This is a genomic window from Agromyces sp. H17E-10, assembly GCF_022919715.1.
Taxonomy (GTDB): Bacteria; Actinomycetota; Actinomycetes; order Actinomycetales; family Microbacteriaceae; genus Agromyces.
In genome coordinates this window covers 115005-229053 of sequence record NZ_CP095042.1, presented here as the reverse complement: position 1 = coordinate 229053, position 114049 = coordinate 115005, and the positions used below count along the sequence as shown (strand labels likewise).

Genomic DNA, 114049 nt, shown 5'->3' with positions numbered 1-114049 from the left:
AGACCGCGAGAAGTCACTCGAAGCAGCCCTCGCGCAGATCGACCGCCAGTTCGGCAAGGGGTCGGTCATGCGCCTCGGATCCGAAGAGCGCGCACCCGTCGAGGTCATCCCGACCGGTTCGATCGCACTCGACGTCGCCCTCGGCGTCGGCGGGCTCCCGCGCGGTCGCATCGTCGAGATCTACGGCCCCGAGTCGTCGGGAAAGACCACGCTCACGCTCCACGCGATCGCGAACGCCCAGCGCGCCGGCGGCATCGCGGCCTTCGTCGACGCCGAGCACGCACTCGACCCCGAGTACGCGAAGAAGCTGGGCGTCGACATCGATGCGCTGCTCGTGTCGCAGCCCGACACGGGCGAGCAGGCGCTCGAGATCGCCGACATGCTCGTGCGTTCGGGTTCGATCGACCTCATCGTCATCGACTCGGTCGCCGCGCTCGTGCCCCGCGCCGAGATCGAGGGCGAGATGGGCGACTCGCACGTCGGCCTCCAGGCGCGACTCATGTCGCAGGCGCTCCGCAAGCTGACCGGTGGCCTCAACCAGACGAACACCACGATGATCTTCATCAACCAGCTTCGCGAGAAGATCGGCGTGTTCTTCGGCAGCCCCGAGACGACCGCGGGCGGCAAGGCGCTGAAGTTCTACGCCTCGGTCCGCATGGACATCCGTCGCATCGAGACCCTGAAAGACGGCTCCGACGCGGTCGGCAACCGCACGCGCGTGAAGGTCGTCAAGAACAAGATGGCGCCGCCGTTCAAGCAGGCCGAGTTCGACATCCTCTACGGGGTCGGCATCTCGCGCGAGGGCAGCCTCATCGACTACGGCGTCGACCAGGGCATCGTCAAGAAGTCCGGCGCCTGGTACACCTACGACGGCGACCAGCTCGGGCAGGGCAAAGAGAACGCCCGCAACTTCCTGCTGCAGAACCCCGACATCGCCGCAGACATCGAGCAGAAGATCCTCGTGAAGCTCGGCATCGGGCAGGCGGCCGCCGCTGCGGCGCCCGCCAACGTCGAGTCGCTCGACGCGAAGCGCAAGGGCGCCTGAGCGGTTCGACGGGCAGAGCACGAGATCAGGTGACCGGGGAGGGGAGCGGTATGAGCGATGCATCGGCCGAAGGCCTTGCCCCGGTCACTTATCTTCCGTGGGTCGCGTCTCGAGACGAAGTCTCGTCGGGGCCTTCCTCGTCGGCACCCGCCGCACCGGCTCCCGGCCCCGACGGCTCGCGCGGCCGAGGGCGGGGGCATTCGCGACCGCGACCGGTGACGAATGGTGCGAGGGGTGCGAAGACCGCGGCAGGCGCAGACACGGGTGCCGACGATCCGGCACCCGAAGAGACCGGCATCGAGCGCGATGAACGCATCGACCGTCTCGTGGTCTCTCGGCTGCGCCGCTCGGCGCTCTCCGTCGCCGAGGTGCGGTCGGTGCTCGTCGAGCACGGACTCGACGAGATCGAGGTCGAGGAGTGGCTCGAGCGCTACGGGCGGTACGGCTACCTCGACGACGCCCGACTCGCCGAGCAACTCGTGCACAGCCACGGAGTCCGTCGCGGGCGCGGGTCGGGCGCGATCCTGCACGAGCTCAGTCGTCGCGGCATCGAGCCGGCCGTCGCGAGAGCCGCCGTCGACGACCTCGACCCCGAGGCCGAGCGCGAGAACGCGACCGCCGTCGCGGTGCGACGTGCTCGCCAGCTCTCGGGCCTCGATCGGGCGACGGCCGAACGTCGGCTCTCCGCGTTCCTGCAGCGCCGCGGCTACGCCGGCGAGGTCGTACGCGAGGCGGTGACGACCGCGCTCTCAGCGCACGACTCGTAGACTGGTGCGATCATGAGCACCATTCACGAGGTCGCCCGCGCCGAGGCGACGGAGCCTGCGCCGCGCACCTACGAGGTCCGCACCTTCGGGTGCCAGATGAACGTCCACGACTCCGAGCGACTCTCCGGCTCGCTCGAGGCGGCGGGCTACATACCCGCGAACGGCGCCGAGCCCGACGTCGTCGTCATCAACACGTGCGCCGTGCGCGAGAACGCCGACAACAAGCTCTACGGCAACCTCGGGCACCTCGCGGGCGTGAAGCGCCGTCACTCGGGCATGCAGATCGCCGTCGGGGGCTGCCTCGCCCAGAAGGACAAGAACGTCATCCTCGAGAAGGCGCCCTGGGTCGACGTCGTCTTCGGCACGCACAACATGGGCTCCCTGCCGAGCCTCCTCGAGCGCGCGCGCCACAACGACGAGGCCCAGCTCGAGATCCTCGACGCGCTCGAGGTCTTCCCGTCGACCCTGCCGACGAAGCGCGACTCGACCTACAGCGGCTGGGTGTCGATCTCGGTGGGCTGCAACAACACGTGCACCTTCTGCATCGTCCCCGCGTTGCGCGGCAAGGAGAAGGACCGGCGTCCGGGTGAGATCCTCGCCGAGATCCAGGCGCTCGTCGACGACGGTGCGGTCGAGGTGACCCTCCTGGGGCAGAACGTGAACTCGTACGGCGTCGAGTTCGGCGACCGTCAGGCCTTCGGCAAGCTTCTGCGGGCCGCCGGGCAGATCGAGGGGCTCGAGCGCATCCGTTTCACGAGCCCGCACCCTGCTGCGTTCACCGACGACGTGATCGACGCCATGGCCGAGACGCCGAATGTCATGCCGCAGCTGCACATGCCGCTGCAGTCGGGCTCCGATCGCATCCTCAAGGCGATGCGACGCTCGTACCGCTCCGAGAAGTTCCTCGGCATCCTCGATCGGGTGCGCGCGAAGATCCCCAACGCCGCGATCTCGACCGACATCATCGTGGGCTTCCCCGGCGAGACCGAAGACGACTTCCTCGAGACGATGCGGGTCGTCGAGGCGGCGCGCTTCGCCTCCGCGTTCACGTTCCAGTACTCCATCCGCCCCGGAACGCCGGCCGCGACGATGGAGGACCAGGTGCCCAAGGAGGTGGTGCAGGAACGCTACGAGCGCCTCGTCGCCCTGCAGGAGCGCATCTCGTGGGAGGAGAACCAGAAGCTCGTCGGCACGACGGTGAACCTGCTCGTGGCAACGGGCGAGGGCAAGAAGGACGCCGAGACCCACCGACTGAGCGGCCGGGCCGAAGACAGCCGGCTCGTCCACTTCGAGGTGCCAGCGGGCTCCGAGCTGCCGCGGCCCGGTGACGTGGTCACCGTCGAGGTCACCCAGGCGGCGCCCTTCCACCTGATCGCCGACTCGATCGACGGTTCGCCGCTCCGCATCCGGCGCACGCGCGCCGGCGAGGCGTGGGATCGCGACCAGGCCGAGAGCTGCGGCGTGCCCGCTGCGCCCGGCTCGGCGACGCCCGGCCGGGTGTCGCTCGGGCTGCCCACCCTGCGCGTCGCGAGCGAGCCGCTCGTGTCGCCCGGAGTCGGCACCTTCCCGATCTACGACCCGACCGACGGCCTGCGCTGAGGTGACGCTCATCGCCGTCGTCGGCGCGACGGGCACCGGCAAGTCGGCGTTCGCCCTCGACCTCGCCGAGGCGATCGGGCGCGCCGGCCGAACCGCCGAGGTCGTCAACGCCGACGCGATGCAGCTGTATCGCGGCATGGACATCGGCACCGCGAAGCTCGGCGTGGCCGAGCGCCGCGAGGTGCCGCACCACCTGCTCGATGTGCTCGAGGTCACCGACGAGGCATCCGTCGCCGCCTACCAACGCGACGCACGGGCTCGCATCGACGAGATCACCGCCCGCGGGGGCGTCGCGCTCCTCGTCGGCGGCTCGGGACTCTACGTGTCGTCGGTCATCCACGACTTCCGCTTCCCGGGCACCGATGCGCAGGTGCGTGCCCGGCTCGAGGCCGAGCTCGAGGCGCATGGTCCCGGCCCGCTGCATGCCCGGCTCCGCGACATCGACCCCGAGACGGCCGCGAAGGTCGACCCGCTGAACGGGCGACGGGTCGTCCGTGCGCTCGAGGTGATCGAGGTCACTGGCGAGCCGGCTGCGGCGCGGATCCCCGACGACCCGGTGCCGTGGCGCCCGCACCGCATCGTGCACCTGCGCAGCGACCGCGAGCGGCTCGTGCAGCGGCTCGACGCCCGCGTCGAGGGCATGTGGGCGGCCGGACTCGTCGACGAGGTGCGAGAGCTCGTGCCACGTGGGATCGAGCGCGGGGTCACCGCCCGCAAGGCCATCGGCTACGCGCAGGCGCTCGCCGAGCTGCAGGGTCGGATGTCGCGCGCCGACGCCGTGGCCGAGACCCAGCAGCTCACGCGCACGTACGCGAGACGGCAGGTCGGGTGGTTCAAGCGGTACCGCGAGGCGGTGCAGCTCGACGCCGACGACCGCGTCGCCCTGGGCGCCGAACTGGTCCGGCAGGCCGCCCTAGACTGAGTCGCATGCCGTTCGATCTGCGATTCACCAAGGGCCAGGGCACGGGCAACGACTTCGTGCTCTTCAGCGATCCCGAGGGTGAGAACGAGCTCGACGCCACGCAGATCGCGGCCGTGTGCGACCGGCGTTTCGGCGTCGGCGCCGACGGGCTCATCCGTGCGGTGCGGTCGCAGAACCTCGCAGACGGCGCAGCCGCGCTCGCCGCCGACCCGCGTGCCGTCTGGTTCATGGACTACTGGAACGCCGACGGCACCGTGTCGGAGATGTGCGGCAACGGCATCCGCGTGTTCGTGCGGTACCTCCTCGACCAGGGGCTCGCCGAGCTGCATCCCGGAGGTGAGATCGCGATCGGCACCCGCGCCGGCGTGCGCACGGTGACGCGCACCGCGACGGGCTTCCAGGTCGACCTCGGCACCTGGCGACGTGCGGGCGGTGAGCCGCTCGTGCGGGCGAAGCAGCTGCCGGTCGCCCGTCCCGGGCTCGGCATCGACGTCGGCAACCCGCACGTCGTCGTCGCCCTCGCCGACGACGACGAACTCGACGGTCTCGACCTCGGCTACGCGCCGATCCTCGACCCCGTGCCCGAGGCGGGCGCGAACATCGAGTTCGTGGTGCCGGCGGAGCCGCTCGTCGAGGACGGAATCGGCCGCATCCGGATGCGGGTGCACGAGCGAGGCTCGGGGGAGACGCTCTCGTGCGGAACGGGCGCGGTCGCGTCGGCCCTCGCGGTACGTCACTGGGCGGGCGCCGGCGCGCCGAACGACTGGCGCGTGCAGGTTCCCGGCGGGGTGCTCGGGGTGCGCATGTTCGAAGCGGCCGACGGCGAGCACGTCGCGCTCGCAGGCCCGGCCGAGCTCGTCTTCGACGGCGTGCTCACGCTCGCATGAGCCGGTTCGCAGCCGCACGGCCGACGGCCTTCCCGTGGCTGCTGCTCGTCGGCATCTCGCTCGTCGCGCTCAACATGCGCGGCCCACTCGTGGCGATCGCGCCGGTCATCGAGGACATCGAGGCTGCGCTCGGCCTGACGCCGACCACGGCGGGTCTGCTCACGAGCCTGCCCGTGCTCTGCTTCGCGCTCGGCACGCCCATCGCCGCGTGGACGATCCGGCTGAGCGGCGCCGAGCGGGCGGTCGCGATCTCGCTCATCGGCACCCTGATCGGCACCATCGTGCGTTCGGGCGGCACGACGTGGGCGGCCTTCGTGGGCACCGTGATCATCGGTCTCGCGATCGCGATCGGCAACGTCGTCGTGCCGGTCGTCATCCGTCGCGACGTCCCGCCCGAGCGGGCGCAGCTCGTGACGGGCGTCTACTCCGCGATGATGAACGTCGGTTCCATGCTCACGATCGCCGTGACGGCGCCGCTCGCCGAGCAGATCGGCTGGCAGTGGGCGACCGCCGTCTGGGGCGTGCTCATCGTCGTGGCGCTCGTGGTCTGGGGCGTCCACCTGCGCCGGGTCACCGCCGAGAGCCGGGAGGCTCGCGAGGCGGAGGCGCTCGCGGTGACCGGCTCGATGGCCGCGGTGACGGGGCCGACGGGCGTCGTGCGGCCGGGGGAGTACTCGGCCTGGCGCAACCCGATGACGTGGCTGCTCGCGGCGGCGTTCGCTGCGCAGTCGTTCTCGTACTACGGACTGAGCGCGTGGCTGCCGAGCCTCTACGGCGACGTCTACGGGCTCGATGCGATCGCCTCGGGCAATGCAGCGTCGCTGTTCCAGCTCGCCGCCGTCGTCGGTGCGCTGGGCGTGCCGTTCCTCGGGCGGGTGCGGCCCGCGTGGGTGCAGCCCGCGATCGTCGGCGTGCTGTGGATCAGCCTGCCGCTCGGGCTCCTGCTCGCCCCGCAGGCGTACCTGGTGTGGACCGTCACGGGCGGCATCGCCCAGGGCGGCGGGTTCGTCGTCATCATCGCGACCGTCGTGCGCATCACGCGCACCGACCGGGAGACCACGCAGATGTCGGCCCTGGTGCAGGCCGGCGGCTACCTCGTCGCGGCGACGGCGCCGCCCGTGCTCGGCGCACTCCACGAGTCGAGCGGCGCCTGGGTGCTGCCCCTCGTCGCCATCCTCGTCGCGACCGTCGCGTTCCTCCTGCTCACCACGTCGGCCGCGGTGCGCGCGGCGCGACTGCTCGACCGCCGGTAGCCCGGTCGCGCGTCAGCGGCGCACGTCGAATACGCGGAAGCCCTTCGAGTTCGCCGCCTTCGCGACGTCGAGCCCGAGTTCGTCGCCGAGCCAGCGCTGCAGCGACTCCGCGCCGAGGTGCTTCGCGACGACGAGCCAGGCGGCGGCGTCGTCGGAGTCGTCGAGCCGCGTGAGCCATCGGGCGAGCATGTCGTGCAGCTCCTGCTTGCCGACCCGGATGGGCGGATTCGACCAGATCGTCGCGAAGCGCACGTCGTCGGGAACATCGTCTGGCGCGACGGCGTTGACATTGTGCAGGCCGAGCCGCGCCGCGTTGCGTCGAGTGAGGTCGAGGGCGCGCTCGTTGACGTCGACCGCCCAGACCGTGGCGTCGGGCGAACGCAATGCGAGGGTGAGCGCGATCGGCCCCCAACCGGCGCCGAGGTCGAGCAGGTGACCCGTCGGCGGCGGAGCGGGCACGGCGTCGAGCAGCACTCGGGTGCCCTGATCGAGGTGCTCGGGGCTGAAGACGCCGCCCGCGGTCTCGAGTTCGACCTCGCGACCGGCCAGCGCGACGCGGATGGTGCGGGTGCGTGCATCGCTCGAGGGCGCGGCGGAGAAGTAGTGGTCGGAACTCATGTAGGGGAACCTATCGCAGCGATCGGAAGTAGGGTTAACACGATGAATGAAGCCGAACAGAACACCGCCGACGACGCGGTCGAGCGCGTGCTCCGAGGCGCCGAGACGAGGGCCGGGGTCACCCGGTTCGGCGGCGGTGCCGCCGAGGCCATCATGGCGACCGGTGCGGATGCAGCAACCGGGCCCGACACCGACGGCGAGCAGTACGACCGCGAGGAGCGCGCTGCGCTGCGTCGCGTCGCGGGCCTGTCGACCGAACTCGAAGACGTCACCGAGGTCGAGTACCGGCAGCTCCGGCTCGAGAACGTCGTGCTCATCGGCGTCTACTCCCAGGGGTCCCTCGACGACGCCGAGAACTCGCTGCGCGAGCTCTCCGCGCTCGCGGAGACGGCCGGTGCACGCGTCCTCGACGGCGTGCTGCAGCGCCGCCCGCACCCCGACCCCTCGACCTATCTCGGCCGCGGCAAGGTCGAAGAGCTGCGCCACATCGTCGCGTCGCTCGGCGCCGACACGGTCGTCGCCGACACCGAGCTCGCTCCGAGCCAGCGGCGTGCGCTCGAAGACGCAGTGAAGGTCAAGGTCATCGACCGCACCGCCGTGATCCTCGACATCTTCAGCCAGCACGCGAAGAGCCGCGAGGGCAAGGCGCAGGTCGAGCTCGCCCAGCTCGAGTACCTGCTCCCTCGCCTGCGCGGCTGGGGTGAGTCGATGTCGCGCCAGGCCGGTGGCCAGGTCGGCTCCGGCGGCGCGGGCATGGGCTCGCGCGGTCCCGGTGAGACGAAGATCGAGCTCGATCGCCGTCGCATCCACTCGCGCATGGCGAAGCTCCGCCGACAGATCGCGGGCATGAAGCCCGCTCGCGAGGCGAAGCGCGCCAACCGGCGCCGCAACGCGGTGCCGTCGGTCGCGATCGCCGGGTACACCAACGCCGGCAAGTCGAGCCTGCTCAACCGCATCACCGGTGCGGGGGTGCTCGTCGAGAACGCCCTGTTCGCGACCCTCGACGCCACCGTCCGGCGCAACACGACGGCCGACGGGCGCGTCTACACGATCGCCGACACCGTCGGCTTCGTGCGCAACCTGCCGCACCAGCTGGTCGAGGCGTTCCGCTCGACGCTCGAAGAGGTGGGCGACGCCGACCTCATCGTGCACGTCGTCGACGCGGCGCACCCCGACCCCGCGGGGCAGATCGCGACCGTGCGCGACGTCATCGGCGAGGTCGGCGCCCGCGACATCCCCGAGCTCGTCGTCTTCAACAAGGCCGATCTCGTCTCTCCTGAAGACCGTCTCGTGCTGCGTGGCCTCGAGCCCGATGCGGTGTTCGCCTCCGCGCGAACGGGCGAAGGCGTGGCCGACGTGCTCGCCGCGATCGGCGAGATGCTGCCCGATCCGGCGATCGAGGTCGAACTCCTCGTGCCGTACGACCGCGGCGACGTGGTGTCGGCCCTGCACGAGCAGGCACGCGTACTCGACCTCGACTACGTCGAGGACGGCACGCGGGTGCGCGCCCTGGTCTCGCCCGAGCTCGCCGGCCAGTACGCCGAGTTCGGCGCCCCGGTCGCGGCGGCCTAGATCGGCACGGCCCGCCCCGTCGGAGCCTCGAGGCGACCGTCCGACTCGGACGCCGCGACCCGCGCCGCGGCATCCGAGCCGATGTCATGCCGGGTCATATTGACCCGGCCGCAGACTCGGCGGCGTATCGTCACTCGTGATCGTCGGCGACGGGCCGGATGCCCGCCGCCTGGAGCGACCGCCGAGCCCGGCACCCGCCCGCGTGACCCATCCGCCGTGAGGCGGTGGCCGCGGCCTGCCGTGCCACCACCGCCATGCGGCATCCCATCGAGGAGTCCGACATGGCTGCGACCGGAGCCGCCGGCACCCCCGGGGCAGGCGACTGTACCGAGCGCCCGCCCATCTCGTTCGAGCTGTTCCCGCCGCGAACGGATGCGGCGGCGATCGCGCTCGGCCGAACGATCGACCGGCTCGCCGAGGTCGATCCCGCATTCATCTCGGTGACCTTCGGCGCCGGCGGGTCGCAGCGCGGGCGGTCGCTCACGGTGCTGCGCTACATCCTCGAGCACACCTCGGTCGAGCCCATGGCGCACCTGACCTGCGTCGGCTCGTCGCACGCGGAGGCGAACCGGCTCGTGCGCGAGTTCCTCGACGCAGGCATCACGAGCTTCCTCGCGCTGCGCGGCGATCCGCCCGAGGACGCGGATGCCGAGGACGGCCCCGACGCCGGCCTCGGCGACCTCGGCACGGCGGCCGAGCTCGTGCAGCTCATCCATCGCGTGCAGGAGGAACGCGAGCCGTTCGGCGAGGCGGACGTCCCCGGTGCGCCGCGCGCCCGCCGCATCGGCGCCCGCCCGCGCCCTGAGCGGGTGGCCGTCGCGGCGTTCCCCACGGGGCATCCGCGCTCGCGGGGCCTCACCCAGGACGTCGACACGCTGCTCGCGAAGGAGGTCGCAGGGGCGACGCTCGCGATCACCCAGTTGTTCTGGCACGCCGACGACTACCTCGGCTTCGTCGAGCGTGCCCGTGCGGCCGGGGTGACGATCCCGATCCTGCCCGGGCTCATGCCGGTGACGAATCCGGCACGCCTCGCCCGGCTCACGGAGCTGACCGGCGTCGAGCCGCCGGCCGACCTCGCGATCGACCTCGAGATCGAGCCCGACGTCGACGCCCGAACCGAGATCGGTGAGCGGCACGCCGCCGAGCTCGCCGCCGAGGTGCTCCGCGGCGGCGCTCCGGGCCTCCACCTGTACACCTACAACCGGCACGAGACCGTGCTGTCCGTGCTCGACCGGCTCGGGCTCGGCGCACGCGCCGGACGGAGCTGAGCCCGGCCGCCCCGCGCACCGACCGACCGCCACTTCCACACCACCATCACGGTCGCGAGCCCGACGCCCGCGACCCATGCCGACGACCCGCGAACCCCGCGGTGCTTCGGCGTACCCGAAATCGAGAGGAACAGCCATGACCGCATCCACCACGCCCTTCCCGACCGGAACCGTGCTCGGCTATCCGCGCATCGGGCGTCGCCGCGAGCTCAAGCGCGCCGTCGAGGCGTACTGGGCCGGCGCGATCGACGAAGCCGAGCTCGAGGCTCGCGCTGCGCGGCTGCGCGCCGAGACGCGCGAACGGCTCGCGACGCTCGGCCTCGAGCGCACCGGATCGGCCATTCCCGAGTCGTTCTCGTACTACGACCAGGTGCTCGACGCCGCCGTCGCCGTGGGCGCCGTGCCCGAGCGGTTCAGCGACCTCCGCGACGAACGAGGCGGGCTCGACCTCGCCGGTTACTTCACGGTGGCCCGGGGCGAGGGCGAGCGCGCACCGCTCGAGATGACGAAGTGGTTCGACTCGAACTACCACTACCTCGTGCCCGAGATCGGCCCCGAGATGGAGTTCTCCCTGCACGCAGAACGCCTCGTCGCGCAGTTCGCCGAGGCGAGGGCGGCGGGCTTCGTGACGCGCCCGGTCGTCGTCGGACCGGTCACCTTCCTCGCGCTCGCGAAGGCCGTCGACGGTGCGCCCGCGGGCTTCCGGCCGCTCGACCGCCTCGACGACCTCGTCGCCGTGTACGCGGCGCTCCTCGCCGAGTTCGCCCGCGCCGGTGCGGAGTGGGTGCAGCTCGACGAGCCCGCCCTCGTCTCGGAAGCCCTCGACGTGCCGCGCGGCCGGGTGCTCGCCGCAGCGGCGGCGGCCTACGCCCGGCTCGGCGCGCTCGAGTCGCGTCCCGCCCTGTTCGTGGCCGCGCCGTACGGCGCGCTCGACGAGGCCCTGCCGGTGCTCGCCGCGACGCCCGTCGAGGCCATCGGCCTCGACCTCGTGCGTGGTGCCGTCCCACCGGCATCGGATGCCGCGACCGAGGCCGCCCTCCGCGCCAAGACGCTCGTCGTGGGCGTCGTCGACGGGCACAACATCTGGCGCGGCGACCTCTCGGCCGCCCTCGACCGGGCCGAGGCGTTGCGCGAGCGCGCCGGCGCCGTCGCCGTGTCGACGTCCACGTCGCTGCTGCACGTGCCGCACGACGTCGACGACGAGACCCGCCTCGACCCCCGGCTGGTGAGCTGGCTCGCCTTCGCCGACCAGAAGGTGGGCCAGGTCGCGACCCTCGCCCGGGGGCTCGTCGAGGGGCGCGACGTCGTCGCGGAACCTCTGGCCGCCGCATCCGCCGCCCTGCTCGACCGCGCCGGTGCACCCGGCGTGCGCGTTCCCGCGGTGCGGCAGCGCCTCGCCGACCTCGTCGACGCCGACTTCCACCGCGGCGCCGAGGCCGAACGCGTCGCCGCGCAGGCCTCCCTCGACCTGCCCGAACTGCCCACCACGACGATCGGTTCCTTCCCGCAGACCGGCGAGCTGCGCGCGGCACGGGCGCGCCTCGTGCGCGGCGAGCTCGACGCCGGCGGGTACGAGGCGCTCATGCGCGCGGAGATCGAGCGGGTCGTGCGCCTGCAGGAGGACCTCGGCCTCGATGTGCTCGTGCACGGCGAGCCCGAGCGCAACGACATGGTGCAGTACTTCGCCGAACTGCTCGACGGCTTCGCGGTGACCGAGCACGGCTGGGTGCAGTCGTACGGCTCCCGGTGCACGCGGCCGTCGCTGCTCTGGGGCGACGTCTCGCGCCCGGCGCCGATGACGGTCGAATGGTCGGCGTTCGCGCAGTCGCTGAGCGACAAGCCCGTGAAGGGCATGCTCACGGGCCCGGTCACGATCCTCGCGTGGTCGTTCGTGCGCGACGACCAGCCGCTCGCCGACACCGCGCGTCAGGTCGCACTCGCGCTGCGCGACGAGATCGCCGACCTGGAGGACGCGGGCATCAGGATCATCCAGGTCGACGAGCCCGCGCTGCGCGAGCTCCTGCCGCTGAAGATCGCCGACCAGCCGGCGTACCTCGATTGGTCGGTCGGGTCGTTCACGCTCGCGACGGCGGCCGCGGCGCCCGCGACCCAGGTGCACACGCATCTCTGCTACTCGGAGTTCGGCGTCGTGATCGACGCGATCAAGGGCCTCGACGCCGACGTGACCTCGATCGAGGCGGCCCGCAGTCGCATGGAGGTCGTCGACGACCTCGCAGAGAGCGGCTTCGACCACGGCATCGGGCCCGGGGTCTACGACATCCACTCGCCGCGCGTGCCTTCGGCGGTTGAGCTGCAGGAGCTGCTCGAACGGGCCGCGGCCGGGATCCCGGCAGGCCGGCTGTGGGTGAACCCCGACTGCGGGCTGAAGACCCGTGGCTACGACGAGACGGTCGCATCGCTCGCGAACCTCGTCGAGGCGACGCGGGCGGTGCGCGCAGGGCTGGCCGCCGAACGCACCGGCATCGGCGCGGCAGGCTAGGTCGACGGCGGGCGGATGCCGCGTGCCGGCGTCCGCCCGCCAGTCGTGCCAGTCGTGCCGGCCGAGCCGGCAGTGCCGGCAGTGCGGGCTGTGGCGGGGGGCGACACCGCGGCACCGACCCTGACACGGCCACGCGCACCGACGTCGAGCACTTCGACGACGCACGGCTGGTTCGCAAGGTTCGCCGGGGCGACGCTCAGGCGGGCGACGTACCGTCGACGCATGCGACTCGCGGTTCACGAGACGGGCGCCGGCGCCCGCACGGCCATCCTCATCCATGGCATCATGTCGGACTCGCGGGCGTGGCATCGCGTCACGGGCGAACTCGAGGCGCAGGGGTTCCGCGTGCTCGCGGTGGACCTCGCGGGGCACGGACGCAGCCCCAGGGCCGAGCGCTATTCACCCGCCGCATGGGCCGACGACGTCGTCGAGACGGTCGCGCCGATGCTCGACGGCCAGCCCGACGTGGTGCTCGGGCACTCGCTCGGCGGTCTCGTCGCGAGCCTCGTCGCCGATCGGCTCGCACCGCGCGCCGCGATCTACGTCGATCCGGCCTTCGCGTTCCCGAAGGGTCCGCTCGGGCTCGCCTACAAGCTCTTCTTCGCGATCGCGCCGAAACCCCGGCGCAACGCGCTCGTGCGGATGAACCCGAAATGGAGCGCCGTCGACGTCGACATCGAGCTCGCGACGCTGCGCGACTGGGACAAGCGCACGATCCTCGGGTTCGCCGACACCCGGCCGCTCGTGCCCCCGACGAGACTCGTGGCCCCCAGTCTCGTGCTGCTGGCCGAGAAGAGCCTGCTGATCACCGACCGGGTGGCCGCCGACCTGCGACGGCGCGGCATGACCGTGGCGACGGTCCCGGGCACGGGGCACACCGTGTTCCGCGACGACCACGCGGGCTTCATGCACGCGATCGGGGAGTGGCTCCGGTCGGTCGGCCAGCTGGGCGGGACGGCGACCGCCTGACCCCTCCGGTTCGATCGCGGCCGGCGGCCGTCAGACCGTGCGCAGCACGGCCACGACCTTGCCGAGCACTTCGGCGTGGTCGCCGAGGATGGGCTCGAACGCCGTGTTGCGCGGCAGCAGCCAGGTGTGACCGTCGCGCTGGCGGAACACCTTGACGGTCGCCTCGCCGTCGAGCATGGCCGCGACGATCTCGCCGTTCTCGGCGGTTCGCTGCGAACGCACGACGACCCAGTCGCCGTCGCAGATCGCCGCATCGACCATCGAGTCGCCGACGACCTTCAGGATGAACAGCTCGCCCTTGCCCACGAGCTGGCGGGGGAGCGGGAACACCTCGTCGATCTGCTGCTCGGCCGTGATCGGCACGCCCGCGGCGATGCGACCGACGAGCGGCACCATCGCGGCGTCCGCGACGGGCGCGGGCTCGCCCGCCGACGGTGCACGCTCGTCGAGCCCGGGGAGCTCGATGAGGACCTCGAGGGCGCGCGGGCGGTTCGGGTCTCGCCGCAGGTAGCCGGCCAGCTCCAGCTGGTTGAGCTGGTGCGTGACGCTCGAGAGCGACGAGAGCCCGACGGCATCGCCGATCTCGCGCATGCTCGGCGGGTAGCCGCGGGTCGCGACCGACCGCTGCACGACCTCGAGGATCGCGATCTGCTTCGCGCTCAGGCTCTTGCGGCGGCGTGCCCTGCCGGTCTCGCGCACGTCGTTGTCGCTCTTCACGCTCTCCGCCCCTCGTTGCGATCGCCGCTCGCGATCGGATGTCGGTGGTGTCTGCTGGACTGTTTCCCAGACATTCGAAACTGTATCCGCCGCAGCAGTGCCCGGCAAACATTCGTTCGAGTGTGTCGCGAGATCGGTCGAGGAGAATTCCGCGGGCGAATGCTTGCGACCGAACGCATTCGAATATATATTCGGAACAAAGATTCGCATCCGGCCCTCCCGGCCGAGGGCCGGATGCAGTCCACGCAGGAGGATGACATGAGCGCAGCGATCATGACGACGAGCGACTACCCGGCACGGGCGCGCACCCGGCTCCGGCTGACGCGTCGTGGGCGAGTGGTGTTCACGACCCTCGCGGCGCTGCCGATCGCGATCTGGGTGTTCGCCGCCGCGTTGAACGCGGGCGGTGCGGCCGCCGATCTCACGGGCGGCGGTTCACTGCACTATGTCACGGTCGATGCCGGAGGCTCGCTGTGGGAGATCGCCGAGGCGATCGCACCCTCGGCCGACCCGCGCGACACGATCGCCGAGATTGTGCGGCTCAATCAGCTCGACGGTGCGACGATCGAGCCGGGTCAGCGACTGGCCGTGCCTGCTGCCGGGGAGTAGCCCGTACGCGCCGGCGCGGCGCCTGTCACACGATGTCGCAGTCGTCGTCGGCGCGATCTGCGTGGCTAGGCTGGATCGGTGACGAGTCTCGACGACCTTCCCATCCGCGATGACCTGCGCGGCCGTTCTCCGTACGGCGCCCCGCAGAAGGCCGTGCCGGTCGCCCTCAACGTCAACGAGAACACGCATGCCATCCCCGAAGACGTCGCCCACGACATCGTCGCCCGTGTCGCAGGCGCGATCCTGCGGCTGAACCGCTACCCCGACCGCGAGTTCACCGAGCTGCGCGAGGCGCTCGCGCGGTACCTCGGACACGGACTGTCGCCCGACCAGATCTGGGCGGCCAACGGCTCCAACGAGGTGCTGCAGCAGGTGCTGCAGGCCTTCGGCGGACCAGGTCGCTCGGTGCTCGGCTTCGCACCCACGTACTCGATGTACTCGCTGCTCGCCTCGGGCACCGGCACCCGCTGGATCTCCGCCGATCGCGACGACGACTTCGAGCTGAGCCCCGAGACGGCGGTGGCGGCGGTACGCGAGCACGACCCCGACCTCGTCTTCCTCTGCGCGCCGAACAACCCGACGGGCACGCCGCTGTCGCTGGACACCGTGCGCTCGGTCGCCGATGCCGCACGCGGCATCGTGGTGGTCGACGAGGCGTACTTCGAGTTCGCCGACCGCGGCACGCCGAGCGCGCTCACGCTGCTCGAGGGGCGGCCACGGCTCGTCGTGTCGCGCACGATGAGCAAGGCGTTCGCCTTCGCCGGAGCTCGCGTCGGGTACCTCGCCGGCGACCCGGCGACGATCGACGCGCTGCGGCTCGTGCGGTTGCCGTACCACCTCTCGGCGCTCACCCAGGCGGCCGCGCTCGGTGCGCTCGCGCACGCCGACGAGATGCTCGCGATGGTCGACGACATCCGCCGCCAGCGCGAGCGCATCACGACCGAGCTCGCGCGCCTCGGCTTCGCCCCGCACCGGAGCGGCTCGAACTTCGTGCTCTTCGGCGGCGTCGACGACCCGCACGCGGTGTTCGAGGGGCTCCTCGCACGCGGCATCCTGATCAGGGAGCTCGGCATCCCCGGGCACCTGCGGGTGAGCGCCGGCACCGAGGCCGAGACCACGGCGTTCCTCGAGGCGATCGCCGTCTTCGCGCCGAACGCGACGAATAGGATCGAAGCATGACCGCCCAGTCCCCGTCGCGCACGGCGCGAGTGCAGCGCGAGACCAGCGAATCGAGCATCGACCTGTCGATCGACCTCGACGGCACCGGGGTGAGCGACATCGAGACGGGCGTGCCCTTCTACGACCACCTGCTCACGGCCTTCGCGAAGCACTCGCTCACCGACCTGACCGTGCGCGCGTCGGGCGACCTGCACATCGACGTCCACCACACCGTCGAAGACACGGGCATCGTGCTCGGGCAGGCGATCCGCGAGGCGCTCGGCGACAAGCGCGGCATCTCGCGCTACGGCGACGCGCTCGTGCCGCTCGACGAGGCGCTCGCGCAAGCGGTCGTCGACATCTCCGGCCGGCCGTTCCTCGTCCACACGGGCGAGCCGCAGGGCTTCGAGTTCCACCTCATCGGCGGCCACTTCACCGGGTCGATGGTGCGGCACGTCTTCGAGGCGATCGCGTTCAACGCGGGCCTCACCGTGCACGTGACAGTGCTCGGCGGCCGCGACCCGCACCACATCGCCGAGGCCGAGTTCAAGGCGTTCGCCAGGGCGTTCCGCCAGGCGAAGGCGCTCGACCCGCTCGTGAGCGGCATCCCCTCGACCAAGGGTGCGCTGTGAGCCGCACGAAGCGCGTGGTCGTGCTCGACTACGGGTCGGGCAACGTGCACTCGGCGGCGAAGGCGCTCGAGCAGGCGGGGGCCGAGGTCGAGGTCACGGCCGACCGCACTGCTGCGCTGGAGGCCGACGGCCTGCTCGTGCCCGGGGTGGGTGCGTTCAAGGCGGTCATGGACCAGCTCCGCGCCGTCCGCGGCGACGAGGTGATCGACCGGCGCCTCGCAGGCGGGCGGCACGTGCTCGGCATCTGCGTCGGCATGCAGGTGCTCTTCGAGCGCGGCGTCGAGCGCGGCGTCGACACCGAGGGTCTCGGCGAGTGGCCGGGCGTCGTCGAGGAGCTGCCGGCCGAGGTGCTGCCCCACATGGGCTGGAACACGGTCGCGCCCGACGAGGGGTCGGTGCTCTTCGACGGCATCGAAGGCGAACGGTTCTACTTCGTGCACTCGTTCGCGGCGCAGTCGTGGCAGCTCGAGGTCATGCCGCCGTTCCCGCAGCCGAGGCTGACCTGGGCCGAGCACGGCGGGCGCTTCCTCGCGGCCGTCGAGAACGGTCCGTTGTCGGCGACGCAGTTCCACCCCGAGAAGTCGTCGGATGCCGGCATCCGACTGCTCGCCAACTGGCTCGGTGCGCTCGCCTGAGTCATCCGACCGTCATGGTCACGTCGCGCGCGCCGCGGGCGACTATGATCCTGTGACGGTACCGGCGCTCATCGCGCCGACCGAATCGGGTCCGACGGCCCACCGCGAACGAGGACAGTAGTGATGAGTGAGTTCAACAAGACCCCCGGCCTCGTGCTGCTGCCGGCCGTCGACGTGGCCGGCGGCAAGGCCGTCCGCCTGACGAAGGGCGAGGCGGGCACCGAGACGAGCTACGGCGACCCCGTCGACGCGGCCGTCGACTGGGCCGACCAGGGCGCGGAGTGGATCCACCTCGTCGACCTCGACGCGGCGTTCGGCCGCGGCTCCAACGGCGGCATCCTGAAGAAGGTCATCCGCCAGGTGCGCGGCGTCAACGTCGAGCTCTCCGGCGGCATCCGCGACGACGAGTCGCTCGAGCACGCGCTCGAGATCGGTGCGAAGCGCATCAACCTCGGTACCGCGGCACTCGAGAACCCCGAGTGGGCTGCATCGGTCATCGCCCAGTACGGCGAGGCCATCGCCGTCGGTCTCGACGTGCGCGGCACGACGCTCGCCGCCCGCGGCTGGACGAAGGACGGCGGCGACCTCTGGCAGGTCATGGACCGGCTGGAGGACGCGGGCGCAGCCCGTTACGTCGTGACCGACGTCACGAAGGACGGCACGCTGCAGGGGCCGAACGTCGAGCTGCTGCGCCAGGTCATGGACCGCACGCACCGGCCGGTCGTCGCCTCGGGCGGCGTCTCGAGCCTCGACGACCTCGCGACGCTGCGCGAACTCGTGCCGCTCGGCCTCGAGGGCGCGATCGTCGGCAAGGCGCTCTACGCGGGTGCGTTCACGCTCGCCGAGGCGCTCGACGTCGCGAGCAACTGACGCCGGCGCGCGCATGACGGCTGGGCAGGAGCACGCGGGGCACGGCCTGGATGCCGCGGACGAGACGCCCGCGGCGTCGCGCGCACTCCCACCGCATCTGGCCGACTCGGCCGGCGTTCCGTGGGCCGGGCGATCGTTCGACGAGAACCCGCATGCCGGTGACGACGGCACCGCACCGCCCGAGCTCGACGCCGCGATGCGCGCGTTCCGGCAGGGCGAGGGCTCCCAGGCGGGCGTCGTCGCGGCGTTCGGCTCGTCGCGACTGCTGATCCCGCTGCTCGCCGAGCTCGGCGACGGCGGCACCGAGCTCGGCGCGCACGGACACGCGGTCGACAAGAGCCAGGAGCTGTCGATCGTCACGGTCGACGGACCCGACGGGCGCCGGGTGCTCCCGGTGTTCTCCTCCGTCGACGCGATGCGCGCCTGGAATCCCGTGGCTCGCCCCGTACCCGCCGACGGCGTGCGCGTTGCACTCGCCGCGGCCGACGACGGCACCGAGCTCGTCGTGCTCGACCCGGGCTCGCCCGGTGAGTTCGTGCTCCGACGACCGGCCGTGTGGGCGGTCGCCCAGCAGAAGCCGTGGGTGCCGCCCTTCGAGGACGACGACGTTCGTGCCGCCTTCGAACGCTCGATCGGCAGCGAGCTCGCCGTACTCGGCGTCGACCTCGCCTCGGGCGACCCGCTCGCGCGACTCGCCGGCCCCGAGCTCGTCGTGATCCTGCGTCTCGTCGAGGGGCTCACGCGCGAGGAGCTCGACGCGACCACGACCCGCCTCGCGCGGCGCTGGGCCGAGGACGACGCCATCGCCACGGGCGTCGACTCCCTCGCCGTACGACTCGTCGGCGCGCGCCGCGAGGGCTGAACGAACTGGCGGAACCGTCGGGTCGGATGCCGCGGCCCGGGCCGCCTCTGCCGCAGCCACGCCCGAACTGGGCATTGACCGCGTGCGCCGGGCAGAGCATGATCTGGAACGCGCGGGTGCGCGGGAGCCAGGTGGATCATGACCGACCGACCGACGGACGCCGGAAGTCGGCGGACCGAGTACGACCGACCGCTGGAGTTCGCTGCTGAGCGGGCACGCTGGTGGCTCGACGGCGTCGCCGAGCGGCCGATCCCGCCCGAGCTCGACGCCGACGCGGTGAAGGACCGCCTTGGCCGGGTGCTGCCCGCGGGCGGCGAGGCGACCGAGGTGGTGCTCGAACGGCTCGCCGACGGCGTGGAGCCGGGCCTGCTCGGCATCGGCTCGCCGCGATTCTTCGGCTGGGTCATGGGCGGCACGCAGTCGGTCGCGCTCGCGGCCGACTGGCTCGTCTCGGCGTGGGACCAGAACACGGGACTGCGATTCGCGACCCCCGGGGTCGCCGCGGTCGAGGAGCTTGCGGGGGAGTGGATCGTCGACCTGCTCGGTCTGCCCCCGGGATCCCAGGTCGGCTTCACGACCGGCGCCACCATGGCGCACTTCGTCGGCCTCGCGACCGGGCGCGACGAACTGCTGCGCAGGGCCGGCTGGGATGCCGCGACCGACGGCGTCTTCGGCGCGCCGCGCGTGCGCTTCATCGTCGGCGCCGAGCGTCACGGCACGGTCGACCTGGCCGGCCGCTACCTCGGTCTCGGGGCTCCGATCGAGGCCGCGGCCGATGAGGAGGGGCGGATCCGGGTCGACTCGCTCCACGAGGTGCTCTCGCGCGGTTCGGGGCCCGCGATCGTCGTGCTGCAGGCGGGCAACATCCACTCCGGCTCGTTCGACGACTTCGCCGCCGCCATCGAGGTCGCGCACGACGCCGGCGCCTGGGTGCACGTCGACGGCGCATTCGGGCTGTGGGCCGGCGCGAGTCCGCGCCTGCGCGCGCTGGTCGCCGGCTACGAGGCGGCCGACTCGTGGTCGACCGATGCGCACAAGACGCTGAGCGTGCCGTACGACTGCGGGGTCGCGATCGTGCGCGACGGCCATGCGCTGCAACGCGCGCTGAGCATGCACGCGAGCTACCTGCAGGCGAGCGACCTCGTCGCCGACCCGCACGAGCGGGTGCCCGAGCTCTCGCGCCGGGCGCGCGGGGTGCCGACCTGGGCGGTGCTGCGCTCGCTCGGTCGCGAGGGCGTGGCGGCCCTCGTCGAGAGACTCGCCGATTCGGCGCGCCGCATCGCCGACGGCGTCGCGCGGCTGCCCGGCGTCGAGGTGCTCAACGACGTCGTCTTCACGCAGGTCTGCCTCGCACTCGACGAGGATGCCGCGACCGAGGCGCTCGCGGAGCGGCTGTGGAGCGACGGCGAGGTGCTCGCCATGACCTCACGGTGGCGGGGCCGGTCGGTCGTCCGCTTCTCCGTGAGCAACTGGGGCACCGACGCCGCCGCGGCCGACCGCACCGTCGCCGCCGTGGCGCGTGCGCTCGCCGCCGTGCACACCGGCGAGGGTGCCACGAAGGGCTGATGTCGGCGGCATCCGATTGAATGGAGCCATGACGGATGCGCTGGCAGCCTTCTCAGAGGCGACGCGCACGTGGTTCGCCGAGGCGTTCCGTGCGCCGACCGCGGTGCAGCAGGGCGCCTGGCGGGCCATCGCGGGCGGCTCGCACGCACTCGTCGTCGCACCGACCGGCTCCGGCAAGACCCTCTCGGCCTTCCTCTCCGCGATCGATCGGCTGACCTCCGAGCCCACTCGCGAGCCCGGCACCCGGGTGCTCTACCTGTCGCCGCTCAAGGCGCTCGGCGTCGATGTCGAGCGCAACCTGCGCGCGCCCCTCACGGGCATCGCACGGGTCGCCGAGCGGCTCGGCGCGGCACCGCCCACTGTGAGCGTCGGCGTTCGCTCGGGCGACACGCCGGCGAACGAGCGGCGCGCGCTGCTGCGCACGCCGCCCGACATCCTCATCACGACGCCCGAGTCCCTCTTCCTCATGCTGACCTCGCAGGCGCGCGACACCCTGCGCTCGGTCGAGACGGTCATCGTCGACGAGATCCACGCGGTGGCGGGCACGAAGCGCGGGGCGCATCTCGCGCTCTCGCTCGAGCGGCTCGACGCCCTCCTCGAGCGGCCGGCCCAGCGCATCGGGCTCTCGGCGACGGTTCGGCCGGTCGAAGAGGTGGCGCGATTCCTCTGCGCGAGCGCGCCGGTCGAGGTCGTCGCGCCGCCGGCCGAGAAGCGGTTCGACCTCCGCGTGGTCGTGCCCGTCGAAGACATGGCGCAACTGCCGGCGAACGACGACGCAACGGGCTCCATCTGGCCGCACGTCGAGCAGGCCATCCTCGACCGGGTGCTCGAGCACCGGTCGTCGATCGTGTTCGCGAACTCGCGTCGGCTCGCCGAGCGACTGACCGCGCGGCTCAACGAGCTCCACCTCGACGAGCTCGAGCGGGCCGAACTCGTCGCGGCATCGACCGCAGCCGGCCCGCCGGCCGCGCTCATGGCCCAGTCCGGCCAGACCGTCGGTGCGCCGCCCGTCATCGCCCGTGCGCATCACGGCTCGGTCAGCAAAGAGCAGCGATCCGAGATCGAAGACGACCTCAAGTCGGGTCGCCTCCGCTGCGTCGTGGCGACGTCGAGTCTCGAGCTCGGCATCGACATGGGCGCGGTCGACCTCGTCGTGCAGGTCGAGTCGCCGCCGTCGGTCGCGAGCGGGCTGCAGCGCCTCGGCCGCGCCGGCCACCAGGTCGGCGAGGTCTCCCGGGGCGTCATGTTCCCGAAGCACCGCGCCGACCTCGTGCACACCGCCGTCGCGGCCGAACGCATGCTCGCTGGGCTCATCGAGACCATGCGGGTGCCGGCGAACCCGCTCGACATCCTCGCCCAGCAGACGATCGCCGCGGCCGCCGTCGACGAACTCGACGTTGAGGGCTGGTTCGCGACGGTGCGGCGCGCCGCACCGTTCGCGACGCTGCCCCGCTCGGCGTACGAGGCGACACTCGACCTCCTCGCCGGTCGGTATCCCTCCGATCGCTTCGGCGAGCTGCGGCCGCGCGTCGTCTGGGACCGCGAGGCCGGAGTCGTCACGGGGCGGCCTGGGGCGCAGCGGCTCGCGGTCACGAGCGGCGGCACGATCCCCGATCGCGGCATGTTCGGCGTGTTCCTCGTCGGCGGCGACGAGACGACCGGTCGGCGCGTCGGCGAACTCGACGAAGAGATGGTCTACGAGTCGCGCGTCGGCGACGTCTTCGCCCTCGGCGCCACGAGCTGGCGCATCCAGGAGATCACCTTCGACCGCGTGAACGTCGTGCCGGCGTTCGGCCAGCCGGGGCGCGTCCCGTTCTGGAAGGGCGACGGACTGGGTCGACCGGTCGAGCTCGGACGGGCGCTCGGCGCGTTCATGCGAGAGGTGTCGACCGCGCCCGAGGCCGATGCGCGCGCACGCATCGCCGCGTCCGGCCTCGACGAGTACGCCACTGCGAACCTCATCGCGTTCCTCGACGACCAGGGCCGCGCGACGGGGGCGGTGCCGAGCGACCGCACGCTCGTCGTCGAGCGCACGCGCGACGAGCTCGGCGACTGGCGGGTCATCCTGCACTCGCCGTTCGGCATGCCGGTGCACGCGCCGTGGGCGCTCGCCGTCGCGGCGCGGGTGCGCGAGCGCCACGGCGTCGACGGCGCCGCGGTCGCGGCCGACGACGGCATCATCGTGCGCATCCCCGACACCGGCGACGAGCCGCCCGGCGCCGACCTCTTCCGGTTCGAGCCGGCCGAGCTCGAGCAGCTCGTGACCGACGAGGTCGGCGGCTCGGCGCTCTTCGCGAGCCGCTTCCGCGAGTGCGCCGCACGCGCACTGCTCCTGCCGCACTACCAGCCGGGGCGCCGCTCGCCGCTCTGGCAGCAGCGGCAGAAGGCGGCGCAGCTGCTCGAGGTCGCGAGCGCCTTCCCGACGTTCCCCATCATCCTCGAGACCGTCCGAGAGGTGCTCCAGGACGTCTACGACGTGCCGGGCCTCGTCGAGATCGCCGCCGACCTGGCCGCTCGACGCGTTCGCCTCGTCGAGACGACGACCGACGCCCCGAGCCCGTTCGCCAGCACGCTCCTGTTCGGCTACGTGGGCGCCTTCATGTACGAGGGCGACTCGCCCCTCGCCGAGCGCCGCGCCGCCGCGCTCGCGATCGACCAGTCGCTGCTCGGCGAGCTGCTCGGTCGCGTCGAGCTGCGCGAGCTCCTCGATCCCGGGGTCATCGAGCTCACCGAGCGCGAGCTCCAGCGGCTCGAACCCGAGCGCCGTGCCCGGGGCGCCGAGGGCGTCGCCGACCTGCTGATGGCGCTCGGCCCGCTCACCGACGACGAGGTCGCGGCCCGCGTCGACGAGACGACCGACCCGGTCGCGGCGGCGGCCGAGCTCGTCGCCGCACGCCGCGTGGTCCGGGTGGGGTTCGCGGGCCGCGAGCACCTCGCCGCGGTGGAGGACGTCGGGCGCCTCCGCGATGCGCTCGGTGTACCGGTTCCGCCCGGGGTCGCCGTCGCGTTCGGCGAGCACGTCGCCGATCCCATGGGCGACCTCGTCGGCCGTTACGCCCGCACGCACGGCCCGTTCGCGGTCGACGAGGTGGCCGAGCGCTTCGGCATCGGCGTGGCGGTCGCCCGGGCCGCCCTTCGCCGCCTCGCCGACGAACGGCGAGTGGTCGAGGGGGAGTTCCGTCCGCACGGCACGTCGACCGAGTGGTGCGATGCCGAGGTGCTCCGCCGGCTCCGACGCCGTTCGCTCGCCGCGCTGCGCCATGAGATCGAACCCGTTCCGCAGCGCGCACTCGCGAGGTTCCTGCCCGCGTGGCAGCAGGTCGGCGGCTCGCTGCGCGGCATCGACGGCGTCGCGTCGACGATCGAGCAGCTCGAGGGCGTGCGCATGCCGGCCTCGGCGTGGGAGTCGCTCGTGCTGCCGTCGCGGGTCGCCGACTACAGCCCGGCGATGCTCGACGAGCTCATGGCGAGCGGCGAGGTGCTGTGGGCCGGCGCCGGCGAGCTCGCGGGCGACGACGGCTGGATCACGCTCCACCTCGCCGAGACCGCGCCGCTCACGCTCCCGCCGCCCGTCGACCTCGACCTCACCCCGCTTCAGCGCGAGGTGCTCGTGGCACTCGGCTCCGGCGGTGCGTTCTTCTTCCGTCAGCTCGCCGACGCGGTCGGCGCATTCGGCGGGGGGCAGGCCGGGGGCGGCGAAGTGACCGTGCCCGTCGACGACGGCTCCATCGTCGACGCGCTCTGGGGGCTCGTCTGGGCCGGCCTCGTGACGAACGACACGTTCGCCCCGGTGCGTGCGCTGACGAGCGCCGGCCGCAGCGCCCACAAGGCGAGCAGGCCGGTGCCCCGCGCACGGATGCTCCGTGGGCGGTCGCTCCCTCGGGCGACCATGCCGAGCCGCAGCGGTCCTCCGTCGGTCGCCGGTCGGTGGTCGATCGTGCCGGTCGCCGACACCGAGGCCACGAGACGCGCCCACGCGCTCGGCGAGATGCTCCTCGACCGCTACGGCGTCGTCACGAGGGGTGCCGCCGTCGCCGAAGGCGTCGTCGGCGGGTTCGCACTCGTCTACAAGACCCTGAGCGGCTTCGAGGAATCGGGTCGCGCCCGTCGCGGCTACTTCGTCGAGCGCCTCGGTGCGGCGCAGTTCGCGGCGTCCGGGGCGGTCGACCGGCTGCGCAGTCATGCCGACCTCGACCTCCGCGACGCCGACGCGCCGAGCGTGCTCGCGCTCGCCGCGACCGATCCGGCGAACGCGTACGGCGCCGCCCTGCCGTGGCCCGATCCGCCGGGCGAGAGCTCGCACCGCGCGGCGCGCAAGGCCGGCGCGATCGTCGTCGTCGCCGACGGCGACCTCGTCGCCTACGTCGAGCGCGGCGGCAAGACCGTGCTCGTCTACACCGACGACGACGAACGGCTCGCGCTCGCGGCATCCGCGATCGCCGACCTGGTGCGCTCGGGCCGGGTGCGGAGGATGGCCGTCGAGTCGGTCAACGGGGCGTTCGTGCTCGGCTCGCCGTTCGGCGCCGCACTTCGTTCGGCCGGGTTCGGGGAGACACCGAAGGGACTGCGGCTCGATGCCCGAAGGTGACTCGGTCCACCAGTTGGCCGCAAGGCTGCGTCCGGTGCTCGAGGGGCGCACGCTGGTGCGCACCGACTTCCGGGTTCCGCGCTATGCGACGGTCGATCTCGCGGGTGAGGTCGTCGAAGCGGTCGAGAGCCGTGGCAAGCACCTGATCGTGCGCACGGCGTCGACCTCCGTCCGCACCCACCTGAAGATGGAGGGGGAGTGGCGCGTGTACGCGCCGGGCGAGCGCTGGACCAAACCCGCCCATCGCGCGCGGGTCGTGCTCGCGACCGCCGACGCCGAGGCCGTCGGGTTCGATCTCGGCGAGGTCGAGGTCGTGCCGCGCGCCGACGAGGCCGCGATGCTGGCACACCTCGGCCCCGACGTGCTCGGCGCCGACTGGGATGCGGCGACGGCCGTCGAACGACTCGCCGCGAGCCCCGGGGTTCCGCTCGCGGTCGCCCTGCTCGACCAGCGCAACCTCGCGGGGCTCGGCAACGTGTACGTCAACGAGCTCTGCTTCCTGCGCGGCATCCGCCCGCATCGTCCCGTCGGGGAGGTCGCCGATCTCGCCGGCGTCGTCGCGCTCGGTCGCCGTCTCATCGTCGCCAACCGCGACCGGCGCGCCCGCGTGACGACGGGTGTCGACCGCCGTGGGCAGCGGCTCTGGGTCTACGGGCGCGGCGGTGAGCCGTGCCGTCCGTGCCGTACCCCGATCGAGCGCGGCGAGCTCGGGCGCGAACGGGTCGACGCGATCACCGACCCGCAGGAGCGGGTCGTCTTCTGGTGCCCGAACTGCCAGCGCTGAGCCGCGCCGTGCGCCGGAGCCGGAGGGGGCTTCGGGCCGGTCAGCTGACCGGGCCGGTCCACTTCTCGCCGGGTCCCTGTCCGATCGCGTCGGGGATGGGCGAGGCCTCGCGGAACGCGAGCTGCAGCGAACGCAGGCCGTCACGCAGCGACCGGGCGTGCATGTCGCTGACCTCGGGAGCGCCCGCCGTGATGAGTCCGGCCAGGGCGTTGATGAGCTTGCGCGCCTCGTCGAGGTCGAGCTGCGAGTCGGGGTCGTCGGCGAGGCCGACCTTGACGGCCGCCGCGCTCATGAGGTGCACGGCCGCGGTCGTGATGATCTCGACGGCAGGAACCTCGGCGATGTCGCGGGCGGCGCCCTCGAACTCTCCCTCGACGACCTCTTCGTAGGCCGCGGCGTCGCCGACCGCGAGGTCGTGCTGGTCGTGGGTGGACTCGTCGGAACCCGCGGGGGCGGGCGTGTTCTGGGTCACAGACATCCTCTGCTAGACTACTTCGGGCTCCGGGGCTTCTCCCCGGTACGAAAGTGGAGAATCTCCCACCCGCGCATACCGCTTCATCAAGGTTACCGGGTCGATTGCACTCCGCTTCCACGCCGCAGTTCGCGAGGTGGAAGTAGACAGGGTGCCGTATGAGCCGCGGTGAGAATCCGCGCGAATACGTGAATCTCCTCCTTCGGCGCATGAAACAGCTTGAGTAGAGGAGTACACGCATCAGCGATCCGCGTACCAATGACCGTATCCGCGTTCCCGAGGTCCGCCTCGTGGGCCCAGGCGGAGAGCAGGTCGGCGTCGTGAAGATCGAGGTGGCCCTGCGGCTTGCGCAGGAGGCCGACCTCGACCTCGTCGAGGTCGCCCCGAACTCTCGTCCGCCGGTCGTCAAGATCATGGACTACGGCAAGTACAAGTACGAGGCTGCGCAGAAGGCGAAAGAGGCCCGGCGCAACCAGGCGAACACCATCCTCAAAGAGGTCCGGTTCCGCCTCAAGATCGACAAGCACGACTACGAGACCAAGATGAAGCGCGCCGTCGGCTTCCTGAAGGCCGGCGACAAGGTCAAGGCGATGATCCTCTTCCGCGGGCGCGAGCAGTCGCGTCCCGAGATGGGCGTGCGCCTGCTGCAGCGCTTCGCCGAAGACGTGGCCGAGTTCGGCACGGTCGAGCACAACCCCACGATCGACGGTCGCAACATGGTCATGGTCATCGCGCCCCTCAAGAACAAGTCCGAGGCCAAGGCCGAGGCGAATGCACAGCGAGCTGCGGCGAAGTCGCGACCGGCGGCGGACGCCCCGGCCGATTCCGAGCCGCAGGCGGCCGAGCCCACCGAGGCGTAGGCCCAAGCACCCCGCGTCCGTCACCCGCGTGACGGCAGAACCAAGGAGAAACACGAGATGCCGAAGCAGAAGACCCACTCCGGGTCCAAGAAGCGCTTCAAGATCACCGGCAGCGGCAAGATCAAGAAGCAGCAGGCCGGTATGCGCCACAACCTCGAGGTCAAGGCCTCGAAGCGCAAGGCCCGTCTGAACGTGGACAAGGTCGTCTCGGCGCCCGACGCCAAGAACATCAAGAAGCTTCTCGGCCACTGAGCCGGCAGCATACATCGGCTATTTGGCCCGTTAAGGAAGAAACAGAGTCATGGCAAGAGTGAAGCGCGCAGTCAATGCGCACAAGAAGCGTCGGGTCATCCTCGAGCGCGCCGAGGGCTACCGCGGCCAGCGTTCGCGCCTCTACCGCAAGGCGAAGGAGCAGGTCACCCACTCGCTCGTCTACTCGTACAACGACCGTCGCAAGAAGAAGGGCGACTTCCGTCGCCTGTGGATCCAGCGGATCAACGCGGCCTCGCGTCAGAACGGCCTCACCTACAACCGCCTCATCCAGGGCCTCGGCCTCGCGGGTGTCGAGGTCGACCGCCGTATCCTCGCGGAGCTCGCGGTGAACGAGCCCTCCACCTTCGCCGCGCTCGTCGAGACGGCCAAGAAGGCACTGCCGGCCGACACGTCGGCCCCGAAGACCGCCGCGTAAGCGACGACTTCTCCTCGAACGGCCCGGCACCCAGGTGGGTGCCGGGCCGTTCGCCTGTCCGGGATGCCCCCGCCGAGGCATCCCGAACCCGACCCGACTCCCCGAATAGACTGGAACCATGCTCGAGAACCCCCGCTCGCCGCGTGTCCGCGCCGTCGCGAAGCTCGCCAAGAAGGCGGCGCGCGCCGAGAGCGGGCTGTTCCTGCTCGAGGGGCCGCAGGCGGTCGCCGAGGCCCTCGAGTTCCGACCCGAGCTCCTCGTCGAGCTCTACGCCACGCCGACGGCGCTCGACCGCTACCCCGAGATCGCGGAGGCCGCGGTCCTCGCGGGGCTCACGACCGAGTACGTCACTGAAGAAGTGCTCGCGTCGATGGCCGACACTGTCACGCCGCAGGGGTTCGCCGCGGTGTGCCGACAGTTCCCGACCGCCGTCAAAGACGTCTTCGCGGCATCCCCGAGACTCATCGCCATCCTCGAAGAGGTGCGCGACCCGGGCAACGCGGGCACGATCGTCCGTGCAGCCGACGCCGCCGGCGCCGACGCCGTCATCATGACGGGGCGCGCCGTCGACCTCTACAACCCGAAGGTCGTCCGGTCGTCGACGGGCTCGATCTTCCACGTGCCCGTCGCCGTCGGCGCCGACCTCGACGACGTGCTCGCCCGAGCGCGCGCAGCCGGGCTCACCGTGCTCGCCGCCGACATCAAGGGCGAAGACCTGCTCGCAGCGCGCAACGACGGGTCGCTCGCGAAGCCGACCGCGTGGCTCTTCGGCAACGAGGCCCGAGGCCTGCCCGACGAGCAGCTGGCGCTCGTCGACCGTGTCGTCACGGTCCCGATCTACGGCCACGCCGAGTCGATGAACCTCGCGACAGCGGCATCGGTTTGCCTCTACGAGAGTGCGTTCGCGCAGCGCAGCTGAGCGGGATCGGGCCGCAGACCGCCATCGCTGAGCCGTGCTCGCTGATCACGAATCGGTAAACCCGCCGTGAATGCTCTGGCGGCGAGGTACAGAATCTCCCTAGTTTTGGGGGTATGGAGCCAACCCAGTCCGGCCCGCCGACCTCGAACATCAGTGCTCGCCGCGGTGAGCCACTCGTTGTCGTCGACCACGTCGAGAAGCACTACGGCGAATTCCACGCCCTGAAGGACGTCTCGCTCACGGTGCACCGCGGCGAGGTCGTCGTCGTCATCGGCCCGTCGGGGTCGGGCAAGTCGACGCTCTGCCGCACCATCAACCGACTCGAGACGATCACCTCCGGCACCATCCGAATCGACGGCGATGAGTTGCCGCAGGAGGGCAAGGAGCTCGCGGCGCTCCGGGCCGACGTCGGCATGGTGTTCCAGTCGTTCAACCTGTTCTCGCACCTCACCGTGCTCGACAACGTCACGCTCGGCCCGATCAAGGTCAAGCACCAGTCGAAGGCCGATGCCGAGCGCGCGGCGAAGGTGCTGCTCGACCGGGTGGGCGTGGGGCAGCAGGCGTCGAAGCTGCCGGCGCAACTGTCGGGCGGCCAGCAGCAGCGCGTCGCGATCGCCCGCGCGCTCGCGATGAACCCGAAGGTCATGCTCTTCGACGAGCCGACCTCGGCGCTCGATCCCGAGATGATCAACGAGGTCCTCGACGTGATGGTGGGGCTCGCGCAGGACGGCATGACGATGGTCGTCGTCACACACGAGATGGGCTTCGCCCGCAAGGCGGCCGACCGTGTGGTCTTCATGGCCGACGGGCAGATCGTCGAGGAGGCGACGCCCGACGAGTTCTTCACGAACGCGCAGAGCGCCCGCGCGAAGGACTTCCTCTCCAAGCTCATCACCCACTAGACGTCCGCGCCACGAGCGCGGCGACCGTACCGGATTCGACACCAGGAGGACGAAGATGCGCAGGACAACACGAATCGCCGGTGCGCTGGCGGGTATCGCGATCGCGGCGCTCGCGCTCAGTGCGTGCAACAGCGGCAGCCCGGGCGGCTCCGGTGGCACCGGGGGCGCGACTGACGACGCCGGCGGCGATGCCGCACTGTGGGAGGTCGCCACCGACGTCAAGCTCGACGGCAGCCCGACCTTCGACGCGATGACCGACCGCGGCAAGGTCGTCATCGGCGTGAAGAACGACCAGCCGGGCCTCGGCTACGAGGACGCCGCCACGGGCGAGCGCAGCGGGTTCGACATCGGCATCGCCCAGTGGATCGCGGCCTCGCTCGGCTTCGGCGAGGACCAGATCGAGTACCAGACGATCCCGTCGGCGAACCGCGAGCAGGCGCTCGTGAACGGCGACATCGACTACTACGTCGGCACGTACTCGATCACCGACAAGCGCAAGGAGCAGATCGACTTCGCCGGTCCCTACTTCATCACCGGCCAGGGCCTGCTGGTCGCCGCCGACAACACCGACATCAACGGACCCGACGACCTCGCGGGCAAGATCGTCTGCTCGGTGACCGGTTCGACGCCGCTGCAGCGGATCCGCGACGAGTACAACCCGGGCGACACGGTCGAGTACGACACCTACTCGCAGTGCGTCGAGCAGTTGAAGGCCGGCGCGGTCGACGCGATCACGACCGACGAGGCGATCCTCGCGGGCTACGTCGCACAGGATCCCGACGCCCTGAAGATCGCGGGCAAGCCGTTCAGCGAGGAGCGCTACGGCGTCGGCCTCCAGAAGGGCGACACCGTGCTGCAGGAGCACATCAACACCCTGTTCACCGACGGCAACGACGTGTGGCAGGCGCTCTTCGACGAGAACCTCGCACCGGCGGGCATCACGGGCGAGCAGCCCGAGGTCGACCCGACCAGCTGATCACCGGGCGGGGCGGGGCGCCGAGCGCCCCGCCCCGCGCGACCCGGCGGTCCGACCGGGCCGCCACGATGATGCGAGGAAAGGAGCACGATGGGCATCATCACCGACAACCTCGACCTCTGGGGCGGGATGTTCGTCGGCACGATCGTGCTGTTCTTCGCGGGAGGAATCCTCGCGCTCGTGCTGGGAACGATCGTCGGAGCCATGCGCGTCTCGCCGGTGCCGGTCGCCCGATCCGTCGGAGCGATCTACGTGAACACCGTCCGCAACACCCCGCTGACGCTCGTCTTCTTCGCGTTCGCGTTCGCGCTTCCGCCGCTGCTCGGCCTCCGGCTCACCGGTGCCGTGTCGCTCACGCTCGCGATCTGCGCCCTCGGCATCTACACCGCGACCTACGTCGCGGAGACGATCCGGTCGGGGGTCAACACGGTGCCGGTCGGGCAGGCGGAGGCGGCCCGCGCGATCGGGCTCACCTTCGGGCAGGTGATGCGCTTCGTGATCCTCCCGCAGGCGTTCCGATCGGTCATCCCGCCCATGATGAGCGTGTTCATCGCGCTCCTGAAGAACACGACCGTCGCGGCCGGCTTCACGGTCATGAACCTCGGCTCGGTGCGCGCCTACCTGAGCGAGCGGGGAGAGAACCAGCTCGTCGCCATCGTGTGGGTGATGGCGATCTTCGTCGTCATGGTGCTGCTGCTCTCCTGGGCGCAACAATCGTCCGAGCGACGCTGGAAGGTGGCGCGATGAGCAGCGTTCTCTACGACGTTCCGGGCCCACGGGCGATCGTCCGCAACCGCATCCTCGGCGTCGTCACCGTCATCGTGGTGGTCGCGATCCTCGGTTTCATCCTGTGGCGGCTCTGGGTGACCGGGCAGTTCACCGCCGCCAAGTGGGACGCATTCACCTACACGAACGTGTGGGTCCAGATCGGCATCGCGACACTCAACACGCTCGCCGCGTTCGGCGTTGCGGCGATCGGGGCGCTCGTCCTCGGGTTCGTCCTCGCGATCGGCCGGCTCTCCGACCACACCTGGCTCCGCCGCCCCGTCGGCGCGATCGTCGAGGTGCTTCGTGCGATCCCCGTGCTCGTGTTCATGTTCCTGCTGTACTACGGCCTACCCGTCGTCGGGGTCCGCATGGACCCGTACTGGGCCGTCGTCATCGCGCTCATCGCCTACAACGGCTCGGTGCTCGCCGAGGTCTTCCGTGCGGGTGTCGAGTCCCTGCCGAAGGGCCAGTCCGAGGCGGGCTACGCGATCGGGCTCCGGAAGTCCGGAGTGATGCGACTGATCCTGCTGCCGCAGGCGATCCGAGCGATGATGCCGGTCATCATCGCCCAGCTCGTCGTGACGCTGAAGGACACGGCGCTCGGCTACATCATCACCTACGAGGAGCTGCTGTTCTACGCCCGGTACATCGGCTCGCAGTCGACGTACGGTTCGCCGATCGTGCCCGCGACGATCATCGTCGGAACGATCTACATCGTGCTCTGCCTCATCCTCTCCTACATCGCCTACCGCGTGGAGCGGCGGCTTCGCCGCACCAACCGGATGGTCGTCACCGCCGATCTGCTCGACGAGAACATCACCACCACGCGGGCGGTGGCAGTGCGAGCCGGTCTCGACTCGATCGGGGGAGGCGAGGGAACGGGCGGTGGTCTGCGCGGCTGAGCGCAGGCACGACGCAGCGACATCGGTTGCGCCGTGACGCGCCACGCGCCGTCCCGCGTCGCCGGTAGACTCGGTTCTCGTGCCAGAACCCCTCGAAATCACCGAGTCCGCGGTCCAGTCCGCGGTCGACGCGGCCCTCGCGGCCATCGCGTCGGCCGGCGACTCCGCCGCGCTGAAGACCGTTCGCACCGAGCACACCGGCGAGAAGTCGCCGCTCGCGCTCCTGAACGCCGAGCTGCGCAACGTGCCGGCCGAACAGAAGGCCGCCCTCGGCAAGCTCGTCGGCGGTGCACGCGGCCGCGTCAACCAGGCGTTCGCCGCGCGCGAGGCCGAGATCGTCGAGGCCGAGGCGGCCGCCCAGCTCGTCGCCGAGACCGTCGACGTCACGGCACTGCCGTCGCGGTTCGAGTCCGGCGCGCGGCATCCCCTCGCCCTGTTGCAGGACCGGGTGTGCGACGTGTTCACCGGCATGGGCTGGGAGATCGCGGAGGGCCCCGAGGTCGAGAGCGAGTGGTTCAACTTCGACGCGCTCAACTTCGACGCCGACCACCCGGCCCGCGCGATGCAGGACACGTTCTTCGTCGACCCGCCCGAGGCGCACCTCGTGATGCGCACGCACACGAGCCCCGTGCAGATCCGGTCGATGCTCGAGCGCGACCTGCCGCTCTACGTGCTCGCGCCGGGGCGCGTCTACCGCACCGACGAGTTCGACGCCACGCACCTTCCGGTGTTCATGCAGTTCGAGGGCGTCGCGGTCGACAAGGGCCTCACGATGGCGCACCTCAAGGGCACGCTCGACCACTTCGTGAAGTCGATCTTCGGCGACGAGGCGAAGATCCGCCTGCGCCCGAGCTTCTTCCCGTTCACCGAGCCGAGCGCCGAGCTCGACTTCTGGCACCCGACGTTCAAGGGCGGCGCCCGCTGGATCGAGTGGGGCGGCTGCGGCATGATGCACCCGAACGTGCTCAAGGCTGCGGGCATCGACCCCGAGGTCTACACGGGCTTCGCGTTCGGCATGGGCATCGAACGCGGCCTGATGCTCCGCAACGACGTGCAGGACATGCGCGAAATGGTCGAGGGAGACGTCCGCTTCTCCCAGCAGTTCGGAATGGTGGTCTGATCAGATGCGAGTACCCCTCAGCTGGCTCGCCGAGTACGTCGAGCTCGTGCCGGGCACGACGCCCGAAGACGTCCACGCCGCCCTCGTGAAGGTCGGCCTCGAAGAAGAAGACGTGCACACGTTCGAGCTCGAGGGCCCGATCGTCGTGGGCGAGGTGCTCGAGTTCGTCGAAGAGCCCCAGACCAACGGCAAGACCATCCGCTGGTGCCAGGTGCGGGTCGCACCCGACGGCGAGACCGCGGCCGACGGCGGTGACGCCGTGCACGGCATCGTGTGCGGCGCCCGCAACTTCTTCCCCGGCGACAAGGTCGTCGTGACGCTGCCGGGCGCCGTGCTGCCCGGGCCGTTCCCGATCGCCGCGCGCAAGACCTACGGGCACGTCTCCGACGGCATGATCGCCTCGGCTCGCGAGCTCGGGCTGGGCGACGACCACGACGGCATCCTGCGCCTCTCGACGCTCGGCATCGACGCGCCCGTCGGCTCCGACGCGATCACGCTGCTCGGCCTCGACGACGCGGCGATCGAGATCAACGTCACGCCCGACCGCGGCTACGCGTTCTCGATCCGCGGCGTCGCACGCGAGTACGCCCACGCGACCGGTGCGGTGTTCCGAGACCCGGTCGATCAGATCTCGGCGACGGATGCCTCGGCCGACGGTTTCCCCGTCGTCATCGACGACCGCGCGCCGATTCGCGGCAATGTCGCCTCGAGCGCCTTCGCGACCCGCATCGTGCGCGGTGTCGACGCCTCGCGGCCGACGCCCGCGTGGATGATCTCGCGTCTGAAGCTCGCGGGCATCCGCTCGCTGTCGGTGCTCGTCGACATCACGAACTACGTCATGCTCGAGCTCGGCCAGCCGATCCACGGGTACGACCTCGACACGCTCCGCGGCGGCATCGTCGTGCGCCGCGCCGAGCCGGGCGAGCCGTTCACGACGCTCGACGGCAAGCAGCGCACGCTGCACGCGGAAGACATCGTCGTGACCGACGACCGCGGTCCGATCGGTCTCGCGGGCGTGATGGGCGGCGCCGAGACCGAGATGAGCGACACCACGCAGAACGTGCTCATCGAGGCCGCGGTCTGGGACCCGGTGTCGATTGCCCGCACTGCGCGCCGGCACAAGCTGCCGAGCGAGGCGGCGAAGCGCTACGAGCGCGGCATCGACCCGACGATCGGCGCGGTGGCGGTGGCGCGCGTCGCCCAGCTCATGGTCGATCTCGCCGGCGGCAACGCCGACGAGGGCGGCTCGCTCATCCAGACGACGCCCGACCGTGCGGCGATCGAGTTGCCCGACGGCTTCGTGTCCCGCGTCATCGGCGTCGAGTACACGAGCGACGAGGTGCACGACGCGCTCGCCGAGATCGGCGGTGTGCTCACGCGCGTCGACGGCGGCTGGTCGGTCGTGCCGCCCGCATGGCGTCCCGATCTCACGGGCCGCGAGGAGCTGGCCGAAGAGGTGGCCCGCCTCGTCGGCTACCACCGCATCCCGTCGGTGCTGCCCGTCGCCCCTCCGGGGCGCGGGCTGACCCGTTCGCAGCGACTCCGTCGCCAGACCGCCGACGCGCTCGCCGCGGCGGGCTCGGTCGAGGTGCTCACCTTCCCGTTCGCGACCGACGAGGAGAACCGCACGTTCGGCAGCGTCGACGGCTCGCCGGTCGCGTCGGTGCGGCTCGCGAACGCGCTCGACCAGTCGACGCCGTTCCTGCGACGTTCGCTCGTGCCCGGACTCATCGCCGCGGCCAAGCGCAACCGGTCGCGCGGCCTCGTGGACCTCGACCTCTTCGAGATCGGCCTCGTGTTCCTGCCGGAGTCGGGGCGCGCCTACGGTTCGGCCGAGCTGCCTGCCGGCGACGAGAAGCCGAACGACGCGACGCTCACCGCACTCGACGCGGGCATCCCGCCGCAGCCGCGCCACCTCGGCGTGCTCCTCGTGGGCGATCGCGTCTCGAAGCAGCCGGGCGTCGCCGCCGAGCCGTACGGACTCGCCGACGCGCTCGACGCGGCTCGCCGTGTCGCCCTGGCGACGGGCGCCGAGCTCGAGATCGCCCAAGGCTCGCACCACGCGTTCCACCCCGGACGCACCGCCGAACTGCGCGTCGGCGGTCGCCACGTGGGGTTCGCGGGCGAACTGCTCCCTGCGCTTGCGGAGGCGAACGACCTGCCGCGCGTCGTCGCGATCGCCGAGCTCGACCTCGACGCCGTGATCGCAGCCGCCGACCCGTCGGTCGAAGCGCGCCCCATCGGCACGTTTCCGGCGGCGACGCAGGACCTCTCGCTCCTCGTCGCGGCCGATGTCGCGGCGGCTACGGTCGCCGGTGCGGTGCGCGAGGGCGCGGGCGAGCTGCTCGAACACCTCGAACTCGTCGACGACTACCGCGGCCACGGCGTGCCCGAGGGTTCGAAGAGCCTCACCTTCGCGCTGCGGTTCCGCGCCGCGGACCGCACGCTGACGGCGGCCGAGGCGAGCGAGGCGAAGCTCGCGGGCGCCGCGTTGGCGACGGAGCGCACGGGAGCCGCGATCCGCGACTAGGTCGCGCGCGCCGCACATCGAGCATCGAGAGTGCAGTCCTCGCCCTGAGACGGGCGACGACTGCACTCTCGTTCATTTGCGGAGCCGCGGAGCTTGCGGATCGATGCGAAACGCACGACGCCGCCCGCCCCGCGTGACGCCGTGCGACGCCCCGGTTTGCGAGCCGCCACAGCGCGTCGATAGGGTCGTTCCATGTCCATCACCCGGTTCGCCGCCGCACGCCTCGCGCGTGTCGAGGTCGTGCGCAGCCGACGCCGTGGCGGGCGCCGAATCTCGGCGACCCCTGCGACGGCCTAGCGGGCTGTCGCGGGGCGTCGCCGGAACATCGCCCCGACCGCACAGACCCTTAAGGTGGATTCCATGACGTACTCCGTCGCCGTCTCCGGCGCGTCCGGCTATGCCGGGGGAGAGATCCTGCGGCTGCTCGCCGATCATCCCGAGCTCCAGGTCCGCACCGTGACCGCCCATTCGAACGCCGGCCAGCCGCTCGCAGCCGTCCAGCCGCACCTGCGCACCTACACGCACCTGACGTTGAAGGAGACGACGGCCGAGACGCTCGCCGGCCACGACGTCGTCTTCCTCGCCCTGCCGCACGGTGCATCGGGCGCCATCGCCGCCGAGCTTCCCGCCGACACCCTCGTCATCGACTGCGGTGCCGACCACCGCCTCGAGAGCAAGGCCGACTGGGCCGAGTTCTACGGCGGCGACTTCCACCCGGCGTGGGAGTACGGCGTGCCCGAGCTGCCGCGCCTCAGCGGCACGCAGCGCGACCGACTCGCGAAGGCGAAGCGCATCGCCGCCCCCGGCTGCAACGCGTCGACGGTCGCGCTCTCGCTCGCCCCCGGCATCCGCGCCGGCGTCATCGAGGACCGCGACCTCGTCTCGGTCCTCGCCGTCGGTCCCTCCGGCGCGGGCAAGAGCCTGAAGGCCCACCTGCTCGCGGCCGAGATCCTGGGCTCGGCGAACCCGTACTCGGTGGGCGGCGTGCACCGCCACATCCCCGAGGTGCAGCAGGCCCTCCGCTGGGCGGGCGCTGCCGAGCCGACCCTGTCGTTCACGCCGGTGATCGTGCCGATGTCGCGCGGCATCCTCGCGACCTCGACGGCGCGCATCATGCCCGGCACGGATACCGCGGCGATCCGAGCGGCCTGGGAGGACGCCTACGCGGGGGAGCGATTCGTGCAGCTGCTGCCCGAGGGGCAGTTCCCGCGCACGGCGGACGTGCTCGGTGCGAACACGGCGCTCATGGGCCTCGCGATCGACGAGCGCGCGGGTCGTGTCGTCGTCGTGACCGCGGTCGACAACCTCGTCAAGGGCACCGCGGGTGCCGCCATCCAGTCGGCGAACCTCGCGCTCGGGCTCACCGAGTCGACCGGCCTGCCCGTGAACGGAGTCGCCCCGTGACCGTCACCGCACCCGCAGGGTTCGAAGCCTCCGGCATCGCCGCCGGCATCAAGCGCACCGGCGCCCTCGACCTCGCCGTCGTCGTCAACCGCGGTCCGTCGCAGCAGGCGGCCGTCGTCTTCACCGCGAACCGCGCCCAGGCCAACCCCATCATCTGGTCGAAGGAGGCCGCGAAGGACGGCATCGTCTCGGCCGTCGTGCTCAACTCGGGCGGCGCCAACTGCTTCACGGGCCCCGAGGGGTTCCAGGTCACCCATCGCACGGCCGAGGCCGCGGCGTCGGCGCTCGGCGTCTCGGCCGGCGACGTGCTCGTCTGCTCGACCGGGCTCATCGGCGACCAGCTCGACGGTGAGATCCTCGAGGAGGGCGTGCTGAGCGCCGCGAACCGGCTCGCAGCCGACGGCGCCGCCGGGGACGACGCGGCACGCGCGATCATGACGACCGACACGAAGCCCAAGACGGTCGTCGTCGAGGGCGAGGGTTGGCGCATCGGCGGAATGGCCAAGGGTGCGGGCATGCTCGCCCCCGGACTCGCGACGATGCTCGTCGTCCTCACGACCGACGCCGACCTCGAGGCATCCGTGCTCGATCGCGCCCTGCGGCAGGCGACTCGGGTGAGTTTCGACCGGCTCGACTCCGACGGCTGCATGTCGACCAACGACCAGGTGACGCTCCTCGCGAGCGGCGCCTCGGGCATCGTGCCCGACGAGGGCGTCTTCACCGCGGCGCTCAGCGAGGCCTGCCTCGACCTCGCGGCGCAGCTGCAGGCCGACGCCGAGGGTGCGAGCCACGACATCACGATCGAGGTGCGCGGAGCCGTCACCGAGGACGACGCGGTCGAGGTCGGCCGCTCGGTGGCGCGCAACAACCTGTTCAAGGCCGCGATCTTCGGCAACGATCCCAACTGGGGCCGCGTGCTCGCAGCGATCGGCACGACGCGGGCCCCGTTCGACCCCTACCTCGTCGACGTCTCCATGAACGGGGTGCGGGTCTGCCACGCCGGCCGCCCCGACCGTCCGCGCGACGAGGTCGACCTGACGCCGCGCGCCACCCACGTGCTCATCGAGCTGCACGCGGGCGCGGCGACGGCGACGATCCTGACGAACGACCTCACGCACGACTACGTGCACGAGAACAGCGCGTACGCGAGCTGATGATGGGCGAGATCGAACCGGATGCCGCGGCTGGTGCGGCCGAAGAGACCCGTGCCGACGCCGCCGAAGCGAGCGAGGCCACCGAGGCGGCCGCGAAGGCCCGGGTGCTCATCGAGTCGCTCCCGTGGCTCAAACGATTCCACGGCGAGACGATCGTCGTGAAGTTCGGCGGCAACGCCATGGTGAGCCCCGAACTGCAGCGCGCGTTCGCCGAGGACATGGTGTACCTGCGCTACGCCGGCATCAAGCCGGTCGTCGTGCACGGCGGCGGGCCGCAGATCTCGTCGATGCTCGAGCGGCTCGGCATCGAGAGCGAGTTCCGCGGCGGGTATCGGGTGACCACTCCCGAGGCCATGGACGTCGTGCGCATGGTGCTCTCCGGCCAGGTGAACCGCGAGCTCGTCTCGCTCATCAACGAGCACGGACCGCTCGCGGCGGGTCTGAGCGGCGAGGACGCCGGGCTCTTCACCGGACGCCGCCGCGGAGCGGTCGTCGACGGCATCGAGGTCGACCTCGGGCTCGTCGGCGACGTCGTCGCGGTCGACGCCGAGGCGGTCGCCGCCCAGCTGCAGGCCGGACGGATCCCCGTGGTCTCGTCGATCGCTCCCGACATCGACGCCCCCGGTCAGCCGCTCAACGTCAACGCCGACTCCGCGGCCGCCGCGCTCGCCGTGGCGCTCGGCGCGGCGAAGCTCGTCATCCTCACCGATGTCGCCGGGCTGTACCGCGACTGGCCGAACCGCGACTCGCTCGTCTCGGTCATCGACGTGCCCGAGCTCGAATCCCTGCTGCCCTCGCTCGAGTCGGGCATGATCCCCAAGATGCGGGCGTGCCTCGAGGCCGTCGAAGGCGGCGTCGCGAAGGCAGCGATCATCGACGGCCGGGTGCCGCACTCGATCCTGCTCGAGGTGTTCACCACGCAGGGCATCGGCACCGAGGTCGTGCCGGCAGGAGGCACCGCATGAACGACTGGCAGCAACGGTTCGACAGCCGCATCATGCGGTCGATCGGCATGCCGCTCGCCAAGCTCGAACGCGGCGAGGGCTGCTGGGTCTGGGATGCCGCGGGCAAGCGGTACCTCGACTTCCTGGCCGGCATCGCCGTCAACTCGCTGGGCCACGCGCACCCCGTCTTCGTCGACGCGGTCTCGACGCAGGCCGCGAAGCTCGCGCACGTTTCGAACTACTTCACCACCGAGCCCGCGCTCGAGCTCGCCGAGCGCATCACGCGCCTCGCCGGCGCTGGCGACGAGGGTCGCGCCTGGTTCGGCAACTCGGGCGCCGAGGCGAACGAGGCGGCGTTCAAGCTCGCACGCCTCAACAACTCGGGTGGCGCCCGCACGCGCGTGCTCGCCCTCGTCGACGGCTTCCACGGCCGCACGATGGGTTCGCTCGCCCTGACGGGCAAGCCGCACATGCGCGACCCGTTCGAACCCCTCCCGGGCGGCGTGGAGCACATCCCCGCGACCGTCGAGGCGCTCGAGGCTGCGATCGACGACGCGGTCGCAGCGCTCATCCTCGAGCCGATCCAGGGCGAGGCGGGCGTGGTCGAGCTGCCGCCGGGCTTCCTCGAGGCGGCGCGCGAGCTCACCCGTCGGCACGGGGCGCTCCTCATCGTCGACGAGATCCAGACCGGCGCCGGCCGCACGGGCGCATGGTTCGGGTACCAGCACGCGGGCATCGCGCCCGATGCGATCACCGTCGCGAAGGGCATCGGCGGCGGCATCCCGATCGGTGGGCTCGTGACCTTCGGGCGCGCCTCGTCGCTGTTCACGAAGGGTCAGCACGGCTCGACCTTCGGCGGCAACCCGCTCGCGACCGCCGTCGCGAACGCGGTGCTCGGCGAGATCGAGCGGGCCGACCTCGTCGGCAACGCGGCCCGGCGCGGCGACGAGCTGCGCGAGCGCATCCTCGGGCTCGGCTCGCCCCTCGTCGCCGGCGTCCGCGGCCGCGGCCTCCTCGTCGGCGTCGGACTCGACGAGCCCGTCGCCGGTCGCGTCGTCGCCGTGGCGATGGAGGAGGGGCTCATCGTCAACGCCGCGAACGACGCGACGATCCGCATCGCCCCGCCGCTCATCATCGGCGACCACGAGCTCGACGAGTTCGAGACCCGCTTCGGCCGCGCGCTCGAACGCGTCGCCGCCTCCTGACCTTCAGCTTCCCTCCGAACGAAACGGACCACATGACCCGCCATTTCCTCCGCGACGACGACCTCTCTCCGGCCGAACAGGCCGAGGTGCTCGACCTGGCTGCCCGCCTCAAGGCCGACCGCTTCGCCGAGCGCCCCCTCGAGGGACCTCAGACCGTCGCGGTCTTCTTCGACAAGACCTCGACCCGCACGCGGGTCTCGTTCTCGGTCGGCATCGCCGACCTCGGCGGCGTCCCGCTCGTCGTGAGCTCGAGCGACAGCCAGCTCGGTGCGAAGGAGTCCGTCGCCGACACCGCGCGCGTCCTCGAGCGCATGGTGGCCGCGATCGTCTGGCGCACCTTCGACCACTCCGGTCTCGAGGAGATGGCCGCGGGCACGACGGTGCCCGTCGTCAACGCGCTCTCCGACGACTTCCACCCCTGCCAGCTGCTCGCGGACCTGCAGACGATCCGCGAGCGGAAGGGCTCGCTCGCGGGCCTCACGCTCTCGTACTTCGGCGACGGCGCGAACAACATGGCGCACTCGTACCTCCTCGCCGGCGTGACGGCGGGCATGCACGTGCGCATCGCGGCTCCCGCGGCGTACGCCCCGCGCGCGGACATCGTCGCCGATGCGACGCGCATCGCCGCGACCACGGGCGGATCGGTGCTCGTCACGACCGATCCCGTCGAGGCGGCGCGAGGTGCCGACGTCGTCGTGACCGACACGTGGGTCTCGATGGGGCAGGAGGACGAGAAGGCCGAGCGCCTCGCGACCTTCGGCGCCTACCGCGTGACCGAGGCGCTCATGGCCGAACCCGACGCCGACGCGATCTTCATGCACTGCCTCCCCGCCTACCGTGGGGTCGAGGTCGACGCCGCCGTCATCGACGGCCCGCAGTCGGTCGTGTGGGACGAGGCGGAGAACCGCCTGCACGCGCAGAAGGCACTGCTCACCTGGCTCCTCGAGCGGAAGGACGCATGATGACCGAGCACGGCAGCACCGAGCACGGCACGAACGAGGGTTCACTCTGGGGAGCGCGATTCGCGACGGGCCCGTCGCCCGAGCTCGCGCGGCTCTCGAAGTCGACGCACTTCGACTGGCAGCTCGCGGGCTACGACCTCGCCGGTTCGCGGGCGCACGCCCGCGCGCTCGCCGCAGCCGGTTATCTCGACGCCGACGAGCTCGGGGGGATGCTCGCGGGCCTCGACGCCCTCGAGGCGAAGGTGCTCTCGGGCGACCTCGTGGCCGCCGAGGGCGACGAGGACGTGCACGGCGCCCTCGAGGCCGCCCTCATCGACGTCGTCGGACCCGAGCTCGGCGGCAAGCTCCGCGCCGGGCGCAGCCGGAACGACCAGATCGCGACCCTCGTGCGCCTCTACCTGAAGGACCACGCCGCGACGATCGGGCAGCAGCTCGTGCACCTCATCGACGCGCTCGCCGCACAGGCCGACGCGCACCGCGGCGCGATCATGCCCGGCCGCACGCACCTGCAGCACGCGCAGCCCGTGCTGCTCGCCCACCACCTGCTCGCGCACGCCTGGGCGCTCTCGCGCGACCTCGAGCGGCTCGTCGACTGGACGAAGCGCGCCGACGTCTCGCCGTACGGCGGCGGAGCGCTCGCCGGGTCGACGCTCGGACTGGACGCGGCCGCCGTCGCGCGCGACCTCGGACTTGCAGCACCCGCCGAGAACTCGATCGACGGCACGGCCAGTCGCGACGTCGTCGCCGAGTTCGCGTTCGTCACCGCGATGATCGGCATCGACCTCTCGCGCATCTCGGAGGAGATCATCCTCTGGAACACCCGCGAGTTCGGCTTCGTCACGCTCGACGACGGCTTCTCGACGGGCTCGTCGATCATGCCGCAGAAGAAGAATCCCGACATCGCCGAGCTCGCGCGCGGCAAGTCGGGCCGCCTGATCGGCAACCTCACCGGCCTCCTCGCGACGCTCAAGGCGCTGCCGCTCGCGTACAACCGCGACCTGCAGGAGGACAAGGAGCCCGTGTTCGACTCGGTCGAGACGCTCGAGGTGCTGCTGCCCGCCTTCACGGGCATGGTCGCGACGCTCACGTTCCACACCGACCGCATGGCCGCCCTCGCACCGGCCGGATTCTCGCTCGCGACCGACGTCGCCGAGTGGCTCGTGAAGCGGCACGTGCCCTTCCGCGACGCCCACGAGATCACGGGTGCGCTGGTGCGCTACGCCGAGCAGCACGGGCTCGAGCTCGACGAGGTCGACGACGCCGCGCTCGCGGCGATCTCACCGCAGCTCACGCCCGACGTGCGAGGCGTGCTCACGATCGAGGGTTCGGTCGCGAGTCGCGACGGCATCGGCGGCACGGCGCCGAGCCGTGTCGACGAGCAGTTCGGCCGGCTCGCCGAGCGCGTGCGCCTCCTCGTCGCCGCGCTCCCGGAGGCGTCGAGCTGACGCGGCTGGTCTCGCCCGATCGGGCGTTCTTCGACGAGGATCCGGTGCAGCTCGCACCGCGCCTCCTCGGCGGGGTGCTCGGGTATCGGGCGGCCGACGGCGAGGTCGCGATCCGGCTCTCCGAGGTCGAGGCGTACCGCGGAGTGGGGGAGGACCCGGGTTCGCACGCGTTCCGCGGTCGCACCCCGCGCAACGACGTGATGTTCGGCGATCCCGCGCACCTGTACGCGTACTTCAGCTACGGGATGCACGTCTGCCTCAACATCGTGGCGCGGCCCGCGGGCACGTCCTCCGCGATCCTGCTGCGCGGGGCCACGGTCGTCGATGGGCTCGAGACCGCCCGACGGCGTCGGCCCGGTGTCCGGGATCGCGACCTCGCGAGGGGACCGGGGCGGCTCTCGAAGGCGCTCGGGGTCCCGCTCGACGCCGACGGAGGCGACCTCCTCGCCCCGCCGTACTCGCTCCGCGTGCCGGACAGTCCGCTGCACCACGCGAGCGGGCCGCGCACGGGCGTGAGCGGCGTCGGCGGCGGTGCCGCCTACCCGTGGCGCTTCTGGCTGCCGGGCGACGAGGGCGTCTCGCCGTACCGCAGGCACGCCGGTGCGGTCGACCCGACGTCGTGACGGGGAAGCCTCGTCCGCGGCATCCGCAGCGGGTCAGCTGATGGCGAGGTGCACGACGAGCGCCGCGGCGCACGCCCAGATGAGGCTCGCGAACGTGCCGATGATGAACCGCTCGCGCGCCTCGGGAGCCTCGAGCTCGGTGAATCGGCCGACGCCCTTGACGGCGACGACGATGGCGAGCGCCTCGGGGAAGCCCGCGACGATCGCGCCGGCCGATGCGATGCGCTCGAGGACGCCGATCGTGAGCCCGCCGCGCAGCACCTCGCGGCGACGCTCGGGCGCTTGGACGCCGGGGGCGGCGTTCGGGTCGACCCGGCGGTCGGTGACGATGATGCCGCCGTGGAGTCCGGGGGCGACGGCGCCGCCCATCGCGAGGTCGAGCGCTGTTCCGGCCGCGGCGCTGCCGCCGAACGCGGCGGTCGCGAGACCGAGCACGACGACGATCGGTGCGAGGCCGAACGGTGCCGCGGTGGTCGTCGTCGCGGCCGCGGCGAGCGCGATGCCGAGGGTGCCGGTCGCGAACCAGATGTAGGCGCGCTTCGGCTTGAGCGAGGCGAGTACCGACAGCACCGTCGCGGCGCCGAGGGAGATGAGCAGGGCCGACCAGGTGATCGCGTCGGCGATGACGATGAGGTTCATTGGCGGGCTTCCGTCGAGGCGTCCAGGTGCTCAAGCAGCCTAGCGAGCGCGGGCGCCGCGTCGAGCTCGGCACGGATGTTCGCCGACTTCATGCGCGAACTGATCGCCGGTGCGCTCACCCCGAGCTCCCCGGCGATGTCGGTCTGACGCGCGCCCGCGACGATGCGGTCGTAGACCTCCCATCCCTCGGTGGAGCGGCGTTCGCGCAGCAGCAGCGCGAGGGTGAACAGTGCTTCGACGTCGGCCGCGGTGATGTCGCCGGGTGAGGGGTCGGTGACGCCGCCGGCTTCGACGGCGAGTCGTGGCGAGCTCTTCTTCGCGCGCTCGACCGCGTCGCGAGCGGCGAAGAAGGCCTCGCCGCTCGCCTCCCGGATGTCGTCGGGCAGCGGCTCGCGCACCGGGCCGCAGCCGATGCCGACGCTCCAGTGGCCGTCGCGGGTGAGTTCGAAGACGACGTCGACGACGGTGCGGCCGTCGCGGGTGAGCAGTTGGATCTCGTCGCCCGCGTTGCGCGCGACGGGCAGCACGAGTACGTCGCCGTGGGCCGCCTGGATCCGGTCGCGCGCGGTTCCGGCGAGGTCAGCCCTGGTGCGACTTGCGACTTGGTCAGCGGTGACGACGATCATTTCGACTCTTTCACCCTGCATCCTTCACTCGATATGAGATAAGCATACAGCACTAATCCAGCAAAGCTTAGCGATGCAGCCTGTTTCGCTGCGCTGATACTCTTGCGGGGTGTCAGACCCCGTGATCCTCTCCACCCAGCAGAACGACGCCTCTTTCGAAGACGTCTGGGAGGAACTCGTCTGGCGTGGCCACGTGCACGTGTCGACCGACCGGGCCGCGCTGAAGGAGCTCCTCGCGGGCGAGCCGATCACCTATTACTGCGGGTTCGACCCCACGGCGCCGAGCCTGCACCTCGGCAACCTCGTGCAGCTCATCGTCCTGCGCCGGCTCCAGCTCGCCGGTCACCGGCCGCTCGGTCTCGTCGGTGGTTCGACGGGCCTCATCGGCGACCCGCGCCCGACGGCCGAGCGCACGCTCAACACGAAGGAGACGGTGGCCGAGTGGGTCGGCCGCCTGCAGGGGCAGGTCTCGCGATTCCTCTCGGCCGAGGGCGAGAACCCGGTACGGCTCGTGAACAACCTCGACTGGACGGCCGGGCTCAGTGCGATCGACTTCCTCCGCGACATCGGCAAGCACTACCGCGTCGGCACGATGCTCAAGAAGGACGCGGTCGCGTCGCGCCTCAACTCCGACGCGGGCATCAGCTACACCGAGTTCAGCTACCAGCTGCTGCAGGGCTACGACTACCTCGAGCTCTTCCGCCAGTACGACTGCATGCTGCAGACCGGCGGCAGCGACCAGTGGGGCAACCTCACGAGCGGCACCGACCTCATCCACCGGGTCGAGGGCCGCAGCGTGCACGCCATCGGGACGCCCCTCGTCACCAACGCCGACGGCACGAAGTTCGGCAAGAGCGAGGGCAACGCGATCTGGCTCGACGCCGACATGTGCAGCCCCTACCGCTTCTACCAGTTCTGGCTCAACACCGACGATGCCGACGTGATCGCGCGCCTCAAGGTGTTCACCTTCCTGAGCCGGGCCCGCATCGAGGAGCTCGAGGCAGCGGTCGAGAGCGAGCCGTTCCGGCGTGAGGCACAGCGGGTGCTCGCGTCCGAGGTCACCACCCTCGTGCACGGTGCGGATGCGACGGCCGCCGTCATCGCGGCGTCGCAGGCGCTGTTCGGACAGGGCGACCTGGCGTCGCTCGATGCAGCCACTCTCGAGTCGGCATTGCGCGAGCTGCCCAACACCACGACGTCGCCGGATGCGCCGATCGCGCAGGTACTCGCCGACACCGGACTCGTCGCGAGCGCGAGCGAAGGCCGGCGCGCGATCACCCAGGGCGGCGTCTCGCTCGACAACGTGCGGGTCGACGACGAGAAGGCGACGCTCGCGGACTTCGTCGCGCCCGGCGCGATGGCGGTGCTCCGACGCGGCAAGAAGACCATGGCCGGCGTCTTCGTCGAGTGACCCCGACTGACGGGCTCCAACGGCCCCGCATCGCTCCGGCGATGCGGGGCCGTTCCGCGTTTCCAGCGCTGGCGAATGCGCGGCCACCGCGAGGGCGCTCAGCCGCTCGAATCCGCGGAAACACGCGCGACACGCCCGGGATGCACCGTCGAGTTGCGCGGGTGCTCGGTTCTCCGTAAAGTATTCATTCGTTGCCCCACAGGAGCGGAGAGCGGGAAGGCCGAGAGGCCACGCAGACCCTCCTCAAGCGGCACGAAGATTCCAAGCCTCGAAGATGTCTTTTCATCGGCTTGAAGCATTCGGATGCGTCCTTCGGGATGGCCGGATGGAACAACGAACACAAGCCCCGAATGATCGGCCTGATCTCTGGTCGTGAAGCGGGTGCGTCCGTTCCTTGAGAACTCAACAGCGTGCACTATGTTCAATGCCAATTTATTGAACCCCGACCTCGCCTTTTGGTGGGGGACGGATTCCTTTGATTGATGGACAATTTGATTTTTTGAAGTCAGTTGTTTCTCTGTCAGTGATTTGAACTCCCTGATGCCTTTGGGTGTTGGGAACCATTTTTTTTTGGAGAGTTTGATCCTGGCTCAGGACGAACGCTGGCGGCGTGCTTAACACATGCAAGTCGAACGATGAACCAGAAGCTTGCTTTTGGGGATTAGTGGCGAACGGGTGAGTAACACGTGAGTAACCTGCCCTGGACTCTGGGATAACCCCGAGAAATCGGAGCTAATACCGGATAGGACCTTGCACCGCATGGTGTGGGGTGGAAAGTTTTTCGGTCTGGGATGGACTCGCGGCCTATCAGCTTGTTGGTGAGGTAATGGCTCACCAAGGCGTCGACGGGTAGCCGGCCTGAGAGGGTGACCGGCCACACTGGGACTGAGACACGGCCCAGACTCCTACGGGAGGCAGCAGTGGGGAATATTGCACAATGGGCGCAAGCCTGATGCAGCAACGCCGCGTGCGGGATGACGGCCTTCGGGTTGTAAACCGCTTTTAGTAAGGAAGAAGGGGCTTCGGCCTTGACGGTACTTGCAGAAAAAGGACCGGCTAACTACGTGCCAGCAGCCGCGGTAATACGTAGGGTCCGAGCGTTGTCCGGAATTATTGGGCGTAAAGAGCTCGTAGGCGGTTTGTCGCGTCTGCTGTGAAATCCCGAGGCTCAACCTCGGGCCTGCAGTGGGTACGGGCAGACTTGAGTGGTGTAGGGGAGACTGGAATTCCTGGTGTAGCGGTGGAATGCGCAGATATCAGGAGGAACACCGATGGCGAAGGCAGGTCTCTGGGCACTTACTGACGCTGAGGAGCGAAAGCGTGGGGAGCGAACAGGATTAGATACCCTGGTAGTCCACGCCGTAAACGTTGGGCGCTAGATGTGGGGACCTTTCCACGGTTTCCGTGTCGTAGCTAACGCATTAAGCGCCCCGCCTGGGGAGTACGGCCGCAAGGCTAAAACTCAAAGGAATTGACGGGGGCCCGCACAAGCGGCGGAGCATGCGGATTAATTCGATGCAACGCGAAGAACCTTACCAAGGCTTGACATACACGAGAACGGGCCAGAAATGGTCAACTCTTTGGACACTCGTGAACAGGTGGTGCATGGTTGTCGTCAGCTCGTGTCGTGAGATGTTGGGTTAAGTCCCGCAACGAGCGCAACCCTCGTCGCATGTTGCCAGCACGTAATGGTGGGAACTCATGTGAGACTGCCGGGGTCAACTCGGAGGAAGGTGGGGATGACGTCAAATCATCATGCCCCTTATGTCTTGGGCTTCACGCATGCTACAATGGCCGGTACAAAGGGCTGCGATGTCGTAAGGCGGAGCGAATCCCAAAAAGCCGGTCTCAGTTCGGATTGAGGTCTGCAACTCGACCTCATGAAGTCGGAGTCGCTAGTAATCGCAGATCAGCAACGCTGCGGTGAATACGTTCCCGGGCCTTGTACACACCGCCCGTCAAGTCATGAAAGTCGGTAACACCCGAAGCCGGTGGCCTAACCCTTGTGGAGGGAGCCGTCGAAGGTGGGATCGGTGATTAGGACTAAGTCGTAACAAGGTAGCCGTACCGGAAGGTGCGGCTGGATCACCTCCTTTCTAAGGAGCAACTCGGAAGTCTTCGGGCTTTCGCAGTGCACCAGATCAAGACCGAATGTGTCTTGCTGGTTGCTCATGGGTGGAACATTGACATAGGCATCCGGGCTGATGGTTCTGGTTCAGTACGCCGCACTTGTGTGGTTGGAACGACTGGGGTCGGGGGTTTGGGTGCGTGCACGCTGTTGGGTCCTGAGGGACCGGACATGGCCTGTGCTCTTTGTGAGCATTTGGTTGGGAATGGTTTCCCTTCAGGCCTTCATGAAGCCGGCGGTTGCTGGTGGGGTGGGGGTTCTGGCCGTCTGTTGAGAACTACATAGTGGACGCGAGCATCTTAGATTCAGGACTTTGGTCCTGGATCACAAAGATTTCGATCACATGCCTCTTCGGGGGTGTGTGTGACTAATCATTGGTCAATCTCGCACCTTTCGGGGTGCGCGATCGATTCAACTCATGTGATTTCAAGTTTCTAAGAGCAAACGGTGGATGCCTTGGCATCTGGAGCCGAAGAAGGACGTCGTAATCTGCGATAAGCCTCGGGGAGCTGATAAACGAGCTGTGATCCGAGGATTTCCGAATGGGGAAACCCCGCCAGGCCCTTTGGGTGACCTGGTGACTCCCGCCTGAATATATAGGGCGGGTAGAGGGAACGTGGGGAAGTGAAACATCTCAGTACCCACAGGAAGAGAAAACAACCGTGATTCCGTGAGTAGTGGCGAGCGAAAGCGGAAGAGGCTAAACCGGTCATGTGTGATACCCGGCAGGGGTTGCATGGTCGGGGTTGTGGGACCTTTCGGACTGTACTGCCGTGCAGTCACGGTGACGCGTCAGGTATAGACGAACCGGATTGAAAGCCGGACCGGAGTGGGTGTGAGTCCCGTAGTCGAAATGCCTGGCGGCCCGGAGAGGTATCCCAAGTAGCACGGGGCCCGAGAAATCCCGTGTGAATCTGTCAGGACCACCTGATAAGCCTAAATACTCCCAGATGACCGATAGCGGACAAGTACCGTGAGGGAAAGGTGAAAAGTACCCCGGGAGGGGAGTGAAATAGTACCTGAAACCGTTTGCTTACAAACCGTTGGAGCCTCCTTGTTGGGGTGACAGCGTGCCTTTTGAAGAATGAGCCTGCGAGTTAGTGATCTGTGGCGAGGTTAACCCGTGTGGGGTAGCCGTAGCGAAAGCGAGTCTGAATAGGGCGATTCAGTCGCAGGTCCTAGACCCGAAGCGAAGTGATCTATCCATGGCCAGGTTGAAGCGACGGTAAGACGTCGTGGAGGACCGAACCCACTTCAGTTGAAAATGGAGGGGATGAGCTGTGGATAGGGGTGAAAGGCCAATCAAACTTCGTGATAGCTGGTTCTCTCCGAAATGCATTTAGGTGCAGCGTTGCGTGTTTCTTGCCGGAGGTAGAGCTACTGGATGGCCGATGGGCCTCAACAGGTTACTGACGTCAGCCAAACTCCGAATGCCGGTAAGTGAGAGCGCAGCAGTGAGACGGTGGGGGATAAGCTTCATCGTCGAGAGGGAAACAACCCAGACCACCAACTAAGGTCCCTAAGCGCGTGCTAAGTGGGAAAGGATGTGGAGTTGCACAGACAACCAGGAGGTTGGCTTAGAAGCAGCCACCCTTGAAAGAGTGCGTAATAGCTCACTGGTCAAGTGATTCCGCGCCGACAATGTAACGGGGCTCAAGCACGCCACCGAAGTTGTGGCATTGACATTTGTGGTAGGCCTTCGTGGTCCAGCCGTGTTGATGGGTAGGAGAGCGTCGTGTGCCGGGTGAAGCGGCGGTGGAAACCAGCCGTGGACGGCACACGAGTGAGAATGCAGGCATGAGTAGCGAAAGACGGGTGAGAAACCCGTCCTCCGGAAGACCAAGGGTTCCAGGGTCAAGCTAATCTGCCCTGGGTAAGTCGGGACCTAAGGCGAGGCCGACAGGCGTAGTCGATGGACAACGGGTTGATATTCCCGTACCGGCGAAGAACCGCCCACATGAAATCAGGAGTGCTAAGCATCCCAAGACACGTGGATCCCTTCGGGGACGATCGTGAGGCGGCATGCGACCCCATCTGGTGGAGTGAGCGTATTAACAGGTGTGACGCAGGAAGGTAGCCCAGCCCGGGCGATGGTTGACCCGGGGCAAGCGTGTAGGCCGAACCGTAGGCAAATCCGCGGTTCATCATGGCTGAGACGTGATGCGGATGAAAAGTGGGTGATCCTATGCTGCCGAGAAAAGCATCGACGCGAGGTTCTAGCCGCCCGTACCCCAAACCGACTCAGGTGGTCAGGTAGAGAATACTAAGGAGATCGAGAGAATCGTGGTTAAGGAACTCGGCAAAATGCCCCCGTAACTTCGGGAGAAGGGGGGCCTGAGGCGTGAACGGACTTGCTCCGGGAAGCGCTGCAGGGCCGCAGAGACCAGTGGGAAGCGACTGTTTACTAAAAACACAGGTCCGTGCCAAGTCGCAAGACGATGTATACGGACTGACGCCTGCCCGGTGCTGGAAGGTTAAGAGGACCGGTTAGCCGCAAGGCGAAGCTGAGAATTTAAGCCCCAGTAAACGGCGGTGGTAACTATAACCATCCTAAGGTAGCGAAATTCCTTGTCGGGTAAGTTCCGACCTGCACGAATGGCGTAACGACTTCCCAGCTGTCTCAACCGCGAACTCGGCGAAATTGCAGTACGAGTAAAGATGCTCGTTACGCGCAGAAGGACGGAAAGACCCCGTGACCTTTACTACAGCTTGGTATTGGTGTTCGGTGTGGCTTGTGTAGGATAGGTGGGAGACTGTGAAGCTGGCACGCTAGTGTCGGTGGAGTCGTTGTTGAAATACCACTCTGGTCACTCTGGATATCTAACTTCGAACCGTGATCCGGTTCAGGGACAGTGCCTGGTGGGTAGTTTAACTGGGGCGGTTGCCTCCCAAAAAGTAACGGAGGCGCCCAAAGGTTCCCTCAACCTGGTTGGCAATCAGGTGGCGAGTGTAAGTGCACAAGGGAGCTTGACTGTGAGACTGACAGGTCGAGCAGGGACGAAAGTCGGGACTAGTGATCCGGCAGTGGCTTGTGGAAGCGCTGTCGCTCAACGGATAAAAGGTACCTCGGGGATAACAGGCTGATCTTGCCCAAGAGTCCATATCGACGGCATGGTTTGGCACCTCGATGTCGGCTCGTCGCATCCTGGGGCTGGAGTAGGTCCCAAGGGTTGGGCTGTTCGCCCATTAAAGCGGTACGCGAGCTGGGTTTAGAACGTCGTGAGACAGTTCGGTCCCTATCCTCTGCGCGCGCAGGAAATTTGAGAGGATCTGACCCTAGTACGAGAGGACCGGGTTGGACGAACCTCTGGTGTGCCAGTTGTTCCGCCAGGAGCACCGCTGGTTAGCTACGTTCGGAATGGATAACCGCTGAAAGCATCTAAGCGGGAAGCCGGCCTCAAGATGAGATTTCCATCCCCCTCGGGGGGAGAGGCTCCCAGCCAGACGACTGGGTTGATAGGCCGGATGTGGAAGACAGGACTAACGACTGTCGGAGCTGACCGGTACTAATAAGCCGACAACTTGATAATCACTACACCCACACGATTTGAACTCATTCAAGTAAAGGCCGTGTGCGTGGCCCTGATGACTCGCGTCCACTCTGTGGTTCCCAACAGACGGAAACACAACAACTCAACACAGACACACACCCCCACCAGGGTGTGTGCACCGAGACCACCAAACCCACCCCACAGGGTGCACCGTTTGGTTCTAGAGTTTCGGCGGCCATAGCGCGAGGGAAACGCCCGGACACATTCCGAACCCGGAAGCTAAGACTCGCAGCGCCGATGGTACTGCAGGGGGGACCCTGTGGGAGAGTAGGACACCGCCGGACATTCATTGAGGAATGGCCACCCACTGAGCTCAACAGCGAGCTTCGGCGGGTGGCCATTTCGTCGTTAACAGCGGACCGGGAAGGACCCGGCACTACGGTTGAGTCTGACGAGACTCCCATTCGACAGGAACATCGTGAGCGATACGAACAAGGACCGGGACGACCAGGGGCGCCCCCCGCGCAGTGGTGGCTCGCAGAACCGTGGTGAGCAGAGATCCGGTCAGCGACGTCCGGCAGCCTCGTCGACCGGCCGCAAGCCCTCCGGTGACCGGGATCAGAAGCGTTCGTATGGCGACCGTGACCGCAAGCCGTACGGTGATCGCGACCCGAAGCGCTCGTACGGTCAGCGCGACGACCAGAAGCATTCGTACGGAGACCGGAGCGACCGGAAGCCCCATGGCGACCGCGATCAGAAGCGTTCGTATGGCCAGCGGGACGACCGGAAGCCCTACGGTGACCGGGACCAGAAGCGTTCGTACGGTCAGCGGGACGACCGGAAGCCGTACGGTGACCGGGACCAGAAGCGTTCGTACGGTCAGCGGGACGACCGGAAGCCGTACGGTGACCGGGACCAGAAGCGTTCGTACGGTCAGCGGGACGACCGGAAGCCGTACGGTGACCGGGACCAGAAGCGTTCGTACGGTCAGCGGGACGACCGGAAGCCGTACGGCGACCGGGACCAGAAGCGTTCGTACGGAGACCGGAGCGACCGGAAGCCGTACGGCGACCGGGACCAGAAGCGTTCGTACGGAGACCGGAGCGACCGGAAGCCCTACGGTGACCGCGATCAGAAGCGCTCGTACGGCGAACGTGACGGTGATCGGCGCGGCACGCAGAGCGAGCAGGCCCGTGAGCGCCACGGCGCGGCCGACCTCGCGGTGCGGCAGCGTCACGACGACCCGTTCCTGCCCGACGGCATCGAGGCCCGTCAGCTCGACAAGGCCGCCCGGGCCGAGCTGAAGACGCTGAGCAAGGAGAACGCCGACTGGGTCGCGCGGCACCTCGTCGCGGCATCCGAATACCTCGAGGACGACCCCGAGCTCGCCCACCGCCACGCCACCTCGGCCGCGCGTCGGGCCGGCCGCATCGCGGTCGTGCGTGAGACGCTGGCGATCACCGCTTACGCGACGGGCGATTTCGCTCTCGCGCTGCGCGAGCTCCGCACCTACCGCCGGATCTCCGGCAGCAACGACCAGCTGCCGCTCATGGTCGACAGCGAGCGCGGCGTCGGCCGGCCCGACCGCGCGCTCGAGGTCGGGCGCGCCGTCGACCGCAACGAACTCCCGGCGGCCGTGCAGGTCGGGCTCGCGATCGCGATGTCCGGTGCACGCCTCGACCTCGGGCAGCCCGAGCTCGCCCTCGCCGAGCTCGAGATCCCGCAGCTCGATCCCGACCGCGCGTTCTCGTACAGCCCGGCGCTGTTCTCCGCCTACGCGGAGGTGCTCGAGGAACTGGGCCGCACGTCCGACTCCGCCCGCTGGCGTGCCCTCGCCGCCCGCGCCGACGCGGCGCTGGCCGGGCCCGCCGAGGCCGAGCTCATCGAGATCTTCGAGCTCGAGGACGTCGAGGCAGACGACGTGGTGGCCGTCGAGTCGGAGCCCGGCGAACTCGCTGACGGCGACGCTGACGCTGACGACGCCGATCTCGTGACCGAGCCTGAGCCCGAGCTCGGCGACCCCGCCGATGCGCTGGAGGACGACGTCCGCGCCGTGCTCGCCGAGGGTGAGGCGCTCGACCTCGAGCGGGACGACGTGGAGACCTCCGACGTCGCGAACGAGGACGGTGCCGATGGCGCTCTTCCGAACGAGGACTGAGCCCGCGACGCCGCTCGACGGCGTCGACGCGGTCTTCGCCGATCTCGACGGCGTCGTGTACGCGGGGGCGGGAGCGATTCCGCATGCGGTCGAAAGCCTGAACCTCGTGAAGCGGACCCGCCCCGTCGGGTACATCACGAACAACGCCTCCCGCAGCGACGTCTCCGTGGCCGGGCATCTCACCGAGCTCGGCCTCGATGCGGCGCCCGACGACGTGGTCACGTCGCCCCAGGCGGCGGTGCGCCTGCTCGAGGAGCAGGTCGCGCCGGGTTCGCTCGTCTTCGTGGTCGGAGGCGAGGGCATCGAGGTCGAACTGCGCAAGCGCGGCTACCGGGTGACCCGTTCCGCTGACGACGGGCCCGACGCCCTCGTGCAGGGCTTCACGCCCGAGGTCGGCTGGAAGGACCTCGCCGAGGCTGCGTTCGCCCTGCATGCGGATGCCTCGGGCCGGAGCATCCCGTGGATCGCGACGAACATGGACTGGACGATTCCGGTCGCCCGCGGCATCGCCCCGGGCAACGGCACGCTCGTCTCGGCGGTCCATACGGCGGTCGGTCGTCTCCCGCTCGTCGCGGGCAAGCCCGAGACGCCCATCTTCGAGGAGGCACGGCGTCGCTTCGACGCATCCGCGCCCCTCATCGTGGGCGACCGCCTCGACACCGACATCCTCGGCGCGAACCGCGCCGGGATGTCGAGCGCCATCGTGCTCACGGGCATCGACCGCGCGAAGCAGCTGCTCGCCGCCGACGCGGCGAGTCGGCCCGACTTCATCCTCGCCGACCTCCGAGGCCTCCACGCGCCCTACCCGGCCGTCGAGCGCCTTCGCGGCGACGTCGTGCGGGTCGGCGCGGCGCGGGTGAAGCTCGACGGCAATCGCGTCGAGGTGGTCGACGAGGGCGACGCCGGGCTGGACCTCCTGCGTGCGGCCTGCGCGACCATCTGGGAGTCCGGCGAGGCGATCCACGTGCTCGACGTCCCGGCGCGCCTCTACGCGTGACCGACCAGGTGACGGACGCCCGGGGTAGCGTGGACGGGTGAGCATCGAGCACGAGTACCACCCGAGCGACCACGACGACGCCGACGAGCTCGACGAGGGCACGCGCGCAGCGCTCTCCGAGATCGAAGGGCTGCCGCTCGACGAACGTGCGCCCGGCTACGAGGGGCTGGCCGCGCGTCTCCGCGAGGAGCTCGAGCACTCCGACCCGTCGCGCACGCCGCGCTCCTCATGAGCGACCAGCGACTCGACGCCGCGCTCGCGGCCCGCGGACTCGTGCGCTCGCGCACCCAGGCTGCGGCGCTCATCGCCGAAGGCCGGGTCTCGGTCGACGGCCGGCCGGTGGTCAAGGCGTCGTTCAAGGTCGGCGCCGATGCGGTGCTCGCGGTCGAGGCATCCGATCACTACGTGAGCCGGGCCGCGCACAAGCTCGTCGCCGCGCTCGACGGCTTCGACGTCGATCCGAGCGGCCGCATCGCGCTCGACGCGGGCGCATCGACGGGCGGGTTCAGCCAGGTGCTGCTCGAACGCGGCGCGCGCACCGTGCTCGCCGTCGACGTCGGCCACGGCCAGCTCGCGCAGGAACTCCGCGGTGCCGCAGGGCTCGTGCTGGTCGAGGGATGCAACGTGCGCGACCTCACGCGCGACTCGCTCGCCGCCGCCACGGGTGTCGGCGAGCCGCCCTCGCTCGTCACGGCCGACCTGTCGTTCATCTCGCTCACGACCGTGCTGCCCGCCCTGCGGGGCTCGGCCGCAGCCGACGCCGACTTCGTGCTCCTCGTGAAGCCCCAGTTCGAGGTGGGCCGCGGGGGAGTGCGCGAGGGCATCGTGCACGACGCGGCGCTGCGCTCGGAGTCGGTGATGAACGTGCTCTGGGCCGCTCACGACCTCGGGCTCGGCACGTCCGGCGTCCTGTCCTCCCCAATCGCCGGTGCGCACGGCAACCGGGAGTTCCTCGTGCATCTGCGGTCGACGGGCGGCGCGAATCCGACAGAATGGTCGGGTCGGGTCGACGCACTGACGAGAGGAGAGCACGGGTGAACGACGCACGCCACTTCCTCGTGGTCTCGCACACCGGCCGGCAGTCCGCGCTCGAGGCCACGGGCGCCGTCTGCACGCAGCTGCTCGACGCGGGCGCGGTGCCCGTGATCGCCGCCGAGCACTGGGAGGACGTGCACGCGTTCGTGCCCGAGCTCGACGGCGGCGTCGTGCGGTTCGAAGAGATCGACCCCGCGCGCATCGAGCTCGTGATCGTGCTCGGCGGCGACGGCACGATCCTTCGCGCGGCCGAGCTCATCCGCGATCACCCGGTGCCCCTGCTCGGCGTCAACCTCGGGCACGTCGGCTTCCTCGCCGAGAGCGAGCGCGACGACCTCGGCTACACGGTGTCCAGGGCGCTGGCGCGCGACTACGCCGTCGAAGAGCGCATGACCCTGTCGGTGCGCGCGAAGGTGGGCGACGAGGTCGTCTACGAGAGCTGGGCGCTCAACGAGGCGACCGTCGAGAAGGCCGAGCGCGAACGCATGCTCGAGGTCGTCATCGAGGTCGACCGCCGGCCGCTGTCGTCATTCGGTTGCGACGGCGTCGTCATGTCGACGCCCACGGGCTCGACGGCCTACTCGTTCTCGGCCGGCGGCCCGATCGTCTGGCCGAGTCTCGAGGCGCTCCTGCTCGTGCCGCTGAGCGCCCATGCGCTCTTCGCGCGCCCGCTCGTCGTGGGGCCCGAGTCGTCGCTCGCGGTCGAGATCCTGCAGCGCACCGAGACCTCCGCGGTCATCTGGTGCGACGGTCGTCGCACGTTCGACCTGCCGCCGGGTTCGCGGGTGATCGTGCGTCGATCCGACATCCCGGTGCGCCTCGCGCGACTGCACGAGGCGCCGTTCACCGATCGGCTCGTGAACAAGTTCCAGCTCCCGGTGACGGGGTGGCGCGGGCCGGCGGGCCGCGAATGAGCGGCGAGATGGTCGCGATACCGACGAGAGAGGGCGCCCGATGATCGAAGAGCTCGGCATCCGCGACCTCGGCGTCATCGCCGAGGCGACACTCCCGCTGGGGCCCGGGTTCACCGCCGTCACGGGCGAGACCGGCGCGGGCAAGACCATGGTCGTCACCGCGCTCGGGTTGCTGCTCGGCGCGCGCTCCGACGCCGGCGCCGTGCGCTCGGGCGCGAAGCAGGCGTGGGTGGAAGGACGATGGATCGTGCCCGAGGCAGGCCCGATAGCCGACCGGGTCGCAGAGACCGGCGGCGAGATCGAGGCCGGTGAGCTGCTGCTCGGGCGATCGGTGTCGAGCGAGGGTCGGAGCAGAGCCGTGGTCGGCGGCCGCAGCGCGCCCGTCGGCGTGCTCACGGAGCTCGGCGACGAACTCGTCGTCGTGCACGGGCAGGCGGACCAGCAGCGACTGCGGTCGGCATCGGCGCAGCGAGACGCCCTCGATCGATTCGCGGGTGCGCCGCTCGCCGAGACGCTGGGCGCGTACCGCGCCGCGTTCGAGCGGTGGCGCGCCGACGCGGGTGACCTCGCCCGGCTCCGCGAGGAGCACGATGCGCGAGTCCGCGAGGCCGAGGCGCTTCGCGCCGACCTCGACGAGGTCGAGTCCGTCGACCCGCAGCCCGGCGAGGACGCCGAGCTCCACGAGCGCGCCGAGCGCCTGTCGAACATCGAAGAGCTGCGCCTGGCCGCGGCGCAGGCCAAGGCACTCGTCTCGGGCGACGAGGTCGTCGACGACGCGCCCGACGCCACGACGCTCATCGACGCCGCGCGTCGCCACCTCGAACGCGTCGCCGAGCACGACCCCGCGCTCGGCCCGATCGCCGAGGCGCTCGCGAACGCCGGCTTCGTGCTCGCCGACGCGGGCACCGAGCTCGCCGGCTACCTCGCCGGCCTCGACACCGATGGGGCGGGCGAGCTCGAACTCGTGCAGGAGCGCCGAGCGCTGCTCGCCGGCCTCATCCGCAGGCATGGCGGCGACCTCGACGACGTGCTCGCATTCCGTCGAGACGGGGGGCTGCGGCTCGTCGAGCTCGACGGCGACGACGAACGCATCGCCGAGCTCGACCTCGCGGTGACCGAACTCGCCGCCGAGGTCGATCGGCTCGCGACCCGCATCACCGAGCAGCGCACCGAGGCGGCCGTGCGGCTCGCCGAGGCCGTCACGCACGAGCTCGCCGCCCTCGCGATGCCCGACGCCGTGCTGAGCGTGAGCGTCGAGCCCGCCGCCGAGCCGACCGCGCACGGTCGCGACCAGGTCTCCATCCTGCTGCAGCCGCACCCCGGAGCGGAACCGCGATCGGTCTCGCGTGGAGCGTCGGGCGGCGAGCTCTCGCGGGTGATGCTCGCGATCGAGGTCGTGATCGCGGGTACCGATCCGGTGCCCACCTTCGTCTTCGACGAGGTCGATGCCGGGGTCGGCGGCGCCGCGGCGATCGAGATCGGGCGCAGGCTCGCCCGGCTCGCGGAGCGTTCGCAGGTCATCGTCGTGACGCACCTCGCCCAGGTCGCCGCCTTCGCGACGAACCACTTGAGCGTGATCAAGGGCACCGACGGCGCGGTCACGGCCTCGAGCGTCCGCCAGCTCCAGGGAGCCGAGCGGGAGGCCGAGATGGCCCGGCTGCTCTCCGGTCTCGCCGACTCCGAGAGCGGGCTCGCGCACGCGCGCGAGCTGCTCGAGATCGCGTCGGAGCGGGCGGCCTGAGACTCGGGCCGAACGGCCGAAACCGACCGGGGCCGGTTCGCCCCGGACGACGAAGGGGGAACGCGTGGGGCATGTCGCGGCAAGTGGTCGGGATCGTGGGTTAGAATCGAAGCCCGTGGTGGATGAACGCGGAAGAGCGCAGAGCGCAGACAACAACAACGACACGACCAAGCACATCTTCGTGACTGGTGGTGTCGTTTCTTCGTTGGGCAAGGGACTCACCGCCGCGAGCCTCGGCAACCTGCTGACCGCGCGCGGCCTCCGGGTGGTCATGCAGAAGCTCGACCCCTATCTCAACGTCGACCCGGGCACGATGAACCCGTTCCAGCACGGCGAGGTCTTCGTGACCGACGACGGTGCTGAGACCGACCTCGACATCGGCCACTACGAGCGCTTCCTCGACATCGACCTGTCGCAGGCCGCGAACGTCACGACCGGTCAGATCTACTCGACCGTCATCGCCAAGGAGCGTCGCGGCGAGTACCTCGGCGACACGGTGCAGGTCATCCCGCACATCACCGACGAGATCAAGCGACGCATGCGCCTGCAGGCGTCCGAGAGCCCGAAGCCCGACGTGATCATCACCGAGATCGGCGGCACCGTCGGCGACATCGAGTCGCAGCCGTTCATCGAGTCGGCGCGCCAGGTGCGCCACGAGCTCGGCCGCAAGAACGTGTTCTTCGTGCACGTCTCCCTCGTGCCGTTCATGGGTGCGTCGGGCGAGCAGAAGACGAAGCCCACGCAGCACTCGGTCGCCGCGCTCCGCTCGATCGGCATCCAGCCCGACGCGCTCGTGCTGCGCAGCGACCGCCCCGTCACCGAGTCGAACAAGCGCAAGATCGCACTCATGTGCGACGTCGACGAGGCCGCCGTGGTGAACGCGGTCGACGTGCCGTCGATCTACGACATCCCGACGATGCTGCACGAACAGGGCCTCGACGCATACCTGATCGACGCGCTCGGCCTCGACCAGAAGGCCGACGCGGTCGACTGGTCGGGCTGGAGCGACCTGCTGCGCGTCGTGCACGACCCCAAGCACGAGGTGAAGATCGGTCTCGTCGGCAAGTACATCGACCTGCCCGACGCCTACCTGTCGGTGACCGAGGCGCTCCGGGCGGGCGGCTTCGCGAACGACGCCAAGGTTGCGATCGAGTGGATCCCGTCCGACGAGTGCCAGACGCCCGAGGGTGCCCAGAAGCACCTCTCGCACCTCGACGGCATCTGCGTGCCAGGCGGCTTCGGCGTCCGCGGCATCGAGGGCAAGCTCGGCGCGCTGCACTTCGCGCGCGAGAACGGCATCCCCGTGCTCGGTCTGTGCCTCGGCCTGCAGTGCATGGTGATCGAGTACGCGCGCAACGTGGCGGGCCTGCCCGGCGCGTCGTCCAGCGAGTTCGACCCCGACACCGAGTTCCCCGTCATCGCGACGATGGAGGAGCAGGTGGAGATCATCTCGGGCGGCGACCTCGGCGGCACCATGCGGCTCGGCCTCTACCCGGCGAAGCTCGACGAGGGGTCGATCGTGGCCGAGCTCTACGGTGCGACCGACGTGAGCGAGCGCCACCGGCACCGCTACGAGGTCAACAACGCGTACCGCGAGCGCATCGCGGAGGCCGGCCTCGTGTTCTCGGGGCTCTCGCCCGACCGCAATCTCGTCGAGTACGTCGAGCTGCCGCGCGACGTGCACCCGTTCTACGTCGCCACCCAGGCGCATCCCGAGCTCCGCAGCCGGCCGAACCACGCGCACCCGCTGTTCCGCGGCCTCGTGGCGGCAGCGCTCGAACGCCAGCAGGCCAGCCGCCTGTTCGACGTCAACAATGGCTGACGCTGTCGACGGAACCCGGCGTGACGTGATCGTCGGCGAGTCGCCCGAGCGGCTCGCCGACGACCCGGCCTCGCTCCCGATCACGAAGAGCGAGACCGTCTTCGCCGGACGCGTCTGGAGCATCCGCCGCGAGACCTTCGAGCTCGGCGGCGCGCCCATCGTGCGCGAGTTCATGGACCACACCGGTGCCGTCGGGGTGCTCGCGCTCGACGACGACGACCGAGCGCTGCTCATCAAGCAGTACCGGCACCCGATCCGGATGCGCGACTGGGAGATCCCGGCGGGCCTGCTCGACGTCGACGGCGAAGATCCGCTCGTGGCGGCGCAGCGCGAGCTCGCGGAGGAGGCAGACCTCGAGGCATCCGACTGGGCCGTGCTCGCCGACTTCGCGACGTCGCCCGGCGGCAGCGACGAGGTGATCCGGGTGTACCTGGCCCGGGGCCTGCGTGCGACCGCCGAGGCGTACGAGCGCGAAGACGAGGAGGCCGAGCTCGAGACCCGGTGGGTGCCGCTCGACGAATGCGTCGACGCGGTGCTCGCGCGCCGCATCCACAACGGTCCGCTCGCGATCGCCGTGCTCGCCGCGCACGCGGCACGCGGCCGCGGCTGGCGCGGCCTCGGCGAGGCGGATGCCCCGTGGCCGAGCCGCACGCCGCCGATTCGAGGTTCGGCGGGGCGGTGACGACCGCAGCGCGGGTCGACGGCTATCTGCGGCACCTCGCCGTGGAGCGGGGCCTGTCGCGCAACACGACGGCGTCGTACCGGCGGGACCTCGCGATCTACGCCGACTGGCTCGAGTCACGCGGTCCGGGGGAGCTCGATCGCGTCGCCGAGCGCGACCTCTCCGACTTCGTGCGATACCTCGGCACCGAGCGCGAACCGGTGCTCGCGACCTCGTCGATCGCCCGCGTGCTCTCAGCGGTGCGGGGGCTGCACCGATTCCTCGCCGAGGAGGGCGAGCTCGACGCCGACGTGTCCCGCGACCTGCGCCCGCCGAAGCTGCCCGCGCGGCTGCCGAAGGCGATCCCGGTCGAGGACGTCGAAGCGCTCATCGCGGCCGCCGGAGGGGAGGAGCCGGTGCAGCTGCGCGACGCCGCACTGCTGGAGCTGCTCTACGCGACCGGCGCCCGCGTGACCGAGGCGGTCTCGCTGAACGTCGACGACCTCATCGACGACGAGGTCGTCCGGCTCTTCGGCAAGGGCGGCAAGCAGCGAATCGTGCCGGTCGGCAGCTACGCACGACGGGCGATCGACGCCTACCTCGTGCGCGCCCGGCCGATCTTCTCGGCGCGCGGTCAGGCGACGCCGGCCCTGTTCCTCGGCGTCCGCGGCAAGCGGCTCTCCCGGCAGGGGGCGTGGGACGTGATCCGCGGAGCGGCCGAGCGGGCCGGGCTCGAGGCATCCGTCTCACCGCACACCCTGCGCCATTCGTTCGCGACCCACCTGCTCGAGGGCGGCGCCGACGTGCGCGTCGTGCAGGAGCTGCTCGGGCACTCGTCGGTCGCGACGACGCAGATCTACACGCTCGTCACAGCCGATACACTCCGGGAGATGTACACGGCAGCCCACCCGCGTGCTCGCTAGAATCGACCAAGCCCTACCCGAACGGGCAGACGCCCGGACCAGGAGAGAAGACGACACGTGACGCAGCAGAAGCACGACTCGGCGGACGGAATCGCTTCGCTGGAGCCGGAGCTGGGTCCCACCGGTCGCCCTCACCGCGAGTTCCCCGAGCCCGCTCCGCTCGCCTCGCACGGTCCGGCGCGCATCATCGCGCTCTGCAACCAGAAGGGCGGCGTCGGCAAGACGACCACCACGATCAACCTCGGTGCGACGCTCGCCGAGTACGGCCGCAAGGTGCTCGCGATCGACTTCGACCCGCAGGGCGCCCTGTCGGCCGGGCTCGGCGTGCAGACGCACGACGTGCCGACGATCTACGACCTCCTGCTGTCGCGCCAGCTCGAGCCGAAGGACGCGATCCAGCGCACGACGGTCGAGGGCCTCGACGTGATCCCGGCGAACATCGACCTCTCGGCGGCCGAGGTGCACCTCGTCACCGAGGTGGCCCGCGAACAGATCCTCGCCGGCGTCCTGCGCCGCGTCGCTCCCGACTACGACGTCATCCTCATCGACTGCCAGCCGTCGCTCGGCCTGCTCACCGTGAATGCGCTCACGGCGAGCCACGGCGTCGTCATCCCGCTCGAGTGCGAGTTCTTCGCGTTGCGCGGCGTGGCCCTGCTCATCGAGACGATCGACAAGGTGCGCGACCGGCTGAACCCCGCGATCACGCTCGACGGCATCCTCGCGACGATGTACGACGCTCGCACGCTGCACTCGCGCGAGGTGCTCGAGCGCGTCGTCGACGCGTTCGGCGACCAGGTGCTCGAGACGGTCATCACGCGCACCGTGAAGTTCCCCGACGCGACGGTCGCGGCGACGCCGATCACCGAGTTCGCCCCCGAGCACCAGGCGTCGAAGGCGTACCGGCAGCTCGCGAGGGAGCTGGTCTTCCGTGGCGCGGTCGCCTGAGCAGGCGCCCGCGGACGAGGCTGCCCCGGCCGAGCGAGCTGCATCGGCGGGCGACGAAACGGTGACGGATGCCGCGGGCGCGGGCGACGACCCCGGGTTCCGCGTCGCGCTCACCAACTTCGAGGGACCGTTCGACCTGCTGCTCTCGCTCATCGCGAAGCACGAGCTCGACATCACCGAGGTGTCGCTCTCGAAGGTGACCGACGAGTTCATCTCCTACCTCAAGGGCCTCGACTCCGAGGAGGAGCTCGATCGGGCGAGCGAGTTCCTCGTGGTCGCGGCGACGCTCCTCGACCTGAAGGTCGCCGGGCTCCTGCCGCAGGGCGAGCTGGTCGACGCGGAGGACGTCGCGCTGCTCGAGGCCCGCGACCTGCTCTTCGCGCGGCTGTTGCAGTACCGCGCCTTCAAGGAGGCGGCGCGATGGTTCAGCGGCGAGCTCGACGCCGAGGCGCAGCGGCACGCGCGCACGGTACGGCTCGAGGAGAAGTTCCGGCAGCGCGCACCCGAACTCGTCTGGAGCCTCTCGGCGGAGGACTTCGCGGCGCTCGCGACGCTCGCGCTCACACCGCGCGAGATCCCGGTCGTGGGGCTCGACCACCTGCACGCACCGCTCGTGTCGATCCGCGAGCAGGCGGCGCAGGTCGTCGCCGTGCTGCGCCGCGGCGAGCCGGTGACCTTCCGCCAGCTCATCGCGGGCGTGGCGCAGCGGGGCGTCGTCGTCGCCCGATTCCTGGCCGTGCTCGAGCTGTACCGGCACGCCGCGATCGGCTTCGAGCAGCTCGAACCGCTGGGGGAGCTGACGCTTCGCTGGGCGGCCGAGCACTGGACCGACGCGAACCTCGAGAGCCTGGGGGCCGACTATGACGAATGAGCCGACCACGACCGACGAAGCCGAGGGGGGAACGATCGCCGACGGCCCCGAGCTCTCGGTCGCGACCCCGCTCGACGTGCCCGGCCAGCCCCACATCGACCTCGATCGCGCGATCGAGGCGATCCTCTTCATCGCCGACGAACCGCAGAGCGTCGTCCACCTCGCCGCGGCCGTCGCGCGGCCGGTCGCCGAGGTCCGGGCGTCGATCGCGCGGCTGCGAGTCGACTACGACGGGGGAGCGCCGTCGGGCGAGCCCCGTACCGACCTCGCCGTCGTCGAAGCCGAGGCACGCGGCATCCGTCGCGCCTTCGAGCTCCGCGAGGTCGGCGGCGGCTGGCGGTTCTACGTGCGCGGCGAGTACGACGCCCTGGTGACCGACTTCGTCGTGACCCAGTCGTCGACCCGGCTCTCGCAGGCCGCGCTCGAGACGCTGTCGGTGATCGCGTACAAGCAGCCGATCTCGCGTTCCCAGGTCGCGTCGATCCGGGCGGTCAATGTCGACTCCGTCGTGCGCACCCTGCTCGGGAGGGGACTCGTGACCGAGGTCGACACCGACCCCGAGACGGGCGCGATCCTCTACGGCACGACCGACCTGCTGCTCACGAACCTCGGCATCAACTCGCTCGATGAGTTGCCGCCCATCTCACCGCTGCTCGACGACGGACAGGGAGGATTCGACCTCGATGGCTGAATCGGAAGTGGCAGGCGTGCGCCTGCAGAAGGTGCTCGCCGCCGCGGGCGTCGCGAGCCGTCGCGTGGTCGAGGAGTACATCCTCGCCGGGCGCATCGAGGTGAACGGTCGCATCGTCACCGAGCTCGGCACCCGCGTCGACCCCGAGACCGACCTCGTCTCGGTCGACGGCGTCGCCGTGCAGCTCGACACGGCCAAGCGGTACTACATGCTCAACAAGCCCACGGGGGTCGTGTCGTCGATGCGCGACGAGCAGGGTCGTCCCGACCTGCGCCGGTTCACCGACGACCTCGAGGAGCGCGTCTACAACGTCGGCCGTCTCGACGCCGAGACGAGCGGCCTGCTCGTGCTCACGAACGACGGCGAGCTCGCGCATGTGCTCGCGCACCCGTCGTTCGGGGTCGAGAAGACGTACGTCGCGAAGGTGCGCGGACGGCTGACCCCGCAGACCCTCCAGCAGCTCAAGCAGGGCATCGAGCTCGACGACGGTCCGATCAAGGCCGATCGGGCGAAGATCCTGCAGACGCAGGGCGACGCGAAGCACACGATCGTCGAGATCACGCTGCACTCCGGCAAGAACCGCATCGTGCGGCGCATGCTGAAGGCCGTCGGCCACCCGGTCGTCGAGCTCGTGCGCCGCCAGTTCGGGCCCCTGCACCTCGGTACACTGAGGGCCGGTCAGCTGCGCGAGCTGACGAAGGACGAACGCGGCCGGCTGCTCACCATCGCCAGGTCCGCCGGCAGCGGGGCATCGGCCCCGGAAGGGCACTGACGTGGTCGAATCACGGCTCACCGGCCAGGTGCGCGTCGTCGGCGCTGGGCTCCTCGGCACGAGCGTCGCGCTCGGGCTGCGCGCCCGTGGCGTCGACGTCATCCTCGCCGACGCCTCACCGACGCACGTCGCGATCGCGACCGATCTCGGCGCCGGCCAGCCGGCCCGGCCCGGCGACGACCCGCGGCTGATCGTGGTCGCGGTGCCGCCCGACGTCACCGCACGGGTCGTCGCCGACGAGCTCGCCGCCTTCCCCGAGGCGATCGTCACCGACGTCGCGAGCGTCAAGGCCGGCATCCTCGACGAGCTCACCGGCGCGGGCGCCGACGTGTCGCGCTACATCGGCTCGCACCCGCTCGCCGGACGCGAGCGCGGCGGCCCACTCGCCGCCCGCGCCGACCTCTTCGCCGGCCGGCCGTGGGTCGTCGCCGCGCACGACGCGATCAGCTACCAGCGCGCGGGGGCCATCGACGACCTCATCCTCGACCTCGGGGCGACCCTCGTCGAGATGACGCCCGACGAGCACGACCGCGGCGTCGCCCTCATCTCGCACGTGCCGCAGGTCGTCGCGAGCGTCATGGCGCGCCGGTTCATCGACGCCCCGAACGCCGCACTCGGGCTCGCCGGCCAGGGCGTCCGCGACGTGACCCGCATCGCGGCGAGCGACCCCGACCTCTGGGTGCAGATCCTCGGCGCGAACTCCGCGCCCGTCCGCGACATCCTCGTCGCCTTCCGCGACGACCTCGACCGCTTCATCGAGGCGCTCGGCGATCCCGCAGCGCCCGGCGCTCGGCGCCGCGTCGCCGAGGAGCTCACGGGTGGCAACACGGGCGTCGCGCGCCTTCCCGGCAAGCACGGCACCGACAAGCGATTCACGACCGTCGTCGTCATGGTCGACGACCGACCGGGCCAGCTCGCCCGGCTGCTCGCCGAGATCGGCGAGATCGGCGTCAATCTCGAAGACCTGCGGCTCGAGCACTCGCCCGGCCGTCAGGTCGGCCTCGCCGAGGTGCAGGTCGTCCCCGAAGCAGCCGATCGACTGACCAACGAGCTGGCCGAGCGCGGCTGGCGCATCGCCGGCTGAGCCGGCCCGAACCACCCCCTGGAGGCATCCGTGGAGATCCCCGTCGTCGTCGCCGTCGATGGACCCGCCGGCAGCGGCAAGTCGAGCGTGTCGAAGGCGGTCGCGAAGCGACTGTCGTACGGATTCCTCGACACCGGCGCGGCATACCGGGCGCTCGCGTGGCACGTCGAGGCGTCGGCCGTCGACACCGACGACGCCGACTCGGTCGTCTCATGCCTGCCGAGCTTCGACTACCGCATCGGCACCGATCCGGCGGGCTACCGGGTCCACGTCGGCGACACCGACGTGACCGAGGCGATCCGCGACCCGGAGATCTCGGCGGTCGTCAGCCGTGTCGCCCGCGTGCCCGAGGTTCGCACGCACCTCATCGAGCTGTTCCGGTCGATCATGGCCGCCGAGCGACGGCCCGGCATCGTCGTCGAGGGACGCGACATCACGACGGTCGTCGCGCCCGACGCGCCCGTCCGCATCCTGCTCACCGCGTCCGAGGAGGTGCGCATGGCCAGGCGCGCCGCCGAGCTGGCGGGCAGCTCGGTCGCGGTCGTCGGCGAGGCCATGCGCAAGCGCGACGCCGCCGATTCGAAGGTCGTCGAGTTCATGACCGCGGCCGAAGGGGTCACGACGGTCGACTCGAGCGACCTGGACTTCGAGCAGACGGTCGACGCGGTGATCGCGGTCGTCGAAGCTCGCCGTGATTCAGAGACCTCGCCCGGCGCCTGAGGTCAGCGCTTCGTGAGCGTGTCGACCAGGTCGAAGAGACCGAGCTCGCTCGCGGCATCCCTCGCCACGAGGAACCCGACGATCCCGAGGATCCAGGCCGTGTTGTCTGCCGCGGTGCGTTCGAGCTAGGCGGCGAGGCGCTCGAGGGGCCGCTGCACGAGCGGAGCGGCGACGATGCGCAGCGCGAGGAGCAGCAGCGCCGGAGCGATCATCACCGCGCAGTAGCCCGCGAGCGCGGCGAACCGCATCGGTGCTGCGAGATCGGCCTCGGCCAGCATGCCCATCGCGACGAGATAGGGCAGCATCGTGGCGACCTCGATGAGCCCGGCGGCCAGCGCGACCGCCATGACGTTCGCAGGCGATGCCGCGTCCGAGAGCAGGCGGTCCCGCCAGCGGGAGATTCGGCCGCCCCGAGAAGCCGCGCCCGCCGCGCCTGCGGCGCCTGCGGCGCCCGCTTCGACGGCGAGGGTCGGGCCCGACACGACGTGCCGGGATGCCGCGGCGGAGGTCGCCCGGCCGGCGACGCCCGCGTCGGCGTGGACGGGCGGCCGTGTGCGGGCGCCCGTCGGCATCGCGAACGCGATGACGATGAGGGCGACGCCGACGCCGAGGCGCACGACGAGGCCGGTCGTCGAACCGAGGAAATCCCGGCCGACGTCGACCAGGTTCACGAGGCCCAGCATGAAGAGCACGCCCACGAGCAGGTAGAAGACCGCGATCGTGACCAGGTAGAGCAGCACCCTTCCACCCCGGAGCCGCGGCGCGAGCAGCAGGAACACGGGGATCAGCAGGGTGCCGATGCTGAGTCCGTCGAGCAGCGCCAGCGCGGCGAGCGAGAGCCCGAGCGGAGCGTCGGTGAGGAGATCCATGCCTGCCAGCCTGTCGTCGCGCCCTGTTCGCGCGCATCGGCCGGATGACCGAGCGACCCTGACGGCACTCATCCTTTCGGCGTACCGCGGAGGAGCCCGGGCGTGCTTCGATGGAGGGCATGGACACGGCGATGCGTGGAGCCGCGACCGGGACGACCGGATCAGGGGACGGGGCATTCTCCCGCTGGATCCGGCGGCATCGGCCGCTCATCGACGCCGGCGGGATCGCCGTGCTGAGCGTCGTCGCGGCCGCGGTGGGAATCGGCGAGATCTGGAACGCGATCTCGGTGCTGCCCGAGCCGGTCTCGCAATGGTGGGGCGTCGCGCTGTCGCTGCCGGCGGTCGTCTGCGTCGCGCTCAAACGTCGGCATGCCCGTATCGGCCTCGCGATCGTGAGCGTGCTCTGCTTCGTCGCCCTGTTCACGGTCGGCGGCATCGGCACGCTCGTCGCGCTCCTCGACCTGCTGTGGACGGTGACTGTCGGGGCGGGCGCGACGGTGCGTCGTCGCATCCTCGCCGCCTGCATCGCCGCGACGGTCACCATCACCGGACTCGCGCTCGTCGTGACGGGCGACGGGCGCATCGCCGTGCTCGTCGGCCTCCAGCTCGGCGCCTTGCTCGGCACCGACTACTGGTGGGCGACCGCCGTCGCCCAGGCGAACGAGCTCGCCGCTCTCCACCGTCGAGAGGCACGCGAGGTCATGCGACTCGCCGAACGCGACCGGCAGGCGGCGCTGCAGCGCGAACGCGACGGCATGGCGCGCGAGCTGCACGACCTGGTGGCGGGGCACGTGTCGGCGATGGCGATCCGCGCCGAGGCCGCACTGTCGAGCGATCGCGAGCCGGGCGCCGACGGTGCCGCGCTGCGGGCGGTGCGCGACTCGAGCCTCGAGGCGCACGAGGCGCTGCGCTCGATGATCACCGTGCTCCGCGCCGGCGGCGGCGAACTCGTCGTGCCGCCGCGATTCGACCGCGTGCCGGGCTTCGTCGACGAGGCTCGCCGGGCCGGGCTCGAGGTGACCGTCGACGGCCCGCCGGCGGCGCTGGTGCCGTCGGTGCCCGCGGCGGTCGAGCAACTGGCCGCGCGCATCGTGCAGGAGTCGCTCGCGAACTGCGCCCGACACGCGGCGGGAGGCCGGGTCGCGGTCGCGATCGAGGTCGGGGCCCGCTCGCTCGACGTTCGCGTGGACTCGCAGGACGGCCGCCCGCTCGAGCGCCCGAGCCTGCCCGGCAACGGCACCGGTCTCGCAATGCTCGACGAGCGGGTGCGAGCCTTCGGCGGGCGGTTCAGCGCCGGTCCCGACGGTTCCGGCTGGTCGGTGCGTGCGACGATTCCGGTCGCCGCATGACGGCGCCCCGGGTCATGGTCGTCGACGACCACGGGGCCATCCGCGAAGCCCTCCGGATCATGCTCGAGACGCACGGTCTCGTGGTGGTCGGCGAGGCGGCCGATGGTGCCGCGGCTGTGCGCAACGCCGCGGCGCTCCGCCCCGACGTCGTACTCATGGACCTCCGCATGCCGGGCGTCGACGGTGTGACGGCGACCCGCGCGATCGTCGAACGGGGTCTCGGCGAGGTGCTCGTGCTCACGAGCTTCGACGAGGACGATCTCGTCTTCGGTGCGATCCGTGCGGGGGCCGCCGGCTTCCTGCTGAAGACCGCGGATGCCGCGACCCTCGTCGACGCGGTGCACCGGGTCGCCGGCGGCGAAGGGGTGCTCGATCCGCGGGTCACCCGTCGTGCGCTCGCCGTGCTCGCCGGTGGGGTGCCGCTCGCCGCGTCGCCTGGCGAGCCCGCCGATCCAGAGGCGGAGGAGGACGAATCTCCGTTGTCGAGCCTGACGGGGCGCGAGCGCGACGTGCTCGCGGGCCTGGCGCGGGGCTGGTCGAACGCGGAGATCGCCGAGCATCTCGGCATCGCGTTGCCGACGGCGAAGACCCACGTCTCGAACGTGCTCGCCAAGCTCGGGGCACGCAGCCGGACCCACGCCGTCGCGCTCGCCCGCGGGAGCGAACCCGAGGCCTGAGCACGCGGAGGTGCTCCGAAGATCGGCGTCGGCCCGCGGCATCCGGACTTCACAGCCGGCATACGGCAGACTGGTAGCCGCGCGCATTCGCGCCCACGACGTTCCAGGAGACAGTATGACCGACCAGCGCGACGAGTACGAAGACGTCGCCCACGACGACCTGGCCGAGCGGCTCGCCGGCGTCGACGACGAACTCGCCGAGCAGCGGGCCGCGGCCCTGCGCTCGGGCCTCAGCGACTACGAGCTCGACGACGACGACCTCGAGGTGCTCGAGCACTCCGAAGAGGGCGTCGAAGGCATCCGCTACCTCCCGGCCCTGCCGGTCATCGCGATCGTCGGCCGTCCGAACGTCGGCAAGTCGGCGCTCGTGAACCGCATCCTCGGCCGGCGCGAGGCTGTCGTCGAGGACACGCCGGGTGTCACGCGCGACCGCGTCTCGTACAAGGGCGAGTTCCTCGACCGTCGCTTCACCCTCGTCGACACGGGCGGTTGGGAGCCCGACGCGAAGGGCATCGACGCATCGGTCGCCGCGCAGGCCGAGGTCGCGATCGACCTCAGCGACGTCGTGCTCTTCGTCGTCGACGCGACGGTCGGCGCCACCGCGACCGACGAGCACGTCGTGCGCCTGCTGCGGAAGACGAAGAAGCCCGTCTTCCTCGTGGCGAACAAGGTCGACGACGCACGCCAGGAGCCCGAGGCCGCCGCGCTGTGGAACCTCGGCCTCGGCGAGCCGTATCCGGTCTCCGCGCTGCACGGTCGCGGCGTGGCCGACCTCCTCGAGCAGGTCTTCAAAGTGCTGCCGCAGGTCTCCGCGGTTGCGAAGGAGGAGTTCGGCGGACCCCGCCGGGTCGCCATCGTGGGCCGACCGAACGTGGGCAAGAGCTCGCTGCTCAACAAGGCAGCGGGCGAGGAGCGGGTCGTCGTGAACGACCTCGCCGGCACCACGCGCGACCCCGTCGACGAGCAGATCGAGCTCGGCGGCAAGATCTGGCGCTTCGTCGACACCGCGGGCATCCGCCGTCGCGTGCACCTGCAGCAGGGCGCCGACTTCTACGCGTCGCTCCGCACCCAGGCGGCCCTCGAGAAGGCGGAGGTCGCGGTCGTGCTGCTCGACGTCACGCAGCCGATCTCCGAGCAGGACGTGCGCATCATCGATCTCGTCCTCGAGTCGGGCCGTGCGCTCGTGCTCGCTTACAACAAGTGGGACCAGCTCGACGACGACCGCCGCCGCTACCTCGAGCGCGAGATCGAGCAGGACCTGCACCACGTCACGTGGGCGCCGCGCGTCAACATCTCGGCACGCACGGGCCGTCACCTCGAGAAGCTCGTGCCGGCGCTCGAGACGGCGCTCGAGGGCTGGGACACCCGCATTCCCACGGGCAAGTTCAACGCCTTCCTCACCGAGCTCACGCAGGAGCACCCGCACCCGGTGCGCGGCGGCAAGCAGCCGCGCATCCTGTTCGGCACCCAGGCGGGCAGCCGTCCGCCGACATTCGTGCTCTTCACGACGGGCTTCCTCGACCCGGGCTACCGCCGGTTCATCCAGCGGCGCCTGCGCGAGGTGTACGGCTTCGAGGGCACGCCGATCGTCGTGAACATGCGCGTGCGCGAGCGCCGCCAGCGCTGAGCGCAAGCGGTCGTGCGGGGGAGCGCTCGATGGAGGTCACCGTCCGGGTGAAGCCCGGGAGCCGCAAGGGCTCGCTCGTCGAGGCGACCCCCGACGATCCCGCAGCCTCGCTCACCGTCTTCGTGCGCGAACGCGCGGTCGACGGCGCGGCGAACGGCGGCGTGATCGTCGCGATCGCGGCGCACTTCGGCGTCCCGAAGCGCGACGTCGAGATCGTGCGGGGCACCACGGCCCGCATCAAGCGGGTGCGGGTCGAAGGCGTCTGATGCGGTCGGATGCCTCAGGGTCGGCCCTCGGCGTCGTGCTGGCCGCGCTCGCGGACGACTCGGCACGGCTCACCGCGCTCGCGCCCGCCGTCTCGGCCGACGAGCCCGATGCGGTGCATCAGGCCCGCGTGCTCGTGCGCCGCTTGCGCAGCGTGCTCGCGGGTGCGCGCGGACTGCTGGCCGGTCTCGGCAACGGTGACGGCGGCGACGTCGACCGGGTGCGTGCCGACCTCGGTGCGCTCGGGGACGAGCTCGGCAGGATTCGCGACCTCGAGGTGCGGATCGCGCAGGTGGAGTCGTACTTCGGCGCGCCGACGACCGATGAGCTCCTCCGTCGGCTCGCCGCCGACCTACGAGCCAGGCACGGCGCCTTGCACGCAGCGTTCGCCGTGCGGCTCGCCGTGTCCGCTGACGGCGGCGAGCCGATGGCAGCGCCCGTCGAGCGATTCCTGGCTCGTGCCGCCCGGGGCGAAGAGCATCACGCCGATGCAAGGATCTCCACCGAACGGGCATTGGTCGCGCTGGTCGCCGATGAGGCGCATCGGGCGCTCAGGCTTGCCGCGCGCTCGGGAAGCGATCTCGCGTCGCGGCACCGGCTTCGTCGGGCGGCACGACGCCTGCGCTACGTCGCCGATGCGGTGCGCTGCGGCGTCGGGCCCGTGCGCCGTGGCGAGGTGCACGAGCTCTCGGCCGCCGCGGAAGCGGTGCAGGATCTGCTCGGCGCCCACCGCGATCGACGGTTGTTCGCCGCCGAACTCGAGGCGGTGCTGCGCGACGGCGACGCCGATGCGAGTGCGGTCTCGGGTTGCCGGGCGATCACGGTCACCGTGGAGGCCGAGGCGGCGTCGCTCCTGAGTGAGCTGCCGCGGGCGATGGCGGAGTTGCGGGACCGTGCCTCGGTCGTCTGCAGAGTCGACGAGGGCTGAGATCGACCCGTCGGGTGCCGCTTCGGTCCGCCCCGCGTCAGAGCTCGTGGATGATGGCCGCGCGCTGCGCCTCGTGCTCGGCGGGAGAGATGACTCCACGATTGCGGAGATCGTCGAGCTCGCGCAGACGGCTCTCGACCGTTCGGGGGAGTGCCGCACTGCGGTCGTCGGTCGTGGCCGAATGCCGGGCGACGAGGACGATCGGAACGACGATCGCCGCGACGACGAGCGCGAACACGAGCATCACGCCCAGGATGACGAGAACGTGCCAACCGCCCATGCCGTAGAACATGAGGTCATCGTAACCCCGCCGAGGCATCACGAGGCCGCGGGTTCGAACTCGCCGCTCAGCCGAGCTGCAGCTGCATGATCGCGCGATCGGGACGCGGCCGCGCCACCTCGCTGAACCCGGCGTCGACGAACATCGAGACGGTGCCGTGGTAGAGGTCGGCGGCGGGAGTCTTCGCGCGCTCGGCCGGGTCGACGGCGTAGCCCTCGAGCACTCGCGCGCCGTGTTCGCGCGCGTACTCGACGGCAGCGGCGGCGAGCGCGCGGCCGACGCCGCGCATGCGGTATTCGCGGGGGACCACGAAGCAGGAGACCGCCCACACGCTCTCGTCGGCGAAGTCGGGCTCGGTGGTGGCGCCCGAGATGATGCGGCTGCGCCGCAGCCGGGGGAGGTTCGGCCTCGGTTCGACGGCGCACCAGCCGACCGGGGTCTCGTCGTCGTACGCGAGCAGGCCGGGCCCGTTCTCGGCTGACTCGAGCTGCCGGTGCAGCAGTTCTCTGAGGTCGTCGTCGCCCGTCGAGCGCCAGTCGGCGGGGGCGAGCTTGAACCACTGGCACCAGCAGTGCGCCGGATCTCCCTTCGTGCCGAAGACGGCCTCCACGTCGTCGAACGGCGCGTCGCCCGCCGGCACGACTCGGAGCGGATACGGCTCGAGCTCATCGCTGAGGTCGCTCATCATGCGTCCACGCTAGCGGTGACCACCGACATCTCGTCGCGCTCACTTTCCGTAATCGTGAATAGAGGTAACAATGTAGTAAGCTCACGATATGACTCCCGAGATCACCGTGCTCGACCGCCTGCTCGAGGTGAGCGAGCTCTTCCAGAAGGACATGGCTCGCGCCTTCGCCGGCACGCCCCTCACGCCCTCGCGGGTGCGCGTGCTCTGGGATCTCGCGGCGAACGGTCCCTCGACCCAGCATGAGCTCGCGACCCGGCTCGAGGTGAGTCCGCGCAACGTCACGGGGCTCGTCGACGCGCTCGAGGCGGGCGGCTACGTCCGTCGTTCACCGCACCCGAGCGATCGACGGGCGATCGTGGTCTCGCTCGAGGCATCCGCCCAGGCCTTCATGGCGACCATGCAGCAGGAGCACGCCGCCCTCACCGACGAGTTGCTCGCCGCGGTCGCGCCGGCCGACCGAGCGGCGCTCGAACGCGGAGTCACGGCGATCGCCGATCGCCTGCGCGTGCTCGTCGCCGAGGCGGCCGAGGCCGTCGACGGGGCTGGTACGTCGTGAGCGCCACGGTCGGCGCCGCCCATGAGGAGTCCACAGTGCAGAGGGCCTGGGCGATCGCGAAGCGCGCGGTGCGCATGGAACTCGCCGTCTACGCGAGCATCGGACGGTTCATCGCCCGACGACCCTCGATCGAGCGGGGCGGCGCCGGGTTCGGGTACCACCGGCCCGTGCTCACGGTGCTCATCATCTTCATCGTGCTGTCGGCCGTCGAGATCCCGATCTTCGACCTCATCGTGCATCGTTGGCCGGCCGTGCGGATCCCGCTGCTCGTGCTCGGCATCTGGGGGCTCACCTGGATGTTCGGCCTGCTCTGCGCGTACCTCATGCGACCGCACACGGTCGGGCCCGAAGGCATCCGCGTGCGCTCGGGGCTCGAGACCGACGTGCTGCTGCGGTGGGACGACATCGCCTCGGTTGCGCGGCGACCGCGGGTCGACGAGCCGAAATCGCCGAAGATCGTCGAGACCGGTGACGGCGCGGACGCCTCGCGCATGCTGCTGCTGCGCATCAACAACGAGACCGTCATCGAGATCGAGCTCGAGCGGCCCACGCCCGTGCTGCTCCCGGGTGGCGGAGCGAACGGCGGACGGCAGGCCGTGGACGCCGTGCGCATCTGGGTCGACGACCCGAAGTCGTTCATGGACGAGGTGCGCAAGTACCTCTGAGACGGCTCAGCGCGCCGACTCCGCGACCGGGAACCGCCCCGCCTCGATCGCCGCTCGGAACGCCTCGTAGTCGGCCCGTGACTGCGCCGCGTACGCGAGCGACCACTGGGCGATCGCCTCGTCGAACCGCTTGCTGCGCCCCACGTACCCCGCGATGAACCCGGCCCTCGGGCTCTGCGAGTGCGCGCGCGCGAGCTTCGTCGCGCACGCCTCGACGTAGTCGAAGAACGCCGGCTGATCGAGCTCGGCCACGTCGAACGCGGCGTTGAGGTCGCGGAACTGCCGCACGTAGTACCCGCGCCCGTCGACCGTGACGTGGCCGAGGAACAGGTCGGAGGTCGACTGCAGGATCCGCTGCAGCGTCACGACCCGGCTTCCGCCGGCCAGCTCGTCGATGCGCGTGCCACTCGGGCGATCGGGGTGATCGCGCAGCCCGCCGAACTCGTCGAGCACCGAGCGGCCGGCCTCCTTCACCTGCAGGATGACGACATCGCCGTGGGAGCCCGCGAAGACGACGATGAAGCATCGGGTGCCGACGCTGCCCACTCCGACGACGCGTCGCACGACGTCGGTCGCCGTGTACTGCGACATGAGCATCGCCACATCGGGTGCCGCCGTGCGCAGGTAGTCGTCGACGATGCCGCCCAGCCGTGCCTCGATCTCGGTCGACACGTGCGTGAGGGTGGGCGGCTGCTCGCGGATGAACGGCGCGCCGGCGGTGTCGCGGTCCATGATCTTCGACGCGACCCGCTCGGACGTGCGCTTGGCCGCGTCCTTCACCACGCGGCGCATCGCGACCCGCGAGCTGGCGTGCTTGCCGCCGGCGGGGTTGCCGAGATCCCGCAGGTAGAACCGTTCGACCGGCGAGAGGTCGGTCATGCGGCGGATGCTCCGCCGGTAGGTCGCGACGGCGCGCACCGTGGCCTCGTGGACGACGGCGTCGGCGAATCCGTTCGACTGGCCGCCGATGACCACACTCGTTGCGAGTCGCTTGAGATCCCACTCCCATGGTGCGAGCGACGCCTCGTCGAAGTCGTTGAGGTCGAACACGAGGCTCCGATCGGGGGCGGCGAACACGCCGAAGTTGCTGATGTGCGCGTCGCCGCACGCGACCACGAAGAAGCCCGAGTCGAGCGAGTCCGCCAGGTCGGCCGCCTGCAAGGCCGCCGTACCGCGGAAGAAGGCGAAGGGACTCTCGGCCATGCGAGCCATGCGCAGGGGAACCAGGTCCTGCAGCCGGTCGGCGTTCTGCCGCTCGATGATGCCGAGCGGGTCGCGGCCTTCCCGCGGCTCGTAGTGCGCATGCTTCGATCGCTTCGCTCGCTGCCGGGCTTCGCGACCGGCGTCGCGATAGGCCGCTCGCGCGGCGACCGCGCCGTGTGCGTAGCGAAGGTGGTCCGCGGAATCGGTCGTCGACATGGGTCGATCGTGGCACAGGCGCCGGGTGGAGGATAGGCCGCGAGTGGGGGTGCACGAGGCTCCCCAACGCTGGCGTCGTATTTCACACAGAATCAGCGATTCCGTGGCGAGCGATTCCATCTAGTCTCGCCGGAACGCCGGGGCGGATGGTACCGCCCTGCCTGCACCTTGGAAGGAAGATCGATGGAGATCGCCGAACGCCTTGCCAGCCTCGCCAATAAGATCGCTCAGCAACGGCACACGATCGAGACAGAGGAAGCGACCAAGAATGCTTTCGTGATGCCGTTCATCTCCTTGGTGCTCGGCTACGACGTGTTCAACCCGAACGAGGTTGTCCCCGAGTTCACCGCCGATGTCGGCATCAAACGCGGTGAGAAGATCGACTACGCCATCGTGAAGGACGGCGAGGTGCAGATTCTCATCGAGTGCAAGAAGATCGGGAGCGGACTTTCACTCGTACACTCGTCGCAGCTATTCCGCTACTTCGCGGTCGCGAACGCGCGGATCGCCGTCCTGACCGACGGGAACGAGTACCACTTCTACACCGATCTTGATGCGCCCAACAGGATGGACGAGAAACCGTTCCTCGTGCTCGACCTGAGCGATCTCGATGAGACGCTCATCCCCGAGCTGCAGAAACTGACCAAGGACACGTTCGACATCGACTCGATCATCAGCGCGGCCGAAGAGTTGAAGTACATCGGGGCGATCAAGCGGGTGCTGAGCGCACAGTTCGCGAGTCCGGATACTGATTGGGTTCGAGCCCTCACTGCGCGCGTCTACGAGGGGTCGATCACACAGCGGGTGCGTGATCAGTTCCAGGTACTCGTTGCGAAGGCTTCCAGACAGTTCCTGAGTGACCAGGTCAACGAACGAATCAAGGCCGCACTCGGCGGGCCTGGATACGCGCTCCAGCGTGATGATGCATCGGTGTCGGGTTCTGGCGCGAGTGAAGCGGTCGCACAAGCGAGCACCAAGGATGTCGGTTCAGGTGACGGCATTGAGACCACGCTCGAGGAACTCGAGGCATTCCAGATCGTACGTGCGATCGCGTGCAGCGAGGTCAAGCCGGCTCGGATCGCTCAGCGAGACACGAAGTCGTACTTCGGTGTGCTCCTCGATGACAACAATCGCAAGCCGATTGCGCGCATCCACTTCAACACCGGACAGAAGTACCTTGGTCTCTTCGATGCCGAGAAGAACGAAACCCGGCATCCGATCGAGGCGCTCGACGAGATCTACGAGTTCGCGGACGTAATTCGTCGGACGGTTCACTACTACGACTGATCTCAGCGATCGAGACGCTGGCTGACCGTCGGAGTGTGCACGAGCACCCCTTCGGATACCGCTATGATGGTCAAGTTGCCTCGGCGAAGCCGCCGGAGCATCGGGCTGTGGCGCAGCTTGGTAGCGCACTTGACTGGGGGTCAAGGGGTCGCAGGTTCAAATCCTGTCAGCCCGACCAGAAAGTCCCGGAAACCTAAGGGTTTCCGGGACTTTTGAGGTTAAGAAGTTTGATCCTCCCATCGAAAACCCATCGTTTTCGCACCGCTGAGCACGATCAGCCCCGACTGTCGTACGGCAGGGGGCGGATACTCCCGGTCGACTTTGGTCGCTGCGGCGCCGCGGGCGCACCTACGGCACATGGACACCATGAACGAATCGCAGATCGTTGCCGATTCTGCTCCCGCTTCCGTTTCTCTCGACGGCTGGGGGCTCGACCGCTTGATGGACATCACCGAGTTGGCGGCCTACCTCGGCGTGCCGGTCTCGACCGTCTACGACTGGCGGACCCATGGGAAGGGTCCGGTGGCGTACCGCTTCGGCAAGCACCTGAAGTTCGCCGTCGCAGATGTGCGGGCGTGGGTCGCCGAGCAGCGCGAGTCCGCATAGCCGCGCCGACGCAGCGAACGGTGGTGAGCTGAGATGGGCCGGCCACGTCTGTCGATCGGCACGTTCGGAGACATCACGACTCGGGCGATGCCGTCTGGGAGGTTCGAAGCGCGCACTCGATTCCGGGACTGGGACGGGCGCACGCGGATTGTGCAGGCCACGGGCGATACCGCCAAGGCGGCTGAGAACGCGCTCAAGGAGAAACTGGCCGGGCGTTCGGAAGTACGCCTGGCTTCGGGTCACGGCCACTTGACGCCCGACAGCCCCTTCGGTGACCTCGTGGCGTACTGGTTGCAGGACATCGATCTCGAGGGCCGGATCTCGAGAACGACCCGGATGCTGTACGAGCGCAACATGCGCACCCTCGTGCTGCCGGTGTTCGAGCATCTCACCCTCCGCGAGATCGGGGTCGCCCGCTGCGATCGATTCATCAAGGAGCAGGCGAGGATCTCGTACAACCGTGCGAAACAATCCCGCGTCGTGCTGCGGCTCGCGCTCGAACTCGCGGTGCGGCACGAGGTGCTGACGGCCAACCCGATGCATCACGTGTCGCGGATCCACCGCGAAGCGCGGATGCCGGATGCGCTGACCAGCCTGGAGGTGAACGCGATCCGAGCCGTGATCGCACGCTGGGAGTCCGGCGTCGACCACGTGTCGGGCCCGCGCCCTGACGGGCAGCTCGGTGCGATCGTCGAGGTCATGCTCGGCACATCCGCCCGCATCGGCGAGGTGCTCGCCATCCGTCGCCGTGACGTGGATGTCACCGGTCCTACGCCGACCATCCGGATCGCCGGGACGATCATCAGCCGCGCCGGGGAACCGACGTTCCGACAGGACCATCCGAAGACGGCGAAGTCGCGACGGATCGTCGCGCTTCCGTCGTTCACTGCCGCAGCCATGCGTCGTCGGCTCGCGGGAGCCCGCGAGCTGGATCCCGATTCGCTGGTGTTCCACTCGCGCGAGGGCACGCCGCTGAGCACGGCCAACGTGCGTCGCCAGTTGCGCCAGGTGCTGGAGCGGGCTGGCATCGGGGGAGTGACGCCGCATCTCTTCCGCCGCACGGTGGCGACGGCCGTCAACGACAACGCGAGTGTCGAGCTCGCCGCCGAGCTGCTCGGACACACCGACACGAAGATCACAGTCCAGCACTACATCCAGCGGCGGGAGCTCGTGAACCCTGCGACGGCGGAGCTACTTGAGAGGGCGTTCAGACGGGAAGGAGACTGATCAGCTGTTCCAGGGGCCAGTTGCGGAGGCACGAACATGCAGACCCAGCTGATCGCACGAGTCGAAGCGGTTGCCGGTGTTCGGACGAGTCACGCGGTGGTGCCACGGTGGCGCCACCGTGTGATCAGGGAATCTTCGTTTCGACGTGCAATCGGGGCCACGGCGCCGTTCGCAGTCAACCGAGTGTCGGCGGGCCCGACCTTGACGGTGATCGTGAAAGCAGCTTTCGAGCGGCACCTGCCACTAGGCTGCGCTGCGGTGCCGCACCCGGTGCGGCATCGCAACGCCCTGGGGCTCCTTGACAGGCCGGCAAGCCACGGTGCCGCATCCGACGCGGCACCGTGGGCGCCCTCGAGAGCCTTCGAGAGCGCACCGCCTTGATCGTGCAATTGGTGGCGCCATGCTTCTTCCATGCTGGTTGCCGAAGATCTATCCACGCAAAGTAGGTGCGCACCTGCTCCCTCGAGCACAGACCTACACATCCGTAGCTCCCGATTCCCTGCTCGGCCCGCGCGACCCCTGTTCTCATACGAGAGAGCCGAGCCTGCCTCGAACCGACTGTGACCAACCCTGAGAGATGCCACGCCTCTTGCAGATCGAGGATGGGCGGGTTTCGTCGATGACGAAACAGGGGGCCTCCGGCGCACCATCGAAGTATGATCACCCGGCAGAGGACCACCACTCGGCGAATCCCTCCAACTCGATGCGTTCGCTGCGGCGCACCGCTACCGACGTCAGCGACCACCGGTCGGCCGCGGGTCTACTGCGGGCCTGCGTGCCGAAAGGCAGCCTACGAAGACCGACAGGCCCGCAAACCGGAAGCGTTCCAAGTCCGCATAGTGGAACGTACTGTCGTCGAGACTGTTGAGTCGATCCGGACCATCGACGAAGGTCACGACATCGTCGAGTGTGTCCGACGGGTGAGTGAATCACCCCGCGCGGTCACCAATGTTCTCTCCGCCCTCGGTGGCCTGATTCGATCGGGCACCCTTCGGCTGGACGGCAAGTGGGCGCCTGTCGTGCGCGCGATCACCGAGCTGAACCGCGCCGTCCTGGATACTTCCGTGCGCGACCCGTGGCACCGGAGACGTTGAGGATGATCGCATCGAGTTGTTCTCTTGAATCGCCCTGGGTTTGGTTCCTATCGGTTTCCGTGGCTGGCGGTGGCCAGGACGGGTGATTCGATTTCAGCGTAGTGGGCGGCCTCGACCTCGACCGGTGCTCGGTAGCCGAGTTCGGAGTGCAGTCGCTGGTTGTTCCACCACCACACCCATTCCAGGGTCGCGAGCTCGACTTGCTCGACGGTGCGCCAGGGGCCTTGCTGACGGATCAGTTCGGTCTTGTAGAGCCCGTTCACCGCTTCCGCGAGGGCGTTGTCGTAGCTGTCGCCGACGGTCCCGGTCGATGCTTTCGCGCCGAGTTCGGCGATCCGGTCGGTGTACACGAGTGACAGGTAGTTCGATCCGTGATCGGCGTGATGGACCAGCTGGTCCAGGTCACCGCCGGCTTGGAAGGCGGCCATGTTCAGCGCTTGCAGTGGCAGGATCTCAGCCTTCAGCGTGGCTGCCACGTTCCAGCCCACGATCCGGCGGGAGTACACGTCGATCACGAACGCGGTGTACGCGAACCCCTGCCAGGTGCGCACGTAGGTGATATCGGCCACCCACAACCGGCGCGGGCCGTCAGCGGTGAAGCGCCGCTTCACGAGATCCTTCGGCATCACCGCGGCCGGGTCAGGCTTGGTCGTGAAGACCCGTTTGCCGCGTTTCACGCCGCGTAATCCGAGTGATCGCATGATGCGCCCGACTTGGTCACGGCCCACCGTCCAACCTTGTCGGCGCATCAGGGCGTGCATCTTCCGGACCCCGTACACGCTGTAGTTCTCGGCATGCAGGCGGGCGATCTGCTCACCGAGGATCTCGTCCCGGATCGCCCGATCCGAAGCCGGCCGGGCTTTCGCAGCCCGGTAGCCGCGGGCGGTGAGGAACCCACACGCTGTCGCACCCAGTGTGCGGCAGATGGCCTCGACCCCGAACTGATCCTTGAACATGTCGACGTACCGGATCATCTCGTCGTGGGGCGGTCGAGTTCCGCTGCGAAAAACGCGGCCGCGCTCTTCAGGATCTCGTTCGCCCGGCGCAGCTCGGCGACCTCCCGCTTGAGCCGGCGCAGCTCGGCCTGCTGGTCCGTCGAGACGCCCGGCTTGGTACCGGAATCGACCTCGGACTGGCGGCGCCATTTCCGCAACGCCTCGGCGCTGACGCCGAGCTTGCGCGAGACCTGCCGGATCGCTTCGTACTCGGACTCATGGTCCGGCAACGATTCCTCGAGCAACCGCAACGCGCGCTGCCGGAACTCCGGCGGATACTGACGGGGCATACTTCCATCCTCCTAAAGAAGACGGAACCAAACCCAGGGCGATTCATCTCGAGGCGCCCGACGTTTGAGGCTGCGGGCGACGGAGTGCCGGCCACGAGGGGAGCGCTAGCAGGCGCAGCGCATCGTCGTTGGCTCGGCGACCGAGTCGTGGACTGGGTAAGGCCTTGCAAGGCCAAGCCGCGATGTCGGACCTCACCGATACGTTCGAAGCATGAGAGGCGTGAGATGTCGCACGGGCCGTGCACCGATCGGAACGCAGGCTGAGGCTGCGACTGTAGCGGCGGGAGTTGCTAAGGGTGCCAGTGCCGTCCGGTGCCCCTATTGCGGATGGTGGCACGTCGTCGGGCACGGCTCGCCGATCGAGCGTCCAAGCAAGCCGCGCAGAAGGCGCTGACGCCCGGAGAGTGCCTCCGTGTTTGTGGACGACATTGCGCGTAGCCCGAACGCCGCAGCATCCGCGCACAAGGCCCGCAACGGGAATCCCCTTTTGAGCACATCGAGTAACCATGCTTGAACCCGATACTCACAATCGCGGACCTTGTGTCTGTGGCGTCAGCCCGCAAACGGCTGTGTGTTACGCGGCGACGCGGCGGAGTATGGGGTCCGCGACGAATCGTGAGGGGGCGCAGAGGGTTTGGCCAAGCTCATGAAATGCATCGTCGCGATTCGTGAAGTACCCATAGTCGGCCCGAACGAATTGCGAGAGGTCGAACGCACTCCCGTCTGTGTGGCCGTCCCAGTCAACTGCACAACGTCCAACGGCCTCGAAGAGGGTCTCAGAGCCGCGGTTGGTGAAGGATCCGCCGCCCCGGCAGCCGATCGGGCCGAACAGCTCGGAGGCGGGTCGCCATCCATCAACGTCGAACTCCGGCCAGGCGAGGAGTATCCGGTCCGGAAGAGCGAACCCGATGTGAGGGAAGCGCGGGTACCAGAACGAGCGATCAATGAGGAGAGCGCGGACTCGGGTTGCGACGCCGATTGAGCGGGCGACGCTTTCGAGAATTGCAAGACGTTGGCTGCATGATCCAAAGCCTCGCGTGAGCGTGCGGGACGCGGGGGTGTTCTCCGCGAGGGCGTACACAGCGCGAACCTCGTCACGGATGAATGCGTGCGCTGCCTCGAGCACGGCCATTTGGTCGCCTGATGCGGCGTGCCGTCGCGAGCGGTCGACGAGCCAGGCGATCGCAGCCGATTCATGGTCAAGGATTGGCGTTGCGTCGACCGATCCGGTCGTGGTCGGCCCAGCTCCGGCTCGGGGTGAGGTGCGCCGGTACCAAGGGGTAATGAGCGCGGCGAGGCTCACGCCCGTGCCTCTGCTGCACGATCGGTGCCGCGCTTCCGGACCTCTCGCAGCACGATCTGCTCCGGGCACACCGTCGAGAGGAAGTCCCCGACGGACAGTGCGAGTCGTTCGCCGACGAGCGAGTACAGGATGCGGTTCGCATCACGCCTTTCGGTCACGAGTCCCGCCTGCCTGAGCACGGCCAGGTGTCGAGAGATCGTCGGGCCGGTGGCATTGAAGCGGGCAGCGATCTCGCCCGCGGCCAGCTCGCCGTCCTTGAGGTCCTGCAGAATCTGTCGGCGAGTCGGGTGCGCAAGAGCCGCGAAGATGTCGGACGCTGTATCTGCCATGTTTGCAATATAGCACCCTTGCGAAATACAGTGTAGCTTCATTGCTAATAAGCGAAGGAGATGCGACCATGCGGGTAGCCATCACTGGCGGGACTGGCTTCGTCGGTCGACACCTGGCTGAACGACTGAATCCGACGGAGACTGTGGTCGTCTCGCGCCGCACCGGCACTGCCATCACGGATGTCGATGCCCTCGTGGCCGCCTTCGCAGGATGCGACGCGGTCGCGCACTGTGCCGGCATTAATCGCGAGATCGGCGACCAGACCTTCGAGAGAGTCCACGTAGAAGGCACGAGCGCCGTCATCGAAGCTGCTCGCCGGGCTGGAGTGAAGCGGATCGTCATGCTCAGCTTCCTTCGCGCCCGACCCGATAGCGGGTCCAGGTACCACGACACGAAATGGGCTGCCGAGGAATTGCTCCGTGACTCAGGCCTCGACCATACGATTCTCAAGTCGGGAATGATCTATGGCTCAGGCGATCACATGGTCGACCACGTGACGCGCGCCGTGCGGACATTTCCCGTCTTCGCCACCGTCGGCTACCAAGAACGAATGGTGCGGCCCGTCCAGGTCGCGGACGCCGTTGAGGTGCTGGTCGCGGCTCTCGAGGGACGGATCACCGATCCGACCGTCGCCGTCATGGGTGCGGAGGAACTGGAACTCGGTGCGGCTGTGCGCCGAATTGCGGGCGTTGCGGGCCGCCACCCGCTGTACGTTCGCGCACCAGTTTGGTCGATCCGAGTTCTCGCGCAGCTTACGGAGTGGCTGATGGTCACACCGCTGGTCGCGAAAGCACAAGCTCAAATGCTCGCCGAAGGCGTGAACGAAGCAGCGCCGCAGGCCCCTGAACTTCCCGAAGGACTCCGACCAGCGCGCCCGTTCGATGAAGCGAGCATCCGAGCCGCAATGCCCGACGGTCGATTCGACCTCAGCGACCTCCGCGTTACGCGGTGGATCAGAACTCGCCGCCGGTCCGACATGGCGAGAGTGTCTCCATGAGGGATGCGATCCGGCGACGCGTCTAGTAACACGGGACCAGGTTGAGACGGCTGTGTGCGGGTGTCGATCGACACCGTCGATCACGGCGCCGACGCCGATGGGTACGAGGTGCCGACAACGCCTCCCTGTCGCGCGCCGTCGCCGAAGCCCTCGTCGTAGCCGTGCCCAATGCCGGGTTGGCATATGTGTAGCTCCGCCGCTCGAGCTGATCCTGACATGGTGAGCGGTCGGGGGGCCGTCGTCCCGAGGACACATGATCTGTCCTGATGGCTCGGCCGCGCCCAGGGACGTGACGTACCCCCGAGAACGGGGGGTCTCTTCGTTCTCGTTCCGTCGATAGCGTTGTGAAGTTGCGGCTCTGCCCTACGAGCCGTCGATCGCACATGCGGAGGCCCGAACGATGACGAACGCTCCTGCCGGCTGGTTCCCTGATGAAACCACCCCGAACACATTGCGGTGGTGGGACGGTCAACAGTGGACTGACCATCGCAGCCCCGCCGCACCGGACGTGGCCGCTGCTGCGCAGCCAGTCCCGAGCGCGCACGCCCCGGCAAGAGGAACTGAGACGAAACAGTCGAAAGGTGCCAAATCGCTCGACCTGTTCGGGCGTCGAACTCGCGGTCGGCTGGAGGAGCTTGAGGCCCTCGTCGAGAAGCACGGACTGAAGGAGTTCGGTGAGATCGACGAGTACCGGGCCCAGATCGATTCCGAAATCGCCCACGCCCGCGCCGCGGCAGAAGCGGAACAAGCGAAGTCCCGGGACGAATGGGACTCGGCAATCCGAACCGCTTCGAAGCGCCACGAGAAGCTCCTTGCGGAGAACCACCGGCTCGAGGGCGAGATCGCGTCGGCGAAGTCCGAGGTCGTGAACCTCCGAGACGCCGCTTCGCTTCAAGAGCTCGGGATCTTTGACTTCGAGCACCCTGCCGAAACGTCGGCGCAACTCGCTGGCGACTTGGAGCACCTTCGTGGACAGATCAAGGACGCAGTGCGAAATGGGAAGGCGACGGTTGCCGCTCAGGGGTTCACGTTCAACAACTCGGCAGCCAAGGGTCGCAAGTTCGTCAATGACATGAGCAAGATCCTCCTTCGCGCGTACAACGCGGAGGCGGAGAACGCAGTCAAGATGATGCGAGCAGGGAACTTGGCGGCGGCGCAGCAGCGCCTCACAAAGGTCGCCGAGCAGATCGCGAGGCAGGGCACGATGATCGATCTGAGCATCACGCCGTACTACCAGCAGCTTCGACTCCGAGAAATGGAACTCGCCAACCGACACCTGCGGACTCTGCAGGAAGAGAAGGAACGAGAACGCGAGCACCGCGCTGAACTGCGCGAACAGCGCAAGGCCGAACAAGAACTCGCACGGGAACACGAGCGCCTCGAAAAGGAAAAGGCTCACTACCTCTCCGCCCTCGCAGCCCTGGAGGCTAAGGGGGATATCGAAGGCGCCGAGCGGATGCGCGAAAAGCTTTCGGACGTAGACCGGGCGATCGAGGATGTCGATTACCGTGCGGCGAACATCCGTGCGGGGTACGTCTACGTCATCTCCAACATCGGTGCGTTCGGCGAGAACATGGTCAAGATCGGCATGACGCGCCGCCTCGAGCCAATGGATCGCGTCAATGAACTCGGTGATGCTTCGGTCCCATTCCGATTCGATGTCCACGCCCTGTTCTTCGCAGACGATGCTGTCGGCGTCGAGAACATGCTCCACACCACCTTCGCCGAACAACGCGTCAACAAGGTCAACCATCGTCGCGAGTACTTCCGAGTCACCCCGACCGAAGTGCTCGACGCACTCAAGGCGCACGCCGTCGAGATCATCGAATACACCGTAGAGCCCGCGGCCGTCGAATGGCGCGCGAGCGCCGTGCCTGGCGGGGTCGTGTGAAATGCGGAATGAACCTCAACAAAGCAATGGTGCCGAGTTTCCGCTTTGGTCCGATGAGCCGGCGACAACTGACCTGCTTGCCTTTCGGGCTGTGGCAGAGACGGCTACCGATGCCCTCTTCGAAGATGACCTCGATCCGATTGCGATTGGCCTATCCGGCGCGTGGGGTAGCGGCAAGACGTCAGTGCTCGAGCTCATCCAGGCAGAGATTGCGAGCCGTTCCGAGACTGGCGATGAAACGGTCCTGGTCGTCTCCACGCAGCCCTGGCGCTACGACCCAACCATTGGGCCGAAGGAGAGTCTCATTGGGGAGGTTCTCGGAGCGCTGAACACACAATTCGCGGCAGAGGATCCGGCAGCCAAGACGGTGGTCGACGGGCTGAAGAAGCTCGCACGCAAGGTGAATTGGTCGAAGGCGGTCAAGATGACTGCTCGCACGGCGATCACCATGCAGCTCCCTACCCTGGACGACGTCTTCGGTCTTGTCAGCGATGACCCGGAAAGCTTCGAAACCGAGAAGGGAATGGCTGGCTTCCGTGAAGAGTTCGCCGCGCTCCTCAAAGATCCCGCGCTGAGCCACATCGCGCGAGTGGTCGTACTAGTTGACGACCTTGATCGGTGTCTCCCGGAGACGGTCGTGGAGACGCTGGAGGCGATCCGGTTATTCCTATCGGTCGAGGGCATGTCGTTTGTCATCGCTGCGGATGAGGATCGCGTCGCCGAGGCGATCGCACAGAAGTTCGGCACGCCTGCCGGTGAGCCCGAGGAGGAAACCCCGGCACGTCTATATCTCCACAAGATCGTGCAGACGACGATCCCACTTCCGGCACTCAGTCGATTCGACACCGAGGCATTCCTCTTCCTGCTCCTCGCGCAGCGTGACGCTGAGTTCGATCATCTCCTTGCCGAATGCAACCGTCTACGTCTCGAGACCGGAAGTCTGGACGGACTGGAGGTGGCAGAGGGAAGCGCGCTCGCCGAGCACCTCGTGACCGCTGCTCGACTGACGCCGATTCTTTATGAGAAGTTCCGGGGTAATCCTCGCCGCATCAAGCGGTTCTTGAACGACCTCAACGTTCGCCAGTCGATCGCTGCTCGCCGTGGATTCGAGCTCAAGGCGGACGAGATCGCGAAGCTCATGGTGCTGGAACGAATACTCACCGACGACTTTCATACAGTGCTGGACTGGTTGGCGACCGGTCAGCTCCGTGACCAGTTGGATGCCCTCGATATCGCCGCCAATGGCGCCCCGCCTGCCAAACCCGCCGAGCAAGAATCCGCTGAGCCGGTCGAGGCACCCGCGTCGAAGAAGCGTCCAGCGAAAGCGGATTCCGCACTCGCCGCCGTACCCACCCTGCCCGCTCCGGCGGCGGCCGACGAGTCATCGTTCACAGATACGTTGCGGCGCTGGGCAAAGCTTCCGCCCGCACTCGATGCCACGACAATTTCCGGATATCTCTACCTCGCAGCTTCCTTCGCCAAGATCGAAGTGATCGACACCGGGCTTCCCGAGCGACTGCGCGACGTGGCTGCGGCGCTGCTCTCTTCCCTCAAGATGGATCGCGCCGGCGTGGACGATCAGTCGCTCGCGGCGCTGCCAGAAGCAGACGCTCGGACGCTCGTCGCCTACCTTGGGAAGCGCCTCCGTGACCAGCCGGGCCTTCAGAACTTTGCCGTCGAGAGTCTGCTGCGGCTTGGCGCACAGCAGTCCAGCATTCTTCTGGACGTTGTAGCTGCACTCCGTGGGCTCCCCGCTGGTGATGTTCAAGCTGCGACGATTATCAAACTCCGTACCCTCGATGCGGGCACGTTCGGTCCTGTGATTGCGACATGGAAACAGGGGGCGACAGAGAGTTCGATCGTCGGCGCGATTGGTGTGGTCGAGAAGGCATGGGGCAATGGGAACTAGCGACTCATTTGGCGGCAGCGCTGGCGCAGACGCGAAGGATCTCCGGGACAACATCGCGGACTGGCTTGACGCTCCCGCGCCCAGCGATGGCGCCGGTACCGCGACCGACGGGGACGGTCCTCCCAGCGAGTCGTCCCCACATTCGGCTCCGGGAAGCGGTGGCGTTCGGCCGCGGCCTGACCTGGGGCCTGCCCTTCGTGTTCTGATTCGTTCCCGTGGCCGCCGGGGCGGTTCTGATGGTCCTGGCTCCGGCGGTGGTGGACGAAGTGGTGGCGGTGGCGGCCGCTCGTCCGGCGGCGTGTCTCGTTCCGTCGGCAGTATCTCTCGTGCCGCAGGTCGAGCCGGAAGTCTTGCCCTCGCCTACTCTTCAGGCAACCGGGACGCGCTGCGCGATGCCGGCCTCAGCTACGACGATCTTCAGGCACTGCGCGATCCGGTGGCTGTTGGGCTCCGCATCGTCGAGGCCGCTTTTGATGCGCAGGCCGACAGCTCGATCGCCGATGCAGAGGAACGTGACATCGTCGCCACTGTCGTCGCGTGGATTCTGGAGCAGCCGACCGGCCAGGCGCCGAGCCCCGAGGACGTGGTGCGCAAGACGATCGAGACCACCATCGCCGAAACGGCGCTCACCGAAGTGGCCTCAACTGTCTACGCGAAGCAGGCGTCGCGAGAGAAGCGTCGCGATCTGGAGCGACAGATCCGGGAAGTAGCCGCGGAGTATGCGGCGCAGGCAAGCCTGAGTCCCACCGGTGCAACCGCGCAGGAACTGTCCCAGGCAATCGAGACGGGTGTCCGGGACATCGGCGTGATTTTCGGAGTTGACTCATGAGCCGCATGCTGCTGACTCTTTCAGCGACCACCGCCGATTCGTCCCTCCAATCGGGCGACTGGGATGAGGTCTTCCTCTGGACTACCTCTGATCGCTCGAGCTTCGTCGGTGCGGTCGACCCGTATCTGGCGTCGCTTGGGCCAGTTAACCCCTTCAACGTCGATCTGGTGCGCATCGCCCTCGCCGTGCTCGCGTCGGACCGTTCGGTTCTGCGCGCTTTCGGAGGATCGGACTGGAACTCCCGCGACTTCGAAATGACAGTCGAGGTCGGGGATCCAACGACGTGGACCGCCCATGCATCCGAGCTCTCGGCGCTGGTCGGCTTCCTGACGGGAGACCAGTGGGCATTCAGTTTCACGCAGGCGCCTGCTGGCAATCCGTCGCTGGACACCGGGCAGCAGCGGCGCGATCGAACGATTCTCCTGAGCGGCGGTGCGGACTCTGCGGTCGGAGCGATCATGTCGGCGCTCGAGCTTGGGGCCAATGGTTCCTTGTCCACCGTTTCACACTTCAGCTCCAATGCTATTTCGCCGACCCAACGGGCGCTCGTCACTTCAATCACAGACATCGTCTCTGGCATCGATGTTGTACACCATCGCTTCCATGTTCATCGCAAGGCCAAGCGTCTCGACGGGACCCGATTCCGCGACGAGTCGTCGACCCGCTCGAGGTCGCTCCTCTTTCTGGCTCTCGGACTTGCGGTGGCCGAACAGGCGAGATCGCCCCTCTGGATCGCGGAGAACGGGTTCGCGTCACTCAATCCACCGCTCGGTCCCGATCGACGCGGGAGCCTTTCGACCCACACCACGCATCCTCGGTTCCTTCGCGACCTAAGTGCCTTGATGGGCAACGTTGGCGGGCACGGCACCATTCATAACCCGTTCGAGCGTCTTACCAAGGGCGAGATGTACGGTCTGGTGCGTGAAGCTCTGGGGGTCAACGTGGCATCGCTCTATCTGAGTTCGACGAACTCGTGCTCCCACACCGATGCCCGCTTCGAAGGGGCGCCCGGGGGATCCTCCTGCGGCGTCTGTTTCGGTTGTCTGGTTCGCCGCTCCGCTTTCGTCGCGTCGGGCGTTCCGGACGTCACGGTGTACCTTGCCGAAGACCCAACTGGACGCTATGCCGGCTTCGTGGCGCAGAAGTCGATCATTGAACCGGTACGAGACTTCGTCGATCGTGGCGTGCGTGCCAGCGACGTCATGACCATGTCGCTTCCGGCTGACTACCCAGCGAGAGAGGCGCTCGACCTCTGCGCCCGAGGCATTGAGGAACTGCGGGGTCTCGTCGGATGAGCCCGGCGCTTCCACCGCTGGACATGCATGCGCATGTCGCGCCATCGGCTTCAGTCCGCCAGCTCGAGCAGCTCGGCGCTGTGGTCTTTGCAGCCACCCGCTCCCTCGACGAATTTTCCAAGGTGTTGACTCGCACAGATGCGGTGACGGTGTGGGGTGTCGGCTGCCATCCGGGAGTGCCTGCAGCGATCAACGGCTTTAGTGCTGAACAGTTCCAGGAACTGATCGGGCACACCGCATTCGTGAGCGAGATCGGTCTCGAGCGTCGTTCCAAGACTCCGATGGACGCACAACAGTCGGTGTTGGGGTCGATGTTGGCAGCGCTCGTCGGGGTGCCACGTATCGCCTCCGTGCACAGCTCAGGTGCCGTCGATGCTGTGCTCGACCTCATCGCCACTCATCCGGCGAACGGTGTGGTGTTGCACTGGTGGCGTGGCACAGCGGCGCAGACCAAACGCGCCGTTGAGCTCGGGTGCTGGTTCTCGATTAACGCGGCCGGCCTTGGCTATCCGGATGACATCGCGCACGTCCCACTCGATCGTCTGCTTACTGAGACGGATCACCCATCAGGGGATCGCTCGTCGCCCAGCCCTCGACAGCCGGGGGCAATGGCCGACGTAGAAGCCGGGCTCGCGAAGATCTATGGCCTTCCAGGTGCCACTGAGCTTCGTGCGGAAGTGTGGGCCAACTTCGCCCGTCTGGTCGATGCGACGGACGTTGCGCGCCTCCTCCCCACTCCTGTCCAGCGCATGGTGGACGCGGCGCGAAAGGGCGAACGATGAGCACGGTTGATAGACATATCGGCGATACCGATGGGGCAATCGTCGCGAACATCGACGCGCTTTCGGACGACCGCGGCCTACTCTCGCAGAACATGCTGTCTCAACTGCGCAATCTCGTTGAAGGTGTGGCGGTACGCGTGCACAGCGGCACCGGCGAGAGGGAGCACAATCACGCTGCGATCGAGGCCGGTTTGGCGCATGTTCGTTCTAACGGACGTCTCAGCTTTCTGGCTCGCTTCCACCGGATGCTGCAGCCCAGCGCGTCGCACTACACCTTCGAGGGCGATGGATCCGAACGTTTGATGCTGAAGTACTACGAGCACCTCTACCGGCTGCGAACATTCGTCCGCGACCAGTTCGGAATGTCGGTGCTTCACAATCTGGAGTCATTTCCGCTCGATCAGGACCATTCACTTCAGGAGTATCACCAGAAGATCGCTGAGCGAATCATTGCTGTCCGGGGGCTCCCTACCACCGGTGATTCGTCTTCCCGCTACTACGTCCAGAAGACCCGTCCCTTCTTCGTCGACGGGCAGATCTACTACGAAGTCACGTTTTCTAATCCGACGGATCGCGTCAGCAAGTTCGACCGAATTATCGCTTTCACCGACCAGGACATTAGTGACAAGTACGCGGCGAGACTGACCCTGCGGCCGGACGCGATCGATGTGCTCGGCCGGACGATGCCGATCATCGTGATTCGATCTTGGGCAGTGTCTATTCGGCCTTGTGAGCTGAACAACTTCGCCCGCTTCTTTGGCCCTCGAACCAACGTTGGCACGGGAAGTACCGAGTACCAGCGCCTGATGCAGTACCTGACGACCACAGGTTCGTCCCTCGTTGAGCTGGTGGATCTCCCAGCTGCGTCATATGTGCAGATCAAGACTTGGGCCACAGAGCAAGCCCGATCGCCGCGGATCTTCCCGATCCTGGACAACGTGCGGGAAGTCGTAGCGAACCGAGCGCCCGGCCACGTGGTGCTCCGGTACCTAATGCTGCGGATGAGGAATCTCTGGATCCGTCAGCAGTACGCGCCCGAGGATTGTCCTCGCTTGTCGGGGCTGAAGCTCCAGTGGGGCTGCATTCCGTTCGACGAGATGCCCTTCTGCACGTCACTCCCGAAGCATAATCCGCGGTACTGGGATCTCGTCGAAGCGCTCGATCTAACGGGCCGCACCCACGAGTTGCTCGCTCGCAGGGTGAAGAACAACGTCGACCAACGCGGGATGCTCTACACCCCACTGTCGGATCTCGAGCCGCTGGGAGACGTCACTGCCCTTATTCGCGACCACAACACGGCCCTGTACTACAAACACCGTGCCCGATGCCTGGACGTGGATCGCGGGCATGTATTCGTCCGGGGGTACGAGAATGATGTCGTCGACATCATCGAGAAGGTACAGAGCTTCACGACGGACGGCGTGCCCGATTGGGAGACGGACGTCGACGCCTGGCTGGACGGGCTTGCCGAACCGCTCGACGACGAGCTCAAGCTTCGTGCGATGCGCACTCTGTTCGCTGAATCGCGAGTGGCCCTGGTTTACGGTGCCGCTGGCACGGGTAAGTCCACAATGGTTAATCACATCGCGCAGTACTTCGAGGGTGGCCGGATGTTGTTCTTAGCCAACACCCATCCCGCAGTGGACAACCTCAAGCGCAGGGTTGAGGTAGAGGCGGACTTCCGCACCATCGCGAGCCACAACTGGCGCACCGGCGGCGATCCGGAATATGACCTAGTCGTGGTCGACGAGTCCTCGACAGTGAGCAATGAAGACCTGCTCAAGATGCTCGCCGGCACCCGTTTCAAGCAGCTCGTGTTCGTTGGTGACGTCTACCAGATCGAGGCTATCCAGTTCGGAAACTGGTTCGGTCTGCTCCGCTCCTTCGTGCCGCAGGGCTCGGTATTTGAACTGATGACGCCATGGCGCACGACGAATGAAGGACTTCTGGGGCTCTGGGGCAAGGTGCGTAACGTCGAGGACGACATCGCGGAGGCAATGACGAGGGCGGGATACTCGACGGTTCTCAGCGAGCAGCTCTTCGAGCCCCAGCGCGAGGACGAGATCATTCTCTGTCTGAACTACGACGGGCTCTACGGCATCAACAACATCAATCGGTTCCTACAGAGCAGCAATCCAGAGCAGTCGGTTTCGTGGGGACCGGCAACCTACAAGGTGGGTGACCCGATCGTTTTTAACGACAGCGACCGCTTCCGTCCGCTGATCTACAACAATCTCAAGGGAACGATTGTCGGCATCCACCGCGAACTCGGCCGGATCACCTTCGAGGTGGATCTAGCTCGTGACGACGTGACCGAGGTGTCCGTGTGGGGCACGGCGCTTACATGGGTCCGTGACGGTGTCGTCTCATTCGACGTCTTCGAGCTCGCCAGTAGCGATGAGGATGAGGAGATTCTCAACACAACGGTTCCATTCCAGGTGGCATATGCGGTCTCGATCCACCGGGCGCAGGGTCTCGAGTACGAGTCCGTGAAGGTCGTGATCACAGAGGCGAACGAGGACGATGTCACGCACAGCATCCTGTACACGGCGATCACCCGTGCGCGGGACCTCCTGGAGATCTACTGGACCCCAGAGACACAGCAGGCCGTCCTCTCGAAACTGGAGCGGAAGACGAACAAGAAGGACGTCCAGCTACTCACTGGCCGCCGCGGGCTCACCACAAGCGTTTGATCAGTCGGCCTACCCGATGGCGGCGCGATCTGGCGGGGGCAGCCGATTGACGCTGGCATCGAGCGACGCCTTGATCAGATCGAAGTTCTGACGGGACTCGGTCGAGGAGAGCTGGTCAATGTGGGTCGCAAGCTTGTTCGCCTCACCGAGCTGGTCTTGCCTATTGACGAGCTCCTGATCAGACATGCGTTGGATGTGGGATTTGGAACGCCTTGGTGACTCCCTGCCTCGATCGGAATGGGATACCGGACTTGACGGAATCGCGCTCGCCCACCGCTTTCCCATCGAAATCAACCGTGAACGTCCAGAGTTATCCGGGTACACTCGGAACCGTCGAACCGCCCGGTTCCCTGTAAACACAAGGAAATCCGCGGGTTCCCGAGACATCCGGAGAGAATCCCGAAGCGGGCTGATTCCTCCAAGGGGTCGCAGGTTCAAATCCTGTCAGCCCGACCGAAAACCCCGGTAGATCGCAAGATCTACCGGGGTTTCGTCGTGTCTGGGTGCGCTTCGAGCGGCGCGCTGGTCAGCCGTCGAGCCGGTCGCGTTGCCGGAGGCTCCCGTCACGTCCGAGTTCGAGGACGGTGTCGATGCCGAGCCGTTCCAGGAACGGGTGGTCGTGGCTCACGACGAGCAGCGCGCCGCGGTACGCGTCGAGTGCCTCGGCGAGTTGCTCGACGCTCGCGATGTCGAGGTTGTTCGTCGGCTCGTCGAGGATCAGGAGCTGCGCGGGCGGGTCGGCGAGCAGCAGTTTCGCGAGGCAGACGCGGAACCGCTCTCCTCCGGAGAGGGTCGCGACCGGCCGGTCGGCGCTGCTGCCGCGGATCAGGAGCCGGGCGAGCTGGTTGCGGATCGTCCCCGGCGCCAGATCGGGCGCGACCGCCTTCACGTTGTCGAGCGCACTCACGGTCTCGTCGAGGTCGTCGAGGCGCTGCGTGAGGTAGCCCACGCGCTCGGTCGACAGCGTGCCGTGGACCCGTCCCGGAGCGGGCTCGCCGCCGGTCACGAGTTGCTCGAGGAGCGTCGACTTGCCCGCGCCGTTCGGGCCGACGAGCGCCACGCGCTCGGGGCCCTGGATCACGATCGTGCGGTCGCCGTCGTGGAGCTCCGCGAGGCGGCGGCCGCGCGGCACGTCGGGGTCGGGCAGGGTGAGGTGGATGTGCTCGTCCTCGCGCACGCGGGCATCTGCGGCGTCCACGGCCGCCTGCGCGGCCTGCACCTTGTCGTCGAGGGTCGAGCGCATCGCGCCGGCCGAGCCCTGGGCCTTGCTGGCGCGGTTGCCGGCGAGGATCTTCGGGATGCCGCCGTCCTTCTGCGTCTTCTTGGCGGTGCGTTCGCGACGTGCGAGCTTCGTCTCGGCCTCGACCCGCTGGCGCTTCTCGACCTTGAGCGCCTGCTGCGCATGACGGGCGGCCTGGACCGCGGCGGCCTGCTCTTGCTCGCGATACTCGGTCCACGCGCTGTACGGGCCGCCGAACACCTCGACGGTTCCCGAATGCAGTTCGGCGGTGCTGTCCATGTGCTCGAGCAGCTCGAGGTCGTGGCTGACGACCACGAGCGTGCCCGGCCAGGTGTCGATGAAGCCCGCGAGCGCCGCACGCGTGGCCCGGTCGAGGTTGTTGGTCGGCTCGTCGAGCAGCGTGATCGGCGTGCGCCGGATGCGGAGCCCGGTCACGGCGATGAGCATCGCCTCGCCGCCCGAGACCTCGGCGACTCGCCGGTCGAGCTCGGCGGCGCCGAACCCGATCTCGTGCAGGGCCTCGTCGGCCCGGGCCTCGATGTCCCAGTCGTCGCCGACCACGTCGAAATGGTGCTCGTCGACGTCGCCGGACTCGATCGCCCGCAGGGCGGAGAGCACTCCGTCGATCCCGAGCAGCTCGGCGATCGTGGTCTCGCCGGTGAGCGTGAGCGTCTGCGGCAGGTAGCCGACCTCGCCCGCCGTCTCGACTGCGCCGGAGGTGGGGGTGAGTTGCCCGGCGATCAGTCGGAGCAGGGTGGACTTTCCGGCGCCGTTGCGGCCGACGAGGCCCGTGCGACCAGTGGTGAACGTGCCGTTCACCCGGTCGAGGGCGCGGGTGCCGTCGGGCCACTCGAACGAGAGGTTCCGAAGGGTGATGGTGGATTTCATGGACATGGATGGGTCTTTCGGAGAGAAGCCGTACGGGTCGAATCGAACGACGCGCCGGATCGCGGACTCACGTCGCGCCGGAGCATCCCGAACATGCCGAGGCCGCTTCAGCCGCCGAGCGGCGAAGCAGCCCACTGCCACCGCAGCGGGGGAGCGTGGGGTCGGTCACCCGGGTGCGCAGGTGCACCCGCAGATGGTGAAGGCCACCGGCAGTCCGGTGGCTAGATTCTGTCGACCTCGATCTCCATGTCGACGAGCCTACACGGCGGCCTCGGCGCGGCGGTGTCGTCGCGCCTCCATGTGCTGCTCGAGCCACCACGTGCGACCGCCGTCGGCGGACGACCAGCCGTGCCACGCGAACGAACGATCGGTGATCTCGCTGAAGTTCCAGCGCACGGGGATCTCGCGCTCGCCGAGGTGTTCGACGCCGTCCTGGTGGATGCCGTCGGTGCCGTGCGGTCGTGCGATCACGGAGACGAAATTGCCGTGGGCTGCGCCCATCCAGTGCACGCGCCACGCCTCGATCGCCGGGTCGAACGCGCGGACGGTCGTGCCGAGTGCGTACGTCGCCCCGTCGGCATCGGTGCCGAGCAGGACGTCCTGCATCGCCCGACCGCCGAGGATCGGCGCGAAGACCCACGTGCGCTCGGTTTCGATCCACTCGTCACCGGGCGACGCGCGAAGCCGGTTGTGCACACGCCACTCGCCCGCGAAGCGAGCGAAGAGGCCGAGCTCGGGTGCTGCTGCGACCGCCGGCCCCGTGCGGAGCGCCTCGTCGAGGTCCATGTCCCGACGCTAGTTCCGACCGCCGACATGCGGATGCCCCGGTGAGAACGTCGTCTCACCGGGGCATCCCGAGCACCTGACCGCTCAGAAGCGGCGGTCGCGCCGATCGTCGCGGCGGTCCTGACGCCGGTCCTGTCGACGGTCGACGCCGTTCGACACGACCTTGGCCGTGCCGACGACGGCCGCCGTGCGCGCCACGGGGCGTCCGATCATTCCGACGCGTCCGACGCGTCCGATTCCGATGGGCATCAGTTCTCTCCTTCGCTCGACATCGAGGCGATCAGCGCCTGCGTCGGGATGCGTCCCGACGCGATCAGCTGCGCGCCGTTCTTGCGCAGCGCGACGGCGAACGGCGCTGCCCACGAGTTCTCCCACACGAGCACGGCGGCCGAGCTGCCGGGCTCCATCGCGGCCGAGATGTCGATGAGGTCGGCCTCGGCGAGCACGTCGGCGAGCGACGCCTCGATGACGCCGAGCGGGCCGAGGTCCTCGAAGTCCTCGAACTCGTCGACCTCGAGAGACCCGTCTTCGCCCTTGTGCACGATGACGAGGTCGAGCACGCGGATCATCTCGGCGGAGACGAGCGACGCGAGCTCGGCCGCGGCCTCGCCCGTCAGCCGGCTCTCGCCGGCGGGGAACTCGACGACGATGTAGTCGATCGGCCCCAGTTCTTCTTCGGTGAGGTCGAGTTCCTCACTGGTCTGCTCCGACACGTGCCGGCTCCCTTCGTCGGTGGCATCGCCCCGGTCGGCGGGGCGATCTCCATCGAACGGCATGCGGGCCGGATGCGGCATCATGCGAACCGCGTGAATCGAGTGGCAGCGCTCAGTGCACGCTCGGTGCGCCACGGTGTGGAGACGCGAACGGCGGGAGATGACCTCCCGCCGTAGTCAGGATATCGCGGGGAGGGGGGCTTGCGGCAAGGGCCCCGGCGGGGGCGATGATTGACGCTTCCGTCTACCTGGAGCTGAGCATTTGACCCCTTCGTCGACCGACGTCTTCGCCCTTCCCGACCGCCTCGCAGCCAAGGCGTCACCCGAATCGATCGCCGCCGACGAGCGGTGGTTCGCCCGGATCGCGGCGAACCTCGAAACCCAGGCCGCCGACCTCGGCGCCAGGCTCGCCGATCTCTGCGCGCTGCCGGGCCGCGGGGGCGAAGCCGCGCTCGAGCGCGACCTCGAGATCCACCGCACGAGTGCCCGGATCCGGCTGCTGCAGCGGTTCGGCGTCGACCTCTGCCTCGGGCGGATGGTCCCGGCCGACGGCGGCGAACCCGTGTACATCGGTCGCGCGGGACTCACGGGCGACGACGGCGAGCCGTTGCTCGTCGACTGGCGCGCGCGCGCCGCCGAGCCGTTCTTCGGCGCGACGCATGGCGATCCGATGGGTCTGTCGAGCCGGCGCCGGTACCGGTGGACCCGCGGGCGGATCACCGACTACTGGGACGAGGTCTTCACGCCCGGGACGGGCGTCGACGGCCTCGCGCCCGACGACCAGTCGGCGTTCATCGCGAGCCTCGGCGCGAACCGCTCGCCGCGGATGCGCGACGTGCTCGGCACCATCCAGGCCGACCAGGACGCGATCATCCGTGCCGGCTCCCGCGGCGCACTCGTGGTCGACGGCGGACCGGGCACGGGCAAGACCGTCGTCGCGCTGCACCGCGCGGCCTACCTGCTGTACTCCGACCCGCGGCTCGACGCGCGGCGCGGCGGCGTGCTCTTCGTCGGCCCGAGCCACGCCTACCTGTCGTATGTCGACGATGTACTGCCGAGCCTCGGTGAGGAAGGCGTGCGGATGGCGACCCTTCGCGACCTCGTCGAGGAGGGCGCCGACGCGGTGCCCGAGCACGACCCGGCGGTCGCGCGACTGAAATCGACGGCATCGCTCGTCGGCGCGATCGAGACGGCCGTGCGGGGGTACGAACAGCCGCCCACCGATGAACTCGTCGTCGAGACACCCTGGGCGGAGCTGTATCTCAGCGCAGGCGACTGGGCGGAGGCCTTCGACGCCCCCGAGCCGGGCACCGCTCACAACGAGGCGCGTGCGGAGGTCTGGGACGCGCTCCTCGGCATCCTGCTCGACCAGTTCGACGACGACGAGGTGCCGCCCGCGCTCGTGCGTCGAGCGCTCGAACAGCACGACGAGCTCGTACGGACGTTCAACCGCTCGTGGCCGCTCCTCGACCCGGTCGGCGTCGTCGCCGACCTGTGGTCGGTGCCCGCCTACCTGCGGCGCTGCGCGCCATGGCTCTCGTCGAGCGAGGTCGAACGCCTGCAGCGCGACGACGCCCGGGCCTGGACCGTCGCCGACCTGCCGCTGCTCGATGCCGCACGGCGCTTGATCGGCGACCCGGAGGCCACCGCGCGACGGCGACGGCGACGTCTCGCCGCGGCAGCCGAGCTCGAGCAGCGCGAGCGGGTGCGCGACGAGCTCATCGCCGCCGACGACTCCGAGATGCACCTCATGTCGATGCTGCGGGGACAGGACTTCACGAACACCCTCGCCGACGACGTCGACGAGGGGCCGCGCTCCGAACCCGAAGTCCTGGCGGGTCCGTTCGCGCACGTCGTCGTCGACGAGGCGCAGGAGCTCACCGACGCCGAGTGGCAGATGGTGCTCGCGCGCTGCCCGTCGCGCAGTCTCACGATCGTCGGCGACCGCGCGCAGGCGAGGCACGGGTTCACCGAGTCCTGGCTCGAACGGCTCGAGCGTCTCGGGGTCCCGAACGGGCGGCTCACCGCGCTCGGCGTCAATTACCGCACCCCCGAGGAGGTCATGGAGGTGGCCGAGCCGATCATCCGTGCCGCGCTGCCCGACGCCAACGTGCCGACCTCGATCCGCCGGAGCGGCGTACCGGTCGCTCGGGGCGCCGTCGGCGAGTTGGGCATCATCCTCGAGCGTTGGCTCGCCGCGCACCCGGACGGCACCGCCTGCGTCATCGGTGCTCCCCACCTGGCGAGCACCCCGCGTGTGCGGTCGTTGAGTCCGGAGGTCTCGAAGGGCCTCGAGTTCGACCTCGTCGTGCTCGTCGACCCCGACCGGTTCGGCGAAGGGATCGAGGGCGCGGTCGATCGTTACGTCGCGATGACGAGGACCACGCGCGAGCTCGTGGTGCTCACGAGCGGCTGAGCGTCGCGCTCGTCGCGGTCGCCGTCGTCGCCCGTTCGGGAGGTGCCGTCACGGCTGCTCGGCGAGCCTCGCGCTGATCCGCTCGAAGATCTCGGGATCGCGGGCGACGAGCCGCACGTCGTCGACGTTCGTGTCCACCGCGTCGATCGTCTCGATCGCGGCGGCGATCGCGTCGTCGAGGGGCCAGCCGTAGACGCCGGCGCTGATGAGCGGGAACGCGATCGAGTGCACCCCGAGCTCGTCGGCCACGGCGAGCGATCGGCGATAGCAGGACTCGAGGAGCGACCGGTCGCGCTCGCCGGCCCGGTGATTCGGGCCCACCGTGTGGATCACCCACGGTGCGGGGAGTGCCCCGCCCGTCGTCCAGCCGGCATCGCCTGTCGCCAAGCCGTAGGGGAACCTCGCGATGCAGTCCTCGAGCACGGCGGGACCGCCTGCGCGGTGGATCGCGCCGTCGACGCCACCGCCCCCGCGCATCGCGTTGTTCGCCGCGTTGACGATCGCGTCGACGCGCTGTTCCGTGATGTCGCCGAGGACGGCGGTGACGACGGCCATGCCACCAGTGTGCACCGGGCGGCCCGCCAACGCGAGGCCGCCCGGCTTCGATCAGGCCGGAACCGCGGCAGGATTCTGCGCCCAGAGGTCGGGTCCGAAGACCTCGTACTGGATCCGTTCGCTCGGGATGCCGCGGCCGATGAGCGTCTCGCGCATGGCGCGCATGAAGGGCAGCGGGCCGCACATGAAGACGGTCGGTGCTTCGGGCAGGTCGACCTGCCCGAGGTCCATGAACCCGGGCAGTGCGGGGTGCAGCGTGGGCGCCTCGTCGGCATCGCGCTCGTACCAGTTCTGCGCGCGGGCGTCTTCCATCGCGAGCACCTGGCGCCGGAGCGAGTCGTACAGTGCGTGCGTGTCGTGCGCACGGTCGGCGTGGAAGAGGCGCACCGTTCGGTGCGGCTGGGTGCGCGAGAGGTCTTCGAGGATCGCGGCGACCGGCGTGATGCCGATGCCGGCCGACACCAGCACGAGCGGGTCGTCCGAGTCGTCGAGCACGACGTCGCCGGCGGGCTGCGAGACGTCGAGGACCGTACCCGGTCGAGCGTGCTCGTGCAGCCAGCCCGACACCTGGCCGTCGGGCGCGTCGCCGACGCCGAGGACCCGCTTGATCGTGACACGCAGCGAGTCGCCGCGGGGGCCCGACGAGATCGTGTACTGCCGAGGCTGGCGCGACCCGTCGGGCAGGTCGACGGCGATCGCGACGTACTGGCCGGTCCGGTGCTCCGGCGCCGTGCCCTCGACCGGCGCCAGCACGAGCGAGAACACGTCGTCCGACTCCTCGAGCCGTTCGACGACGCGGTAGGCCCGCCACGGATGGTCGGGGTCGGTGCCGCCGAGGGCGTACAGCTTCGCCTCCTCTGCGATGAGCGAGCAGCCGAAGAGCCAGTACACCTCGTCCCAGGCGGCTCGAACCTCGGGGGTGACCGCGTCGCCGAGCACGGTGCCGACGGCGTCGAGCAGATGCTTGCCGACGATCGTGTACTGGCGGGCCGTGATGCCGAGCGAGACGTGTTTGTGCGCAATGCGCCGCATGACGGGGGAGAAGTCGGGAGCGTCGGGGTCGATGAGCTGCACGGCGAAGGCGACGACCGAGGCGGCGAGGGCCTTCGGCTGCTCGCCGACGGCCTGGTTCGCCCGGTTGAAGACGCGGAGGAGCTCGGGATGCGCCGCGAACATCGCCGGGTAGAACACGCGTGTGATCTCCTCGGCGTGTTGGGCGACGACCCCGGCGGTCGCACGGACGATGGCTTCGGACTCGGCAGAGAGCTGCATGACGTACCTTCCAGGTTCGAGAGAACGCGTCGTACCGAGTCTCGGACCGCGGTCCTCGCGTTCGCGTCCGGTTCCACCGGACTTATTCGACGCGTCGTAGAATTGCGACGTGCCACGTCGAACCGGCGACTTCCGCGGCCTCACGCAGCCCAGCCGCATGCGCCTGCTGCAGGCGATCCAGCGAATGCCGGGCCGACGTGCGGCCGAGCTCGCCGAGGAGTGCGGCATCCCCGTCAACACGGTGCGGGATCACCTCCAGGTGCTCGAGCGGGAGGGCCTCGTCCGCGGTGAGGCGATCCCGACGAACTCGCGTGGTCGGCCGCCGATCGGCTTCCACGCGGTGCAGGATGCTGCGACCAGCGCGGTCGCGGGCGAGCGCATCGCAGCGGCGCGTCGACGCGGGGCACTCCTGCGTGCGACGATCGGCGAAGCGCCTGCCGTCGACGCCGCGGCCCAAGGTCAGCTCGACGTGCTCTACGAGCACCTCGACGACGCCGGCCTCGAACCGGAGCTGGACGACGCGGCGCTCGCCTTCGAGCTCGCCCCGTGTCGCTTCCACGACCTCATCGACGACGATCCGGCACTCGTCTGCTCGGTGCACGCGCGCCTCGTCGCCGACGTGCTGCACCAGGCCGGCGGCCCGCTCGCGGTCGGTCGCCTCGAGCCCTTCGTGACCGAGCACCGGTGCCGGCTCTCGCTCACTCGCCGTGACGCGGTCGCTCCCGCTGCGGCGTCGGATGCGAGCACGGAGGGCTGAGCGCAGTGAGCCGCCGGACCGGCCGAGAGCGGGCGCATCGCCGCGCGTGAAGTCGTCGCCCGCGGCATCCAGCCGTCACCCGACCGGGCCGCGTACCCTTGAGAGGTGACGAACTCGACCGAACAGGCCCGCCCCGCCGCAACTGCCGGCGCCGTGCGCCCCACGAAAGCCCGCCAGGTGCGCCCTGCGACCGAAGGCTGGGAGCAGAAGAAGGGCCCCGATGGGCGCCCGATGCTGCAGTTCGCCTCGCCCAAGCGCGGCAAGCCGCCCGTGCACCTCGCCGACATCGCGCCGGCCGACCGCAAGGCGCACGTCGCCGAGCTGGGCTTCCCGGGCTACCGCGCCGCGCAGCTGGCCACCCACTACTTCGTGCACCACACGAACGACCCCGCCGAGATGACCGACCTGCCCGCCGCGTCGCGCGACGCGCTCGCCGGAGCAGTGTTGCCGAAGCTCCTCACCGAGGTGCGGCGGTTCACGACCGACAACGGCGACACGATCAAGTTCCTGTGGAAGCTGCACGACGGCGCCCTCGTCGAGTCGGTGCTCATGCGCTACCCGGGCCGCGTCACGCTGTGCGTCTCGAGTCAGGCCGGCTGCGGCATGAACTGCCCGTTCTGCGCGACCGGGCAGGCCGGCCTCACCCGCAACATGTCGGCGGCCGAGATCGTCGAGCAGGTCGTCATGGCGAACGCGGCCCTCGCGCGCGGCGAGCTCGGCGGCCGCAAGAAGGGCGACCACACGCCCGATCGCGTCTCGAACATCGTGTTCATGGGCATGGGGGAGCCGCTCGCGAACTACGCCCGGCTGATGTCGGCCGTGCGCACGATGCTGGCGCCTGCGCCCGACGGGCTCGGTATGTCGGCGCGCGGCGTGACGGTGTCGACCGTCGGTCTCGTGCCCGCGATCAGGAAGCTCGCCGACGAAGACCTGCCCGTCACGTTCGCCCTGAGCCTGCACGCGCCCGACGACCAGCTGCGCGACGAGCTCATCCCGGTGAACTCGCGGTGGAAGGTCGACGAGGCGCTCGACGCCGCGCGCGCCTACTTCGACAAGACCGGCCGTCGCGTGTCGATCGAGTACGCGCTCATCAAGGACATGAACGACCACGGCTGGCGCGCCGACCTGCTCGCCGAGAAGCTCAACGAGCGCGGACGGGGCTGGGTGCACGTCAACCCGATTCCGCTCAACCCGACGCCGGGTTCGATCTGGACGGCCTCCGACACGGACGTGCAGCAGGAGTTCGTGCGTCGCCTCGAGGCCGCGGGCATCCCGACGACGATCCGCGACACGCGCGGCAAGGAGATCGACGGCGCCTGCGGGCAGCTCGCGGCGGCCGACGCCTAGATCGACGGATGCCTCGGGGGAGCCGTCCCCGTCGCGTCCAGCCGTGGCATCCCCACTGGAAAATCAACTTTAGTTCGCATAAAGTTGATTAACGGTCGGATCGACGGACGGAGGCGCCATGGGCCGGTTCGTCGAACGCGTGTGGCAGCCGAACGACGCCTCGCACCTCAGCCGACGCGACCGCGCGCCCGGCCGGTTCCTCGCGTACGTGCCCGACGAGCTCGGAACCGACGTGCCCGAGATCGGCGAGCAGGCCCGCCGCGCCGCCGAGGACGCGCTCGCGGTGCTCGCGCGGGCCGACGAACGGATCGGCGCCCGTGGCGGCTACCTCAACCACTTGCTCATCCGCTCGGAGAGCATCTCGTCGTCGTGGATCGAGGGCAACCGCATCACTCCGAAGCGCCTCGCGGTCGCGGAGCTGCTCGAGACCGGACCGAAGGTCGCGCTCGACGTCGTCGCGAACGTGCGCGCGACCGAGCGAGCGATCGACGAGCTCGCCGACCGAGACCGCGCCATCACCGTCCGCGACCTCGAGCGCCTGCAGCACCTCATCGAACCGTCCCTCGCGCCGGGCCTGCGCACCGAGCAGAACTGGGTGGGCGGCACGGGCTGGAGCCCGCTTCGCGCCGACTTCGTGCCGCCGCCCGAGTCGGAGGTGCCGCGCCTCGTCGACGACCTCGCCCGCTTCGTCACGGCGACCGAGGGCAACCCCGTCGTGCGCGCGGCGATCGCCCACGCGCAGTTCGAGACGATCCACCCGTTCATCGACGGCAACGGGCGCACGGGCCGCGCACTGATCCACACCGTGCTGCGCCGCGCCGATGCGGTGCGCAACGTGCTCGTACCGATCAGCACCGTCTTCGCGGGCGACACGAACGCGTACCTCGCGGGGCTCACCGCGTTCCGGGCCGATCCGCCCGCGCTCGACGACTGGGTCATCGGCTTCGCGCACGCCGCCGAGCTCGCGGCCGGCAATGCCGTCCGCCTTGCGGACGAACTCGACCGACTCGACGGCGAACTCGTCGAGCAGCTCGTCGCGAGCCGACGTCAGCGCGGCGCGACGCCCGCGCATCCGCGCAGCGACGCCGTCGTGCTGAAGGTGCTCGGCGACCTCGCCGGCGAACCGGTGCAGACGATCGACGTCGTCGCGGCCCGGCATGGCGTTTCGAAGGCCGCCGCCCAGCGGGCGCTCGCCGAGCTCGCCGACGCGGGCATCCTCGGTCGCAGCAAAGACCAGAAGGGACGGCTGATCTGCTGGACGGCCGACCGCCACCTCGCGCTCGTCTCGCTCGCCGAGCGCAGCAACCGCGTGGGCGGCGGCGACACCCGCGAACGGGCACCGAGGCTCGGACCGCCGCGCCCCGTCGAACCGAACGGAGCGAATGCGTGAACGAACCGGTCCTCGAACTGCGCGACGTCACCTTCCGTCGCGACGGCAACCCGATCCTGCACGGGATCGACCTGACCGTTCGCGCCGGCGAGCACTGGGCTCTGCTCGGCCCGAACGGCGCCGGCAAGAGCACGATCCTCGGCTTCTGCGGGGCGAAGACGCACCCGACGTCGGGCACGGTCGACGTGCTCGGCCGCCGGCTCGGCAGGGTCGACCTCCAGGAGCTGCGTCGCGAGATCGGACAGGTCGACCCGCGACACCCGCTGCATTCGCGACTGACCGTTCGCGAGGTCGTGCTGACGGGCCTCACGGGCACGATCGAGACGCCGATGCGCTGGTCGCCGAGCGCCGCCGAGATCGCGTCGGCCGACGCGCTGATCGACGACGTCGGGCTCGCCGCCCGGCGCGACGCGACGTGGCCGACGCTCTCGCAGGGTGAACGGGGCCGGGCGCTCATCGCGCGGGCGCTCGTCGCGGAGCCGAGACTGCTGCTGCTCGACGAGCCGACGACCGGGCTCGACGTGGCGGCCCGCGAGCAGCTGCTCGAGACGCTCGACGACCTCGCGCACCGCGCGCCCGACCTCGCATCGATCCTCGTGACGCATCACCTCGAGGAACTGCCGGAGACGACGAGCCACGCACTCGTCATCGCGCACGGGCGGGTCGTCGCATCCGGACCGGTCGACCTGGCCGTCACGAGCGAGACGATCACGAACGCCTTCGAACATGCGATCGCCGTGACCCGCGACGGAGACCGGTGGGCCGCGCGGGCGACGCGCGGAGTGCGCGTCTGACGAGCGTCGGTGCCGGGCTCAGCGCCCCTGCAGGGCTGCGATCAGCGTGCCGATCGCGACGAGCGCGATGATCGCGACCAGCCCCCAGCGGCGCAGCTGCACGGCGAGCAGCGCCGCCGAGAGGCGCCGGCGTCGCCGGCGCCTCGGCGGGCGCGGTGCGGGCGTGCTCAGGCGGCACCCGGCACGATGAGGCCGCTCGTCGCCGAGCGGGCGCGGTCGAAGCGGGCGGCGACGTCGGCCCAGTTCACGATCTCCCAGAACGCCTTCACGTAGTCGGCCCGCACGTTCTTGTAGTCGAGGTAGTACGCGTGCTCCCACACGTCGAGCTGGAGGAGCGGGGTGACGCCGAGCGGGGCGTTGCCCTGCTGGTCGAACAGCTGGAACACGACCGGGCGGGCCCCGACCGAGTCCCAGGCGAGCACCGACCAGCCCGAGCCCTGCACGCCGAGCGCGGTCGCCGTGAAGTGCGAGCGGAACGCGTCGAACGACCCGAACGCGTCGTCGATCGCCGCCGACAGCTCGCCCTCGGGCGAGCCGCCCCCGTCGGGCGACATGTTCTGCCAGAACACGCTGTGGTTGATGTGGCCGCCGAGGTTGAACGCGAGGTCCTTCTCGAGCTTGTTGACGTTCGCGAGCTGACCCGTCGCACGCGCCTCCGCGAGCTGCTCGAGCGCCGTGTTCGCGCCCGTCACGTAGGCCTGGTGGTGCTTCGAGTGGTGCAGCTCCATGATCGTGGCCGAGATGTGCGGTGCGAGCGCCGCGTAGTCGTAGGGCAGGTCGGGCAGGGTGTAGGTCGACATTGCGATGTCTCCTTCTTCGGGGATGGCCGCCGGCGGTCGCCGGCTGGCGGGGTCAGAATTCGGATGCCTCGTCGCCGAGGCGCACGTAGCGACGATCGTGGTACACGAGTGGAGGGGCCTCCGGTCCATGATGCACCTCCAGGACCTCGGCGACCACGAGGGTGGAGCTGCCGACGGGCACCAGCTGGAGTGCTCGGCAGCGGAGAGCCGCGCGCGCATCGGCGAGCACCGGTTCGCCGGTCGGCAGTCGCGTCCATCCCTGCTCGGCCGTGAAACGCGGGGCACCCGACCGTGCGAACGCCTCGGCGACCGCGACCTGGTGCTCGGCGAGCAGGTGGACGACGAACGACTCGGCGCCGAGCAGCGCGCCCGCGGAACCGGTCGCGCGGGTGACCGAGAACGAGAGTACCGGCGGGTCGACGGCGACCGAGGCCACGCTCGAGGCGGTCAGCCCCACCGGGCCGGTCGCGGTGCCCGCCGAGACGAGGGCGACACCGGCCGGGTGGAAACGGAAGGCGGACTTGAACGCGTCGGCGAGCCCGGGGGCGGCGTCGTCGGCGGGCTCGGTCAGCGCAGTGTGGCGAGCCGCGTTCACTCGTGGCCGCCCTGCGGCGCCAGCGCGGCGACGACCGGGTGGTCGAACGGCAGCGTGCCCGTCTTCGCCGCGCCGCCGGGGGAGCCGAGCGGGGTGCCGCCGGGAGCACCGGGAGGGGTGATCTCGAAGAACTCGACGTTGGCCTTGTAGTAGTCGGCCCATTCGTCGGGCAGGTCGTCCTCGTAATAGATCGCCTCGACGGGGCAGACGGGCTCGCACGCACCGCAGTCGACGCACTCGTCGGGGTGGATGTAGAGGGATCGCTCGCCCTCGTAGATGCAGTCGACAGGGCACTCGTCGATGCAGGCCTTGTCCTTGACGTCGACGCAGGGAAGGGCGATCACGTAGGTCACGAGATCACCCCGGAGTTGAAACGCATGAGCCCAGCCTAAAACCTCAAGTACTCTTGAAGTCCAATCGAGAGGGAACGGCATGCCGACGCACGCGCCAGACGAGCTGCTCACCGTCGGGGAGATGAGCCGCCGTACCGGCGTCGCACCCTCGGCGCTGCGCTTCTACGAGGACCTCGGACTCATCGCATCCCAGCGCACGGGCGGCAACCAACGACGGTACGCGAGACACATGTTGCGACGGGTCTCGCTCATCGTGGTCGCCAAGCGCCTCGGCATCCCGCTCGGCGACGTGCAGGCCGCGTTCGAGCACGTGCCGCTCGACACCACGCCGAGCCATGACGACTGGCAGCGCGCCTCCCGACGATGGAAGCGCCAGCTGGAGGTGCGGCGGCTCGGCATCGAGCGGCTCGAGCGAGAGCTCACGGGCTGCATCGGGTGCGGATGCCTCTCCATGAAGGCCTGCGGACTCCTGAACCCCGACGACGCCCTCGGCGACGGCGGCGCCGGCCCGCGCCGGCTCGAGGACGACCTCGAGGAATGAATCGCGCGCTCAGACCCGCGGGGGAGTAGCGTGGCGCCATGGGCGGCGACCGCGTGCCCGATGCCTGGGAGGCCGGCCCCGCGTACGAGCGGTACGTCGGGCGATGGAGTCGTCGCGTCGCTCCGCGCTTCCTCGACTGGCTCGACGCCCGCGATGGGCTGCGCTGGATCGACGTCGGCTGCGGCACGGGCGCGCTGAGTGCCGCGATCGTCGAGCGGTGCGCCCCGCGCTCGGTCGACGGTGCGGATCCCTCGCCCGGCTTCCTCGAGTCGGCCACGGCGGAGCTCGGTTCCCGGGTGACGTTCCATCTGGCCGAAGCCGCCGCACTGCCGTTCGACGACCGCTCGGTCGACGTGGTCGTGTCGGGACTCATGCTGAACTTCGTGCCCGCTGCGGCGGCGGCCCTCACGGAGATGCGGCGCGTCGCCGTCGGCGAGGGGGTGGTCGCGGCCTACGTGTGGGACTACGCCGGGAGGATGGAGATGATGCGCCGGTTCTGGGATGCCGCCGCCGAGGTGGATCCCGCCGCCGCGCGGTTCGACGAGGCGACGCGGTTCCCGATCTGCACACCCGCCGGGCTCGAGGAGGCGTTCGAGGCCGCCGGGTTTCGCGAGGTGGTGACCGGTTCGATCGAGATCCAGACGCGATTCACGGGCTTCGACGACTTCTGGGCGCCGTTCCTCGGCGGACAGGGCGCAGCACCCGCCTACGCGATGTCGCTCGGCGCGACGCAGCGCGAGCGGATCCGCGACGCGCTCGACCGCCGGTCGCCCCGGGATCCGGACGGTGGGATCTCGATGGTCGCCCGCGCGTGGACCGTGCGCGGACTCGCCGTGCGCTGACGTCGACGGGGTGTCGAGGCCACCGATGCCGCATCCGATTCAAAAACGAATTCCACTCGGTTTCGGATGACTTTCACAGGAAGAAGTGAGGTTCTGTCCAGAACCTCTGGGCAGACTGGCCACTTCGCCCGGGCGCCCCCGCGTCCGAGGAACGTCGACCGAAGGTTCGGCCCGCGCTCGCGCGAGCAGTGCCGCCCACGTGAAAGTCATGCAGAACCAGTCTTCCCCCCAGAACACCCCTGACAACTCCACCGAGATCGAGCCGGCAGCCAGCCGCCGCGAGCGTCGCGCCAACCGCGGCTGGCGCAAGGGCCCCGTGATCGCCGCCGGCGCCGTCGTGGCCGTCGGCGCCCTCGTCGGATCGGGCTTCATGCTGCAGTCGGCCGTCGCCGCGCAGAACGAGCGCATCGCCGCCACGGCCGAACTGAGCGCCGCGACCGACCTCCGGGTCGAGCAGCTCGGCTCGCACTCGACCATCCTCGCGGCGCGAGCCGAGAAGGAGGCGAAGGACACCCTGAGCGGCGCGAAGGACACCATCACCGCCGCCAAGGGCAAGGCCGACGCGACCGAGCTCGCCTCGTCGGTGGCTGCGCTCGACAACTACGAACTGCTCGCGCCCGAACGCGTCTTCGAGCTCGCCGGCGCGACCGAGTCGCACACGACCGAGGTCAAGCAGGCCATCGCCAAGGCCGACAAGATCGCAGCCGAGAAGAAGGCCGCGGCCGAGGCCGCGGCGCGCGCTGCCGCCGAGAAGGCTGCGGCCGAGGCGGCTGCCGCCGAAGAAGCGGAGTCGTCGAGCAGCGGATCGCGCCCGTCTGGACCGGCGAACCCGAGCGGCGCCCAGGCGATCGCCCGCGACATGCTCGCGGCCCGCGGCTGGGGCGACGACCAGTTCGGATGCCTCGTGGCCCTGTGGGACCGCGAATCCGGGTGGAACGTGTACGCGTCGAACCCCTCGGGTGCCTACGGCATCCCGCAGGCGCTTCCCGGTTCCAAGATGGGCTCCGCGGGCGCCGACTGGGAGACGAACCCCGCGACGCAGATCGCCTGGGGCCTCGGCTACATCGCCGATCGCTACGGCAGCCCCTGCGGCGCCTGGGACCAGTCGGAATCGGCCGGCTGGTACTGAGCCGGCAGCCGAGCATCGCGGAAGGGCCGCGGTGGACGAATCGTCCACCGCGGCCCTTCGCGTCGGCAGCCGTCGCTCCTAGGCGACGCTGTCGGCCTGCGCCGTCGCGGCGTCGCGCGTCGGCAGCTTCCAGCCGGGGCGCACGAAGTGGCAGGTGTAGCCGTTCGGGTACCGCTCGAGGTAGTCCTGGTGCTCGGGCTCGGCCTCCCAGAACGGGCCCGCAGGGGAGACCTCGGTCGTCGCCGGGCCGGGCCACAGGCCCGACGCGTCGACGTCGGCGATCGTGTCGCGAGCGACACGCTCCTGCTCGGGGGTCGTCGGGAAGATCGCCGACCGGTAGCTCGTGCCGATGTCGTTGCCCTGGCGGTTCTTCGTCGACGGGTCGTGGATCTGGAAGAAGAACTCGAGCAGGTCGCGGTAGCTCACCTGGTCGGGATCGAACACGATCTCGATCGCCTCGGCGTGCGAGCCGTGGTTGCGGTAGGTCGCGTTCGGCACGTCTCCGCCGGTGTAGCCGACCCGCGTCTCGAGCACGCCCGGGCGCTTGCGGATGAGGTCCTGCACGCCCCAGAAGCAGCCGCCGGCGAGGATCGCGGTCTCGGTACGTTCGCTCATGGTGTTCTCCTGGTCTCTCGACGGGCGGCAAAGCATACCGCCCGAATGTCTCAACAACACGGGGGTGGTCCGTGTTCCGGCGCCGTCGATAGCCTGACACAGTGAAGACCGGAGAGCAGGACTCCTTCGTGCGGCGGGTGATCCGCCTCGGCGAGCGGGTGTGGCAATGGGCGCTCGGCTTCACGGTGGTGCAGGCGATCATGCGCTACTTCGCGAGGCACGGGCCCATGCTCGCCGACAGCGTCACGTATCGGGCGCTGTTCTCGGTGTTCGCCGGCGTCTTCCTCGGGTTCGCCGTCGCGGGGGTCTGGCTCGCGGGCCGGCCCGAGGCGATCACCGCCCTCGTCGACGCGCTCAACGCCGTCATCCCGGGCCTCGTCGGCGAGAACGGCGTGATCAAGCCCGAGCAGCTCGTGCAGCCCGTGACGCTCAGCGTCGCGGGCGTGCTCGCACTCGTCGGTCTCGTCGGGGCTGCGATCGGTGCGATCGGCTCGTTGCGCGTCGCGTTCCGCGACCTCGCCGAACAGCCCGACGACACGAGGTTCTTCGGCTGGCTGATGTTCCGCGACTTCGTGTTCGCGATCGCGTTCGGTGGTGCGTTCGTCATCTCGGCGGTCATCATGGTCGCGAGCACCGCCGCACTGGGCACCGTCTTCGACTGGCTCGGGCTCTCGACGGGTTCGCCGTGGTACGACGCACTCACCCGTATCCTCTCCGTGCTGCTCGCGTTCGCGATCGACACCGCGGCGATCGCCGCGCTCTTCCGGCTGCTCTCCGGGATCCGCGTACGGGCGGGCTCGCTGTGGCGGGGCGCCCTGCTCGGCGGCCTCGGACTGACGGGGCTGCAGGTCCTCTCGGGCCTGTTCGTCGGGGGCGCCATGGCCAACCCGCTGCTCGCCTCCTTCACGGCGCTCATCGCACTGCTCATCTGGCTCAACCTGTCGAGCCAGGTCATCCTGATCGCCGGCGCCTACATCGTCGCCGACCATCGGGTGGCCGAGGGCCGTCGCCGGGCGGCCGTCCGCTAGGGTCGGCGCCCGGTGGCGGGTCGTCGCCGGTCAGATCGGGAACCCGCGCCCCGGCGGGATGATCGCGTCGGGCGCGACGACCTCGGGCTCATCGTCCTCTTCATGGAGTTCGACGTCGCCCTCGTCCTCGTCGACGTCGATCTCGATCGCCTCGGTGTCGTGTTCCGCGCTCTGGGCCTCTGCGTCATGGTCGCGCTGCATGATTCCTCCCATCGGTCGTCTCCTTCCACGCTAGGTCGCCGGGGGGCGGCGGCAAGGGGGTTGACCTCGACGTGCCGTCGGCCGGGCCTGCAGAATGGGGCGCATGCCGACCGTCGTCCAGCTCGTCCGATCCGTGGTCTCGCCGCTCACCCGCACTCGTCTGTTCCGGTTGGCCGCGCCGCGGCTCCTGCCGCCCGTCGAGCGGCTCGTCGCATGGGTGAGCGGCGGTCGTCTGCAGCTCAGCGCGCTGCTCGTGCCCTCGCTCGTGCTGCACACGACCGGCGCGCGCTCCGGAGAGCCGCGTGACAGCGCGCTCATGTACACGCCCGACGGGCACGGGCGCGCCATCGTCGCCGGCACGAGCTTCGCCCGCGACCGGCATCCGGCGTGGACCTACAACCTGATGGCGCATCCCGATGCGTCGATCACCGTGCGCGGGCGCTGGATGCCGGTGCGCGCCACCCGCATCGACGACGCCGGTCGCGACGAGGCGTGGTCGCTCATCGAGGCGCAGTGGCCGGGATACCGGGCGTACGAACGCGAGTCGGGGAGGGTGGTCCGGCTCTTCCGGCTCCAGCCGCTCGCGGAACCGAAGAGCCGAGCCATCCTCGCCGATGAGGCGTAGGCTGCACCGCATGTGCAGGAACATCCATCCCCTCCACAATTTCGAACCCGTCGCCACCGACGACGAGGTGCACGCAGCGGCCCTGCAGTTCGTCCGCAAGGTGAGCGGGTCCACGAAGCCGTCCAAGGCGAACGCCGAGGCGTTCGATCGTGCGGTCGAGGAGATCGCGCACATCACCCGTCACCTGCTCGACGACCTCGTCACGAGTGCGCCGCCGAAGAACCGCGAGGTCGAGGCGGCGAAGGCCCGGGCGAGAGCCGCCCGACGCTACGAGCAGATTCCCGCCTGATCCGCGCGGCACGGGTGCGCGGGGTCGGCGGGAGCCGGTAGCGTCGCACCCATGGCCGGCGATGCGATCGAGCTCACTGTTCCCCGACCCGACGGCGACCGCGTCGTACGGATCTCGAGTCCCACCCGGGTGATCTGGCCCGAGGCGGGCATCACCAAGCGCGACCTCGCCGAGTATCTCGTCGCGGTCGGTGATGCGTTCATCGCGGCGAACGGCGACCGACCGGTGTCGTTGCAGCGGTTCCCGGGCGGCGTCGACGGCGAGCAGTTCTTCTCGAAGAACCCGCCGAAGGGCGCACCCGACTGGATCCGGGCGGTGACGGTCACGTACCCGAGCGGGCGCAAGCATCCACAGCTCGTGCTCGACGAACCCGCCGGCGCCGTCTGGGCGGCCCAGATGAACACGGTCGTCTTCCATCCGTGGGCGTCCCGTGCCGAGCGCAGCGACTTCCCCGACCAGTTGCGCATCGACCTCGACCCGCAGCCGGGCACCGGCTTCGCCGAGGCCGTGCCGATCGCCCTCGCGCTGCGCGAGCTGCTCGCCGAGGTCGGGCTGACCGGCTTCGTGAAGAGCTCCGGCAGCCGCGGCATCCACGTCTTCGCCCCCATCGAACCCGAGCACGAGTTCCTCGACGTCCGGCACGCGGTGATCGCCCTCGGCCGCGAGCTCGAGCGCCGGCTGCCCGAACAGGTGACCACC

105 protein-coding genes, 1 tRNA gene and 3 rRNA genes (2 of these 109 only partly in view) are annotated in these 114049 nt (G+C 69.4%); 85 read left to right on the top strand and 24 right to left on the bottom strand.

Annotated elements, in window-relative coordinates; translation table 11 throughout:
• The 6 genes from recA to MUN74_RS01060 all read left to right on the top strand — a co-directional run.
• On the top strand, nt 1-1045 hold the 3' portion of the coding sequence (recA, locus tag MUN74_RS01085) for a recombinase RecA (RefSeq protein ID WP_244854537.1). 14 nt of this gene lie to the left of the window's left edge; only the last 1045 of its 1059 coding nucleotides appear in the window; its start codon lies off the left edge, out of view; the stop codon is at nt 1043-1045.
• A 215-nt stretch (nt 1046-1260) separates the two neighbouring features.
• On the top strand, nt 1261-1812 hold the full coding sequence (locus MUN74_RS01080) for a regulatory protein RecX (RefSeq protein WP_244854536.1): 552 nt from the start codon (nt 1261-1263) through the stop codon (nt 1810-1812).
• Between the two features lie 12 nt (nt 1813-1824).
• A complete protein-coding gene (miaB, locus tag MUN74_RS01075; protein WP_244854535.1) occupies nt 1825-3411 on the top strand; it encodes a tRNA (N6-isopentenyl adenosine(37)-C2)-methylthiotransferase MiaB in 1587 nt (528 codons plus the stop codon).
• Between the two features lies 1 nt (nt 3412).
• Complete coding sequence (miaA, locus tag MUN74_RS01070; protein WP_244854534.1) at nt 3413-4333, top strand: tRNA (adenosine(37)-N6)-dimethylallyltransferase MiaA; 921 nt, start codon at nt 3413-3415, stop codon at nt 4331-4333.
• A gap of 5 nt (nt 4334-4338) precedes the next feature.
• Nucleotides 4339-5220: a diaminopimelate epimerase gene (gene dapF / locus MUN74_RS01065; RefSeq protein WP_244854533.1), complete on the top strand. Its 882-nt coding sequence runs from the start codon at nt 4339-4341 to the stop codon at nt 5218-5220.
• The gene (locus tag MUN74_RS01060) at nt 5217-6473 is read left to right on the top strand and encodes an MFS transporter (protein ID WP_244854532.1); all 1257 of its coding nucleotides are present in this window, start codon (nt 5217-5219) and stop codon (nt 6471-6473) included. The genes dapF and MUN74_RS01060 overlap by 4 nt, the downstream gene beginning before the upstream one ends.
• 12 nt (nt 6474-6485) lie before the next feature.
• Here MUN74_RS01060 and MUN74_RS01055 read toward each other — a convergent pair whose 3' ends face one another.
• A complete protein-coding gene (locus MUN74_RS01055) occupies nt 6486-7091 on the bottom strand; it encodes a class I SAM-dependent methyltransferase (protein ID WP_244854531.1) in 606 nt (201 codons plus the stop codon).
• Nucleotides 7092-7133: 42 nt separating this feature from the next.
• On the opposite strand from MUN74_RS01055, the gene hflX reads away from it, so the two are divergent.
• From hflX to MUN74_RS01035, 4 genes are all read left to right on the top strand, one after another.
• Nucleotides 7134-8663, top strand: a complete 1530-nt coding sequence (hflX, locus tag MUN74_RS01050) for a GTPase HflX (protein WP_244854530.1) — start codon at nt 7134-7136, stop codon at nt 8661-8663.
• Between the two features lie 281 nt (nt 8664-8944).
• Entirely contained in the window at nt 8945-9931 is a 987-nt protein-coding gene (locus MUN74_RS01045) for a methylenetetrahydrofolate reductase (protein WP_244854529.1), read from the top strand.
• Nucleotides 9932-10067: 136 nt separating this feature from the next.
• Nucleotides 10068-12431 (top strand): 5-methyltetrahydropteroyltriglutamate--homocysteine S-methyltransferase, encoded by a 2364-nt coding sequence (gene metE / locus MUN74_RS01040; RefSeq protein ID WP_244854528.1) that lies wholly within the window; start codon nt 10068-10070, stop codon nt 12429-12431.
• Nucleotides 12432-12653: 222 nt separating this feature from the next.
• A complete protein-coding gene (locus MUN74_RS01035) occupies nt 12654-13400 on the top strand; it encodes an alpha/beta fold hydrolase (protein ID WP_244854527.1) in 747 nt (248 codons plus the stop codon).
• A gap of 30 nt (nt 13401-13430) precedes the next feature.
• On the opposite strand, the gene lexA is transcribed toward MUN74_RS01035, so the two are convergent.
• On the bottom strand, nt 13431-14117 hold the full coding sequence (gene lexA / locus MUN74_RS01030; RefSeq protein ID WP_370647327.1) for a transcriptional repressor LexA: 687 nt from the start codon (nt 14115-14117) through the stop codon (nt 13431-13433).
• 159 nt (nt 14118-14276) lie between these two features.
• Here lexA and MUN74_RS01025 point away from each other — a divergent pair, with 159 nt between their 5' ends.
• From MUN74_RS01025 to MUN74_RS00985, 9 genes are all read left to right on the top strand, one after another.
• A complete protein-coding gene (locus MUN74_RS01025; RefSeq protein WP_370647326.1) occupies nt 14277-14726 on the top strand; it encodes a LysM peptidoglycan-binding domain-containing protein in 450 nt (149 codons plus the stop codon).
• Nucleotides 14727-14804: 78 nt separating this feature from the next.
• Nucleotides 14805-15905, top strand: a complete 1101-nt coding sequence (locus tag MUN74_RS01020) for a histidinol-phosphate transaminase (RefSeq protein ID WP_244854526.1) — start codon at nt 14805-14807, stop codon at nt 15903-15905.
• A complete protein-coding gene (hisB, locus tag MUN74_RS01015) occupies nt 15902-16516 on the top strand; it encodes an imidazoleglycerol-phosphate dehydratase HisB (RefSeq protein WP_244854525.1) in 615 nt (204 codons plus the stop codon). Before MUN74_RS01020 ends, hisB begins: the two co-directional genes overlap by 4 nt.
• Nucleotides 16513-17151 carry an imidazole glycerol phosphate synthase subunit HisH gene (gene hisH / locus MUN74_RS01010; RefSeq protein WP_244854524.1) on the top strand — a complete coding sequence of 213 codons (639 nt, stop codon included), beginning with the start codon at nt 16513-16515 and terminating at the stop codon, nt 17149-17151. Before hisB ends, hisH begins: the two co-directional genes overlap by 4 nt.
• Before the next feature lie 123 nt (nt 17152-17274).
• Nucleotides 17275-18021, top strand: coding sequence for a bifunctional 1-(5-phosphoribosyl)-5-((5-phosphoribosylamino)methylideneamino)imidazole-4-carboxamide isomerase/phosphoribosylanthranilate isomerase PriA (gene priA, locus MUN74_RS01005; RefSeq protein WP_244854523.1), 747 nt, complete (start codon nt 17275-17277; stop codon nt 18019-18021).
• 13 nt (nt 18022-18034) lie between these two features.
• Complete coding sequence (locus MUN74_RS01000) at nt 18035-18883, top strand: SseB family protein (protein WP_244854522.1); 849 nt, start codon at nt 18035-18037, stop codon at nt 18881-18883.
• A 138-nt stretch (nt 18884-19021) separates the two neighbouring features.
• On the top strand, nt 19022-20449 hold the full coding sequence (locus MUN74_RS00995; RefSeq protein ID WP_244854521.1) for a pyridoxal phosphate-dependent decarboxylase family protein: 1428 nt from the start codon (nt 19022-19024) through the stop codon (nt 20447-20449).
• Between the two features lie 28 nt (nt 20450-20477).
• A complete protein-coding gene (locus MUN74_RS00990) occupies nt 20478-25037 on the top strand; it encodes an ATP-dependent helicase (RefSeq protein ID WP_244854520.1) in 4560 nt (1519 codons plus the stop codon).
• Nucleotides 25024-25821, top strand: coding sequence for a DNA-formamidopyrimidine glycosylase family protein (locus tag MUN74_RS00985; RefSeq protein WP_244854519.1), 798 nt, complete (start codon nt 25024-25026; stop codon nt 25819-25821). The genes MUN74_RS00990 and MUN74_RS00985 overlap by 14 nt, the downstream gene beginning before the upstream one ends.
• Before the next feature lie 40 nt (nt 25822-25861).
• Here MUN74_RS00985 and MUN74_RS00980 read toward each other — a convergent pair whose 3' ends face one another.
• On the bottom strand, nt 25862-26299 hold the full coding sequence (locus tag MUN74_RS00980; protein WP_370647325.1) for a DUF1844 domain-containing protein: 438 nt from the start codon (nt 26297-26299) through the stop codon (nt 25862-25864).
• Between the two features lie 233 nt (nt 26300-26532).
• Here MUN74_RS00980 and infC point away from each other — a divergent pair, with 233 nt between their 5' ends.
• The 17 genes from infC (at nt 26533) to MUN74_RS00895 (ending at nt 43695) form a co-directional block, all read left to right on the top strand.
• A complete protein-coding gene (infC, locus tag MUN74_RS00975) occupies nt 26533-27153 on the top strand; it encodes a translation initiation factor IF-3 (protein ID WP_244856288.1) in 621 nt (206 codons plus the stop codon).
• Nucleotides 27154-27210: 57 nt separating this feature from the next.
• Nucleotides 27211-27405 (top strand): 50S ribosomal protein L35, encoded by a 195-nt coding sequence (gene rpmI / locus MUN74_RS00970; protein WP_244854517.1) that lies wholly within the window; start codon nt 27211-27213, stop codon nt 27403-27405.
• A 49-nt stretch (nt 27406-27454) separates the two neighbouring features.
• Nucleotides 27455-27841 (top strand): 50S ribosomal protein L20, encoded by a 387-nt coding sequence (gene rplT / locus MUN74_RS00965; RefSeq protein ID WP_244854516.1) that lies wholly within the window; start codon nt 27455-27457, stop codon nt 27839-27841.
• A gap of 118 nt (nt 27842-27959) precedes the next feature.
• Entirely contained in the window at nt 27960-28760 is an 801-nt protein-coding gene (locus MUN74_RS00960) for a TrmH family RNA methyltransferase (RefSeq protein ID WP_244854515.1), read from the top strand.
• 113 nt (nt 28761-28873) lie between these two features.
• Nucleotides 28874-29662: an amino acid ABC transporter ATP-binding protein gene (locus MUN74_RS00955; protein WP_244854514.1), complete on the top strand. Its 789-nt coding sequence runs from the start codon at nt 28874-28876 to the stop codon at nt 29660-29662.
• A gap of 55 nt (nt 29663-29717) precedes the next feature.
• The gene (locus MUN74_RS00950; protein WP_244854513.1) at nt 29718-30638 is read left to right on the top strand and encodes a glutamate ABC transporter substrate-binding protein; all 921 of its coding nucleotides are present in this window, start codon (nt 29718-29720) and stop codon (nt 30636-30638) included.
• A 90-nt stretch (nt 30639-30728) separates the two neighbouring features.
• Nucleotides 30729-31385, top strand: a complete 657-nt coding sequence (locus MUN74_RS00945; protein WP_244854512.1) for an amino acid ABC transporter permease — start codon at nt 30729-30731, stop codon at nt 31383-31385.
• On the top strand, nt 31382-32308 hold the full coding sequence (locus MUN74_RS00940; protein ID WP_244854511.1) for an amino acid ABC transporter permease: 927 nt from the start codon (nt 31382-31384) through the stop codon (nt 32306-32308). Before MUN74_RS00945 ends, MUN74_RS00940 begins: the two co-directional genes overlap by 4 nt.
• A 79-nt stretch (nt 32309-32387) precedes the next feature.
• Nucleotides 32388-33428 (top strand): phenylalanine--tRNA ligase subunit alpha, encoded by a 1041-nt coding sequence (gene pheS / locus MUN74_RS00935; protein WP_244854510.1) that lies wholly within the window; start codon nt 32388-32390, stop codon nt 33426-33428.
• Between the two features lie 4 nt (nt 33429-33432).
• The gene (gene pheT / locus MUN74_RS00930) at nt 33433-35958 is read left to right on the top strand and encodes a phenylalanine--tRNA ligase subunit beta (RefSeq protein ID WP_244854509.1); all 2526 of its coding nucleotides are present in this window, start codon (nt 33433-33435) and stop codon (nt 35956-35958) included.
• Between the two features lie 360 nt (nt 35959-36318).
• The gene (gene argC, locus MUN74_RS00925; RefSeq protein ID WP_244854508.1) at nt 36319-37362 is read left to right on the top strand and encodes an N-acetyl-gamma-glutamyl-phosphate reductase; all 1044 of its coding nucleotides are present in this window, start codon (nt 36319-36321) and stop codon (nt 37360-37362) included.
• Entirely contained in the window at nt 37359-38516 is a 1158-nt protein-coding gene (gene argJ, locus MUN74_RS00920; protein WP_244854507.1) for a bifunctional glutamate N-acetyltransferase/amino-acid acetyltransferase ArgJ, read from the top strand. The genes argC and argJ overlap by 4 nt, the downstream gene beginning before the upstream one ends.
• 2 nt (nt 38517-38518) lie before the next feature.
• Nucleotides 38519-39481 carry an acetylglutamate kinase gene (gene argB / locus MUN74_RS00915; RefSeq protein WP_244856286.1) on the top strand — a complete coding sequence of 321 codons (963 nt, stop codon included), beginning with the start codon at nt 38519-38521 and terminating at the stop codon, nt 39479-39481.
• Entirely contained in the window at nt 39478-40665 is a 1188-nt protein-coding gene (locus MUN74_RS00910; protein WP_244854506.1) for an acetylornithine transaminase, read from the top strand. Before argB ends, MUN74_RS00910 begins: the two co-directional genes overlap by 4 nt.
• 32 nt (nt 40666-40697) lie before the next feature.
• Nucleotides 40698-41627 (top strand): ornithine carbamoyltransferase, encoded by a 930-nt coding sequence (gene argF / locus MUN74_RS00905; RefSeq protein ID WP_244854505.1) that lies wholly within the window; start codon nt 40698-40700, stop codon nt 41625-41627.
• Entirely contained in the window at nt 41627-43072 is a 1446-nt protein-coding gene (gene argH / locus MUN74_RS00900; protein ID WP_244856284.1) for an argininosuccinate lyase, read from the top strand. The genes argF and argH overlap by 1 nt, the downstream gene beginning before the upstream one ends.
• Nucleotides 43073-43116: 44 nt before the next feature.
• Complete coding sequence (locus MUN74_RS00895; RefSeq protein ID WP_244854504.1) at nt 43117-43695, top strand: DNA-3-methyladenine glycosylase; 579 nt, start codon at nt 43117-43119, stop codon at nt 43693-43695.
• A gap of 33 nt (nt 43696-43728) precedes the next feature.
• On the opposite strand, the gene MUN74_RS00890 is transcribed toward MUN74_RS00895, so the two are convergent.
• Nucleotides 43729-44334, bottom strand: a complete 606-nt coding sequence (locus tag MUN74_RS00890) for a hypothetical protein (RefSeq protein ID WP_244854503.1) — start codon at nt 44332-44334, stop codon at nt 43729-43731.
• Complete coding sequence (locus MUN74_RS00885; RefSeq protein ID WP_244854502.1) at nt 44331-44960, bottom strand: DNA-binding protein; 630 nt, start codon at nt 44958-44960, stop codon at nt 44331-44333. The genes MUN74_RS00890 and MUN74_RS00885 overlap by 4 nt, the downstream gene beginning before the upstream one ends.
• Nucleotides 44961-45069: 109 nt before the next feature.
• Between MUN74_RS00885 and tyrS the strand changes: the two genes are divergently transcribed.
• The 19 genes from tyrS to cmk all read left to right on the top strand — a co-directional run bounded on the left by tyrS (nt 45070) and on the right by cmk (nt 67324).
• Nucleotides 45070-46371 (top strand): tyrosine--tRNA ligase, encoded by a 1302-nt coding sequence (gene tyrS, locus MUN74_RS00880; RefSeq protein WP_244854501.1) that lies wholly within the window; start codon nt 45070-45072, stop codon nt 46369-46371.
• Nucleotides 46372-46938: 567 nt separating this feature from the next.
• A 16S ribosomal RNA gene (locus MUN74_RS00875) occupies nt 46939-48467 on the top strand.
• Between the two features lie 456 nt (nt 48468-48923).
• Nucleotides 48924-52029 (top strand): 23S ribosomal RNA (locus tag MUN74_RS00870).
• A 188-nt stretch (nt 52030-52217) separates the two neighbouring features.
• Nucleotides 52218-52334 (top strand): 5S ribosomal RNA (gene rrf / locus MUN74_RS00865).
• The 16S, 23S and 5S rRNA genes sit together here, the layout of an rRNA operon.
• Before the next feature lie 134 nt (nt 52335-52468).
• Nucleotides 52469-54148, top strand: a complete 1680-nt coding sequence (locus tag MUN74_RS00860) for a primosomal protein (protein WP_244854500.1) — start codon at nt 52469-52471, stop codon at nt 54146-54148.
• Nucleotides 54123-55145 carry an HAD-IIA family hydrolase gene (locus tag MUN74_RS00855; protein ID WP_244854499.1) on the top strand — a complete coding sequence of 341 codons (1023 nt, stop codon included), beginning with the start codon at nt 54123-54125 and terminating at the stop codon, nt 55143-55145. The genes MUN74_RS00860 and MUN74_RS00855 overlap by 26 nt, the downstream gene beginning before the upstream one ends.
• 37 nt (nt 55146-55182) lie before the next feature.
• Nucleotides 55183-55377 carry a hypothetical protein gene (locus MUN74_RS00850; protein ID WP_244854498.1) on the top strand — a complete coding sequence of 65 codons (195 nt, stop codon included), beginning with the start codon at nt 55183-55185 and terminating at the stop codon, nt 55375-55377.
• On the top strand, nt 55374-56183 hold the full coding sequence (locus tag MUN74_RS00845) for a TlyA family RNA methyltransferase (protein ID WP_244854497.1): 810 nt from the start codon (nt 55374-55376) through the stop codon (nt 56181-56183). The genes MUN74_RS00850 and MUN74_RS00845 overlap by 4 nt, the downstream gene beginning before the upstream one ends.
• Nucleotides 56138-57094, top strand: coding sequence for an NAD kinase (locus MUN74_RS00840; protein WP_370647324.1), 957 nt, complete (start codon nt 56138-56140; stop codon nt 57092-57094). The genes MUN74_RS00845 and MUN74_RS00840 overlap by 46 nt, the downstream gene beginning before the upstream one ends.
• 40 nt (nt 57095-57134) lie before the next feature.
• Nucleotides 57135-58835 (top strand): DNA repair protein RecN, encoded by a 1701-nt coding sequence (gene recN / locus MUN74_RS00835; protein ID WP_244854495.1) that lies wholly within the window; start codon nt 57135-57137, stop codon nt 58833-58835.
• Nucleotides 58836-58953: 118 nt separating this feature from the next.
• Nucleotides 58954-60657 (top strand): CTP synthase, encoded by a 1704-nt coding sequence (locus tag MUN74_RS00830; RefSeq protein WP_244856521.1) that lies wholly within the window; start codon nt 58954-58956, stop codon nt 60655-60657.
• On the top strand, nt 60650-61339 hold the full coding sequence (locus MUN74_RS00825) for an NUDIX domain-containing protein (RefSeq protein WP_244854494.1): 690 nt from the start codon (nt 60650-60652) through the stop codon (nt 61337-61339). Before MUN74_RS00830 ends, MUN74_RS00825 begins: the two co-directional genes overlap by 8 nt.
• The gene (gene xerD / locus MUN74_RS00820; protein WP_244856519.1) at nt 61336-62241 is read left to right on the top strand and encodes a site-specific tyrosine recombinase XerD; all 906 of its coding nucleotides are present in this window, start codon (nt 61336-61338) and stop codon (nt 62239-62241) included. Before MUN74_RS00825 ends, xerD begins: the two co-directional genes overlap by 4 nt.
• A gap of 57 nt (nt 62242-62298) precedes the next feature.
• Nucleotides 62299-63186, top strand: a complete 888-nt coding sequence (locus MUN74_RS00815) for a ParA family protein (protein ID WP_244854493.1) — start codon at nt 62299-62301, stop codon at nt 63184-63186.
• Nucleotides 63170-64057 carry a segregation and condensation protein A gene (locus tag MUN74_RS00810; RefSeq protein WP_370647323.1) on the top strand — a complete coding sequence of 296 codons (888 nt, stop codon included), beginning with the start codon at nt 63170-63172 and terminating at the stop codon, nt 64055-64057. Before MUN74_RS00815 ends, MUN74_RS00810 begins: the two co-directional genes overlap by 17 nt.
• On the top strand, nt 64047-64748 hold the full coding sequence (gene scpB / locus MUN74_RS00805; protein WP_244854492.1) for an SMC-Scp complex subunit ScpB: 702 nt from the start codon (nt 64047-64049) through the stop codon (nt 64746-64748). The genes MUN74_RS00810 and scpB overlap by 11 nt, the downstream gene beginning before the upstream one ends.
• Complete coding sequence (locus tag MUN74_RS00800; protein WP_244854490.1) at nt 64741-65520, top strand: pseudouridine synthase; 780 nt, start codon at nt 64741-64743, stop codon at nt 65518-65520. Before scpB ends, MUN74_RS00800 begins: the two co-directional genes overlap by 8 nt.
• 1 nt (nt 65521) lies before the next feature.
• Nucleotides 65522-66604, top strand: a complete 1083-nt coding sequence (locus MUN74_RS00795; RefSeq protein ID WP_244854489.1) for a prephenate dehydrogenase — start codon at nt 65522-65524, stop codon at nt 66602-66604.
• 30 nt (nt 66605-66634) lie between these two features.
• Nucleotides 66635-67324: a (d)CMP kinase gene (gene cmk / locus MUN74_RS00790; protein ID WP_244854487.1), complete on the top strand. Its 690-nt coding sequence runs from the start codon at nt 66635-66637 to the stop codon at nt 67322-67324.
• Nucleotides 67325-67449: 125 nt separating this feature from the next.
• Here the strand turns inward: cmk and MUN74_RS00785 are convergent, their stop codons facing one another.
• Nucleotides 67450-68193 carry a GAP family protein gene (locus MUN74_RS00785; protein ID WP_244854485.1) on the bottom strand — a complete coding sequence of 248 codons (744 nt, stop codon included), beginning with the start codon at nt 68191-68193 and terminating at the stop codon, nt 67450-67452.
• Nucleotides 68194-68312: 119 nt separating this feature from the next.
• On the opposite strand from MUN74_RS00785, the gene MUN74_RS00780 reads away from it, so the two are divergent.
• The 5 genes from MUN74_RS00780 to MUN74_RS00760 all read left to right on the top strand — a co-directional run bounded on the left by MUN74_RS00780 (nt 68313) and on the right by MUN74_RS00760 (nt 73038).
• Complete coding sequence (locus MUN74_RS00780) at nt 68313-69542, top strand: sensor histidine kinase (RefSeq protein ID WP_244854483.1); 1230 nt, start codon at nt 68313-68315, stop codon at nt 69540-69542.
• On the top strand, nt 69539-70219 hold the full coding sequence (locus MUN74_RS00775; protein WP_244854481.1) for a response regulator: 681 nt from the start codon (nt 69539-69541) through the stop codon (nt 70217-70219). Before MUN74_RS00780 ends, MUN74_RS00775 begins: the two co-directional genes overlap by 4 nt.
• 115 nt (nt 70220-70334) lie before the next feature.
• Nucleotides 70335-71846 carry a ribosome biogenesis GTPase Der gene (gene der / locus MUN74_RS00770; protein ID WP_244854480.1) on the top strand — a complete coding sequence of 504 codons (1512 nt, stop codon included), beginning with the start codon at nt 70335-70337 and terminating at the stop codon, nt 71844-71846.
• Nucleotides 71847-71875: 29 nt separating this feature from the next.
• On the top strand, nt 71876-72112 hold the full coding sequence (locus MUN74_RS00765) for a DUF167 domain-containing protein (protein WP_244854478.1): 237 nt from the start codon (nt 71876-71878) through the stop codon (nt 72110-72112).
• Nucleotides 72112-73038, top strand: a complete 927-nt coding sequence (locus tag MUN74_RS00760; RefSeq protein WP_244854476.1) for a CHAD domain-containing protein — start codon at nt 72112-72114, stop codon at nt 73036-73038. The genes MUN74_RS00765 and MUN74_RS00760 overlap by 1 nt, the downstream gene beginning before the upstream one ends.
• Nucleotides 73039-73075: 37 nt before the next feature.
• On the opposite strand, the gene MUN74_RS00755 is transcribed toward MUN74_RS00760, so the two are convergent.
• Nucleotides 73076-73330: a hypothetical protein gene (locus tag MUN74_RS00755; protein WP_244854474.1), complete on the bottom strand. Its 255-nt coding sequence runs from the start codon at nt 73328-73330 to the stop codon at nt 73076-73078.
• A gap of 55 nt (nt 73331-73385) precedes the next feature.
• Entirely contained in the window at nt 73386-74006 is a 621-nt protein-coding gene (locus MUN74_RS00750) for a GNAT family N-acetyltransferase (RefSeq protein ID WP_244854472.1), read from the bottom strand.
• An 88-nt stretch (nt 74007-74094) separates the two neighbouring features.
• On the opposite strand from MUN74_RS00750, the gene MUN74_RS00745 reads away from it, so the two are divergent.
• Together MUN74_RS00745 and MUN74_RS00740 are read left to right on the top strand one after the other, a co-directional pair.
• The gene (locus tag MUN74_RS00745) at nt 74095-74562 is read left to right on the top strand and encodes a MarR family winged helix-turn-helix transcriptional regulator (RefSeq protein WP_244854470.1); all 468 of its coding nucleotides are present in this window, start codon (nt 74095-74097) and stop codon (nt 74560-74562) included.
• Between the two features lie 35 nt (nt 74563-74597).
• Nucleotides 74598-75227 (top strand): hypothetical protein, encoded by a 630-nt coding sequence (locus MUN74_RS00740; RefSeq protein ID WP_244854469.1) that lies wholly within the window; start codon nt 74598-74600, stop codon nt 75225-75227.
• A 6-nt stretch (nt 75228-75233) separates the two neighbouring features.
• Here MUN74_RS00740 and MUN74_RS00735 read toward each other — a convergent pair whose 3' ends face one another.
• Nucleotides 75234-76766, bottom strand: coding sequence for a DUF2252 domain-containing protein (locus MUN74_RS00735; protein ID WP_244854467.1), 1533 nt, complete (start codon nt 76764-76766; stop codon nt 75234-75236).
• 63 nt (nt 76767-76829) lie between these two features.
• On the opposite strand from MUN74_RS00735, the gene MUN74_RS00730 reads away from it, so the two are divergent.
• From MUN74_RS00730 to MUN74_RS00715, 4 genes are all read left to right on the top strand, one after another.
• Nucleotides 76830-77933: a type I restriction endonuclease gene (locus MUN74_RS00730; RefSeq protein ID WP_244854465.1), complete on the top strand. Its 1104-nt coding sequence runs from the start codon at nt 76830-76832 to the stop codon at nt 77931-77933.
• Nucleotides 77934-78034: 101 nt separating this feature from the next.
• Nucleotides 78035-78111 (top strand) — tRNA-Pro (locus tag MUN74_RS00725).
• 179 nt (nt 78112-78290) lie between these two features.
• A complete protein-coding gene (locus MUN74_RS00720) occupies nt 78291-78539 on the top strand; it encodes a helix-turn-helix transcriptional regulator (protein WP_244854463.1) in 249 nt (82 codons plus the stop codon).
• Nucleotides 78540-78572: 33 nt separating this feature from the next.
• Nucleotides 78573-79766 (top strand): tyrosine-type recombinase/integrase, encoded by a 1194-nt coding sequence (locus MUN74_RS00715; protein ID WP_244854462.1) that lies wholly within the window; start codon nt 78573-78575, stop codon nt 79764-79766.
• Nucleotides 79767-80907: 1141 nt separating this feature from the next.
• On the opposite strand, the gene MUN74_RS00710 is transcribed toward MUN74_RS00715, so the two are convergent.
• The 3 genes from MUN74_RS00710 to MUN74_RS00700 form a co-directional block, all read right to left on the bottom strand.
• Nucleotides 80908-82145 (bottom strand): IS3 family transposase gene (locus tag MUN74_RS00710; protein WP_454665264.1). Its coding sequence is split into 2 segments (ribosomal slippage): nt 80908-81863 and nt 81863-82145, totalling 1239 coding nucleotides; the frame shifts between segments, so codons are not numbered across the junction.
• A 574-nt stretch (nt 82146-82719) separates the two neighbouring features.
• Entirely contained in the window at nt 82720-83277 is a 558-nt protein-coding gene (locus MUN74_RS00705) for a hypothetical protein (RefSeq protein WP_244854459.1), read from the bottom strand.
• Between the two features lie 167 nt (nt 83278-83444).
• Complete coding sequence (locus MUN74_RS00700; RefSeq protein WP_244854457.1) at nt 83445-83777, bottom strand: metalloregulator ArsR/SmtB family transcription factor; 333 nt, start codon at nt 83775-83777, stop codon at nt 83445-83447.
• Nucleotides 83778-83845: 68 nt separating this feature from the next.
• Between MUN74_RS00700 and MUN74_RS00695 the strand changes: the two genes are divergently transcribed.
• The 7 genes from MUN74_RS00695 to MUN74_RS00665 all read left to right on the top strand — a co-directional run bounded on the left by MUN74_RS00695 (nt 83846) and on the right by MUN74_RS00665 (nt 94174).
• Nucleotides 83846-84775, top strand: coding sequence for an NAD(P)H-binding protein (locus MUN74_RS00695; protein WP_244854455.1), 930 nt, complete (start codon nt 83846-83848; stop codon nt 84773-84775).
• 400 nt (nt 84776-85175) lie between these two features.
• Nucleotides 85176-86666, top strand: coding sequence for an SNIPE associated domain-containing protein (locus tag MUN74_RS00690; protein WP_244854453.1), 1491 nt, complete (start codon nt 85176-85178; stop codon nt 86664-86666).
• 91 nt (nt 86667-86757) lie between these two features.
• Entirely contained in the window at nt 86758-88575 is a 1818-nt protein-coding gene (locus MUN74_RS00685) for a KAP family P-loop NTPase fold protein (protein WP_244854451.1), read from the top strand.
• A 298-nt stretch (nt 88576-88873) separates the two neighbouring features.
• The gene (locus MUN74_RS00680; protein ID WP_244854449.1) at nt 88874-89404 is read left to right on the top strand and encodes a hypothetical protein; all 531 of its coding nucleotides are present in this window, start codon (nt 88874-88876) and stop codon (nt 89402-89404) included.
• Nucleotides 89401-90699, top strand: coding sequence for an adenine nucleotide alpha hydrolase family protein (locus MUN74_RS00675; protein WP_244854447.1), 1299 nt, complete (start codon nt 89401-89403; stop codon nt 90697-90699). The genes MUN74_RS00680 and MUN74_RS00675 overlap by 4 nt, the downstream gene beginning before the upstream one ends.
• Nucleotides 90696-91481, top strand: coding sequence for a TatD family hydrolase (locus MUN74_RS00670; RefSeq protein WP_244854446.1), 786 nt, complete (start codon nt 90696-90698; stop codon nt 91479-91481). The genes MUN74_RS00675 and MUN74_RS00670 overlap by 4 nt, the downstream gene beginning before the upstream one ends.
• The gene (locus tag MUN74_RS00665) at nt 91478-94174 is read left to right on the top strand and encodes an ATP-dependent DNA helicase (RefSeq protein ID WP_244854444.1); all 2697 of its coding nucleotides are present in this window, start codon (nt 91478-91480) and stop codon (nt 94172-94174) included. Before MUN74_RS00670 ends, MUN74_RS00665 begins: the two co-directional genes overlap by 4 nt.
• A gap of 9 nt (nt 94175-94183) precedes the next feature.
• On the opposite strand, the gene MUN74_RS00660 is transcribed toward MUN74_RS00665, so the two are convergent.
• The 5 genes from MUN74_RS00660 to MUN74_RS00640 all read right to left on the bottom strand — a co-directional run bounded on the left by MUN74_RS00660 (nt 94184) and on the right by MUN74_RS00640 (nt 97801).
• Nucleotides 94184-94360: a hypothetical protein gene (locus MUN74_RS00660; RefSeq protein WP_244854442.1), complete on the bottom strand. Its 177-nt coding sequence runs from the start codon at nt 94358-94360 to the stop codon at nt 94184-94186.
• A 340-nt stretch (nt 94361-94700) separates the two neighbouring features.
• Nucleotides 94701-96308 (bottom strand): ABC-F family ATP-binding cassette domain-containing protein, encoded by a 1608-nt coding sequence (locus MUN74_RS00655; protein ID WP_244854440.1) that lies wholly within the window; start codon nt 96306-96308, stop codon nt 94701-94703.
• Nucleotides 96309-96560: 252 nt separating this feature from the next.
• Nucleotides 96561-97088 carry a hypothetical protein gene (locus MUN74_RS00650; protein WP_244854438.1) on the bottom strand — a complete coding sequence of 176 codons (528 nt, stop codon included), beginning with the start codon at nt 97086-97088 and terminating at the stop codon, nt 96561-96563.
• A gap of 84 nt (nt 97089-97172) precedes the next feature.
• Complete coding sequence (locus tag MUN74_RS00645; RefSeq protein ID WP_244854437.1) at nt 97173-97337, bottom strand: hypothetical protein; 165 nt, start codon at nt 97335-97337, stop codon at nt 97173-97175.
• The gene (locus MUN74_RS00640) at nt 97337-97801 is read right to left on the bottom strand and encodes a DUF6325 family protein (protein ID WP_244854435.1); all 465 of its coding nucleotides are present in this window, start codon (nt 97799-97801) and stop codon (nt 97337-97339) included. The genes MUN74_RS00645 and MUN74_RS00640 overlap by 1 nt, the downstream gene beginning before the upstream one ends.
• Before the next feature lie 262 nt (nt 97802-98063).
• On the opposite strand from MUN74_RS00640, the gene helR reads away from it, so the two are divergent.
• On the top strand, nt 98064-100217 hold the full coding sequence (gene helR / locus MUN74_RS00635) for an RNA polymerase recycling motor ATPase HelR (RefSeq protein ID WP_244854433.1): 2154 nt from the start codon (nt 98064-98066) through the stop codon (nt 100215-100217).
• 48 nt (nt 100218-100265) lie between these two features.
• Here helR and MUN74_RS00630 read toward each other — a convergent pair whose 3' ends face one another.
• Nucleotides 100266-100772: an O-acetyl-ADP-ribose deacetylase gene (locus tag MUN74_RS00630; RefSeq protein ID WP_244854431.1), complete on the bottom strand. Its 507-nt coding sequence runs from the start codon at nt 100770-100772 to the stop codon at nt 100266-100268.
• 51 nt (nt 100773-100823) lie between these two features.
• Nucleotides 100824-102044, bottom strand: coding sequence for a globin domain-containing protein (locus MUN74_RS00625; RefSeq protein WP_244854429.1), 1221 nt, complete (start codon nt 102042-102044; stop codon nt 100824-100826).
• Between the two features lie 109 nt (nt 102045-102153).
• Between MUN74_RS00625 and MUN74_RS00620 the strand changes: the two genes are divergently transcribed.
• From MUN74_RS00620 to MUN74_RS00605, 4 genes are all read left to right on the top strand, one after another.
• Nucleotides 102154-102801: a helix-turn-helix domain-containing protein gene (locus MUN74_RS00620; protein WP_244854427.1), complete on the top strand. Its 648-nt coding sequence runs from the start codon at nt 102154-102156 to the stop codon at nt 102799-102801.
• 105 nt (nt 102802-102906) lie between these two features.
• Nucleotides 102907-104148 (top strand): dual-specificity RNA methyltransferase RlmN, encoded by a 1242-nt coding sequence (gene rlmN / locus MUN74_RS00615; protein WP_370647322.1) that lies wholly within the window; start codon nt 102907-102909, stop codon nt 104146-104148.
• A gap of 118 nt (nt 104149-104266) precedes the next feature.
• The gene (locus MUN74_RS00610) at nt 104267-105538 is read left to right on the top strand and encodes a Fic family protein (RefSeq protein ID WP_244854425.1); all 1272 of its coding nucleotides are present in this window, start codon (nt 104267-104269) and stop codon (nt 105536-105538) included.
• Complete coding sequence (locus MUN74_RS00605) at nt 105535-106332, top strand: ABC transporter ATP-binding protein (protein ID WP_244854423.1); 798 nt, start codon at nt 105535-105537, stop codon at nt 106330-106332. Before MUN74_RS00610 ends, MUN74_RS00605 begins: the two co-directional genes overlap by 4 nt.
• Nucleotides 106333-106499: 167 nt before the next feature.
• Here MUN74_RS00605 and MUN74_RS00600 read toward each other — a convergent pair whose 3' ends face one another.
• Genes MUN74_RS00600 through fdxA form a run of 3 tightly spaced genes read right to left on the bottom strand, consistent with a single transcriptional unit; the run spans nt 106500 to nt 108080 of the window.
• Nucleotides 106500-107132 carry a superoxide dismutase gene (locus MUN74_RS00600; RefSeq protein ID WP_244854421.1) on the bottom strand — a complete coding sequence of 211 codons (633 nt, stop codon included), beginning with the start codon at nt 107130-107132 and terminating at the stop codon, nt 106500-106502.
• 52 nt (nt 107133-107184) lie between these two features.
• A complete protein-coding gene (locus tag MUN74_RS00595; protein WP_244856515.1) occupies nt 107185-107703 on the bottom strand; it encodes a flavin reductase family protein in 519 nt (172 codons plus the stop codon).
• Nucleotides 107704-107723: 20 nt separating this feature from the next.
• Nucleotides 107724-108080, bottom strand: coding sequence for a ferredoxin (gene fdxA / locus MUN74_RS00590; protein ID WP_244854419.1), 357 nt, complete (start codon nt 108078-108080; stop codon nt 107724-107726).
• Between the two features lie 79 nt (nt 108081-108159).
• Between fdxA and soxR the strand changes: the two genes are divergently transcribed.
• The 3 genes from soxR (at nt 108160) to MUN74_RS00575 (ending at nt 110592) form a co-directional block, all read left to right on the top strand.
• Nucleotides 108160-108621, top strand: coding sequence for a redox-sensitive transcriptional activator SoxR (soxR, locus tag MUN74_RS00585; RefSeq protein ID WP_244854418.1), 462 nt, complete (start codon nt 108160-108162; stop codon nt 108619-108621).
• Nucleotides 108622-108659: 38 nt separating this feature from the next.
• Nucleotides 108660-109463: a class I SAM-dependent methyltransferase gene (locus MUN74_RS00580; RefSeq protein ID WP_244854416.1), complete on the top strand. Its 804-nt coding sequence runs from the start codon at nt 108660-108662 to the stop codon at nt 109461-109463.
• A 208-nt stretch (nt 109464-109671) separates the two neighbouring features.
• Nucleotides 109672-110592, top strand: a complete 921-nt coding sequence (locus MUN74_RS00575; RefSeq protein ID WP_244854414.1) for an aggregation-promoting factor C-terminal-like domain-containing protein — start codon at nt 109672-109674, stop codon at nt 110590-110592.
• A 78-nt stretch (nt 110593-110670) separates the two neighbouring features.
• Here the strand turns inward: MUN74_RS00575 and msrA are convergent, their stop codons facing one another.
• The gene (msrA, locus tag MUN74_RS00570; RefSeq protein WP_244854412.1) at nt 110671-111207 is read right to left on the bottom strand and encodes a peptide-methionine (S)-S-oxide reductase MsrA; all 537 of its coding nucleotides are present in this window, start codon (nt 111205-111207) and stop codon (nt 110671-110673) included.
• 101 nt (nt 111208-111308) lie between these two features.
• Between msrA and MUN74_RS00565 the strand changes: the two genes are divergently transcribed.
• Nucleotides 111309-112235, top strand: coding sequence for a YihY/virulence factor BrkB family protein (locus MUN74_RS00565; protein WP_244854410.1), 927 nt, complete (start codon nt 111309-111311; stop codon nt 112233-112235).
• A 30-nt stretch (nt 112236-112265) separates the two neighbouring features.
• Here MUN74_RS00565 and MUN74_RS00560 read toward each other — a convergent pair whose 3' ends face one another.
• Nucleotides 112266-112448: a hypothetical protein gene (locus MUN74_RS00560; RefSeq protein ID WP_244854409.1), complete on the bottom strand. Its 183-nt coding sequence runs from the start codon at nt 112446-112448 to the stop codon at nt 112266-112268.
• A 91-nt stretch (nt 112449-112539) separates the two neighbouring features.
• Here MUN74_RS00560 and MUN74_RS00555 point away from each other — a divergent pair, with 91 nt between their 5' ends.
• The 3 genes in view from MUN74_RS00555 to ligD are tightly spaced (at most 51 nt apart) and all read left to right on the top strand, a layout consistent with a single transcriptional unit that may run on beyond the window.
• A complete protein-coding gene (locus tag MUN74_RS00555) occupies nt 112540-113061 on the top strand; it encodes a nitroreductase/quinone reductase family protein (RefSeq protein WP_244854407.1) in 522 nt (173 codons plus the stop codon).
• A gap of 10 nt (nt 113062-113071) precedes the next feature.
• Nucleotides 113072-113350, top strand: a complete 279-nt coding sequence (locus MUN74_RS00550; protein WP_244854405.1) for a DUF2277 domain-containing protein — start codon at nt 113072-113074, stop codon at nt 113348-113350.
• Nucleotides 113351-113401: 51 nt separating this feature from the next.
• Nucleotides 113402-114049, top strand: partial view of a non-homologous end-joining DNA ligase gene (ligD, locus tag MUN74_RS00545; protein ID WP_244854403.1) — the 5' portion only. The gene runs 390 nt beyond the window's last position; the window shows 648 of its 1038 coding nt (coding positions 1-648); it begins with the start codon at nt 113402-113404; its stop codon lies beyond the right edge, outside the window.

Coding starts and splice junctions, on each gene's coding strand:
- miaB (WP_244854535.1), top strand. CDS start 1,825: ATGAGCACCATTCACGAGGTCGCCCGCGCCGAGGCGACGGAGCCTGCG.
- dapF (WP_244854533.1), top strand. CDS start 4,339: ATGCCGTTCGATCTGCGATTCACCAAGGGCCAGGGCACGGGCAACGAC.
- MUN74_RS01060 (WP_244854532.1), top strand. CDS start 5,217: ATGAGCCGGTTCGCAGCCGCACGGCCGACGGCCTTCCCGTGGCTGCTG.
- MUN74_RS01055 (WP_244854531.1), bottom strand. CDS start 7,091: ATGAGTTCCGACCACTACTTCTCCGCCGCGCCCTCGAGCGATGCACGC.
- hflX (WP_244854530.1), top strand. CDS start 7,134: ATGAATGAAGCCGAACAGAACACCGCCGACGACGCGGTCGAGCGCGTG.
- MUN74_RS01045 (WP_244854529.1), top strand. CDS start 8,945: ATGGCTGCGACCGGAGCCGCCGGCACCCCCGGGGCAGGCGACTGTACC.
- metE (WP_244854528.1), top strand. CDS start 10,068: ATGACCGCATCCACCACGCCCTTCCCGACCGGAACCGTGCTCGGCTAT.
- MUN74_RS01035 (WP_244854527.1), top strand. CDS start 12,654: ATGCGACTCGCGGTTCACGAGACGGGCGCCGGCGCCCGCACGGCCATC.
- MUN74_RS01025 (WP_370647326.1), top strand. CDS start 14,277: ATGCTTGCGACCGAACGCATTCGAATATATATTCGGAACAAAGATTCG.
- hisB (WP_244854525.1), top strand. CDS start 15,902: ATGACCGCCCAGTCCCCGTCGCGCACGGCGCGAGTGCAGCGCGAGACC.
- priA (WP_244854523.1), top strand. CDS start 17,275: ATGAGTGAGTTCAACAAGACCCCCGGCCTCGTGCTGCTGCCGGCCGTC.
- MUN74_RS01000 (WP_244854522.1), top strand. CDS start 18,035: ATGACGGCTGGGCAGGAGCACGCGGGGCACGGCCTGGATGCCGCGGAC.
- MUN74_RS00995 (WP_244854521.1), top strand. CDS start 19,022: ATGACCGACCGACCGACGGACGCCGGAAGTCGGCGGACCGAGTACGAC.
- MUN74_RS00990 (WP_244854520.1), top strand. CDS start 20,478: ATGACGGATGCGCTGGCAGCCTTCTCAGAGGCGACGCGCACGTGGTTC.
- MUN74_RS00985 (WP_244854519.1), top strand. CDS start 25,024: ATGCCCGAAGGTGACTCGGTCCACCAGTTGGCCGCAAGGCTGCGTCCG.
- MUN74_RS00980 (WP_370647325.1), bottom strand. CDS start 26,299: ATGTCTGTGACCCAGAACACGCCCGCCCCCGCGGGTTCCGACGAGTCC.
- rpmI (WP_244854517.1), top strand. CDS start 27,211: ATGCCGAAGCAGAAGACCCACTCCGGGTCCAAGAAGCGCTTCAAGATC.
- rplT (WP_244854516.1), top strand. CDS start 27,455: ATGGCAAGAGTGAAGCGCGCAGTCAATGCGCACAAGAAGCGTCGGGTC.
- MUN74_RS00960 (WP_244854515.1), top strand. CDS start 27,960: ATGCTCGAGAACCCCCGCTCGCCGCGTGTCCGCGCCGTCGCGAAGCTC.
- MUN74_RS00955 (WP_244854514.1), top strand. CDS start 28,874: ATGGAGCCAACCCAGTCCGGCCCGCCGACCTCGAACATCAGTGCTCGC.
- MUN74_RS00950 (WP_244854513.1), top strand. CDS start 29,718: ATGCGCAGGACAACACGAATCGCCGGTGCGCTGGCGGGTATCGCGATC.
- MUN74_RS00945 (WP_244854512.1), top strand. CDS start 30,729: ATGGGCATCATCACCGACAACCTCGACCTCTGGGGCGGGATGTTCGTC.
- MUN74_RS00940 (WP_244854511.1), top strand. CDS start 31,382: ATGAGCAGCGTTCTCTACGACGTTCCGGGCCCACGGGCGATCGTCCGC.
- pheT (WP_244854509.1), top strand. CDS start 33,433: ATGCGAGTACCCCTCAGCTGGCTCGCCGAGTACGTCGAGCTCGTGCCG.
- argC (WP_244854508.1), top strand. CDS start 36,319: ATGACGTACTCCGTCGCCGTCTCCGGCGCGTCCGGCTATGCCGGGGGA.
- argB (WP_244856286.1), top strand. CDS start 38,519: ATGGGCGAGATCGAACCGGATGCCGCGGCTGGTGCGGCCGAAGAGACC.
- MUN74_RS00910 (WP_244854506.1), top strand. CDS start 39,478: ATGAACGACTGGCAGCAACGGTTCGACAGCCGCATCATGCGGTCGATC.
- argF (WP_244854505.1), top strand. CDS start 40,698: ATGACCCGCCATTTCCTCCGCGACGACGACCTCTCTCCGGCCGAACAG.
- argH (WP_244856284.1), top strand. CDS start 41,627: ATGACCGAGCACGGCAGCACCGAGCACGGCACGAACGAGGGTTCACTC.
- MUN74_RS00890 (WP_244854503.1), bottom strand. CDS start 44,334: ATGAACCTCATCGTCATCGCCGACGCGATCACCTGGTCGGCCCTGCTC.
- MUN74_RS00885 (WP_244854502.1), bottom strand. CDS start 44,960: ATGATCGTCGTCACCGCTGACCAAGTCGCAAGTCGCACCAGGGCTGAC.
- MUN74_RS00855 (WP_244854499.1), top strand. CDS start 54,123: ATGGCGCTCTTCCGAACGAGGACTGAGCCCGCGACGCCGCTCGACGGC.
- MUN74_RS00845 (WP_244854497.1), top strand. CDS start 55,374: ATGAGCGACCAGCGACTCGACGCCGCGCTCGCGGCCCGCGGACTCGTG.
- MUN74_RS00840 (WP_370647324.1), top strand. CDS start 56,138: ATGGTCGGGTCGGGTCGACGCACTGACGAGAGGAGAGCACGGGTGAAC.
- recN (WP_244854495.1), top strand. CDS start 57,135: ATGATCGAAGAGCTCGGCATCCGCGACCTCGGCGTCATCGCCGAGGCG.
- MUN74_RS00825 (WP_244854494.1), top strand. CDS start 60,650: ATGGCTGACGCTGTCGACGGAACCCGGCGTGACGTGATCGTCGGCGAG.
- scpB (WP_244854492.1), top strand. CDS start 64,047: ATGACGAATGAGCCGACCACGACCGACGAAGCCGAGGGGGGAACGATC.
- MUN74_RS00800 (WP_244854490.1), top strand. CDS start 64,741: ATGGCTGAATCGGAAGTGGCAGGCGTGCGCCTGCAGAAGGTGCTCGCC.
- MUN74_RS00785 (WP_244854485.1), bottom strand. CDS start 68,193: ATGGATCTCCTCACCGACGCTCCGCTCGGGCTCTCGCTCGCCGCGCTG.
- MUN74_RS00780 (WP_244854483.1), top strand. CDS start 68,313: ATGGACACGGCGATGCGTGGAGCCGCGACCGGGACGACCGGATCAGGG.
- MUN74_RS00775 (WP_244854481.1), top strand. CDS start 69,539: ATGACGGCGCCCCGGGTCATGGTCGTCGACGACCACGGGGCCATCCGC.
- der (WP_244854480.1), top strand. CDS start 70,335: ATGACCGACCAGCGCGACGAGTACGAAGACGTCGCCCACGACGACCTG.
- MUN74_RS00765 (WP_244854478.1), top strand. CDS start 71,876: ATGGAGGTCACCGTCCGGGTGAAGCCCGGGAGCCGCAAGGGCTCGCTC.
- MUN74_RS00760 (WP_244854476.1), top strand. CDS start 72,112: ATGCGGTCGGATGCCTCAGGGTCGGCCCTCGGCGTCGTGCTGGCCGCG.
- MUN74_RS00755 (WP_244854474.1), bottom strand. CDS start 73,330: ATGTTCTACGGCATGGGCGGTTGGCACGTTCTCGTCATCCTGGGCGTG.
- MUN74_RS00750 (WP_244854472.1), bottom strand. CDS start 74,006: ATGATGAGCGACCTCAGCGATGAGCTCGAGCCGTATCCGCTCCGAGTC.
- MUN74_RS00745 (WP_244854470.1), top strand. CDS start 74,095: ATGACTCCCGAGATCACCGTGCTCGACCGCCTGCTCGAGGTGAGCGAG.
- MUN74_RS00735 (WP_244854467.1), bottom strand. CDS start 76,766: ATGGAATCGCTCGCCACGGAATCGCTGATTCTGTGTGAAATACGACGC.
- MUN74_RS00730 (WP_244854465.1), top strand. CDS start 76,830: ATGGAGATCGCCGAACGCCTTGCCAGCCTCGCCAATAAGATCGCTCAG.
- MUN74_RS00720 (WP_244854463.1), top strand. CDS start 78,291: ATGGACACCATGAACGAATCGCAGATCGTTGCCGATTCTGCTCCCGCT.
- MUN74_RS00715 (WP_244854462.1), top strand. CDS start 78,573: ATGGGCCGGCCACGTCTGTCGATCGGCACGTTCGGAGACATCACGACT.
- MUN74_RS00705 (WP_244854459.1), bottom strand. CDS start 83,277: ATGGCCGTGCTCGAGGCAGCGCACGCATTCATCCGTGACGAGGTTCGC.
- MUN74_RS00700 (WP_244854457.1), bottom strand. CDS start 83,777: ATGGCAGATACAGCGTCCGACATCTTCGCGGCTCTTGCGCACCCGACT.
- MUN74_RS00695 (WP_244854455.1), top strand. CDS start 83,846: ATGCGGGTAGCCATCACTGGCGGGACTGGCTTCGTCGGTCGACACCTG.
- MUN74_RS00690 (WP_244854453.1), top strand. CDS start 85,176: ATGACGAACGCTCCTGCCGGCTGGTTCCCTGATGAAACCACCCCGAAC.
- MUN74_RS00675 (WP_244854447.1), top strand. CDS start 89,401: ATGAGCCGCATGCTGCTGACTCTTTCAGCGACCACCGCCGATTCGTCC.
- MUN74_RS00670 (WP_244854446.1), top strand. CDS start 90,696: ATGAGCCCGGCGCTTCCACCGCTGGACATGCATGCGCATGTCGCGCCA.
- MUN74_RS00665 (WP_244854444.1), top strand. CDS start 91,478: ATGAGCACGGTTGATAGACATATCGGCGATACCGATGGGGCAATCGTC.
- MUN74_RS00660 (WP_244854442.1), bottom strand. CDS start 94,360: ATGTCTGATCAGGAGCTCGTCAATAGGCAAGACCAGCTCGGTGAGGCG.
- MUN74_RS00655 (WP_244854440.1), bottom strand. CDS start 96,308: ATGTCCATGAAATCCACCATCACCCTTCGGAACCTCTCGTTCGAGTGG.
- MUN74_RS00650 (WP_244854438.1), bottom strand. CDS start 97,088: ATGGACCTCGACGAGGCGCTCCGCACGGGGCCGGCGGTCGCAGCAGCA.
- MUN74_RS00645 (WP_244854437.1), bottom strand. CDS start 97,337: ATGCCCATCGGAATCGGACGCGTCGGACGCGTCGGAATGATCGGACGC.
- MUN74_RS00630 (WP_244854431.1), bottom strand. CDS start 100,772: ATGGCCGTCGTCACCGCCGTCCTCGGCGACATCACGGAACAGCGCGTC.
- MUN74_RS00625 (WP_244854429.1), bottom strand. CDS start 102,044: ATGCAGCTCTCTGCCGAGTCCGAAGCCATCGTCCGTGCGACCGCCGGG.
- MUN74_RS00610 (WP_244854425.1), top strand. CDS start 104,267: ATGGGCCGGTTCGTCGAACGCGTGTGGCAGCCGAACGACGCCTCGCAC.
- MUN74_RS00600 (WP_244854421.1), bottom strand. CDS start 107,132: ATGTCGACCTACACCCTGCCCGACCTGCCCTACGACTACGCGGCGCTC.
- soxR (WP_244854418.1), top strand. CDS start 108,160: ATGCCGACGCACGCGCCAGACGAGCTGCTCACCGTCGGGGAGATGAGC.
- MUN74_RS00580 (WP_244854416.1), top strand. CDS start 108,660: ATGGGCGGCGACCGCGTGCCCGATGCCTGGGAGGCCGGCCCCGCGTAC.
- MUN74_RS00575 (WP_244854414.1), top strand. CDS start 109,672: ATGCAGAACCAGTCTTCCCCCCAGAACACCCCTGACAACTCCACCGAG.
- msrA (WP_244854412.1), bottom strand. CDS start 111,207: ATGAGCGAACGTACCGAGACCGCGATCCTCGCCGGCGGCTGCTTCTGG.
- MUN74_RS00560 (WP_244854409.1), bottom strand. CDS start 112,448: ATGGGAGGAATCATGCAGCGCGACCATGACGCAGAGGCCCAGAGCGCG.
- MUN74_RS00555 (WP_244854407.1), top strand. CDS start 112,540: ATGCCGACCGTCGTCCAGCTCGTCCGATCCGTGGTCTCGCCGCTCACC.
- MUN74_RS00550 (WP_244854405.1), top strand. CDS start 113,072: ATGTGCAGGAACATCCATCCCCTCCACAATTTCGAACCCGTCGCCACC.